General features: G+C 69.4%; 102 protein-coding genes and 1 tRNA gene (2 of these 103 running past the window's edge). 43 read left to right on the top strand and 60 right to left on the bottom strand.

Features of this window, described 5'->3' with window-relative positions; all coding sequences use genetic code 11:
* The 7 genes from KHU32_RS17445 to KHU32_RS17415 all read left to right on the top strand — a co-directional run.
* A protein-coding gene (locus KHU32_RS17445) for an anthranilate synthase component II (protein WP_213671427.1) crosses the window boundary here: on the top strand, positions 1-378 show its 3' portion. It extends 204 nt beyond the left edge of the window; 378 of the gene's 582 nt are visible here — the last part of the coding sequence; its start codon lies beyond the left edge, outside the window; its stop codon occupies positions 376-378.
* Between the two features lie 73 nt (positions 379-451).
* On the top strand, positions 452-1615 hold the full coding sequence (locus KHU32_RS17440) for a M20 aminoacylase family protein (protein WP_213671426.1): 1164 nt from the start codon (positions 452-454) through the stop codon (positions 1613-1615).
* Between the two features lie 78 nt (positions 1616-1693).
* Positions 1694-3250, top strand: coding sequence for an ABC transporter substrate-binding protein (locus KHU32_RS17435; protein WP_213671425.1), 1557 nt, complete (start codon positions 1694-1696; stop codon positions 3248-3250).
* Positions 3250-4830 carry a GMC family oxidoreductase gene (locus tag KHU32_RS17430; RefSeq protein WP_213671424.1) on the top strand — a complete coding sequence of 527 codons (1581 nt, stop codon included), beginning with the start codon at positions 3250-3252 and terminating at the stop codon, positions 4828-4830. The genes KHU32_RS17435 and KHU32_RS17430 overlap by 1 nt, the downstream gene beginning before the upstream one ends.
* Positions 4831-4951: 121 nt before the next feature.
* Positions 4952-6073, top strand: coding sequence for a GGDEF domain-containing protein (locus tag KHU32_RS17425; RefSeq protein ID WP_213671423.1), 1122 nt, complete (start codon positions 4952-4954; stop codon positions 6071-6073).
* A gap of 172 nt (positions 6074-6245) precedes the next feature.
* Entirely contained in the window at positions 6246-7868 is a 1623-nt protein-coding gene (locus tag KHU32_RS17420; RefSeq protein WP_213671422.1) for an FMN-binding glutamate synthase family protein, read from the top strand.
* A 72-nt stretch (positions 7869-7940) separates the two neighbouring features.
* A complete protein-coding gene (locus tag KHU32_RS17415) occupies positions 7941-8732 on the top strand; it encodes an enoyl-CoA hydratase-related protein (RefSeq protein ID WP_213671421.1) in 792 nt (263 codons plus the stop codon).
* Between the two features lie 41 nt (positions 8733-8773).
* On the opposite strand, the gene KHU32_RS17410 is transcribed toward KHU32_RS17415, so the two are convergent.
* Complete coding sequence (locus tag KHU32_RS17410; RefSeq protein WP_213671420.1) at positions 8774-9310, bottom strand: nucleoside 2-deoxyribosyltransferase; 537 nt, start codon at positions 9308-9310, stop codon at positions 8774-8776.
* 56 nt (positions 9311-9366) lie between these two features.
* On the bottom strand, positions 9367-10884 hold the full coding sequence (locus KHU32_RS17405; protein ID WP_283771080.1) for a PAS domain S-box protein: 1518 nt from the start codon (positions 10882-10884) through the stop codon (positions 9367-9369).
* Positions 10885-11249: 365 nt separating this feature from the next.
* On the opposite strand from KHU32_RS17405, the gene KHU32_RS17400 reads away from it, so the two are divergent.
* From KHU32_RS17400 to KHU32_RS17375, 6 genes are all read left to right on the top strand, one after another.
* Positions 11250-12452, top strand: coding sequence for an ABC transporter substrate-binding protein (locus KHU32_RS17400; protein ID WP_213671418.1), 1203 nt, complete (start codon positions 11250-11252; stop codon positions 12450-12452).
* Positions 12453-12476: 24 nt separating this feature from the next.
* Positions 12477-13397, top strand: a complete 921-nt coding sequence (locus KHU32_RS17395; RefSeq protein ID WP_213671417.1) for a branched-chain amino acid ABC transporter permease — start codon at positions 12477-12479, stop codon at positions 13395-13397.
* Positions 13394-14317 (top strand): branched-chain amino acid ABC transporter permease, encoded by a 924-nt coding sequence (locus tag KHU32_RS17390; RefSeq protein ID WP_213671416.1) that lies wholly within the window; start codon positions 13394-13396, stop codon positions 14315-14317. Before KHU32_RS17395 ends, KHU32_RS17390 begins: the two co-directional genes overlap by 4 nt.
* Positions 14310-15065, top strand: coding sequence for an ABC transporter ATP-binding protein (locus KHU32_RS17385; protein WP_213671415.1), 756 nt, complete (start codon positions 14310-14312; stop codon positions 15063-15065). Before KHU32_RS17390 ends, KHU32_RS17385 begins: the two co-directional genes overlap by 8 nt.
* On the top strand, positions 15065-15766 hold the full coding sequence (locus KHU32_RS17380) for an ABC transporter ATP-binding protein (protein ID WP_213671414.1): 702 nt from the start codon (positions 15065-15067) through the stop codon (positions 15764-15766). Before KHU32_RS17385 ends, KHU32_RS17380 begins: the two co-directional genes overlap by 1 nt.
* Positions 15767-15978: 212 nt before the next feature.
* Positions 15979-17145, top strand: a complete 1167-nt coding sequence (locus tag KHU32_RS17375; RefSeq protein WP_213671413.1) for a Bcr/CflA family multidrug efflux MFS transporter — start codon at positions 15979-15981, stop codon at positions 17143-17145.
* Between the two features lie 18 nt (positions 17146-17163).
* Here the strand turns inward: KHU32_RS17375 and KHU32_RS17370 are convergent, their stop codons facing one another.
* On the bottom strand, positions 17164-19518 hold the full coding sequence (locus KHU32_RS17370) for a xanthine dehydrogenase family protein molybdopterin-binding subunit (protein WP_213671412.1): 2355 nt from the start codon (positions 19516-19518) through the stop codon (positions 17164-17166).
* Positions 19519-19738: 220 nt separating this feature from the next.
* Between KHU32_RS17370 and KHU32_RS17365 the strand changes: the two genes are divergently transcribed.
* Complete coding sequence (locus KHU32_RS17365; RefSeq protein WP_213671411.1) at positions 19739-20608, top strand: DMT family transporter; 870 nt, start codon at positions 19739-19741, stop codon at positions 20606-20608.
* On the top strand, positions 20605-21450 hold the full coding sequence (locus tag KHU32_RS17360; RefSeq protein ID WP_213671410.1) for an alpha/beta fold hydrolase: 846 nt from the start codon (positions 20605-20607) through the stop codon (positions 21448-21450). Before KHU32_RS17365 ends, KHU32_RS17360 begins: the two co-directional genes overlap by 4 nt.
* Here the strand turns inward: KHU32_RS17360 and KHU32_RS17355 are convergent.
* From KHU32_RS17355 to KHU32_RS17340, 4 genes are read right to left on the bottom strand one after another with little or no spacing between them, the layout of a single operon-like run.
* Positions 21395-22561: an MFS transporter gene (locus tag KHU32_RS17355; protein ID WP_213671409.1), complete on the bottom strand. Its 1167-nt coding sequence runs from the start codon at positions 22559-22561 to the stop codon at positions 21395-21397. The two genes, KHU32_RS17360 and KHU32_RS17355, sit on opposite strands and share 56 nt — an antisense overlap.
* Positions 22558-23475 (bottom strand): 3-hydroxyacyl-CoA dehydrogenase family protein, encoded by a 918-nt coding sequence (locus KHU32_RS17350; RefSeq protein ID WP_213671408.1) that lies wholly within the window; start codon positions 23473-23475, stop codon positions 22558-22560. The genes KHU32_RS17355 and KHU32_RS17350 overlap by 4 nt, the downstream gene beginning before the upstream one ends.
* A complete protein-coding gene (gene greB / locus KHU32_RS17345) occupies positions 23472-24008 on the bottom strand; it encodes a transcription elongation factor GreB (protein WP_213671407.1) in 537 nt (178 codons plus the stop codon). Before greB ends, KHU32_RS17350 begins: the two co-directional genes overlap by 4 nt.
* Before the next feature lie 19 nt (positions 24009-24027).
* Positions 24028-24960, bottom strand: a complete 933-nt coding sequence (locus tag KHU32_RS17340; RefSeq protein ID WP_213671406.1) for a dihydrodipicolinate synthase family protein — start codon at positions 24958-24960, stop codon at positions 24028-24030.
* A 143-nt stretch (positions 24961-25103) separates the two neighbouring features.
* On the opposite strand from KHU32_RS17340, the gene KHU32_RS17335 reads away from it, so the two are divergent.
* Positions 25104-26081 (top strand): glycosyltransferase family 2 protein, encoded by a 978-nt coding sequence (locus KHU32_RS17335; protein ID WP_213671405.1) that lies wholly within the window; start codon positions 25104-25106, stop codon positions 26079-26081.
* Here KHU32_RS17335 and KHU32_RS17330 read toward each other — a convergent pair.
* Entirely contained in the window at positions 26040-27551 is a 1512-nt protein-coding gene (locus KHU32_RS17330; protein ID WP_213671404.1) for a DUF6311 domain-containing protein, read from the bottom strand. The two genes, KHU32_RS17335 and KHU32_RS17330, sit on opposite strands and share 42 nt — an antisense overlap.
* Positions 27552-27826: 275 nt before the next feature.
* Between KHU32_RS17330 and KHU32_RS17325 the strand changes: the two genes are divergently transcribed.
* The 7 genes from KHU32_RS17325 to KHU32_RS17295 are packed head-to-tail and all read left to right on the top strand — an operon-like array spanning position 27827 to position 34580.
* Complete coding sequence (locus tag KHU32_RS17325; protein WP_249681272.1) at positions 27827-28555, top strand: sugar transferase; 729 nt, start codon at positions 27827-27829, stop codon at positions 28553-28555.
* Positions 28556-28594: 39 nt separating this feature from the next.
* Positions 28595-30118 (top strand): flippase, encoded by a 1524-nt coding sequence (locus KHU32_RS17320; RefSeq protein WP_213671402.1) that lies wholly within the window; start codon positions 28595-28597, stop codon positions 30116-30118.
* Positions 30115-31182, top strand: a complete 1068-nt coding sequence (locus KHU32_RS17315) for a glycosyltransferase family 4 protein (protein WP_213671401.1) — start codon at positions 30115-30117, stop codon at positions 31180-31182. The genes KHU32_RS17320 and KHU32_RS17315 overlap by 4 nt, the downstream gene beginning before the upstream one ends.
* Complete coding sequence (locus KHU32_RS17310) at positions 31179-32321, top strand: glycosyltransferase (RefSeq protein WP_213671400.1); 1143 nt, start codon at positions 31179-31181, stop codon at positions 32319-32321. The genes KHU32_RS17315 and KHU32_RS17310 overlap by 4 nt, the downstream gene beginning before the upstream one ends.
* Positions 32318-33190 carry a glycosyltransferase family 2 protein gene (locus KHU32_RS17305; protein ID WP_213671399.1) on the top strand — a complete coding sequence of 291 codons (873 nt, stop codon included), beginning with the start codon at positions 32318-32320 and terminating at the stop codon, positions 33188-33190. Before KHU32_RS17310 ends, KHU32_RS17305 begins: the two co-directional genes overlap by 4 nt.
* Complete coding sequence (locus tag KHU32_RS17300) at positions 33187-34059, top strand: glycosyltransferase family 2 protein (RefSeq protein WP_213671398.1); 873 nt, start codon at positions 33187-33189, stop codon at positions 34057-34059. Before KHU32_RS17305 ends, KHU32_RS17300 begins: the two co-directional genes overlap by 4 nt.
* On the top strand, positions 34056-34580 hold the full coding sequence (locus KHU32_RS17295; RefSeq protein WP_213671397.1) for a GNAT family N-acetyltransferase: 525 nt from the start codon (positions 34056-34058) through the stop codon (positions 34578-34580). The genes KHU32_RS17300 and KHU32_RS17295 overlap by 4 nt, the downstream gene beginning before the upstream one ends.
* Here the strand turns inward: KHU32_RS17295 and KHU32_RS17290 are convergent.
* The 3 genes from KHU32_RS17290 to KHU32_RS17280 form a co-directional block, all read right to left on the bottom strand.
* Complete coding sequence (locus KHU32_RS17290) at positions 34535-35329, bottom strand: YdcF family protein (RefSeq protein WP_213671396.1); 795 nt, start codon at positions 35327-35329, stop codon at positions 34535-34537. The genes KHU32_RS17295 and KHU32_RS17290 overlap by 46 nt on opposite strands.
* Positions 35329-36828: an ArnT family glycosyltransferase gene (locus KHU32_RS17285; protein ID WP_213671395.1), complete on the bottom strand. Its 1500-nt coding sequence runs from the start codon at positions 36826-36828 to the stop codon at positions 35329-35331. Before KHU32_RS17285 ends, KHU32_RS17290 begins: the two co-directional genes overlap by 1 nt.
* 69 nt (positions 36829-36897) lie before the next feature.
* Positions 36898-37806 carry a DMT family transporter gene (locus KHU32_RS17280; protein WP_249681270.1) on the bottom strand — a complete coding sequence of 303 codons (909 nt, stop codon included), beginning with the start codon at positions 37804-37806 and terminating at the stop codon, positions 36898-36900.
* 49 nt (positions 37807-37855) lie between these two features.
* On the opposite strand from KHU32_RS17280, the gene KHU32_RS17275 reads away from it, so the two are divergent.
* The 7 genes from KHU32_RS17275 to KHU32_RS17245 all read left to right on the top strand — a co-directional run bounded on the left by KHU32_RS17275 (position 37856) and on the right by KHU32_RS17245 (position 45660).
* Positions 37856-38500, top strand: a complete 645-nt coding sequence (locus tag KHU32_RS17275; RefSeq protein WP_213671393.1) for an NUDIX domain-containing protein — start codon at positions 37856-37858, stop codon at positions 38498-38500.
* On the top strand, positions 38497-39216 hold the full coding sequence (locus KHU32_RS17270; RefSeq protein WP_213671392.1) for an alanyl-tRNA editing protein: 720 nt from the start codon (positions 38497-38499) through the stop codon (positions 39214-39216). The genes KHU32_RS17275 and KHU32_RS17270 overlap by 4 nt, the downstream gene beginning before the upstream one ends.
* A gap of 3 nt (positions 39217-39219) precedes the next feature.
* Positions 39220-40059 carry a sulfurtransferase gene (locus KHU32_RS17265; RefSeq protein ID WP_213671391.1) on the top strand — a complete coding sequence of 280 codons (840 nt, stop codon included), beginning with the start codon at positions 39220-39222 and terminating at the stop codon, positions 40057-40059.
* Positions 40059-41261, top strand: coding sequence for a cystathionine beta-lyase (metC, locus tag KHU32_RS17260; protein WP_213671390.1), 1203 nt, complete (start codon positions 40059-40061; stop codon positions 41259-41261). The genes KHU32_RS17265 and metC overlap by 1 nt, the downstream gene beginning before the upstream one ends.
* 73 nt (positions 41262-41334) lie before the next feature.
* Positions 41335-42249: a cysteine synthase A gene (cysK, locus tag KHU32_RS17255; protein WP_213671389.1), complete on the top strand. Its 915-nt coding sequence runs from the start codon at positions 41335-41337 to the stop codon at positions 42247-42249.
* A 4-nt stretch (positions 42250-42253) separates the two neighbouring features.
* Positions 42254-44566: a molybdopterin guanine dinucleotide-containing S/N-oxide reductase gene (locus tag KHU32_RS17250; protein ID WP_213671388.1), complete on the top strand. Its 2313-nt coding sequence runs from the start codon at positions 42254-42256 to the stop codon at positions 44564-44566.
* A gap of 74 nt (positions 44567-44640) precedes the next feature.
* The gene (locus KHU32_RS17245; RefSeq protein ID WP_213671387.1) at positions 44641-45660 is read left to right on the top strand and encodes an amino acid ABC transporter substrate-binding protein; all 1020 of its coding nucleotides are present in this window, start codon (positions 44641-44643) and stop codon (positions 45658-45660) included.
* 7 nt (positions 45661-45667) lie between these two features.
* Here KHU32_RS17245 and KHU32_RS17240 read toward each other — a convergent pair whose 3' ends face one another.
* Both KHU32_RS17240 and KHU32_RS17235 read right to left on the bottom strand, forming a co-directional pair.
* Positions 45668-46048: a YraN family protein gene (locus tag KHU32_RS17240; protein ID WP_213671386.1), complete on the bottom strand. Its 381-nt coding sequence runs from the start codon at positions 46046-46048 to the stop codon at positions 45668-45670.
* A complete protein-coding gene (locus KHU32_RS17235; RefSeq protein WP_249681268.1) occupies positions 46038-47135 on the bottom strand; it encodes a threonine aldolase family protein in 1098 nt (365 codons plus the stop codon). Before KHU32_RS17235 ends, KHU32_RS17240 begins: the two co-directional genes overlap by 11 nt.
* A 266-nt stretch (positions 47136-47401) precedes the next feature.
* On the opposite strand from KHU32_RS17235, the gene KHU32_RS17230 reads away from it, so the two are divergent.
* Entirely contained in the window at positions 47402-48154 is a 753-nt protein-coding gene (locus KHU32_RS17230; RefSeq protein ID WP_213671385.1) for an SDR family oxidoreductase, read from the top strand.
* Between the two features lie 30 nt (positions 48155-48184).
* Here the strand turns inward: KHU32_RS17230 and KHU32_RS17225 are convergent, their stop codons facing one another.
* From KHU32_RS17225 to eno, 10 genes are all read right to left on the bottom strand, one after another.
* Complete coding sequence (locus tag KHU32_RS17225; RefSeq protein WP_347265570.1) at positions 48185-48814, bottom strand: glutathione S-transferase family protein; 630 nt, start codon at positions 48812-48814, stop codon at positions 48185-48187.
* Entirely contained in the window at positions 48811-49287 is a 477-nt protein-coding gene (locus KHU32_RS17220) for a type II toxin-antitoxin system RatA family toxin (protein ID WP_213671384.1), read from the bottom strand. Before KHU32_RS17220 ends, KHU32_RS17225 begins: the two co-directional genes overlap by 4 nt.
* On the bottom strand, positions 49287-50264 hold the full coding sequence (gene lipA / locus KHU32_RS17215; protein ID WP_213671383.1) for a lipoyl synthase: 978 nt from the start codon (positions 50262-50264) through the stop codon (positions 49287-49289). The genes KHU32_RS17220 and lipA overlap by 1 nt, the downstream gene beginning before the upstream one ends.
* An 82-nt stretch (positions 50265-50346) precedes the next feature.
* Complete coding sequence (lpdA, locus tag KHU32_RS17210) at positions 50347-51744, bottom strand: dihydrolipoyl dehydrogenase (RefSeq protein ID WP_213671382.1); 1398 nt, start codon at positions 51742-51744, stop codon at positions 50347-50349.
* Between the two features lie 3 nt (positions 51745-51747).
* On the bottom strand, positions 51748-52245 hold the full coding sequence (locus KHU32_RS17205; RefSeq protein WP_213671381.1) for a GNAT family N-acetyltransferase: 498 nt from the start codon (positions 52243-52245) through the stop codon (positions 51748-51750).
* Positions 52246-52329: 84 nt separating this feature from the next.
* Entirely contained in the window at positions 52330-53628 is a 1299-nt protein-coding gene (locus tag KHU32_RS17200) for a pyruvate dehydrogenase complex dihydrolipoamide acetyltransferase (RefSeq protein WP_213671380.1), read from the bottom strand.
* Positions 53629-53642: 14 nt separating this feature from the next.
* Entirely contained in the window at positions 53643-55016 is a 1374-nt protein-coding gene (locus tag KHU32_RS17195; protein ID WP_213671379.1) for a pyruvate dehydrogenase complex E1 component subunit beta, read from the bottom strand.
* Between the two features lies 1 nt (position 55017).
* Positions 55018-55980 carry a pyruvate dehydrogenase (acetyl-transferring) E1 component subunit alpha gene (pdhA, locus tag KHU32_RS17190; protein ID WP_213671378.1) on the bottom strand — a complete coding sequence of 321 codons (963 nt, stop codon included), beginning with the start codon at positions 55978-55980 and terminating at the stop codon, positions 55018-55020.
* A gap of 240 nt (positions 55981-56220) precedes the next feature.
* Positions 56221-56550, bottom strand: coding sequence for an FtsB family cell division protein (locus KHU32_RS17185; RefSeq protein WP_213671377.1), 330 nt, complete (start codon positions 56548-56550; stop codon positions 56221-56223).
* A gap of 135 nt (positions 56551-56685) precedes the next feature.
* Positions 56686-57963, bottom strand: coding sequence for a phosphopyruvate hydratase (eno, locus tag KHU32_RS17180; RefSeq protein ID WP_213671376.1), 1278 nt, complete (start codon positions 57961-57963; stop codon positions 56686-56688).
* A gap of 108 nt (positions 57964-58071) precedes the next feature.
* On the opposite strand from eno, the gene KHU32_RS17175 reads away from it, so the two are divergent.
* The 4 genes from KHU32_RS17175 (at position 58072) to KHU32_RS17160 (ending at position 62108) form a co-directional block, all read left to right on the top strand.
* On the top strand, positions 58072-58698 hold the full coding sequence (locus tag KHU32_RS17175) for a DUF1826 domain-containing protein (RefSeq protein WP_213671375.1): 627 nt from the start codon (positions 58072-58074) through the stop codon (positions 58696-58698).
* Complete coding sequence (locus KHU32_RS17170; RefSeq protein ID WP_213671374.1) at positions 58695-59894, top strand: GTP-binding protein; 1200 nt, start codon at positions 58695-58697, stop codon at positions 59892-59894. The genes KHU32_RS17175 and KHU32_RS17170 overlap by 4 nt, the downstream gene beginning before the upstream one ends.
* Before the next feature lie 99 nt (positions 59895-59993).
* Positions 59994-60254, top strand: a complete 261-nt coding sequence (locus tag KHU32_RS17165) for a DUF3253 domain-containing protein (protein ID WP_213671373.1) — start codon at positions 59994-59996, stop codon at positions 60252-60254.
* 117 nt (positions 60255-60371) lie between these two features.
* The gene (locus KHU32_RS17160; RefSeq protein ID WP_213671372.1) at positions 60372-62108 is read left to right on the top strand and encodes an ABC transporter ATP-binding protein/permease; all 1737 of its coding nucleotides are present in this window, start codon (positions 60372-60374) and stop codon (positions 62106-62108) included.
* A gap of 15 nt (positions 62109-62123) precedes the next feature.
* Here KHU32_RS17160 and KHU32_RS17155 read toward each other — a convergent pair whose 3' ends face one another.
* The 6 genes from KHU32_RS17155 to cydD form a co-directional block, all read right to left on the bottom strand.
* Positions 62124-63011 (bottom strand): alpha/beta hydrolase, encoded by an 888-nt coding sequence (locus KHU32_RS17155; RefSeq protein WP_347265569.1) that lies wholly within the window; start codon positions 63009-63011, stop codon positions 62124-62126.
* Entirely contained in the window at positions 63008-65227 is a 2220-nt protein-coding gene (locus tag KHU32_RS17150) for a TonB-dependent siderophore receptor (RefSeq protein WP_213671371.1), read from the bottom strand. Before KHU32_RS17150 ends, KHU32_RS17155 begins: the two co-directional genes overlap by 4 nt.
* 119 nt (positions 65228-65346) lie before the next feature.
* The gene (gene recQ, locus KHU32_RS17145; protein ID WP_213671370.1) at positions 65347-67143 is read right to left on the bottom strand and encodes a DNA helicase RecQ; all 1797 of its coding nucleotides are present in this window, start codon (positions 67141-67143) and stop codon (positions 65347-65349) included.
* A 146-nt stretch (positions 67144-67289) separates the two neighbouring features.
* The gene (locus KHU32_RS17140) at positions 67290-67718 is read right to left on the bottom strand and encodes an OmpA family protein (RefSeq protein WP_213671369.1); all 429 of its coding nucleotides are present in this window, start codon (positions 67716-67718) and stop codon (positions 67290-67292) included.
* A gap of 95 nt (positions 67719-67813) precedes the next feature.
* On the bottom strand, positions 67814-69457 hold the full coding sequence (gene cydC / locus KHU32_RS17135) for a thiol reductant ABC exporter subunit CydC (RefSeq protein ID WP_213671368.1): 1644 nt from the start codon (positions 69455-69457) through the stop codon (positions 67814-67816).
* Positions 69447-71105 (bottom strand): thiol reductant ABC exporter subunit CydD, encoded by a 1659-nt coding sequence (gene cydD / locus KHU32_RS17130; protein WP_213671367.1) that lies wholly within the window; start codon positions 71103-71105, stop codon positions 69447-69449. The genes cydC and cydD overlap by 11 nt, the downstream gene beginning before the upstream one ends.
* A 265-nt stretch (positions 71106-71370) precedes the next feature.
* Here cydD and KHU32_RS17125 point away from each other — a divergent pair, with 265 nt between their 5' ends.
* Positions 71371-71916: a lipocalin family protein gene (locus KHU32_RS17125; RefSeq protein ID WP_213671366.1), complete on the top strand. Its 546-nt coding sequence runs from the start codon at positions 71371-71373 to the stop codon at positions 71914-71916.
* Between the two features lie 108 nt (positions 71917-72024).
* Positions 72025-74322: a penicillin acylase family protein gene (locus KHU32_RS17120; RefSeq protein WP_213671365.1), complete on the top strand. Its 2298-nt coding sequence runs from the start codon at positions 72025-72027 to the stop codon at positions 74320-74322.
* Between the two features lie 24 nt (positions 74323-74346).
* Here KHU32_RS17120 and KHU32_RS17115 read toward each other — a convergent pair whose 3' ends face one another.
* From KHU32_RS17115 to KHU32_RS17105, 3 genes are all read right to left on the bottom strand, one after another.
* Positions 74347-75255, bottom strand: a complete 909-nt coding sequence (locus tag KHU32_RS17115; protein WP_213671364.1) for an acetamidase/formamidase family protein — start codon at positions 75253-75255, stop codon at positions 74347-74349.
* A gap of 82 nt (positions 75256-75337) precedes the next feature.
* Positions 75338-75643, bottom strand: a complete 306-nt coding sequence (locus KHU32_RS17110; protein ID WP_213671363.1) for a DUF6295 family protein — start codon at positions 75641-75643, stop codon at positions 75338-75340.
* 14 nt (positions 75644-75657) lie between these two features.
* Positions 75658-76407: a dienelactone hydrolase family protein gene (locus KHU32_RS17105; RefSeq protein WP_213671362.1), complete on the bottom strand. Its 750-nt coding sequence runs from the start codon at positions 76405-76407 to the stop codon at positions 75658-75660.
* A 132-nt stretch (positions 76408-76539) separates the two neighbouring features.
* On the opposite strand from KHU32_RS17105, the gene KHU32_RS17100 reads away from it, so the two are divergent.
* Complete coding sequence (locus KHU32_RS17100; RefSeq protein WP_213671361.1) at positions 76540-76953, top strand: PaaI family thioesterase; 414 nt, start codon at positions 76540-76542, stop codon at positions 76951-76953.
* Here KHU32_RS17100 and KHU32_RS17095 read toward each other — a convergent pair whose 3' ends face one another.
* The 5 genes from KHU32_RS17095 to KHU32_RS17075 all read right to left on the bottom strand — a co-directional run bounded on the left by KHU32_RS17095 (position 76954) and on the right by KHU32_RS17075 (position 80999).
* Complete coding sequence (locus tag KHU32_RS17095) at positions 76954-77847, bottom strand: DMT family transporter (protein ID WP_213671360.1); 894 nt, start codon at positions 77845-77847, stop codon at positions 76954-76956.
* A gap of 67 nt (positions 77848-77914) precedes the next feature.
* A complete protein-coding gene (locus tag KHU32_RS17090; RefSeq protein ID WP_213671582.1) occupies positions 77915-78412 on the bottom strand; it encodes a cysteine dioxygenase family protein in 498 nt (165 codons plus the stop codon).
* A gap of 2 nt (positions 78413-78414) precedes the next feature.
* A complete protein-coding gene (locus KHU32_RS17085) occupies positions 78415-79098 on the bottom strand; it encodes a GntR family transcriptional regulator (RefSeq protein ID WP_213671359.1) in 684 nt (227 codons plus the stop codon).
* A 70-nt stretch (positions 79099-79168) separates the two neighbouring features.
* Entirely contained in the window at positions 79169-80014 is an 846-nt protein-coding gene (locus KHU32_RS17080; protein ID WP_213671358.1) for an alpha/beta hydrolase, read from the bottom strand.
* A gap of 1 nt (position 80015) precedes the next feature.
* Entirely contained in the window at positions 80016-80999 is a 984-nt protein-coding gene (locus KHU32_RS17075) for a Bug family tripartite tricarboxylate transporter substrate binding protein (protein WP_213671357.1), read from the bottom strand.
* Between the two features lie 62 nt (positions 81000-81061).
* On the opposite strand from KHU32_RS17075, the gene KHU32_RS17070 reads away from it, so the two are divergent.
* Positions 81062-81784 carry an aspartate/glutamate racemase family protein gene (locus KHU32_RS17070; protein WP_213671356.1) on the top strand — a complete coding sequence of 241 codons (723 nt, stop codon included), beginning with the start codon at positions 81062-81064 and terminating at the stop codon, positions 81782-81784.
* A gap of 5 nt (positions 81785-81789) precedes the next feature.
* Here KHU32_RS17070 and KHU32_RS17065 read toward each other — a convergent pair whose 3' ends face one another.
* From KHU32_RS17065 to KHU32_RS17050, 4 genes are all read right to left on the bottom strand, one after another.
* On the bottom strand, positions 81790-82083 hold the full coding sequence (locus KHU32_RS17065) for a hypothetical protein (RefSeq protein WP_213671355.1): 294 nt from the start codon (positions 82081-82083) through the stop codon (positions 81790-81792).
* A gap of 90 nt (positions 82084-82173) precedes the next feature.
* The gene (locus KHU32_RS17060; protein ID WP_314072731.1) at positions 82174-82929 is read right to left on the bottom strand and encodes a cold-shock protein; all 756 of its coding nucleotides are present in this window, start codon (positions 82927-82929) and stop codon (positions 82174-82176) included.
* A gap of 99 nt (positions 82930-83028) precedes the next feature.
* Positions 83029-84291 carry an NAD(P)/FAD-dependent oxidoreductase gene (locus KHU32_RS17055; RefSeq protein WP_213671353.1) on the bottom strand — a complete coding sequence of 421 codons (1263 nt, stop codon included), beginning with the start codon at positions 84289-84291 and terminating at the stop codon, positions 83029-83031.
* A gap of 8 nt (positions 84292-84299) precedes the next feature.
* Positions 84300-84713, bottom strand: coding sequence for an AtzH-like domain-containing protein (locus KHU32_RS17050; RefSeq protein WP_213671352.1), 414 nt, complete (start codon positions 84711-84713; stop codon positions 84300-84302).
* A 27-nt stretch (positions 84714-84740) separates the two neighbouring features.
* Between KHU32_RS17050 and KHU32_RS17045 the strand changes: the two genes are divergently transcribed.
* Complete coding sequence (locus tag KHU32_RS17045; protein WP_213671351.1) at positions 84741-85157, top strand: hypothetical protein; 417 nt, start codon at positions 84741-84743, stop codon at positions 85155-85157.
* 105 nt (positions 85158-85262) lie between these two features.
* Here KHU32_RS17045 and KHU32_RS17040 read toward each other — a convergent pair whose 3' ends face one another.
* The 12 genes from KHU32_RS17040 to KHU32_RS16985 all read right to left on the bottom strand — a co-directional run bounded on the left by KHU32_RS17040 (position 85263) and on the right by KHU32_RS16985 (position 100095).
* Positions 85263-86057 carry an FAD binding domain-containing protein gene (locus KHU32_RS17040; RefSeq protein ID WP_213671350.1) on the bottom strand — a complete coding sequence of 265 codons (795 nt, stop codon included), beginning with the start codon at positions 86055-86057 and terminating at the stop codon, positions 85263-85265.
* 12 nt (positions 86058-86069) lie between these two features.
* Positions 86070-88442, bottom strand: coding sequence for a xanthine dehydrogenase family protein molybdopterin-binding subunit (locus KHU32_RS17035; protein WP_249681265.1), 2373 nt, complete (start codon positions 88440-88442; stop codon positions 86070-86072).
* 130 nt (positions 88443-88572) lie between these two features.
* Positions 88573-89076: a (2Fe-2S)-binding protein gene (locus KHU32_RS17030; protein WP_213671348.1), complete on the bottom strand. Its 504-nt coding sequence runs from the start codon at positions 89074-89076 to the stop codon at positions 88573-88575.
* 110 nt (positions 89077-89186) lie between these two features.
* The gene (locus tag KHU32_RS17025) at positions 89187-89492 is read right to left on the bottom strand and encodes a hypothetical protein (RefSeq protein ID WP_213671347.1); all 306 of its coding nucleotides are present in this window, start codon (positions 89490-89492) and stop codon (positions 89187-89189) included.
* Positions 89493-89499: 7 nt separating this feature from the next.
* Positions 89500-90540, bottom strand: coding sequence for an ABC transporter ATP-binding protein (locus KHU32_RS17020; RefSeq protein ID WP_213671346.1), 1041 nt, complete (start codon positions 90538-90540; stop codon positions 89500-89502).
* A gap of 25 nt (positions 90541-90565) precedes the next feature.
* Positions 90566-91525, bottom strand: coding sequence for an ABC transporter ATP-binding protein (locus KHU32_RS17015; RefSeq protein ID WP_249681341.1), 960 nt, complete (start codon positions 91523-91525; stop codon positions 90566-90568).
* Between the two features lie 107 nt (positions 91526-91632).
* On the bottom strand, positions 91633-92559 hold the full coding sequence (locus KHU32_RS17010; RefSeq protein WP_213671344.1) for an ABC transporter permease: 927 nt from the start codon (positions 92557-92559) through the stop codon (positions 91633-91635).
* Positions 92556-93497, bottom strand: a complete 942-nt coding sequence (locus KHU32_RS17005; protein WP_213671343.1) for an ABC transporter permease — start codon at positions 93495-93497, stop codon at positions 92556-92558. The genes KHU32_RS17010 and KHU32_RS17005 overlap by 4 nt, the downstream gene beginning before the upstream one ends.
* A gap of 21 nt (positions 93498-93518) precedes the next feature.
* Positions 93519-95111: an ABC transporter substrate-binding protein gene (locus tag KHU32_RS17000; RefSeq protein ID WP_213671342.1), complete on the bottom strand. Its 1593-nt coding sequence runs from the start codon at positions 95109-95111 to the stop codon at positions 93519-93521.
* Positions 95112-95249: 138 nt separating this feature from the next.
* Positions 95250-96830 carry an ABC transporter substrate-binding protein gene (locus tag KHU32_RS16995; RefSeq protein ID WP_408887857.1) on the bottom strand — a complete coding sequence of 527 codons (1581 nt, stop codon included), beginning with the start codon at positions 96828-96830 and terminating at the stop codon, positions 95250-95252.
* A gap of 11 nt (positions 96831-96841) precedes the next feature.
* A complete protein-coding gene (locus KHU32_RS16990; RefSeq protein WP_213671340.1) occupies positions 96842-98422 on the bottom strand; it encodes an ABC transporter substrate-binding protein in 1581 nt (526 codons plus the stop codon).
* 92 nt (positions 98423-98514) lie between these two features.
* Positions 98515-100095 (bottom strand): ABC transporter substrate-binding protein, encoded by a 1581-nt coding sequence (locus tag KHU32_RS16985; protein ID WP_213671339.1) that lies wholly within the window; start codon positions 100093-100095, stop codon positions 98515-98517.
* Between the two features lie 263 nt (positions 100096-100358).
* Between KHU32_RS16985 and KHU32_RS16980 the strand changes: the two genes are divergently transcribed.
* The 3 genes from KHU32_RS16980 to KHU32_RS23345 all read left to right on the top strand — a co-directional run bounded on the left by KHU32_RS16980 (position 100359) and on the right by KHU32_RS23345 (position 102408).
* On the top strand, positions 100359-101309 hold the full coding sequence (locus KHU32_RS16980; RefSeq protein WP_213671338.1) for a Bug family tripartite tricarboxylate transporter substrate binding protein: 951 nt from the start codon (positions 100359-100361) through the stop codon (positions 101307-101309).
* A 60-nt stretch (positions 101310-101369) separates the two neighbouring features.
* Positions 101370-101444: transfer RNA gene (locus KHU32_RS16975), tRNA-Val, on the top strand.
* 532 nt (positions 101445-101976) lie between these two features.
* A complete protein-coding gene (locus KHU32_RS23345) occupies positions 101977-102408 on the top strand; it encodes a PsiF family protein (protein WP_283771079.1) in 432 nt (143 codons plus the stop codon).
* Positions 102409-102754: 346 nt separating this feature from the next.
* Here KHU32_RS23345 and KHU32_RS16965 read toward each other — a convergent pair whose 3' ends face one another.
* The 7 genes from KHU32_RS16965 to KHU32_RS16935 form a co-directional block, all read right to left on the bottom strand.
* Positions 102755-103891, bottom strand: a complete 1137-nt coding sequence (locus KHU32_RS16965) for an MFS transporter (protein WP_213671337.1) — start codon at positions 103889-103891, stop codon at positions 102755-102757.
* Complete coding sequence (locus KHU32_RS16960) at positions 103888-105213, bottom strand: HdeD family acid-resistance protein (protein WP_213671336.1); 1326 nt, start codon at positions 105211-105213, stop codon at positions 103888-103890. The genes KHU32_RS16965 and KHU32_RS16960 overlap by 4 nt, the downstream gene beginning before the upstream one ends.
* A gap of 33 nt (positions 105214-105246) precedes the next feature.
* On the bottom strand, positions 105247-107898 hold the full coding sequence (alaS, locus tag KHU32_RS16955; RefSeq protein WP_213671335.1) for an alanine--tRNA ligase: 2652 nt from the start codon (positions 107896-107898) through the stop codon (positions 105247-105249).
* Positions 107899-108313: 415 nt separating this feature from the next.
* Entirely contained in the window at positions 108314-109348 is a 1035-nt protein-coding gene (recA, locus tag KHU32_RS16950) for a recombinase RecA (protein WP_213671334.1), read from the bottom strand.
* 152 nt (positions 109349-109500) lie between these two features.
* Positions 109501-110847 carry a hybrid sensor histidine kinase/response regulator gene (locus KHU32_RS16945; RefSeq protein WP_213671333.1) on the bottom strand — a complete coding sequence of 449 codons (1347 nt, stop codon included), beginning with the start codon at positions 110845-110847 and terminating at the stop codon, positions 109501-109503.
* Positions 110848-110873: 26 nt separating this feature from the next.
* Entirely contained in the window at positions 110874-111929 is a 1056-nt protein-coding gene (locus KHU32_RS16940; protein WP_213671332.1) for an EscU/YscU/HrcU family type III secretion system export apparatus switch protein, read from the bottom strand.
* Between the two features lie 3 nt (positions 111930-111932).
* On the bottom strand, positions 111933-112439 hold the 3' portion of the coding sequence (locus tag KHU32_RS16935) for a flagellar biosynthetic protein FliR (protein WP_213671331.1). Its footprint extends 279 nt past the window's final position; only the last 507 of its 786 coding nucleotides appear in the window; its start codon lies off the right edge, out of view — the gene reads right to left on this strand; its stop codon occupies positions 111933-111935.

Raw genomic sequence — 112439 nt, 5'->3', positions numbered from 1 at the left:
GCGGCCGAGGCCAGGCTGCCGCTCTTCGGCGTCTGCCTCGGGCATCAGGCCATCGGCCAGCAATTCGGCGCCCGCGTGATCCGCGCGCCCACGCCGGTGCACGGCAAGGTCTGGGAGGTGACGCATGAGGGCAAGGGCGTCTTCGTCGGCCTTCCCTCCCCCTTCAGCGCCACGCGCTACCACTCGCTCGTCGTCGAGCGGTCGAGCCTGCCCGACGAGCTCGAGGTCACGGCCGAGACGGCGGACGGGCTGGTCATGGGGCTGCGCCACCGCAGCCTGCCGATCGAGGGCGTGCAGTTCCATCCGGAGAGCATCGCCTCCGAGCACGGCCACGCGCTGCTGAAGAATTTCCTCGACACGGCCCGCGTCTCCGCCTGAGGCGGCGCGGCCGGTTGTCCGCCGCGGGCGCGGAACCTAGCATGCTCCCCGAACATTCAGGAGCTGCCGCCACATGTCCCCGCTCAGCAAGATCAGCGAATACCATCCCGAGCTGACGGAGCTCCGGCGCGACCTGCACGCCCATCCCGAACTGGGCATGGGCGAGCATCGCACCGCCGAGATCGTGGCGAAGCAGCTGGAGTCCTTCGGCATCGAGGTCCATCGTGGCGTCGGCAAGACCGGCGTGGTCGGCGTGCTGCGCGGGCGCCCCGGCAACCGGGCGATCGGCCTGCGCGCCGACATGGACGCGCTGCCGATCGAAGAGGCGAACGACGTCCCCTATCGCAGCCAGACCAGCGGCGTGATGCATGCCTGCGGGCATGACGGCCACACCACCATGCTGCTCGGCGCGGCGAAGTACCTGGCCGAGACGCGGAACTTCGACGGCACCGTCCACTTCATCTTCCAGCCCGGCGAGGAAGGCTGCGGCGGCGCGCTCGCCATGCTGGAGGATGGGCTGTTCAGCCGCTTCCCCTGCGATGCCGTCTTCGGCATGCACAACCGCCCCGGCATGCCGGTGGGCGAGTATGCGATCTGCGACGGCCCGGCCATGGCCGGCGGCGCCTTCTTCGACATCACGGTCACCGGCAAGGGCGCGCATGGCGCGCATCCGTATGCGGGCATGGATCCGGTCATCGCCGCCTGCCACATCGCCACGGCGACGCAGACCATCATCTCGCGCAACCTGAACCCGGCCGACGCGGCGGTGATCAGCATCACCAAGATCGGCGGCGGCGACGCCTACAACGTCATCCCCGAGACCGCGACGATGTCCGGCACCGCGCGCTTCTTCAGCCGCAAGGTGGGCACGCAGGTCGAGGAAGGCATGAAGCGCGTGGTCGCGGGCGTGGCCGCGGGCCTGGGCTGCACGGCCGAGGTGGACTGGCGCCTCATCTTCGCGCCGACCGTCAACGCGCCCGAGCAGACCGACGCCTATGTCGCGGCGGCGACCGAGCTGGTCGGCGCCGGTAAGGTGACGCGCGGCAAGCCGCCCTCCATGGGCTCGGAGGATTTCTCCTTCATGATGGAGCAGGTGCCGGGCGCCTATATCCTGGTCGGCAACGGCGACGGCGCCATGCCGCACAACCCGCGCTACATGTTCAACGACGAGGCGATCCCCTTTGGTTCGGCCCTCTATGCCCGCATCGTCGAGCGCGGCCTGAAGTCCGGCGAATGACCGCCGGATAGTCCGGTCGCCCATTGACGCCGGATATATCGCATCGCAGCATTCCCTCTCTTAGAGGGGAATGTTGCGATGAAGCGGTTGGGATTTCTCGTGCTGGCCATGGCCAGCCTTTCGGGAGCGCCAAAACCCGCCCCCGCCGCCAACCTCACGGTGGTGCTGGAAGCCGAGATCGTCACGCTCGATCCGCATTTCATCGGCGCCTACATCACGCGCACCTTCGGCTATGCCGTCTTCGACACGCTCTTCGCGCCGGATAGCAACTTCAACTACCGGCCGCAGATGGTGGAGAGCCACACGGTCTCGCCCGATGGGCTGACCTGGACCTTCACGCTGCGCGATGGCCTGCTGTTCCACGACGGCAGCCCCGTCACCTCGGCCGACGTGGTCGCATCCCTGCAGCGCTGGGCCAGCCGTGCGGCCCTGGGCGGACGGCTGATGGCCGCGACGGCCAGCCTGGAGGCGGTCGACGCGAAGACCTTCCGGCTGGTGCTGAAGGAGCCCTACGGCCTCGTCATCGAGACGCTGGGCACCATGGCCTCGCCCACGCCCTTCATCATGCCCGAGCGTCTCGCGCGCACGCCCGGCACCGAGCGCATCACCGAGATCGTCGGCTCCGGCCCCTTCGTCTATTCCCGCGCCGACCACCGCCCCGGCGACCGGATGCTGCTCCGGCGCAATGCGCGCTACGTCCCGCGCAGCGAGCCCGCCGACTTCCTCGCCGGCGGCAAGCGCGTGACGATCGACGCCCTCGACATCCGCGTGGTCCCCGATGCCGGCACCGCCGCCGCGGCGCTGCAGTCCGGCGAGATCGACTACATGCAGTACGCGCCCTTCGACCTGCTGCCGCAGTTCGAGCGCAATCGGCGCATCACCGTGCAGAACTTCACCGGGCCGCAGATGTTCACCGGCCACTTCCGCCTGAACCACGCGGCTGCGCCCTTCGATGACCCCGCCATCCGCGCCGTGCTGCTGCGCCTCGTCGACCAGAACGAGGTGATGCAAGGCTTCGGCCTCGATCAGCGCTACTCCCGCTCCTGCCCCGCCTTCTTCACCTGCGGCGGGCCGAACGAATCCGATGTCGGCGTCTCGGCGCTGGCCAATCCCTCCATCGAGGCGGCGCGGACCGCGCTGCGTGCCACGCGCTACAACAACGAGCCCATCGTTCTGATGGTCGCCTCTGACCTCGAGGCCGCGCGCGTCTCGACCGAGATCCTGGCCGACCGTATGCGCCGCGCCGGCTTCAACGTGGATGCGCAGGTGACCGACTGGGCCACGCTGCTCGCCCGCCGCACGCGGCGCGACGGCTGGCATGCCTATGGCGTGCACGCGCTGAATGTGGACCTCGGCTCGCCGCTGACCAACTCGGTGATCAACTTCAATTGCCAGGACACCGGCACGGTGGGCTTCATGTGCTCGCGGCCCATGAACGAGCTTTTCGACGCCTTCGCCCGCGCGCCCTCCGCGGAGGCGCGCCGCGTCATCGCGGGTCAGATCCAGGGCATCGTCTACGGGCAGGGCATGGCGGTGCCCTGGGGCCAGTTCGCCCAGCCCGCCGCCTACCGCGCCACGCTGCGCAACCTGATCCCCTCCGCCATCCCGCTCTTCTGGAACGTCGAGAAGCCCTGATGACCGAATATGACGTGATCGTGGTTGGCGCCGGCTCTGCCGGTGCCGCCCTGGCCGGGCGCCTTTCGGAAGACCCGAAGCGCAGTGTCCTCGTGCTGGAGGCCGGCCGCGACTGGCGGGCCGCCGAAGCGCCGCCGGCGCTGCGCTCCAGCAACATCATCCCCTTCATGCACGACCGGCAGCACCAGCTGGCCTGGCAGTGGCCAGAGCTGGTGACGCGCCGTTCCCGCGCGCAAGCGGAGAAATATTACTGGCGCGGCAAGGCGCTGGGCGGCTCCTCCACCGTGAACGCCCAGATCGCCATCTGGGGCGTGGGTGACGCCTTCGACGCCTGGGCCGAGGCGGGCTGCGAGGGATGGTCGGCCAAGGACGTCATCCCCCTGTTCACGAAGCTGGAGGACGACCCGGACATGGCCGGCGTCCCTCATCACGGTCAGGGCGGCCCCATTCCCGTCTATCGTGCCCCGCTCGAGACCTGGGGCCCCGTGGACAAGGGCCTGCGCGAGGCGGCGCTGGCCTGCGGCTACCCCTGGAATCCGGACCTGAACGACCCGGACAAGGAGGGCGTCTCCTGCTACCCGATCAACAGCCGCAACTTCGAGCGTGTCACCACCAATGACGGCTACCTGGAGCCGGCGCGGAACCGCCCGAACCTGACCATCCGCGGCGGCGCGCTGGTCGATCGCGTGGTGATCGAGAATGGGCGGGCGGTCGCGGTGCGCGTGCAGCTCGATGGCGAATGGCAGGAGATCCGGGGGCGCGAGATCGTGCTGTCCTCCGGCGCCATCCACTCGCCGGCCATCCTGCTGCGCTCCGGCCTCGGCCCGGCGGCGGAGCTCTCGAAGCTCGGGATCGAGGTCGTGAAGGACATGCCGCATGTCGGCAAGCATTTCCACGACCACGCGATCTGCCGGATCAACCTGGAGCTGAAGCCGGAATACGTCTCCAAGGACCCGAAGCAGCGCCATACCAATTCCTGCGTCACCTACAGCTCGGGCCTCGGCGGCGGCGGCTTCCGGGACATGATCTTCATCGGCTTCAACCACCGGTATTTCGGCCAGGGTGACCTGCCGGGCCCCATCGGCAGCGTCGCGGCCGGCATCTACGACGTCTTCTCGCGCGGCGAGCTGACGCTCGCCTCGGCCGATCCGAGCATCGACCCGGTGGTGGAGGAGAACATGCTGGCCGATGATCGGGACGTGGTGCGCATGCGCGACGCCGTGCGGCGCCTGGCCGAGCTCGCCCGGCAGCCGGCCCTGGCCGACATCTCCACCCGCATCACCTTCGGCGAAACCGGGCTGGACATCGCCGAGGTCGCGGCCCTGCCCCTGCCGGAGCTCGACCGGGTCATGCTGGAGCAGGTGAACGACATGCAGCATGCCGCCGGCACCTGCAAAATGACGGCCTATGAGGACCCCCGCGGCGTGGTCGACCCCGACCTGCGGGTGAAGGGCGTGGACGGGCTGCGCGTCGCCGATGCGGCCATCATGCCCTTCGACTGCCGGGCCAATACGCATTTTACATGCGTGATGATCGGCGAATGGCTGGCGCGGCGGATGGACGAGGAGGCCAAAGCCTAAAACCACGTCAGGAATGGATAAATTGCGCCAGATGCAAACTATTCTCTGATATTGCAGCGTATGGAGCATCGCACGTAATAGGATTATGGATTCCAGCACGGCATTCGTAGCGACTTCGCTGATGATGTTCGCCAATGGCGGCGTGCTGGGCCTCATGATTCGTGACCTGCCGCCGGCGCTCCGGCCTGCCGCCCTGCGCTGGCAGGCCGGGACGCTCGTCATCGCCATCGGCTGCGCGCTCTACGCCTTCCCGCAGCTCCTTCCCGTGGTGCCGCTGGTCACACTGGCCAATGCCCTCTTCCTGTCGGGCCTCACCCTGTATCTGCGCGCCTTGCAGCGCTTCTTCAGACACCCCCCGCGCCACGTGGACCTTCTGCCGGGGATTATCGGAACGCTCTCCGTCCTGTGGTTCTCGGCGATCCATCCGGACACGACGATCCGCATCATCGTGGTCTCCCTGGCCTGGGCCGTCCTGATGGGCCGCTGCGTGCATGTTCTCCGCAGCGGCAAGCGCGCCGAAGCCTCGCGCAGCCGGCAGATGCTGAAGACTCTCTTCCTGCTGGTCGCCGCCTTCACGGGGGTGCGGGCGGCCTATTTCGTTGCCATCGCGATCCCGCCGGATTTCAGCGTCGCGGATGGCCGGAACTGGATGAACCTGGTGTCCCCCATGGTCTCCGCCGTCCTGCCCGTCATCGGGACGACGGCCTTCCTGCTCATGTGCTCGGAACATATCCGTCGCCAATGGGAGAACGCCGCCTCCACCGACTATCTGACCGGCCTCGCGAACCGCCGCACGCTGACCGAGGTGGGCGGCAGCTACTTCCGGGCGCGGAGCCCGGAAAGGCAGATCGCGCTGGCCCTGATCGACGTCGACGACTTCAAGGCGATCAATGACGGTTTCGGGCACGACGCCGGGGATCTCGCGCTGAAGCACATCGCCGCGACCCTGGAGGCCGAGATCACCGCCGACCAGCTGCTGGCGCGGACGGGGGGCGAGGAATTCGTGGCCCTACTGGGCCGTGGCGACCTCCCGAGCGCACAGCTGGCGGCGGAACGCCTGCGATCGGCCGTCCAGCGCCATCCCTTCATCCTGCGCGGGCAGCGGATCTCGATCACCGTCTCGGTCGGCATCGCCGTGTCGCAGGCGGACGACGCGGATTTCGCGAGCCTGCTGCGCCGCGCCGACCAGGCCATGTACACGGCGAAGTCCCTGGGCCGGAACCGTGTGGAACTCGCGGCCTGACCGCATTGCGCCCGGCCCGGAAGTGGCCGAGGCTAGGCCTCCCCGTGAGTGAGCGAGCGAGCACGCTGATCTCCTCCCCCATGCCGTCTCCCTGAGCAGCGCGCCGGACGGACTTCCCCAGGAAAGCGGAAGTCGTCTCCCTGCGCCGGAGCGGCGGTCAAAGGTCTGAACGTTGAAGAAGATCCACCTGGGCCGATACACCGTCTTCACCCTCGTGACGGCGGGCTTCCTGCTGACGCTGTGGCTGAGGCCCGCCGGAGGATGGAGCGTGGTTCTGCCCCTCATCCTGGGCGCGCTGACCCTGCTCGGCCTCTGGGACCTTTTCCAGACCCAGCATTCGGTGTTGCGGAACTATCCGATCATCGGCCATGCGCGCTGGCTGGTGGAGATGATCCGCCCCGAGATCCGGCAATACCTGCTGGAGAACGACACGGAGGCGACGCCCTTCTCCCGCGCGCAACGCTCGCTGGTCTATCGCCGGGCGAAGGAAGCCCCGTCCGAGCATCCCTTCGGCACCCTCATGGATGTCTATGCCGACGGCTATGAGTTCATTCAGCAGTCGCTGGCGCCGATCGACACGCCGGACCCCAAGGGGTTCCGCGTCACCATCGGCAATGACCAGTGCCGGCAGCCCTATTCCGCCAGCATCTTCAACATCTCGGCCATGAGCTTCGGCGCGCTCTCCGCCAATGCCATCCGGGCGCTGAACAAGGGCGCGGCGCGCGGCGGCTTCTATCACGACACCGGCGAGGGCAGCATCAGTCCCTACCATCGCGAGAATGGGGGCGACATCGTCTGGCAGGTCGCCAGCGGCTATTTCGGCTGCCGCGACGAGCAGGGCCGGTTCGACCCGGAGCGTTTCGCCGCGCAGGCCACGGCGCCACAGATCAAGATGATCGAGCTCAAGCTCAGCCAGGGCGCCAAGCCCGGCCATGGCGGCGTGCTCCCCGGCCGCAAGGTGACGCCCGAGATCGCCGCGACGCGCGGCGTGCCGGTGGGTGTGGACTGCATCTCGCCCGCGCGCCATTCGGCCTTCTCCACGCCGCTGGAGATGATGGCCTTCCTGCAGCAGCTGCGGGAGCTCTCCGGCGGCAAGCCCGTCGGCTTCAAGCTCTGCATCGGCCTGCCCTGGGAGTTCATGGCCATCGTCAAGGCCATGCTCGCCTCCGGCATCGTCCCGGACTTCATCGTCATCGATGGCGGCGAGGGCGGCACCGGCGCCGCGCCCGTCGAGTTCAGCGATCATATCGGCCTGCCGATGCGCGAGGGGCTGCTCTTCGTCCACAACACGCTGGTCGGCGCCGGCCTGCGGGAGCGAATCCGGATCGGCGTCGCCGGCAAACTGGTGAGCGCCTTCGATGTGGCGGCCGTGCTCGCCATCGGCGCGGATTGGGTGAACTCGGCCCGGGGCTTCATGTTCGCGCTGGGCTGCATCCAGTCGATGAGCTGCCACACCAACCTCTGCCCCGTGGGCATCGCCACCCAGGACCCGAAGCGCAGCCGCGCCCTGGTGGTTCCCGACAAGGCCGAGCGCGTCGCCCGCTTCCATGACCGCACGGTCGAGGCCCTGGCCGACATGCTCGGCGCGGCGGGCCTTCGCCATCCCGATGACCTGCGCCCCCACCACCTGGTGCGCCGGACCGGCGCGGCGCAGCTGCGGCAATTCGACCGGACGCACTACTTCGCGCAGCCCCGCGACCTCATCGAGAACCGCGCGGAGAGCGACTTCTATCGGGAGAACTGGGACCTCGCGCGGGCGGACAGCTTTGCCCGCGCCCTGGAACGGGCGGGCTGAGGGAGGAAGCGCGGCGGGCCCCGGCTTGCCAGCGCGCTCCCACCGCACGACCCTGCCCGCGAGGAGATAACCATGAACGAATCACCCGTCGTCCTGATGTCCGTGGATAGCCGCGGCATCGCGACTGCCACCCTGAACCGCCCTGCCCTCGGCAATGCCTATAATGGCGAGATGCTCGACGCGCTGATCGAGGGCATTCCGAAGCTCGCCGCCGACCCGGCCATCCGCGGCCTCGTGATCCGCGGCGCGGGCAAGAACTTCCAGGCCGGGGCCGATATCGGCTGGCTCGGCGCCGCCGCGGCGGCCCCGCCGGCCGAGGCCTTCGCCGCCTCGCTGCAGACGACGCGCGCGATGCAGGTGCTGAACGAATTCGCCAAGCCGACCTTCGCCGTCATCCACGGCGCCTGCTTCGGCGGCGGCACCGGCATCGCCTGCTGCGTCGATGTAGCCCTGGCCTCGACCAAAGCGACCTTCGGCATTTCGGAGGTGCGGGTGGGCGTGTCCCCCACGCCGATCTCCACGCACATGGTCCATGCCATGGGGCTTCGCCACGCCCGCCGCTACGCCATCACGGGCGAGCGCTTCGGCCCGGAGGAGGCCATGCGCATCGGCCTGGTGCATGAGGTGCACGAGCCGGATGCCCTCGAAGCGCGGTTGGAGGAGATCATCTCCGCCATGCTGCTCTCCTCGCCCGCCGCCATCGCCGTGACGAAGACGAGCCTGCTGGAATCCAACGGCCTGACGCTGACCGCGCATGAGATGGCGCAGTTGGCGAACGAAAGCTGGATGGTGCGCGCCGGCAGCGAAGGCAAGGAAGGCCTCGCGGCCTTCAAGGAGAAGCGCAAGCCGCGCTGGGCCCCCTGAGCCCGACAGGGCGGCGCCGCGACGGCGCCGTCCCCTTTCCGTCAGCCCAGGAGCCGCCGGGCGGCCGCCACGACGCAGGCCTCGAAGAGGGAAGTATCGTTCCACCCCAGCGGCGCCGCCGGGCGGAAGAACAAGCCGCCGGAGGCCGCGATCGAGCCCTCGATCATGAGGTTGTCGGAGAGGCCGAAGTCCTCGACCTCCATGCCCGCCTCATCGCGCCAGGCCGCGCCGTCCCGCCGGGAAGTGATGCGCGTCCGATAGTCGCCCGTCGCATGGGTGTAGCCGAAGAGCGGCCGGCCGAGGGCGCGCATGTAGCCAAGCTCGAGGGTCGTGCCGGGATCGGCCCCGCCGCTGCGGAAGGGCGTCAGATTGGCCAGGAGCGCGTCGCAGCTCCGCATATGCGCCTCGCAGGCGGCATGGATGCGCGCCCAGTCGGGAAGGTCCGCGGCCGGCAGTTCCTGGGTGTCGAGCGGAAAGACGCCCTCCAGCCCGTGCCGCGCGCAGATGGCCTTCTTGGCAGCGCCCAGCGCGGCTGCATCGGGCAGGAAGACCTCGGGGCCAGCCAGATAGATTCGCATGCATTCTTTTGGCAGGAATGCCGGCTTCGAACCATGCTCGCCGGGCCGCGGAAGTCCTAGCCGCTGAGCTGCGCCAACGGCATCTCGAGCCGGATGACGACACCCTCCGGTGCCCAATCCCGCGCGATCTCGCCGCCCAGCCCCTGCACCGTGAGGCGCTCCAGCAGGCTGCCGAAGCCCTCCCCGCTACCGCCCGGGTCGACCGCCGGCCCGCCCTGCTCCGCCCAGTTCAGCAACAGAGTCTCGCCCTCAATGGCGGTCCGCACCGCGACCCGCCCCCTTCCGGTCGAGAGCGCTCCGTACTTGGCGGCATTGGTCGTGAACTCATGCAGCAGCAGCGCCAGCGAGGTCAGCGTCGAGCCGCTGAGCGGCACATCCACGCCCGTGAGCTCCAGCCGCGACGCCGCCGCGAAGTCATGCGGCGCGACGATCGCGGCGAGAAGGGCGAAGAGGGTCGTGCCCCCCTGCCCCGTGATCTCGCGGCCCAGATCCGGCAGCGTCAGGTCATGGGCGCGGGAAAGCGCCAGCACCCGCTCCCGCAGCGAGGTGGCGAGCTCGTCCGTGTCCTGCGCGGTGAGCGCGCTGACCGAGATGAGCCCGGTCGTAACGGAAAAAAGGTTCTTCACCCGGTGGTTCATCTCGCGCAGCAGCAAGCTCTGGCGCTCCTGCGCGCGCTTCCGTTCCGAGATGTCGCGCGCGATCTTGGAGGCGCCGATGATGATGCCCTGCGCATCGCGCACGGGCGACACCGTCAGCGAGATGTCGAGGAAGGAGCCATCCTTTCGGCGGCGCACCGTCTCGTAGTGCTGGACGCGCTCGCCGCGGCGGATGCGGCCCAGAATATCCGCTTCCTCATGCAGGCGGTCCTCGGGGATCAGGATGGTGACGTGCCGACCCACGGCCTCCTGCTCGGTATAGCCGAAGAGGCGCGTGGCGCCGGCGTTCCAGCTGGAGATATCGCCGGTGAGGGACTTGCTGAGGATGGCGTCGTCCGAATTCTCGACGATGGAGGCGAACCAGGCATTGTCCTGCTCCACCCTCCCGCGCGCCTCGGCCCCGCGCCGCGCGACCTCCATCAATCGGGCGTGGTCGATGGCGATGGCGACCTGGCCGGCCACGGCGGCCGCAATCTCGTCCTCCTCCCCAGCGAAGGCCGCCGGCCGTTCATGCAGGACGGCAATGCAACCATGGACATCGCCATCGGGCGAAGCGATTGGGACGCAGAGGAAGCTCGCGGGGGCCGGCAATCCGTCCGGCAGGCCGAGCAGCAACGGCATGCCGCAGAAACGGGGATCGATGCGGATGTCGTCGCTGAGGAAGGTATCGGCTTCCTGGAGGGTCGGCCGCAAGGTGACCTTCGCGCCGCAGCCCTCGACGGCCTGCAGCAGGGCTTTCGAGAGGCCGGTGATGCCTGGCTCGCGCAGGAAGCAGAGGCCAAAGCTGGCGCCCGTCCATTCGGCGGCGGCGGTGGCGGCCATCTCCGCAAGCTCGGCCGGATCGGAAATCCGGGCGATGGCCGAAAATATCCGCAGACGCTTCGCGCGTGGCGCGAAAACTTGTTGGTCGCTCTTCATGCCTGTCGCGGAATGGCCTTCGGTCCTCCTGGATCCCCGCCCTAGTGAAGAGCCGGGCAAATGGGGCCGACGGTCGCCGCAGCCTTTCCGCATCCTAACAAGCCCCCGGCCGCGTCGATAGGGGAAAGGAGTGGTTTCCCATCCTCGCCGAAGGGGTGAAGGCGCGGCCCGGCCGCCGGCAGGCCATCATTCCGAGGGCGAGGAGAATTTTCATGGGAAGGTCCGTGAAGGACCGGCGCCGTGGCTCGGCCGCCTATAATTCCATTCTGACATCGTCGCGGAATGGAGGAGGCGAGGCTTGCATGCCGGGGCGGCGGCACGGTATCGAATATTTGAGAATGAAATCAATGCTCGGAGGGCATCCCATGGCGATTCAGGACAATCCGGACCTCGCCCGCCGAACATTCCTCGCCGGAACCGGCGCCGCGGCCCTCGCCGCCCCGGCCGTCCATGCCCAGACGGCCCCCATCAAGATCGGCCTCGTCGCGGTGCTGACGGGCGCCGGCGCCTCCCTCGGCACGCATCTGCGCGACGGCTGGATGCTCGGCATGCGGCACCTCGACACGAAGATCGGCGGCCGCCGGGTAGAGACGATCGTCATCGACGACGAGCTGCGGCCGGACGTCGCCGTCACCAAGGTCCGCGCCGCGATCGAGCGCGACAAGGTGGACTTCGTCGTCGGCGTCGTCTTCTCGAACATCCTGGGCGCGATCATCCGGCCGGTGACGGATTCCGGCACCTTCCTCATCTCGACCAATGCCGGCCCCTCGACGCTCGCCGGCCGCGGCTGCAGCCCCTACTTCTTCACCACCAGCTACAATAACGACCAGGTCCATTCGGTGATGGGCAAGGTGGCGCAGGATTCGAACTACCGCCGCGTCTTCGTGCTGACGCCGAACTACCAGGCAGGCCGCGACGCGGTGGCGGGCTTCAAGTCCAAGTTCCAGGGAACGATCGTGGACGAGGTCTACGTGCCGCTGACGCAGCTGGACTTCTCGGCCGAGCTGGCGCGCATCGCCTCCCTCCGGCCGGACGCCGTCTTCACCTTCATGCCGGGCGGGCTCGGCGTGAACCTCGTGAAGCAGTACCGGCAGGCCGGCCTCGCCAACATCCCCTTCCTCTCGACCTTCACCGTCGATGAATCGACGCTGCCCGCCCAGGGCGAGGCGGCGCTCGGCTTCTATTCGGCCGCCACCTGGGCGCCGAACATGGACAACCCCGCGAACCAGGCCTTCGTCCGCGACTTCGAGGGCGTCTTCAACTACGTCCCGGCCAGCTATGCCGCGCATAGCTACGACGCCGCGCGGCTACTCGATTCCGCCGTGCGGAAGGTCGGCGGCAACCTCTCCGACAAGAACGCCCTGCGCGCCGCCATCGCGGCCGCAGACTTTCAGAGCGTGCGCGGCGCCTTCCGCTTCGGCATCAACCAGTACCCCGTGCAGGACCTCTGGCAGCTCCAGGTCGCGCGCCGGCCGGACGGCCGCTTCCAGACGGAGACGGTGCGCAAGGTCCTTACCGCCGATATCGATCCCTGGGCGCGCGAATGCCGGATGCCCGTGCGCATCTGAGCCGGCCCGGCTAATCCTCCCCGGGTGAACACGACGCTCCTCCTGATCCAGGTGCTGAACGGTCTTCAGTTCGGCATCCTGCTCTTTCTCATCGCCGCCGGCCTCACGCTGGTCTTCGGCGTCATGGACTTCATCAACCTCGCCCATGGCGTGCAGTACATGGTGGGGGCCTATCTGGGCGCGACGCTCGCGGCCTGGACGGGCAGCTTCTGGCTCGGGCTCCTGCTGGCCCTGCCCGCCACCCTCCTCTTCGGGCTGCTGCTGGAATTCCTGGTCTTCCGGCACTTCTACGACCGCGATCATCTCTCGCAGGTGCTCGCGACCTTCGGCGTGATCGTCTTCCTCAACCAGGCCATGAAGGCGCTCTTCGGCACGGCGCCCCTGCAGATGCCGCTGCCGGAGGCCCTGAATGGCGGCATCCCGGTGATGGACGGGCTGCTCTACCCCACCTATCGCCTCGCGATCCTCGGGGCCGGCCTCGCCGTCGCCGGCCTGCTCTGGTTCCTGGTCGAGCGGACGCGCGCCGGCATGCTGGTCCGCGCGGGGGCCAGCAACGCGCCGATGGTGAGCGCGCTCGGCATCGATATCCGCCGGCTCTTCATGCTGGTCTTCGGCTTCGGCGCCATGCTGGCGGGCTTCGCCGGGGTGCTGGCGGCCCCCATCCTCTCCGTCGAGCCGGGCATGGGCGATGCGCCGCTGATCCTCGCCTTCGTGGTGATCGTGATCGGCGGCATCGGCAGCATCCGCGGCGCCTTCGTGGCGGCCCTGCTGGTGGGTCTCGTCGAAACGCTGGGGCGCGGGATGATGCCGGATCTGATGCGGCTCTTCCTCGACCCCTCCGCCGCACGGCAGACGGGTGCGGCCCTGGCCTCCATGCTGGTCTACATCGTCATGGCGGCCATCCTGGCCTTCCGGCCCGCCGGCCTCTTCCCGGCCCGCCGATGAGGTGGCGCGACGCCGCGGTGCCGCTCGCGATCTTCGCGCTGCTGGCCATCGCCCCCTTCATCGGCTTCGGTCAGGGCTATTCGCTGACGCTGCTCGCGCGGGCGATGATCTTCGGCATCGCCGCCATCTCGCTCTCGCTGATCGTCGGCGGCGCCGGCCTGGTCAGCCTGGGCCATGCCGCCATGCTGGGCATCGGCGCCTATGGCGTCGTGGTGCTGGACCATGCCCGCATCACCGAGGCCTGGATCGTGATCCCGGCCGCCATGGCCGCGGCGGGCGCCTTCGCGGCGGTGACGGGCGCGGTCGCGATCCGCACCTCGGGCGTGCATTTCATCATGATCACCCTGGCCTTCGGCCAGATGGCCTTCTTCGCCACCTCCTCCCTCTCGGTCTATGGCGGCGACGACGGCTACACCCTCTACAACCGCACCGAGCTCTTCGGGACGCGCGCGCTGGAAGGGCGGCTCTTCTTCCACTTCGCCTGCCTCGGACTGCTCATCCTGTCCTGGGCGCTGGTCGAGACCCTGCTGGCGAGCCGCTTCGGGCGGGTGCTGCGCGCGGCCCATCAGAACGAGACCCGGGCGCGGGCCGTGGGCTTCGAGCCCTATCGCTACCGCCTCGTCGCCTATGCCCTCGCGGGCGCCCTCGGCGGGCTCGCGGGCGTTCTGCTCGCCAATGGCGCGGAGTTCGTCGCCCCCGCCTATCTGAGCTGGCAGCGCAGCGGTGACCTGCTTTTCATGGTGATCCTTGGCGGTGTGGCCGGGCCGCACGGGGCGCTGATGGGAGCCCTGGCCTTCATCCTCATCGAGGAATGGCTCGCCCATCTCACCGAGCATTGGCGGCTGATCTTCGGCCCGCTGCTCATCCTCTGCGTCTATTTCATGCGCGACGGCATGGCCGGGGTGCTGCGCCGTGACTGAGCCGCTGCTCGAGCTGCGGGGCCTGCACAAGAGCTTCGGCGGCCTCACGGTCACCGACGACGTCTCGCTGGAACTGCGCCAGGGCGAGATCCACGCCCTGATCGGCCCCAACGGCGCCGGCAAGACGACGCTGATCCACCAGATCAGCGGCACGCTGGCGCCCGATGCCGGGCAGATCGTCTTCGCCGGCGAGGATGTGACCCGCCTCTCCCTCGCGCAGCGGGCGCGGCGGGGGCTGGCGCGGAGCTTCCAGATCACCAGCCTCCTGCCCGGCTTCTCGGCGCTCGAGAACGTGGCCCTGGCCGTGCAGGCGCGCAGCGGCTCCTCCTTCCGCTTCTTCCGCCCCGCGCTGCACGAGGCGGCGCTGAACGACCAGGCCATGGCTGCGCTGACCGAGGTCGGGCTGGAGCGCCGCGCCGCCCTGCCGGCCGCCGCGCTTTCGCATGGCGAGAAGCGGCAGCTGGAGCTCGCCGTCGCGCTGGCCATGCAGCCGCGCCTGTTGCTGCTGGACGAACCGCTGGCCGGCACCGGCGCCGAGGAGGCCGAACGGCTCATGCGCATCCTCGGCGAGCTGCGCGGCCGCTACGGCATCCTCCTCATCGAGCACGACATGCCGGCCGTCTTCGCCCTGGCGGACCGGATCTCGGTGCTGGCGCAGGGCAAGGTCATCGCCTCCGGCACGAAGGACGAGATCCGCGCCGACCCCGTCGTCCGCGACGCCTATCTCGGCGACGAGGAGGCGGCCTGATGCTGCATATCGAAGGCCTCGCCGCCGCCTATGGCCAGAGCCAGGCGCTGACGGACGTCACCTTCGGCCTGGAGGCCGGCGAGGTCGTGACGCTGCTCGGCCGCAACGGCATGGGCAAGACGACCACCATCCGCGCCATCATGGGGCTGCTGGGCAGCGTCGGCGGCCGCGTCACCGCGGGCAGCCTTCGCTTCGGGGAGACGGCGCTCATCGGCCTCGCACCGCATGTCATCGCGCGGCAGGGCATCGGGCTGGTCCCGGAAGGACGGCAGATCTTCCCGACGCTGAGCGTGGAGGAGAACCTGGTCGCCACCGCACGCCCCGGCCGGTGGAATCTGGAGGCGGTCTATGCGCTCTTCCCCCGCCTGCGGGAGCGGAGCGGCAATGCCGGCCGCAACCTCTCGGGCGGCGAGCAGCAGATGCTGGCCATCGGCCGCGCCCTGATGACCAATCCCCGGCTGCTCATCCTGGACGAAGCCACCGAGGGCCTGGCGCCGCTCGTCCGCGCGGAGATCTGGAGCGTGCTCGGCCGGCTGAAGGCCGAGGGGCAGGCGATCCTGCTCATCGACAAGAACCTCTCGGCCGTGATGCAGCTGGCGAACCGGCACGTGATCATCGAGCGCGGCCGCACCGTCTGGACCGGCGATAGCGCGGCCCTGGCAGCCGCGCCGGAACTGCGCGAGCAGTACCTGCATATCTAGATCGGGAGCGCGGAAAGCGCTCTTTGGGCTTTCGCCCTTCGCCAATCCGCTCGATACCCATGCGGGCCCGTCAGCGCGGGGTCGCGCCTTGCGGCCTTGGTCAGGTCGCCCAGCTATGCTGCATAGCAGCATTATATTGCCGCTGCGGAACGAGAAGAGGCATCGATGACCGAGACTGCCGACATCACCCGATCCGCGGCGCGGATGCCTGCATGAGCCGCCAGAACCGCCTCGCCTTTCTCCTGGGCCTGCTCTCGGCCTTCGCGCCGCTGTCGATCGACATGTACCTGTCGTCGCTGCCGGAGATCGGACACGAGCTGGGAGGGGGAATTGAAAGGGCGCAGCTGACGCTGGTGGCCTATTTCATCGGCCTCGGCGCCGGGCAGCTCGTCCATGGCCCGCTCGCGGACCGGCTGGGCCGGCGGCGGCCGCTTTTCATCGGACTCGCCATCTATATCGTGGCCTCGGCCCTCTGCGCCCTGGCCACGAGCATGGAGGCGCTGATCCTGCTCCGCCTGATCCAGGCGCTGGCGGGTTGCGCGGGCATGGTCATCGCGCGTGCCGTGGTGCGCGACGTGGCGCATGAGATCGATCCGGTGAAGCTGATGGGCCGGCTGATGCTGGTGATGGGCGTCGCGCCGATCCTGGCGCCGGTCCTGGGCGGCTACCTCGCCGCGGCGCTCGGCTGGCGCGCCATCTTCTGGTGCCTGGCGCTGATCGGGGCGCTGGCGCTCGGCCTGTGCCTGCTCTTCCTTCCGGAGACCCATCCGCCCGCAAAGCGCCAGCGCTCCTCCATCACCGCCGTGATGCGGAGCTACGGCGCCTTGATCACGGACCGCCGCTTCCTCTCCACGGCGCTGGTCTCCGGCCTCGCGATGGGCGGGATGTTCGCCTATATCTCAGGCTCGCCCTTCGTCTTCATCTCGATCTACGGCATCCCGCCGGCGCAGTACGGCCTCTATTTCGGCGCCGGCGCCGTGGGCTTCATCCTGGTGTCCCAGCTCGGCGGGCGGCTGGCCACGCGCTTCGGCCGCGAGCGCGTCTATACCGTCTCTGTCGCCATGATCGCCTTGGCCGGCTCGCTGCTGACGCTCTGCGTCCTGCTCGGCGCGCCCTTCTTCGCGGTCTATGCGTCGATCATCTTCTACATAGCCACCCTCGGCATTGTGGCGCCGGTGGGCAGCGTGCTGGCGATCACGCCCTTCCCGCATATCGCGGGCACGGCCTCGGCGCTGCTGGGGACCGTGCAGTTCGGCATGGGCGCCATCGCCGGAACCCTCGTCTCGACCCTGCACAACGGTACCGCGCTGCCCATGGCGATGAGCCTGGGCATCCTCGGCGTCTCCGCGATCGTGCTGCGGGTGTTGCTGACCCGCTGAGGGTCAGCGCCCGGCTGGTCAGGCGGCGGCGTGGATGGCGCGCCAGATCTTCTCCGGCGTCGCGGGCATGTCCATATGCGCGACGCCCATCGGCCGCAGCGCCTCGACGATCGCGTTCATCACCGCCGGCAGGGAGCCCGCGCAACCCGCCTCGCCGCAGCCCTTGGCGCCGAGCGGGTTGGTCTTGCAGGGCACGGGATGGCTCTCGAAACCGAAGCTCGGCACGTCGTCGGCGCGCGGCAGGCCGTAATCCATGAAGCTGCCGGAGAGCAGCTGGCCGTCCTCCGAATAGGCGACGTATTCGTGCATGGCCTGACCGATGCCCTGCACGATGCCGCCATGCGCCTGGCCCTGCACCAGCAGCGGATTCACGATCACGCCGAAATCGTTGACGGTCACGTAGTTCACGAAGCGCGTATGGCCCGTCTCCGGGTCGATCTCGACCTCGGCCACATGGCAGCCGTTCGGGAAGGCCATCGGCGCCTGGTCGAAGACATGCGTGACGTCGAGGCTGTCCGGCAGCTCGCCCGCCTCCCTCTCCGCCTGCGGCATCTCCTTGAGCTTCGCCGCCAGCTCCATGATGCCGATGCTGCGGTCCGTGCCCGCAACGGTGAAGGCGCCGCTGTCGAACTCGATATCGGCGACGGCCGTCTCCATCACATGGGCGGCGGCCTTCCTCCCCTTCTCGATGACGAGTTCCGAGGCCTCGACGATGGCCCCGCCCGAGGCCATCAGCGACTTGGAGCCGCCTGTGCCGCCGCCGGCGATCAGCTCGTCGCTGTCCCCCTGCAGCAGCCGGACGGCCTCGAAGGGCACGCCCAGATGCTGGTGCAGCACCTGCGCGAAGGGGCTCCAATGCCCCTGCCCGTAGTCGAGCGTGCCGGTGATGATGGTGACGGTCCCGTCCTCGCCGAAGCGGATGCCGCCCTGCTCCTTCATCGGCGGCGCCGTGCATTCGAGGAAGTTGCCGATGCCGATCCCGCGCAGCTTGCCGCGCTGCTTCGCCTCCGCCCGGCGCGCCTCGAAGCCCGAGAAGTCCGCGGCCTCCAGCGCCTTGTCCAGGATCGCCGAGAAGTCGCCGCCGTCGTAGATGCTGCCGCTCGCGGCGGAATAGGGCATCTGCGCGTTCTTGATGTGGTTGATCTTGCGCAGCTCGATGGGCGATTTCCCCATCGCCCGCGCGGCCTCCTCGATCAGCCGCTCCATGTAGTAATTGGCCTCGGGCCGGCCGGCGCCGCGATAGGCGGTGACGGGAACCGAGTTGGTGAGGATGCAGCGCGTGTGCACCTCCAGCAGCGGCGTCGCGTAGTTCGACTGGATGTTCTTCGAGTAGTTGCCCGTCGCCATGTTCGGCCCAACATTGGTCAGGTAGGCGCCCATATTGGCGAAGCTGGTGAGCCGCACGGCGAGGAACTTGCCCTCCGCGTCGAGCGCGAGCTCCGCCTCCACCTCATGGTCGCGGCCATGCGCGTCGGACTGGAAGGAGCCGCTGCGCTCATCCGTCCACTTCACGGGTCGGCCCAGCACCTTGGCGGCGTGCAGCAGCGGCAGGTACTCGGGATAGGCGGCGGACTTCATGCCGAAGCTGCCGCCGACATTGCCGGTCAGGATGCGCAGCTGGCTCCGCGCCACCTTCAGCACTTCCGCCATCTGGTTGCGCAGGCCGAAGACGCCCTGGCAGCCGACGCGCAGCACGAAGCGCCCGGTCTCGGCCTCGTATTCGCCAATGGCGCTGCGCGGCTCCATCGCCGCCACCACGATACGGTTGTTGCGGATGGAAAGCTTCTGCACATGCGCCGCGGCGGCAAAGGCCTCGGCCACCTTCCCCGCATCGCCGAAGCGGAAGTCGAGCACCTGGTTGCCCGGGATGTCGTCATAGAGAAGCGGCGCATCCGGCGCGGCAGCGGCCGAGGCCTCCGTGGCGGCCGGCAGGGTCTCGACGTCAAGGAAGATGAGCTCGGCCGCGTCCTTGGCCTGGGCCTTGGTCTCCGCCACGACCACCGCGATCGGATCGCCCACGAAGCGCAGCCGGTCCTTGGCGAGCGCCGCGCGGCGCGTGGTGCGGAGCGGCGTGCCGTCAATGCTCTTCAGCGGCATGGGGCAGATCATCTCGCCATAGTCGCCGAGGTCGGCCGCGGTGATGACGGCATGCACCCCCGGGGCGGACTGCGCCTCGCCGATGTCCATCGAGTTCAAGACCGCATGCGCATAGGGGCTGCGCAGCACATAGGCATAGAGCTGGTCCGGCAGCGACAGGTCGTCCGTATAACGACCCTGGCCCTTGAGCAGCTTCGGATCTTCCTGCCGGGGCACGGGCTGGCCGATGCCGAACTTCATGCGCGTGGGGTCGAAGGGGAGGCTGGAGTCGGGCATCGCTTCAGTCCTTGAGCAGCTTCCGCCGGGCGGGAGGCGCGGCACAACCTGGCCCGGGGCATGAGGCGGGATCTTGCAGGACGTTCATGCTTCGGGCTTTGCATGGATGGTAGGCGCCGGAGGGGCTTCCGCAAAGATGCCTGGCGCGCCACGCTGCGCGGCATCCAGGAAAGCCCATGAACCAGCAGAACCGCCGCCCTCTCCGAAAACAGGCGCCCGCGTGAACCCGGCCATCCTCGGCATGCTCTACGCCGTGGGCGCCGGCTTCACCTTCTCCCTGCTCAACATCATGCTGCGCATGCTGTCCGAGCAGCTTCCGCCCTTCGAGGTGCAGTTCCTGCGCTACTTCATGGGGCTGGTCGTCATGACGCCGTGGATTCTGCATGAGGGGCTGGCGGCCTATCGGACGCGCAGCATCAGCGGCCAGCTCTGGCGCGGGGCCGTGCATGCGTCGGGCCTCTACCTCTGGTTCGCGGCGCTGCCGATCATCCCTTTCTCCGAGCTGGTGGCCATCAGCTTCACGGGGCCGATCTTCATCATGATCGGCGCAGTGATCTGGCTGAAGGAGGTCATGTTCTGGCAACGCTGGGTCGCGGGGCTCATCGGCTTCGTGGGCGTGCTCGTGGTGGTCTGGCCGGGCCTGACCGGCGGCGGCAACTGGGGCTCGCTGCTGATGCTGGCCTCCTCGCCGCTCTTCGCGGCCTCCTTCCTCATCACCAAGGCGCTGGCCAAGCGGGACTCGCCGACGGTCATCGTGGCCTGGCAGTCCCTGACGGTGACGCTCTTCACCCTGCCGGCCGCCCTCTACGTCTGGCAGTGGCCCAGCGCCTCGCAATGGGCGGTCCTGCTGCTCTGCGGCGCGCTCGGCAGCTTCGGCCACTGGCTGCTGACCAATGCCTATCGCGTCGCCGATATCTCGACCGCCCAGCCGGTGAAGTTCCTCGACATGATCTGGGCCGCGACCCTCGGCTACCTCGTCCTGTCGGAGATCCCGACCTCTTCGACCTTGGTCGGCGCCGCCGTCATCTTCATCTCAACCACCTGGATAGCGCGCGTCGAAGCGCGGCGCGGAAGGAGTAGGCCAGCATGACCGCCGAGATCGACGACATCGAAGCCCGCGCCCAGCTCTCCCGCACCCCCTGCGGCGATGGCGACATCGTCTGGCGCAGCTGGGGCTCCGCGCCCGGCACGCTGGTGCTGATGCATGGCGGTTCGGGCAGCTGGCGGCACTGGCTGCGCAACATCGACGCGCTCTCGGCGCAGTACCGCGTCCTCGCCGCCGATATCCCGGGCCTGGGCGAAAGCGCCATGCCGCCGGATGCGAAGGACATCTATGACGTGGCCCGGCCGCTGGCCGCGGGCCTGGCCTCCCTGCTCGGCCCGGACCGGCGCTACCACCTCACCGGCTTCTCCTTCGGCGCCAATGTCGGCGGCCACCTGGCGGCGCTGGAGGGCGACCATGTCCGCACCGTCACCGTCGTCGGCGCGGCCTCGCTCGGCCTGCCGCGCCCGCCGCTGGAGCTCCTCAAGGTCCGCGACAAGCAGGGCGCCGAGCGCCGCGCCGCCAATGCCGAGAACCTGGCCCGGCTGATGATCCGCGACCGCTCGAAGATCGACGACACGGCGCTCGACATCCAGGAGTTCAACACCCAGCACGCCCGCTTCCGCAGCCGGGGCTTCGCCTCCGGCGCCAGCCTGAAGGAAGCGCTGGAGAAGGCGACCGCCCCCATTAACGGCATCTGGGGCGAGATGGACACGGTGGCCTGGCCGGACGTGCAGTCGCGGCTCGACGTGCTGCGCGCCATCGACCCGACGCTGCTCTCGTACGTCGTGCAGGGCGCCGGGCATTGGGTTTCCTACGAGGCGGCGGAAGAGTTCAACGCGGCGCTTCTTCGGATTCTGGCTGAACGCGAAGCCAGTACAGGCCGATGAAGGCCGCCATCGACAGGCCGATGGTCAGCCAGAGCGCCGAAGCGCCGTAGCCCTCCACGAAAAAGCCGAAGACGGCCGGCGCCAGGGCCGCGAGGAAACGGCCCGGCGCCACGATCATCCCCTGCCGCGCGCCATAGCCGGCCGCGCCGAAGACCGCGAGCGGCAGCGTGCCGCGCACGATGGTGAGGATGCCATTCCCCGCGCCGTGGATCACGGCGAAGACCATGGCCGCCGGCGCGCCGAAGACCAGCAGCAGCACGGCGGCCACCGGGTGGCTGACCTGCGCCAGCTTGGCCGAGAGCAGCGGATGCGCCTTGCGCAGCAGCGTGAATTCCAGCACCCGCGCCCCCACCTGCGCCGGGCCAAGCAGCGCGCCCGCCAGGACCGCGGCGGCCGGCGTGGCGCCGACGGCCAGCAGCAGCGCGGGAAGATGGGCGCCGAGCGCCGCCGCGGTGAAGGAGCTTACCGAGAAGATCGCCGCCATCAGGATCGCCGAGCGGCGCGTCTGCCGCACGGCGGCGGAGGGCATGGGCTTCGGCGCCACGACCTCGCGCGCGCCTGCCCGCGGCAGCAGCAGGTTGAGCGGCAGGGCAAGCAGAAGGTGGATGGCGATCCAGCCGAGGCAGGCGCCGCGCCAGTCCCAGGCGGCCTGCATCGCCGAGGTCAGCGGCCAGCCCAGGGTGCTGGCGAAGCCCGCGATGAGCGTGATGCCGGTGATCGCGCCACGCGCCTCCTTGCCGTAGAGCCGGGCAAGGGCCGCGAAGGCTGCATCGTAGAGGCCCATGCCCATGGCCACGCCCATCGCCAGCCATCCCGCGAAGACCAGCACCGGTCCATGGGCCGTGGCCAGCAGCGCCAGCCCCAGCGCGAAGACGAGGTTGGAGAGGGCCAGCACCCCCCTGCCGCCGTGGCGGTCGATCGCCGCCCCCACCCGCGGGCCCAGGACGGCGGCGATCAACATGGCGCAGGAGAAAGCGACGAAGACCGTCGAGGTGGCGAGGCCGGTATCCCGTGCCATCGCGGGGGCCAGGATGGCGGGCAGGTAGTAGCTGCCGCCCCAGGCCAGGGTCTGGGCCGCCCCCAGCAGCAGGACGACCCAGGACTTCTTCATACTTCGTCGCGCAGCAGCGGTTGGGCGGCGGCCAGGACGCGCTCGTAGCGGGCGCGCTCGGCGGCGGCCTTCTCAGGCGGCCATTCGCGATAGCCCCGCCCGGTCTTCGGGCCGAGCCGGTTCTCGGCGACGAGCTTGGCCAAGCCCGGCGAGGGCTCGGGGCTCGTGTTCAGGCTCGGATAGATGGTGGCGCCGGCCGCGAGCTGCGTCTCCAACCCCGCCAGCTCCTTCTGCAGGATCGGCCCGGCCGCGAGGTAGCGGAAACCGAAGCAGTAGCGCACCGCCCGGTCCACATCCTCGGCCGTGGCGAGGCCGGAATCGATGCAGGAGAAGGCCTCGCGCATCAGCGCGTGCTGGATACGGTTGGCGAGGAAGCCCGGCTCGTCGCGCGAGACGCGGATCGGCATGCGGCCGAGCTTCTCCATGATGGCGAAGAAGCGATCGATGACCCAATCCTCCGTCGCCTCGCCCTTCACCACCTCGACGCCGGGGACCAGATGCGCCGGCAGGAAGAAGTGCAGGTTGCACATGCGGGATTTCGTCGCGCAGTCCCGCGCGATCTCGGTGATGCGGTAGCCCGAGGCGTTGGAGCCGATGGGAATGCCCGCCGGCACCAGCCGGTCCAGCACGCCGAAGACCTGGCGCTTCAGGTCCATCCGCTCCGGCGCCGCCTCAATCACGCAGCCGCATTCGGCGAAGGGAAGCTCCTCCAGGGTCGCGACAAGCGTGAGGCCCGCCTCGAGGGCCGGATCGGCGCCCAGCTGGCTCAACGAAAGCCGCACGCGCTCGCGCTTCGCCGGCCAGGAATCGGTCATCGGCTCCTGCGCCGCGACGCGCCATCCCCCGGCCAGGAAGATCGCGGAAATATCGCAGCCCATCAGGCCCATGCCGATGACGGCGGCTGTCTCGCTCATGCTTCACGCTCCGGGTAGAAAATCTTCACCACTTCGATCTCCTCGACGCCGGCCGGCGTGCGCAGCTTCACCAAGTCCCCCTGGCGCTTGCCCAGCAGCGCGCGCGCCACCGGCGAGACCCAGGAGATGCGGCTCAGCGTCGCATCCGCCTCCTCCATGCCGACGATGGTCACCGTGACCTCGGAATCGTCCTCGCGCGCATAGGTCACGGTTGCGCCGAAGAAGACCTGGTCGCGTCGCTTCTGGTCCCGCGCATCCACAACCTCGGCACGGTCCAACCGCCGCCGGAGGAAACGCACGCGGCTGTCGATCTGGCGCAGGCGGCGCTTGCCGTATTGGTAGTCCGCATTCTCGCTGCGATCGCCCAGGGCCGCGGCCCAGGAGACGATCTCCGTCACCTTGGGGCGTTCGCCATGCCAGAGCTGATGCAATTCGGCCTGGAGGGCCGCATGGCCATCCGGCGTCATGTAGAAGGGCGTGCCCGGCGGAACGCCGGGCGGGCCCTCATCATCATCGTCGTCATCACCGCTCATGGCCGGAGGTGCCCGCGCCTCATTCCGCCGCCAGCTTGAGGGCCACGGGGTCGCGGCGCGCCAGGCGGGCGAGCAGCGCGTCCACCTCGGCCCGGGTGGCGTCGCTGAGCTTCGGCCCGGGGTTCCGGACCGTCGCATGGGCGAGGATGCCGCGGCGCATCAGCACGTATTTGCGCACCGCGAGCCCCAGGCCCGGCTGGTGCTCGGTGCGGATCAACGGCAGATGCGCCTCGAAGAGGTCCATGGCCGCGTCCCGCTCGCCGGCCGCCAGCAGCGCCCGGACGCGCACCAGCATCTCGGGGAAAGCGTAGCCGGTCATCATGCCGTCGGCGCCGCGCAGCGTCTCCTCGGGCAGGAAGAGCCCGCCATTGCCGCCATAGATGGCGATGCGGCGCATCTCGCCCGACTTCATCAGCCCGACAAGGGCGGAGATCTTGTCGAGGCCGGGCCAGTCCTCGGCCTTCAGCATCATGCAGCGCGGATCGGCCGCCAGGGCCGCGATGGCGCGGACCGGCAGGTTGATGCCCGTCGCCTGCGGATAGTCCTGGATGACCCAGGGCGCGGGGGCCACGGCTTCGGCCGCGCCCTGCATCCAGGAGAGCGCCGCGTCGTCGCCCCGAAGGCCGGTGGGCGGCGCGATCATCACGCCGGCGGCCCCCGCCTCCATGGAGCGCTGCGCCAGCGCGCGCATCGGCGCATAACCGGCGGCGGAGACGCCCACGATCACCGGCAGCCCGCCCGCATGCTTCAGCACGATGCGGACCAGGCGCATGGCCTCCTCGGCGTCCAGCTTGGGCGCCTCGCCCATGATGCCGAGGATGGTGAGGCCCGTGGCCCCGGTGGCCACATAGGCCTCCGTCATCGCCGCGGCGCTGCGCTCGTCCAGCGCGCCGTCCGGCGTGAAGGGCGTGGGGCAGATGACGCAGACGCCGGATGCTTCGGCTGTGAGCATGGAACTTCTCCTCCGTAACGTGGAAAGCTAGACCCGATGCGGGCCGCTGCGAAGAACGGGCGACAAGCCTTCCTCGGGGCTATTCGGCGCCCTGCGTAAAATTCGCCCACGAAAAGTCTTGATCAGTCGGCAATACGGGCAGCATGTCGCTCGCCCCCACCCTTTCCGTCGTCGTGCCCTGCTATAACGAGCAGGAGGTGCTGCCCGAATTCCATGCCCGCCTGGTGCCGGTGATGGACGCGCTGGGCTGGCCCTGGGAGGTCGTCTACGTCAATGACGGCTCGCGCGACACGACCTTCGCGGTCATGAGCGATCTCGCCGCCCGGGACGCCCGGGTGGCCCTGGTCAACCTGTCGCGCAACTTCGGCAAGGAGATCGCGCTGACCGCCGGCCTCGACCATGCCCGCGCTACCCATGGCGTCGTGGTCATCGACGCCGACCTGCAGGACCCGCCCGAGGTCATCCCCGCCCTCGTCGCCGCCGCGCAGGAAGGATTCGACATCGCCTATGCCCAGCGCAGCATCCGCCATGGTGAGAACTGGCTGAAGCGCACCACGGCCTCGATGTTCTACCGGGTGATGCAGCGCCTCGGCGGCAAGGTGCAGCTGCCGCGCGACACGGGCGATTTCCGCTACATGTCCCGCCGCTCGCTGGACGCGCTGCTGACCATGCGCGAGCAGCACCGCTTCATGAAGGGGCTCTTCGCCTGGGTGGGCTTCCCCTCGGTCGCCGTGCCCTATGAGCGCGCGCCCCGCGCCGCGGGCGAGACCAAGTGGAACTACTGGAAGCTGTGGAACCTCTCGCTCGAGGGCATCACCAGCTTCACCGTGGCGCCCCTCAAGATCGCGACCTATCTGGGCCTCGCCACCGCCTTCTTCGCCGGCCTCTATCTTCTGCAGCTGGTGGTGCGGACACTCTTCTTCGGCAACCCGACAGCGGGCTATCCGAGCCTCATGGCGGTGGTGCTGTTCCTGGGCGGCGTGCAGCTCATGACCCTCGGCATCATCGGCGAGTATCTCGGGCGCATCTTCAACGAGACCAAGGGAAGGCCGCTCTACCTGGTGGAGCGGCACCTCCCCTCAACGGCAGACCGTGAGGTCTCCCGCCGCCCGGCAGCCTGAGCCCGAAAGGCCGGCGAAGCCTTCCCGAGCGGCCAGCCCCACCCGCAACTCGCCCGGCGCCAGTGGCGAGGCCATCACCGCCGCATCGTTGCAACGCGGGGGCGTGCGCCAACGCGCGGCATACATGGTGTTCATGGGCCGCGGCGTCTCGCTGGCGAGGAGCAGCAGCTCCAGCGTGCGGATCCGCGCCGCGTCGTCGCTCGGCGGGATGCAGGCCCAGGAGGGCAGCAAGGTGATGCTCCGCGCCTCGCGGAACAGGGGACGCAACTCGTCGGCCGGGACGGTCCACGGCGCGCGCTGCGCGGCCCAGAGACGCAGCCCCTCCCGCATCGGCGCGGCATCCACGAATTGCAGCAGCGCGCAGGCCAGCAGGATGGCGACGCCGCGCGCCCCCCGGCCCGCGAGCAGCACGGCCGCCCCGATCATCAAGGCGTAGCCGACGGGCCAGAAGAAGCGGCCGGAGGCGCGGAACTGCTCCAGCACGCCCGGCGCCGGGCCGAGATCCAGGAGGATGCGGTCGCCGAGGCCGATCCGGAACGAGAGCGCCAGCGCGGTCAGCCCCAGCAGTGCGAGCACGAGGCCGAGATGGTCACGCAGCGCCGGCGCGATCCGCTGCCGAGCCACGAACACGCCCGCGATCAGCGCGGCCCAGAGGCCGAGCCCCAGCCAGTTGTAGCCCTCCCACCCGCCATGGCCCGTCGCATCCACCTCCGCCGAGACCCAGCCGCCCAGGAGAAGAGAGCGAAAGGGCCAAACGGGGGAGAGCAGGTTCAGCGCGTATTGCCCGTAGCCGCCATCTCCCGAGGCGCCGAAATAGCCGAAGCCCGCCATCACGCCGATCATCGCCGCCAGGGCCAGCGCCGCGCCGATTCCCGCACGCAGGAAGCGATCCCCCCGCAGCAGCAGCGTCAGCGGCACGACCGCGAGAAGCGCCAGCGACATGAGCGCCAGATAGGGATGGATGAGCAGCGCCACCGCTTGCCAGGGCACCGCGATCGCCCACCAGCGAGGCGATTCCAGCAACCTGAAATAGAGGCCGAGCGACACCAGGATCACGAAATGCCCGCAGAGCGCGGCGTGGCCATAGCGCATGATGAAGGCGGGCATGGCGCTCGCCATCAGCGCCACCGCGATTCCCGGCCAGAAGCCGCGGATGCCCGCACCTCGCAGCGCCCAGACGGCCGCCACCGGCTGCAGGACCCAGGCGAGCACGTAGAACTGCCCGATTCCATGGAATCCCTCCGGCAGCAGCGGGTGCAGCGCCTTCAGCGGCAGGGCCAGGGCGGGAATTCCATCGAGAAACGCAAGATTCACATTTCCGAGCGTCGCCACGTCGAGGGGCGGCCAGCTCCAGCCACCCGCCAGAAAGTGGCGCTGGGCGATCACATGCTGGGCCGCGTCCCCGACCGGACGCCAATCGAGCCCCGATCGCGGCCAGACGAAATCCAACCCGAACAAATGGATCGCCAACAAAGCTCCCAGCAGGCATGAGGCGGGATAGGCGAGACGGGACAAGACGGCCTCCGGGCGCGGTTGCATTCCTCGTGGCATTTCAGAGTCTTGGCGGCAAGAGTAAGGCAGCCTCCGTGCCATAATCCTGCCCCACCCGGGCCCGATTACCGCCAGCGATCGACGGGTAAAACCGCATCGTGGCCAGGGAGCGGATGACCCTCTCCCGCGCTGCAACGGCATCGGTGAAGGCCTGCTTCGGCCGCGTCACCGTGAATGAGGCAAGGATGCCTGGGTTGGACGCTTTTACGTCCCTGCAGCGTGAAGTCACCCTCCGCGAGACGCGCGTGGGCGGCGAGTTCCGCGCCGCCAGTGTGATGCTGGCGCCTCCGCATGCCCAATGGCGTGAGGGGCTGCGGCCTGCGCTCAAGCGGACCATGGACGCGCTGGGCGCTGGCGCCCTGCTCGCGATGCTGGCCCCGATCATGCTGACCATCGCGCTGCTGATCCGCGCCGATGGCGGGCCGGCCCTGTACGGCCACCGCCGCATCGGCCGCAACGGCCGCGATTTCCCGTGCCTCAAGTTCCGCTCGATGGTGATCGACAGCCAGGCCCGGCTCGAGGCGCTGCTAGCGCGCGATCCCGAAGCCCGGGCGGAGTGGGAAGCCACCCACAAGCTGAAGAACGATCCCCGCGTCACGCGGATCGGCCGCTTCCTGCGCGCCACCTCGCTCGACGAGCTGCCGCAGCTCATCAACGTGCTGATCGGCCAGATGAGCCTGGTCGGCCCCCGCCCCGTCCTCCAGTCGGAGCTCGACCGCTTCTACGGCGCGGCCGCCGCCCATTACATGAGCGTTCGCCCCGGCCTCACGGGTCTGTGGCAGGTCTCCGGCCGCTCGGACACCAGCTACGCCCAGCGCGTGGCCCTCGACGTCGCCTACGTGTCCCGCCCCTCGCTCTGGCAGGACGTCGTCATCCTCCTGCGCACCCCGATGGCGGTGCTGTCGCGCCGCGGCGCCTGCTGAGCTAGGTTCGGCGCCTCCTACTAGCCAGGCGCAGCCACAATGAACCAGTCCATCGAGGCGCGGGCCGGCGTGCGCCGTCTGATCTCCGGCATGTTCTGGAACGCGATGGGGCGGGGCCTTCCTCTCCTCCTCGCTCTGGTTCTCACCCCGCTGCTGATCCGCGAGATGGGCCTCGACCGCTGGGGCCTCTTCACCCTGGCCCTGGCTCTGGTCGGCGTCTTCGGCATCTTCGATCTGGGAATCGGCCCCGCTCTCACCCGCGGCCTCTCGGAGCGCATGGGCGACGGCGAGGATGCCGAGGCCGGCCGGCTGGTCGGCACCGCCATGGTCGCGCTCGGCGGCTTCGCCAGCTTCGGCGCCCTGGTCTTCTGGCTGATCCTGCCCTGGCTCATGACCAGTGCCCTGAATGTCCCCCCGGCGCTGCAGGACGAGGCGCTCATCGCCTTCCGCGTGCTGGCCTGCTCGGCGCCGCTCATCGTCATCAACGCCGCCCTCTGGGGCGTACTGGCGGCGCATCAGCGCTTTGCGGCGGCCAATCTCGTCACCATCCCCGTGGCGGCCATGTATTACGTCGGCCCGCTGCTCCTCCTCATGGTCTGGCCGAGCCTGGTGGCGGTGATGCTGGCGCTGGTCGCCTGCCGGCTCGCGAACACGCTCTCCTATCTCTGGCTGGCGCGACCGCTGCTGCCGCGCCTGTCGGTCGGCCATCCGAAGATGGTGCTGCCGCTGCTGCGCATCGGCGGCTGGATGACCTTCGCCTCGCTGCTTAACCAGGCCCTTCTCTACGCCGACCGCTTCCTGATCGGCGCCATGCTGACCCTGGCCGCCGTGGCCCATTACGCGACGCCGCTCGATCTCGTGCTGCGCATGTGGATCCTGCCCGTCGCCATCGCGCAGGCGATGCTGCCCGCCATGGCATCGGCCTTCCGCACGCTGCCCGAGGTGACCGCCGGCCTGCTGCGGCGCGGCGCCATGCTGATGATCCTGCTGACCCTGCCGCCCTGCCTCGTCCTGGCCGGGATCGGCGATTGGGTGCTCGCCCTCTGGCTCGGCGCCGACTTCGCCGCCCAGGGCGGGATGGTGCTGCGCATCCTGGCCGCCGGCATCTTCTTCTCCTGCCTGTCCTTCTCCGCCAACGCCCTGCTCGACGCGATGGGCCGCCCGGACGCGACGGCCAAGCTGATCCTGGCCGAGGTCGTGGTCTTCCTGCCGGTCTCCGCCCTGATGCTCTGGCGCTTCGGCATCGAGGGTGCGGCCGTTGCCTGGGGGCTGCGCGCGCTGACGGACTGCCTGGGCAAGTTCTGGCTCGCGGGCTGGCTCTACCCGCCCGCGCGGCAGGCGGCACAGCGCCTGGGCTGGGCGCTGGCGGTTTCCCTGGTCGCGCTGATCGCGACCGTCCTGATGCCCGACTGGCGCTGGGCCGTGCTCGTCGCCGTGCCGGGCTTCCTCCTCACCGCGCTGGCGACCCTGCGCGCGCTGACGCCGGAGGAACGCACGACGCTGCGTCCCCTGCTGCGGCGCCCCTGGCAGGCGCGGCGGCTTCTGCAATCGGGCCTGGCATGATCGTACTGAACGGGCGTTTCCTCACGCAGGGCCTCACGGGCGTGCAGCGCTATGCGCGCGAGATCACGCGCGCCCTGGATGGGCTTGTCGCCGCCGGCGAGGCCCCTCCCATCCGGCTGCTGGCGCCGCCGGGCGCCGAGGGGCTGGAGGCCTATCCCTTCCTGGCCCCGCGGATCATCGGCAGCCGCTCCGGCCAGCTCTGGGAACAGCTTGACCTGCCGCGTGCCCTGCAGGGCGACTTCCTGCTGAATCTGGGCAATACCGCGCCGATTCTCGCCGGCAGCAACCAGGCCGTGGTGATCCACGACGCCGGCGTCTTCGACACGCCCGAAAGCTATTCCTGGAAGTTCCGCGGCTGGTACCGGACGCTGCAGCGGATACTGGCGCTGCGTGGCGCGCGCATCCTGACGGTCTCCGAATTCTCCGCGAGGCGGATCGCGGAAAACCTGTCGGTCCAACCCAAAAAACTCGGCGTCACGCTGGAGGGTGGCGAGCACATCCTGCGCGAGCCCGCCGATTCCGACATCCTGGACCACAACGGCTTGGCGCGGCACGGCTACGCCCTGGTGGTCGGCACGGGTGCGGCGCACAAGAACCTCGCCGCGCTGCGGCATGCGATCGGCGCGCTCGGGGAGCGCGGGCTGGTGCTCGCCGTGGCCGGCGCCAAGGATGCAGGCGTCTTCCGGCAAGAGGGCGGCGCGGAGCTCGACCAGCATATCCGCCCCCTCGGCCGCGTCTCGGATGCCGAGCTCCGCGCGCTCTACGAATCGGCGCTCTGCCTCGTCTTTCCCTCGCGCTACGAGGGCTTCGGCCTGCCGCCGGTCGAGGCCATGTGGTGCGGCTGCCCCGTGGTCGCGAGCCGGATCGGCGCCGTGGCCGAGGTCTGCGGCGAGGCTGCGCTCTGGTTCGACGCCGCCCGTCCGGAAAGCCTGGGCGAGGCCATCGGCCAGATCGCCGACGATGCCGGCTTCCGCTCCTCGCTCGCCGAGGCGGGCCGCCATCGAACCGCCAGTTTTTCGTGGGAAGCCGCTGCCCGACGACTCTTGGGATTTCTGCCGCGATGAAGATCGCCATCATCCATGAATGGCTGGACAGCTACGCCGGTTCCGAACGCGTGGTGGAGCAGATGCTCGCCTGCTTTCCGGAGGCGGATCTCTACGCGCTCTGCGATTTCCTGCCCGACAGCCAGCGCGGCTTCCTGGGCGGCAAGGTCCCGACCACGAGCTTCATCCAGCGCCTACCCTTCGCGCAGAAGATGTTCCGCAACTACCTCCAGTTCATGCCGCTCGCGATCGAGCAGTTCGACCTGCAGGGCTACGACCTCGTGATCTCCTCCTCGCACGCCGTGGCGAAGGGCGTGATCACCGGGCCCGGCACGAAGCACGTCTCCTATGTCCATAGCCCGATGCGCTACGCCTGGGACCTGCAGCACCAGTATCTGCGCCAGGCCGGGCTGACCCGTGGGCTCAAGGGCCTCTACACGCGCTGGCTGCTGCACAAGCTGCGCGGCTGGGATCAGCTGAGCGCCGCGCGGCCCGACGTCATCCTCGGCAATTCCCGCTACATCGCGGAGCGCATCCGCAAGGTCTGGCGGCGCGAGGCCGAGGTGCTGCATCCGCCCGTGAACCTGCAGGGCTTCCCGCTCAGCACCGCGCCACGCACGCATTTCGTCGTGGCCGGGCGCCAGGTGCCCTACAAGCGCGTGGAGCTGGTGGCCGAGGCCTTCGCCCGCATGCCGGAGCTGAAGCTGGTCATCGCAGGCGACGGACCCTCCGCCCCCCTCGTGGCCGCGGCCGCGAAGGGCGCGCCGAATATCGAGATCCGGGGCCGCGTGCCGCAGGCAGAGCTCGTCTCGCTGGTGCAGGGCGCGCGCGCCTTCGTCTTCGCTGCCGAGGAGGATTTCGGCATCGCCATGGTCGAGGCCCAGGCCTGCGGCACGCCGCTCATCGTCTATGGCCGTGGCGGCGCGCGGGACATCGTGGCCGAGGGCACGACCGGCCTTTTCTTCGAGGAGCAGAGCGCGGACGCCATCGTCGCCGCCGTGCGCGACTTCGTGGCGCGCGAGGCCGCCTTCACGCCGGAGGCCTGCCACGCCCAAGCCCAGCAGTTCAGCATCCCCGAGTTCCGCCGCAAGCTGCTGGAGGTCGTCTCGCGCGATCAGGCGCCGCCGCTTCCGGCCTTCATGACGGCGGAGGCGACATGATCTCGCTCGTCGTCTCCACGAAGGGCCGCGTCGCCGAGATCGGCGAGCTCTTCGACAGCCTGCTGGCCGATGCCAGCGCCCCCTTCGAGGTCCTGCTCGTGGACCAGAACGAGGACGGGCGGCTCGACGCGCTGGTGGAAGCCTATGCGCCCCGCCTGAAGCTGCGCCATCTGCGCAGCCCGCGCGCCCATGCCAATGCGGGGCGCAACATGGGCCTCCAGCATGCCTGCGGCGACCTGGTCGGCTTTCCCGACGATGACTGCCTCTTCCCGCCGGGCGTGCTCGGGCGGGTGCGCGCGGCCTTCGACGCCGATCCCTCGCTCGCCATCCTCACCGGCCCCGCGGCCGCGCCGCAGGGCGGGCTCGGCTCCGGCCGCTGGAACGAGACGGCGGGGCCGATCACCCTCGCCAATGTCTGGACCAGCGTGATCGAGTTCAATCTCTGGCTCCGGCGCGACGTGGCCCTCGGCCTCGGCGGCTTCGACGAGGCGATGGGCCCCGGCGCGCGCTTCGGCTCGGCGGAGGGCAACGACCTCGTCTGCCGCGCCATGGCGAAGGGCCTCTCCGCGCGCTACGCGCCCGACCTGCGCGTCGTGCATCCCGACAAGCGCCTGACCCCGGAAGCGGTCGCGCGGGCGGATCGCTATGGCCTCGGCCTCGGCTTCGCACTGCGCCGCCACCGCGTGCCGGCGGGCGTCTGGGCGCCGCTGCTCTACCGGCCAGTGGGCGGCGCCGGCGTCTCGCTGCTGCGCGGCCGGCTGCTGAACGCGCGCTACTACCTCGCGACCTTCCGCGGGCGCCTCGCCGGCTTCCTCGCCGCCGAGGCGCGCGATCTTCCCCACCCTGCCCCGCTGACGAGCGTCGCATGAGGATCGCCATCGGAATCGCCACGCGCGGGCGGCCCGTCATCCTCGGCGAGGTGCTGCGCGAGCTCGACCTCCAGACCCGCGCGCCCGACCGCATCGTCGTGTGCCACGTGACGCCCGAGGACGTGACCGGCCTCGCGGAACGCTTTCCGGGCGTGGATTTCCTCACCGCCCCGGCGGGCCTGCCGCGCCAGCGTAACCGCATCCTGGACGAGATCGGCGATTGCGACGCCGTGCTCTTCCTCGACGACGATTTCATCGCCGCCCCACGCTGGCTGGAGGCACTCGAAGGCATGCTCGCCACGCATCCCGAATGCGTGGTCGCGACCGGCACCGTCATCGCCGACGGCGCCAAGGGCCCCGGCATCACGCCGGAGGCCGCGCGCGAGACGCTGGCCGCCGATACGCCGCCGGCCGGTCTGCTCGGCTTCCACGAGCACTTCAACGGCTATGGCTGCAACATGGCGCTGCGGCTCGCGCCCGTCCGCCAGCATGGGCTGCGCTTCGACGAGAAGCTGCCGCTCTATGGCTGGTACGAGGATCTGGATCTCACGCGTCGCCTCCTGCCCTATGGGAAGATCTATCGCCTGCACGGCGCGCGCGGCGTGCATCTCGGCACCAAGTCGGGTCGTGTGCCGGGCATCAAGCTCGGCTATTCGCAGGTCGTGAACCCCATCTACCTCGCCCGGAAGGGCAGCTATCCCTGGAGCCACGCGCTGCGCTCCGTCGCGCGGCATTGCGCGATGAACCTCGCGCGCTCCCCGATGCCGGAGCCGGAGGTCGACCGCTGGGGCCGCTTCCGCGGCAATATGCTGGGTCTCGTCGACCTCCTCACCGGCCGGGCCGATCCGGAGCGGATTCTGGCGCTGTGATCCCGGTCGCCTGGAAGATCGTGCCGATCGCCCACCGCCCCGACCTGGTACCGCTGGTCGCGAACTGGTTGTGGGATGCCTTCTGGCAGCCCAACGGCCACCGCCTGGAAGAGGTGCGCGAGATCGTCGCCGAGGCCAATGCCGAGGTCGGCACGCCGCAATGCCTGGTGCTGCTCGCGGGCGAGGTGCCCTGCGGCACCGCCAGCCTGATGGCGGCCGACCTCGAGATCCGCAACGACATCGGCCCCTGGCTCGCCGGCCTCTACGTGGTGCCTGAGGCGCGCGGCCAGGGCTGCGCGCGCCGCCTCGTCGAGGCGATCGAGGAAGCGGCACGGGCGGTGGGGGAGAAGGAGCTCTTCCTCTACACGGACGACGCGCAGCCGCTCTACGAGAAGCTCGGCTGGACCTCGATCCAGGACACCGTCGACCACGGCCGCACCGTCACCGTCATGCGGCGCGAGCTCAAGGCGCCGGATCAGGGCGCGGGGAAGAGCGCGCTGGTCCGCCCCAGGAGCCAATAGGCGGCGAGCCCGACATATTCGCGCACGGCCCATTCGGCCTGCCCCAGCCGGAAGGAGAAGGGCGGGTCGAACCAGCCTCTCCCGCCCGGCGCGGTGGAATAGTTCACCGGCCAGGGCGTCACTTCCCAGCCCGCGCGGCGGAAGCAGCCGACCGAACGCGGCATATGGCTCGCCGAGGTCACCAGCAGCCAGCGCTCGCCGGGCTTGGGCTCCGCCACCCGGTGCGAGAAGACGGCATTTTCCCAGGTGTTGCGGGACTGGTCCTCGAAGCCCACACGCGGGCCCTCCAGGCCCATCGAGGCCCAGAGGTTGCGCGCGACGTCGGCCTCGGTCTCCTGCCCCGTAACCACCGTGCCCTGGCCACCGGTGAAGAGGATACGCGCTTGCGGATAGCGCCGCGCCAGGGCCACGGCCTCGGTCATGCGCTCGGCCGCGCCGTTGAGGGCGGGAATGCCTCGCCGTTCGGTCAGAAGCTGCTCCACCGCGCCGCCCAGGATGATCACGCCATCCACCTGCCCGGCCTCGGCGGGGCGGGGAAAGCGGTCCTCGAGCGGTAGGGTGATCCAGGCGGGCAGCGGCGTGAGCAGCACGGCCACGAACCAGCCCAGGCCAAAGACGAGGGGCACCCTGCCCCAGCGCCGGCCGGCGATCAGTACCGCAGCGCCCACCACCGACAGCAGCAGCGCGAAGGTGTTGGGGCGGGCGAAGAGCCAGAAGATCTTCGAGACGAAGAAAAGCGCGTCTTCCATCACTCCGCCTCCACGCGGCGCCAGAGTTCCACGGTCCCGCGCTCCTCCACGAAGCTGGCGGCGAGCTCGTAGCCTTCCTGCAGCGCCTCGGTCAGCATGGACATCGCCGAGGGTCGCATCGCGAACCATTCGCCGCGGTCGAGCACGATGAAGCGCGGGCGCGAGGCCAGGATCCGCGCCACCTCGGCATCGGTGTCGACGCCCGCGAGGTTGGAGAAGCTGCCCGTCAGGTGCACGGGGAAGGGAAAGCGCGTCGGCAGCCGCGCATGCGTCAGGAAATAGACCACCGGCTGGTAGTTCGGCACGAAGATCGTGTCGCCGGGCTGGAGCTCGTCATTCATCATCGCGGCCATGCGGCGGGGCGTATCGGGGCTGCCCATGGCGAAACCACGGCTGAGGCGCGGCGAAAGATCGGTCGCCACCAGGTCCGCGCAGATGGCGATGACCGCGACGCCCAGCAGCAGGCGGCCGCGATGGCCTGCGGCAAAACGCGTGAAGGCATAGGCGCCGGTCGCCGCCAGGAGCGCCAACGGCGGGATCGAGATCAGGAAGTAGTGCGGGAAGAAGAAGCCCGGCCCCGCCACCGCCAGCGCGGCCGCCGCCAGCCAGGCCGAGCCGAGCAGCGAGAGCCGCCGCAGCACCGGATCGCGCCAGGAAAAGAGCAGCGAGGCCACGGCCAGCGCCAGCAGCCAGCGCAGGGCGAGCGCGGCCAGGGTGATGCGCCAGAGCATCTGCTCCGTCGGAATCCGGCCCGCGGCATAATGGAGCGGCGCCAGGATCGTGCTCCCCCACCAGGTGCCGAATTCGCCGCGCAGCGCATAGATGACGGCGACGATCAGCGTCGGCCCAAGGCAGAGCGCGGCATAGGCGGCGGCATAGCGCAGCAGCGGCAGCCATTGCCGCGCCCGCAGGGTGGGCCAGGCGAAGAGCGCGAAGATCAGGCAGCCCTCCGGCGTCACGACCGGCTTGATCAGGAGGGCGAGGCCGATGAGGACGCCCATGCCGATGAGCCGCGGCCAGGGCCGTCCCTCCGACAGGGCGATGGCCAGCGCAAAGACGACGAGGGGCGCGAAGATGATCTCGGTGTTGGAGGCGAGGCCGCCCAGCACCAGGCTATGCGCCGCGTAGAGCAGCGCCGCCGCATAGCCCAGGCTGCGTGGCGCGCCCAGCCGCCGCGTCACCAGGATCAGCCCGTAGCCGGTCGCCGTGACGCAGAAGGTGCCGAGGAAGCGCACCGTCTGCAGGCTCTCGCCGCCCAGCAGGAAGGCGCCCGCGATGGCAGCCGGCGCGCCCACGGGATGCATGTCCCACACGCCCGAGAGCGGCCAGTTCCCGCGCAGCCATTCTCGCGCCTGCAGGATGTAGAGACTTTCGTCCCAGTCGATCACCGAGGGCAGGAAGGAGGCCCAGCGCATCCCCGCCACCAGCAGGGGCAGCAGGAGCAGCGCCAGCACCCAGCGAAGCCGCGGGCGCTCAGGAACGACGGTCTCGTTGGACATGGACGGAAGTTGGCCTGTGTCGGGCCGCCGGGCAACATGCCCGATCGGCAGGGATCGCGGGGCGAAACCTCAGCGCTTGAGGCCCAGCTGCGTCTCCCGGTACCAGATGTAGAGGCCCGAGGCGACGAGGATAAGGGCGCCCACGCCGTCCCACCGATCAGGCGCCTCGGACCAGATGAGCGCGCCCAGCAGGGTCGTCCAGACGATGCCCGAATACTCGAAGGGCGCGACCAGCGTCGGTTCGCCGGCGCGATAGGCCTCGGTCATCAGCAGCTGCGCCAGCGCCGAGATCATGCCGATGCCCAGCAGCAGCCCCCATTGCAGCGGCGTGGGCCAGATCCAGACGGGGATGCTCGCCAGTGCCGCGACGAGGGAGGAGCCGATGGCGAACCACAGCACGATGGAGACGCCGGACTCGCCCGCCTCGCCCATGCGGCGGATGGTGATCATGGCGAGTGCCCAGCAGAGCGCGCCAGCGAGCACGGCCAGGCTGGGTCCGAGGGGGATGTCGCCCTCCGCCCAGGGGCGCACCATCAGCAGCACCCCGCCGAAGCCCACCAGCACGGCAAGGCCGCGCCGCCAGCCCACATGCTCGCCCAGCAGCGGCACGGCGAGCAGCGTCAGGAAGAGCGGCATGGTGAAGCCGAGCGCGGTGACGGCGGCCAGCGGCATGGTGGCATAGCCGTAGAAGGCGGTGGCCATGCCGATCAGCCCGAAGATCATGCGCCAGATATGGCCGGTCGGGTTGCTGGTGCGCAGCGCCGGCCAGCCGCCGGCCCGGTGCAGCAGCGGCAGCAGCACAGGCAGGGCGAAGAGGCTGCGGAACAGCACGAGCTGAACCAGCGGCACAGCCCCGTCCAGCGCCTTCACGCAGGCGGCGGCGGCGGCGAAAAGGATCGCCGCGCCGAGGATCGCGAGGATGGCCCGACGGCGCGCGGCGCCTGCCGCAACCGGCCTGGCAGGAGAAAGACTTTGCAAGGCTCGGCTCATGGACTGGCGTGGGGGACGAGGTTACGGTTTCGGCCGCATGAGCGCCAGACCACCCAAGGCACCCGCCATTCCCCCCTTTCCGGGGCTCGAGGTCCGCGAAGACGAGCTGGTCTGGAGCGGACGCTTCCCGTTGCAGCGGGTGCGCTTCACCTATGAGAGGTTCGACGGCGCCCGCTCCCCCGAGCTGACCTGGGAGCTCTGGCGCCGCGGCCGCGGCGTCGCGATGCTGCCCTTCGACCCCTGGACCGACCGTGTGGCGCTCATCGAGCAGTTCCGCCTGCCGGTGCATGCGGCCGGCCTGCCCGCGATCCATACCGAATGCGTGGCCGGCCTGCTGGAGGCGGGCGAGGATCCGGAGGCGGCGGCCCGGCGCGAGACGCAGGAAGAAGCCGGCCTCGTGCCCGACCGCGTCGAGACCATCGGCCAGTTCATGCTGATGCAGGGCGGCTGCGACGAGCTGATGTTCCTGCATTGCGGCCGCACGCGCTTGCCGGAGCCCGAGGCCGCCGTCACCCACGGCCTCGTGCAGGAGGGCGAGGACATCCGGCTGCTGATCATGCCCACCGCCCGCGCCTTCGCGCTGCTGGACACCAACGAGATCCGCAACGCCACCTGCGCCCTTTCCCTCTTCTGGCTGCGCCAGCATCACGCGCGCCTGCGCGACGAATGGACCCGTGAATGACCGAAGTCCTCTACCGAGCCGATTCCTATCTGCGCGAGACCACGGCCCGCATCGTCTCCGCCGAGGCGGCGGGCATCGTGCTCGACCGCACCAATTTCTACGCCCGCGCCGGCGGCCAGCCGGGCGATACGGGCACCCTGCGCTGGGCGGGCGGCGAGGTTCCGATCCTCGAAGCCGTGAAGGGCGAGGGCGAAGCGATTCTGCACCGCACGCCCGAGGGCGCGGCCCTGCCGCCGCCCGGCACCGAGGCCACGTTGGTCCTGGAGTGGGAGCGGCGCCACCGCCACATGCGCATGCACAGCGCCATGCACCTGCTCTGCAGCCTCATCCCCGGCGCCGGCGTGACCGGCGGCCAGGTGGGCGCGGACAAGTCGCGCCTCGATTTCGACCTTGCCGAGCCGCCGACCAAGGAATCCCTGACCGAGGCGCTGAACGCGCTGGTCGCGGCGGACCACCCCATCTCCGACACCTGGATCAGCGAGGCGGAGCTCGACGCCAATCCGGGGCTGGTGCGAACGCTCTCCGTGCAGCCGCCCCGCGGCTCGGGGCAGATCCGCCTCGTGCGCATCGGCCCTGAGGAAGCGCCCGTGGACCTGCAGCCCTGCGGCGGGACGCATGTGAAGACCACGCGGGAGATCGGCCGTGTGGAGGTGACGAAGATGGAAAACAAAGGGCGGCAGAATCGCCGCATCAGCATCGCGCTCGTGGAGGGCTAGTTCATGGAAGATCTCGTTTCGACGGAATGGCTGGCGGGGGAGCTCGGCAAGCCCGACCTGCTCGTCTTCGACACCACCAAGTACCTGCCCAACGAGCCCTTCGACGGTAAGACGAAGTTCGCCGAGGCGCATATCCCCGGCGCCGGCTTCTACGACATCGACGAGGTGGCCGATCCGGACGCCACCCTGCCCCACATGATCCCGAGCGCCGCGCGCTTCGAGAAGCTGATGGCCAAGCTCGGCGTCTCGAATGACAGCCGCATCGTCTTCTACGACCAGAAGGGCCTGCAATCCTCGGCGCGCGGCTGGTGGCTCATGCGGCTCTTCGGCCACTGGAACGCCGCAGTGCTCGACGGCGGCCTGCCGAAATGGGTGAAGGAGGGACGCCCCGTCGAGACGGGCGAGGCCAAGGCCGCCAAGCCTGGCAGCTACGTGGCCGACTTCATCGCGGGCCGCGTGCTCGGCATCGGCGACGTCAAGCGGACCCTGGAGAAGGGCGACCGCCTGGTACTCGACGCCCGCGCCGCCGGCCGCTTCAAGGGCACGGCGCCCGAGCCCCGGCCGGGCCTGCCCTCCGGCCACATGCCGGGCGCGGCCAATATCCCCTTCAACGAGCTCTTCGCGGCCGATGGCACCATGCTGCCGAAGGCAGCCCTCGCCGCGCGCTTCGCCGCTGCCGGCGCCGACGGCTCGCGCCCCCTCGTGACGAGTTGCGGCACGGGCGTCACCGCCTGCATCCTCACGCTGGGCGCCGTGCGCGCCGGCCTGCCTGAGCCCGCCGTCTATGACGGCTCCTGGACCGAGTGGGCGAGCCGCCCCGAGACCGCAAAGGCCACCGCGTAATGCCCGACGATCACAACCCCGCCGACCGCAAGCAGCTCGGCTTCGCCACCCGCATCGGTCATGCCGGCCGCGCCGGCGTGAAGAGCCACGGCTTCGTGAACCCGCCGGTCTATCGCGGCTCCACCGTGCTCTATCCCGATGCCGAGGCGCGCCGCGACGGCGGGGCGAAGCGCTTCGAGCGCTACATGACCTACGGCACGGCCGGCGGCCCCACGCATTACGCGCTGGAGGACGTGATCGCCGAGATCGAGGGCGGCACGCATGCCACCATCGTCGGCACCGGCCTCGCGGCCGTCACCGTGCCGCTGACCGCCTATCTCAAGAACGGCGACCATTGCCTGATCCCCGACAGCGTCTATGGGCCCGCGCGCAACTTCGCGACCTCGCTGATGAAGGATTGGGGGATCGAGACCACCTTCTACGATCCCTGCGTGGACGAGGCCGGCATGGCCGCGCTCATCCGCCCCAATACCAAGGTCGTCTACACCGAGAGCCCGGGCTCCCACACCTTCGAGGTGCAGGACGTGCCGGCGATCGCGCGGGCGGCGCATGCCCGCGGCTGCAAGGTGCTGATGGACAACACCTGGGGCATCCACACCTTCCAGCCCTTCGAGCATGGCGTGGACGTCTCGATCCAGGCGCTGACCAAGTATGTCGGCGGCCATTCGGACATCCTGCTCGGCAGCATCACCGTGAACTCGGATGAGGATCACCACATCATCCGCTCGGCGACCTACACCATGGGCCACTATGCCTCGCCGGATGATTGCTGGCTGGCGCTGCGCGGCGTGCGCACCATGCCGATGCGCCTGAAGCAGCAGGAGGCCGCGAGCCTCGAGGTCGCGAAGTGGCTGGAGGCGCAGCCGCAGATCAAGCAGGTGCTGCACCCCGCCCTGCCCTCGCACCCGCAGCACGCTTTGTTCAAGCGCGACTTCACCGGGGGCTGCAGCCTCTTCGGCGTCGTGCTCGACCCGCGCTACGACCAGAGCGACATGTTCCGCTTCGTGAACGCGCTGCAGCTCTACGGCATCGGCGCGAGCTGGGGCGGCTTCGAGAGCCTGGCCCTGCCCACGACCGGCTTCGTCACCCGCACCGCGGGCTCGGGCGAATTCGGGGGCACGATGCTGCGCCTGCACATCGGCCTGGAGGACACGAAGGACCTGATCGCCGACCTTGCACAGGGCCTGCGGGTTCTCAACTAGCAGCGAGGGGGCCCTGCCCCCTCCCCTCGCCAGGGAGCATGCTCCCTGGCCCCAACTCTCCAAGGAGCCCGCCATGAAGGCCACGGACGTCCTCGCCACCATCGGCAACACGCCCCATATCCGCCTCGGACGGCTCTTTCCCGACGCCGAGGTCTGGGTGAAGTCCGAGCGCTCCAACCCGGGCGGCTCCATCAAGGACCGTATCGGCATCGCCATGATCGCCGCCGCCGAGGCGGACGGCTCGCTCAAGCCGGGCGGCACGATCATCGAGCCGACCTCCGGCAATACGGGCATCGGCCTGGCCATGGCGGCGGCCGTGAAGGGCTACAAGCTCATCCTCGTCATGCCCGAGAGCATGTCGATCGAGCGGCGCCGCCTCATGCAGGCCTATGGCGCGACCTTCGACCTGACGCCGCGCGAGAAGGGCATGAAGGGCGCCATCGCCCGCGCCGAGGAGCTCGTGGCCGCCACCCCCGGCGCCTGGATGCCGCAGCAGTTCGAGAATCCCGCCAACGTGGACATCCACGTGAAGACGACGGCGCAGGAGATCCTGGCCGACTTCCCCGAGGGGCTGGACGCGATCATCACCGGTGTCGGCACGGGCGGCCACATCACCGGCTGCGCCAAGGTGCTGAAGAAGGCATGGCCGAAGCTGAAGGTCTTCGCCGTGGAGCCCACCACCTCCCCCGTGCTCTCCGGCGGCGCGCCCTCGCCCCACCCGATCCAGGGCATCGGCGCCGGCTTCGTGCCCGGCATCCTGGACATGAGCCTGCTGGACGGAGTGATCCAGGTCACGGCCGATGCGGCCAAGGATTTCGCGCGCCGCTCGGCGACCAAGGAGGCGCTGCTGGTCGGCATCTCCTCCGGCGCCACGCTCGCCGCCATCGCCCAGAAGCTGCCCGAGCTGCCGGCCGGCTCGCGGGTGCTGGGCTTCAACTACGACACGGGCGAGCGCTACTTCTCCGTGCCCGACTTCCTTCCGGAGTAACCCCATGGCCGACGCCGCTCCCTTCCTGCCGCACAGCTCCCACTGGGGCAATTTCACCGCGCGCTGGCATGAGGGGCGGCTCGAGCTGCGGCCGCACCCGGGCGATCCCGATCCCAGCCCCATCCTCGGCAACATGGCGGCCGCGCTCCGGCATCCGGCACGCATCGCGCGGCCCATGGTGCGTCGCGGCTGGCTGGAGCGCGGGCCCGGCCCCGACGCCCGGCGCGGCAGCGAAGAATTCGTGCCCATGGAATGGGACCAGGTGCTCGACCTGCTGGCGGGCGAGCTGCGCCGCGTGAAGGAGGCTCATGGGCCGCAGTCGGTCTTCGGCGGCTCCTACGGCTGGTCGAGCGCCGGGCGCTTCCACCATGCGCAGAGCCAGGTTCACCGGTTCCTCAACATCGCGCTGGGTGGCTACGTCCGCTCGGTGAACTCCTACAGCGCCGGCGCCTCGGCAGTGATCCTGCCGCGCATCGCGGCCCCCATGGAGCAGATCTCCCGCCGCAACGTGACCTGGGACGCGATCGCCCGGCACACCGACATCATCCTCTCCTTCGGCGGCATGGCCCTCAAGAACAGCATGGTGGCCAGCGGCGGCATCAGCCAGCATGTCGAGCGCGGCTCCATGCAGGCGGCCTGCGAGCGCGGGGCCGAATTCGTCCTGATCAGCCCGCTCCGCGACGACCTGCCCGTGGAGGCCGGCGCCGAATGGCTGCCGGTGCGCCCGAACACCGACACGGCGCTGATGCTGGCCCTGACCCACACGCTCGTGGCCGCCGGCCTGCACGATCGCGCCTTCCTCGACCGCTATACGGCGGGCTGGGACGTCTTCGAGGATTATCTGATGGGCCGCACGGACGGCCAGCCCAAGGACGCCGCCTGGGCCGCGCCCATCACCGGGCTGACGGCCGAGGCGATCACGGCGCTCGCGCATCGCCTGCCCGGCCGCCGCAGCCTGATCACCGTCTCGCATTCCCTGCAGCGCGCCGAATTCGGCGAGCAGCCGGTGTGGATGGGCATGGTCCTGGCCGCGGCGCTGGGGCAGATCGGCCTGCCGGGCGGCGGTTATCATTATTCTCTGGGCGCGCTCGGCCATACCGGGCGGCGGATGGTCGCGACGCCGGTCGCCGCGCTGAACCAGGGCAAGAACTCGGTGCGCGAGTTCATCCCCGTGGCGCGCATCACCGACATGCTGCTCAACCCGGGCGGCCGCTACGACTACGACGGCAAGGAATACGCCTATGCCGACATCAAGCTGGTCTATTGGGCGGGCGGAAACCCCTTCCACCACCACCAGGACATCAACCGCCTGCGCCGCGGCTTCGCGCGGGTGGACACGCTGATCGTCCACGACAGCGCCTGGACCGCCACTGCGCGCCACGCCGATATCGTCCTGCCGGCCACCGTCACCATGGAGCGGGAGGATATCGGCGCCGCGCCGACCGACCCTCTCATCATCCCCATGCACCGCATCGCCGAGCCCTATGGTGAGGCGCGCGATGATTTCGCCATCTTCGCCGGCCTCGCCGAACGGCTGGGCTGCTCGGAGGCCTTCACGGAGGGCCGCAGCGTCCGCGAATGGCTGGCCTTCCTCTACGAATCAGCGCGCACGGCGCTGGAGGCGCGCGGCCTGCCGGCGCCCGATTTCGAGACCCTCTGGCGCGAAGGCCCGCTGGAGATTCCCTTCGCGGAGGATGACGGCGGGGTGCTGCGCGCCTTCCGCGAGGATCCGGAAGCCAATGCCCTGCACACGGAATCCGGGCGCCTGCAGATCTTCTCGCCCACCATCGCCGGCTTCAACTATCCGGACTGCCCGGGCCACCCGACCTGGCTCGAGCCGGTGGACGTGCCGACCGCCGAGGCGCCGCTGCGCCTCGTCGCCAACCAGCCCGCCACCAAGCTGCACAGCCAGCTCGATTTCGGCGCCACCAGCCAGGAGGCCAAGCGCCGCGGCCGCGAGGTCGTCCGCATGAACCCGGCCGATGCCGAGGCACGCGGGATCGCCGATGGCGACATCGTGCGCCTCTTCAACAATCGCGGCGCCTGCCTCGCGGCGGCGCAGCTGACCGAGGCGGTGGCGCCGGGCATCGTCAACCTGCCCACCGGCGCCTGGTACGACCCGGACGACGCCGCGGCCGAGGCGCCGCTCTGCGTCCACGGCAATCCGAACGTGCTGACGCGCGACTTCGGTACCTCGCGCCTGGCGCAGGGCTGCACGGGCCAGCTCACCTCCGTCCAGGTTGAACGCTTCGAGGGCAACCTGCCGCCGGTGCGTGCCTACGAACCGCCCGCGGCCCTGGCCGCCGCCGCCGAATAGGCCCGACAAGGGACTGGCCGCCGCAGCCGGAATTCCGCACCCTGTTCGCATAACAAGAACGGGGACTTCCAAGGATGCGACGTTTTCTGACCCTGGCGGCCGTCCTGCTGCTGCCGGGCATCGCCTCGGCCCAGGTGGCGGCCGGCCCCACCCTCTCCGCCGTGCGTGCCAAGGGCTTCGTGGACTGCGCGGTCAGCCCGGGCACACCAGGCTTCGGCGCCCCGGACAGCCAGGGCATCTACCGCGGCCTTGATCCCGACAGCTGCCGCGCCGTCGCCGCCGCCGTCTTCGGCGATGTGAGCCGCGCACGCTTCGTGCCGGTGGCCAGCGGGCAGCGCCCCACCTCCGTGCAGACCGGCGCCGTCGATATCGTGACCAGCACCTTCACCTGGTCCCATTCGCGCGACACCGCCAACGCCCTGAACTTCGCCGCCATCAACTTCTACGACGGCCAGTCCTTCCTGGTGCGGGCTTCCGCCAATATCCGCACCCCGCGCGACCTCGATGGCGCGGCGATCTGCGCCACTGCCGGCTCGACCAGCGAGCTCAACGTCGCCGACTGGGCGCGCGCCAACAACATCCGCTACCGGCCCGTCGTCTTCGAGCGCGCCGACGAGGCCCGGGCCGCCTATATCTCCGGCCGCTGCGACGCCTATTCGACCGATGCGAGCCAGCTTGCCGCCGTCCGCTCGGCCATGACCAATCCGGCCGAGCACATCGTCCTCGACGACCGCATCAGCAAGGAGCCCCTCGCCATGGCCGTCCGCCACGGCGACGACCAGTGGATGGATATCGTCCGCTGGTCCTTCTACGCGCTGGTCGAGGCGGAGGAGCTGGGCATCACCCAGGCCAATGTCGACGAGATGCTGAACAGCCAGATCCCGGCCATCCGCCGCCTGCTGGGCCAGTCCGGCGATCATGGTCCGATGATGGGGCTGGACCGGCGCTGGGCCTACAACATCATCAAGGCGCTGGGGAATTACGGCGAGATCTACGACCGCCATCTGGGCCCGAACACCTCGATCGGCCTGCCGCGCGGGGTGAACAACCTGTGGAACCGCGGCGGGCTGATGTACGTCCCACCCATCCGCTAATCCCGGCTCAACCCTGGCGGAGCGCGTCCACGACGCGCTTCACCGAGCCGTCGGCCGCGACGAGAAGCACGTCGAACCGCATCCCGGCCTGGCCATGGCCGGGATGACCGACCAGCCAGATCTCGGCGGCTTCCATCAGGCGGCGCTGCTGGCGCCCGGTGAGGGCGAAGGCGGCCTCCTCCAGGCTGGGCCGCGCCTTCACCTCGACGAAGGCGAGCAGCCCTTCCTTTTCCGCCACCAGGTCCAGTTCGCCGGCCGGGGTGCGGTGGCGTTCCGCCAGCACCGTCCAGCCGTCGCGGACCAGGGCGTCGCGCGCCAGGGCCTCGGCGTCGCGACCTCTGCGGTCGGCGACGAGGCCCCGGCGCTGGCGCCTGGGATCAGGCGGCAAGCGCGTCGCGAATGGCCGAGACCGTCTCGGGGATCATCGCGGCCGTCACGTCCAGGTGCAGGCAAGCGCGCACGCGGCCGCCGAGCCCGCTGACCATGATGCCCTGCTTCAGCAGCGTCTCCTGCAGCTGCGGCACGCTCTTGCCCGTCGCCTTGATGTCGAAGAAGACGAGGTTGGTGTCGGGATCCTCGACCACCACGCCCTCGATCTGCGCGAGGCCGCGCGCGAGCGCCTTGGCATTGGCGTGATCGTCCGCCAGCCGGTCGATGTTGTGTTCCAGCGCGTAGATGCAGGCCGCCGCGCAGACGCCGCCCTGGCGCATGGAGCCGCCCAGGCGCTGCTTCCAGCGCCAGGCCTGCCCAATGAACTCATTGGACCCGCAGAGCACGGCACCCAGCGGCGCGCCGAGGCCCTTCGTGAAGTCGAGCCACACGCTGTCGAAGCCGGCCACCATGTCGGAGGCCGGAATGCCGGCGCTCACGCAGGCGTTCATCAGCCGCGCGCCATCCATATGGGTGGCCCAGCCCTGCTCATGCGCGATGTCGGTGAGCTCGTTCAGCGTCTGCAGCGACCAGATGGCACCGCCGCCGATATTCGCCGTCTGCTCGATCTCGAGCAGGCGCTGCGGCGGCGTGTAGCGGGTCTTGGGGCGGATGGCGGCGCGCAGGTCGTCCGGCGAGAACATGCCGCGCGCGCCCTTGAGGCCCATGATCTGCACGCCGGTCAGCGCGGCATGCGTGCCGCCCTCGCTGTGCAGGATGTGGCTGGTCTCATGCGCCACGACCTCGTCGCCCTTCTGGCAATGCGTGAGGATGGCGATGACGTTGCACATGGTCCCGCTGGGCAGGAACATAGCGGCTTCCTTGCCGGTGAGCGCGGCCATGCGGTCGCACAGCTCCCAGACGGTCGGGTCGTCGCCATGCTGCTCGTCGCCCATCTCGGCGCGCATCATCGCCTCCTTCATCGCAGGCGTCGGGCGCGTCTGCGTGTCGGAGTAGAGGTTGATGCGCACCGGCGGCGCGCCCTTGGGCGGCCGGGCAGGTGCCCAGGAGTTGGAGGACATGCTGTGGGAGGGAGCTTGGACCATGAGGAAATCCTGACAGGATTTCCCAGGGCCGTCAGCCCCGTCCGGACAAATGCGGGCCGCCAAATTCGAGCGGCGACCGGCGTCATCCATGCCGGGAAATCAAGCCGATCTTCAGGCAGGAATCTGGAGGAGACCGGCTGGCGCGGAGCGCCCCGGCGCGCCAGCATCGGCGCCGACTGACTATCCGCCAGTCCACCAATCACCGAGGAGTCCGGACCATGATCACCGCCCGCAACACGCCCGCTTTCGACAAGGCCGTCTGAGCCATGGGAACGCTGGAAGGAAAGATCGTCTGGATCACCGGTGGCGGCACCGGGATCGGCCTCGCGGGCGCCAAGGCCCTGGCCGAGGCCGGCGCGAAGGTCATCCTGTCGGGACGCCGGCCGGAAGTGCTGGAGGAGGCCATCGCCGGCCTTCCCGGCGCCACGGCCATGCCGCTGGATGTGAGCGACGCGGCCGGCGCGCGCGACGTGGCGGAGCGCATCCTCGCCGCCCATGGCCGCATCGATATCCTGATCAATTCGGCGGGCCTCAACGTCCCCCGCCGCACCTGGGCCGAGGTGAGCACCGACGGCTGGGACACCGTCCGCTCCGTCAATACGGACGGGACCTTCTACTGCATCGCGGCCGCGCTGCCGGCGATGCGGCGCCAGAAGGACGGGCTGGTGGTGAACGTCGCCTCCTGGGCCGGCAAGCACTTCGGCAAGATGACGGGCCCCGCCTATACCTCGGCCAAGCACGCCGTGGTGGCGATGACGCATTCGCTCAACATGGAGGAATGGTCCAACGGCATCCGCGCCACCGTGATCTGCCCCGCCGAGGTGAACACGCCGATCCTGGACACGCGCCCCGCCCCGCCCTCGCAGGCGATGCGGGCGCGGATGCTGCAGGCGGATGACCTGGGCCGCACCATCCGCTTCGTCTGCGAGATGCCGGCGCATGTCTGCACCAACGAGATTGTGCTCAGCCCGGTCTGGAACCGCTCCTTCGGCGCGACGGATCCCGCCGCGACGAACTGAGGCCCAGGGCCGCCCTCCCCGGAGGGCGGCTCAGCCCGGCACGTGCCGGGACCAGACCGGCGCGATGCGCGGGCGGGAAGCCACCGCCCGCGCCATGGCCTCCACCCGCGGGCATTCGGCGGGGATCCATTCCGCGCCCTTCATCCAGCGCGAGAGCGCCGCCAGGTAGATATCCGCGACGCTGAAGCGGGCGCCGAGGACGAAGGGATCCGGCGCGCATTCGCGTTCGATCAGGCGCCAGATGTCGCGGCCCATCTCCATCGCCCGCGCGCGGATTGCGCCGGCATGGGCCGGGTCGGCGCTGAAGCGCTCCGGGTAATCGAAGCGCGTGACATGCGGGTAGAATTCCCCGGCCACCAGCGCCATCCAGCGCAGCGCCACTGAACGCGCGGGGTCGCCGGATGGGGGCAGCAAGCCCGCCTCCGGATGACGGTCGACAAGGGTGAGTAGGATCGCCAGGGATTCCGTCACCACCGTCCCGTCCGGGAGGATCAGCGTCGGGATGCGGCCCATCGGATTGAGCTGGCGATACTCGGCCTCGAGCTGTGCGTCGCTGGCCAGCGGCACCGGCCGGAGCTCCACCGCCGCGCCGATCTCTGCGAGCGCCATCTCCACGGGACCCGAGCCTGAGCCGGTATCGCCGTAGAGAATGTAGGTCACCGCTGTGGCACCGGCGTGGGCGTCGCGACCGGAGGGGCGGAATGCCGGCCGTAGAGGGCCATCGCGCGGCGTTCGAAGGCACGCACCATCATCCGCACCGCCTCGTTGAACACGGTGCCGATCACGGCCTGGAGCAGCTTCGAGCGGAACTCGAAATCGACGAAGAAATTGACCTCGGTGCCGCCGGGCACGGGCGTCAGGCGCCAGGTGTTGTTGAGGTAGCGGAAGGGCCCGTCGAGATACTTCACCTCGACCAGATGCGGCCGATCCAGCGTCACCTCACTGCGGAAGGTCTCGCGGAACATCTTGAAGCCGATGGTGAGATCCGCGACCAGCTTCGTCTCGTCGCGGCTGAGAACGCGGGCGCCCACGCACCAGGGCAGGAATTCGGGATAGCGATGGACGTCCGCCACCATCTGGAAAATCTGCTCCGGCGTGTACCGAAGGATCTTCTTCTCGGCATGCGTCGGCATCAGGCCGCCAGGCTCTTTTCCCGCGCCGCCCGCAGCGCGGCGAAGTCGCGGTCGGCGTGGTAGGAGCTGCGCGTCAGCGGCGTCGCGGAGACCAGCAGGAAGCCCTTGGCGCGCGCCAGGCTGGCATAGTCCGCGAATTCGGCCGGATCGACGAAGCGGGCGACGGCCGCGTGCTTCACGCTCGGCTGGAGGTACTGGCCGATGGTGAGGAAGTCGATGTCGGCGCTGCGCATGTCCTCCATCACCTGCTGCACCTCGATGCGCTCCTCGCCCAGGCCGACCATGACGCCGGACTTGGTGAAGATGGAGGGATCGAGCTGCTTCACGCGGTCCAGCAGCCGGAGCGAGTGGTAATAGCGCGCCCCGGGCCGGATGCCCGGATAGAGCCGCGGCACGGTTTCCAGGTTGTGGTTGAACACGTCCGGCTTGGCCGCGACCACGACCTCCAGCGCGCCTTCCTTGCGGAGGAAATCGGGCGTCAGGATTTCGATGGTGGTGTCCGGCGCAGCCCGGCGGATGGCGGCGATCGTCTCGGCGAAGTGCTTCGCCCCGCCGTCCTTCAGGTCGTCGCGATCCACGCTGGTGATGACGACATGGCGCAGGCCAAGTGCGGCAACCGCATCGCCCACCCGGCGCGGCTCGTCATGGTCCAGCGGATTGGGCAGGCCGGTGGCGACGTTGCAGAAGGAGCAGGCGCGCGTGCAGGTATCGCCCATGATCATCATGGTGGCGTGGCGCTGGCTCCAGCACTCGCCGATATTCGGGCAGGCCGCCTCCTCGCAGACGGTCACGAGCTTGTTCTCGCGCATGAGGTTGCGCGTCTCGTGGTAGATCGGGTGCGTCGGCGCCTTCACGCGGATCCAGTCGGGCTTCCGCTGGATGGCGTTGTCGGGGCGGTGCGCCTTCTCGGGATGCCGCTCGGCGGCCGTCCTGACACTCCCCCCCTGGGGACGATGGTCGATCTCGATGCGGGCCATGATCCCCCTCATATAGCGCGGGTGGGCGGTTTCACATCCCCGGAAAATCCGCCCCGCCCATGACGGCGGGGCGGCCCAGACCTCAGATGTGAATGACCCGGCCGAAGGCGTCGAGGACGGATTCGTGCATGGTTTCCGACACCGTCGGGTGCGGGAAGACGGTATGCATGAGGTCGATTTCCGTCGTCTCCAGGCTGCGCGCGATGGTGTAGCCCTGGATCATCTCCGTCACCTCGGGGCCGACCATATGTGCGCCGAGCAGCTCGCCGGTCTTGGCGTCGAAGACGGTCTTGGTGAAGCCCTCGGTGTCGCCGAGCGCGATGGCCTTGCCGTTGCCGATGAAGGGGAAGCGGCCGACCTTCACCTCATGGCCAAGCTCCTTGGCCTTGGCCTCCGTCAGGCCGACCGAGGCCACCTGCGGGCGGCAATAGGTGCAGCCGGGGATGTTGCTGCCGTCGAACTCATGCGGCTCCAGCCCGGCGATGAACTCCACGCAGGTGATGGCCTCGTGGCTCGCCTTGTGCGCAAGCCAGGGCGGGCCGGCGACATCGCCGATGGCGAAGACATTGGGCTCGCCGGTGCGGCCATAGCCATCCACGACGATATGCGTCCGCTCGACCTGCACCTTGGTGCCTTCGAGGCCGAGGCCCTCGACATTGCCGACGATGCCGACGGCGGAGATCAGCCGGTCGGCCTCGATCTCCTGCGTCTTGCCGCCGATCTCCACGGTGGCCGTCACGGTGGAGGCGCCCTTCTTCACGCCCTTCACCTGCGCGCCGACGAGGACCTTCATGCCCTGCTTCTCGAAGGCCTTCTTCACGAAGGCCGAGACCTCGGCATCCTCGACCGGCAGCACGCGGTCCAGCGCCTCGATCAGCGTCACCTCGCTGCCGAGGTCACGGTAGAAGCTCGCGAATTCCGCGCCGATGGCGCCCGAGCCGATGACGATCAGCCGCTTGGGCACGCTGTCGGGGACCAGCGCCTCCTTGTAGGTCCAGACCAGCTTGCCGTCCGGCTCCATGCCCGGCAGGACGCGGGCGCGCGCGCCGGTGGCCAGGATGATGTTCTTAGCGACCAGGTCAGCGACCTTCTTGCCGTCCTTCTCGACGGCGATCTTCCCGCCGCCGCCGGCCAGCTTGCCGCTGCCGTCGATGACGGTGATGCCGTTCTTCTTCATCAGGAACTTCACGCCGCCGGACAGCTGCGAGGCCACGCCCCGGCTGCGCTTCACGATCTTGGCGATGTCAAACTTCACGTTCTCCGCGCTCAGGCCGTAATGGTCGAGCGTCTGGAGGATGTGGAAGATCTCGGAGGAGCGCAGCAGCGCCTTGGCCGGGATGCAGCCCCAGTTGAGGCAGATGCCGCCCAGGTGCTCGCGCTCCACGATCGCGACCTTCATCTTGAGCTGCGCGGCGCGGATGGCCGCGACATAGCCGCCCGGGCCGGAGCCCACCACCACCAGATCGTAATTGTCGGCCATGCCTCAGCCCCTTCCTGCTAGCGCGACCAGGGCCTGCCCCGAGACGCGCTGATCCGTCCATTCCTCACGCCCGACGGCGCCCATCGCGCGATAGGCCGCGATGGCGGGCGCATTCCAGTCGAGCACGTTCCAGCCGATGCCGGCGCAGCCCTCGTCCAGCGCCCGCTGCGCGACGAGGCGGAACGCCGCCCGGGCGATCCCCTTGTTGCGATGCTCCGGCTCCACGAAGACATCCTCGATCCAGAGCTCGGCCTTCCCCGCGAAGCTGGAGAAAGTGCGGTACCAGAGACAGACCGCGACGGGCCTGCCGCCGACCTCCGCCAGCATGGCCTGCGCCAGCGGCGGGGCACCGAACAGCGCCTGATGGAGCTGTTCCCGCGTCGACACGAATTCGTGCTCGATCTTCTCGTAGACCGCCAGCGCATGCAGCAGCCGGTGGATGTCCGCGACATCCTCCGGCGAAGTCTCCCGCCACGCATATTCGCCGCGGGATGCCGTCACGACCTCGCTCCGCGCAGACGATCGGGCGCCATGCCGGGCGACCGATTCACGTCCTTGCTCCGCTCGGACGATCGGGCGCCATCGTCAGAGCATCAGGCTCAGCGGCTCTTCCACGATGGCCTTGAACTCCTGCAGCCATTCCGCCGCCAGCGCGCCGTCGATCACGCGGTGGTCGACGCTGAGCTGGCAGGTCATGACCGTCGCGACCGCAAGCTGGCCATCCTTCACGACCGCCCGCTGCTGGCCCGCGCCGACGGCGAGGATGCCGGCCTGCGGCGGGTTGATGATGGCCGCGAAATGCGTGACGCCATACATCCCCATGTTGGAGATGCTGAAGCCGCCGCCCTGGAACTCCTCGGGCTTCAGCTTGCCGGACTTGGCGCGGGCGCCCAGGTCCTTCATCTCGTTGCTGATCGCCGACAGGCCCTTCACGTCGGCATTGCGCACGATCGGCGTGATGAGCCCGTCGGGGATCGAGACGGCGACGCTGATGTCCACGTCGTTGAAGCGCAGGATCGCCTCGTCGGTCCAGGCCGCGTTCACGGCCGGGATGCGCTTCAGCGTGACGGCGGCGGCCTTGATGATGAGGTCGTTCACCGAAAGCTTGAACGCGCCCGGGCCTTCCTTCGGGCTGCGGGCATTCAGCTTGGCGCGCAGCTCCAGCAGCGCGTCGATCTGGATGTCCATCGCCACGTAGAAGTGCGGGACGTTCTGCTTGCTCTCCGACAGACGGCGCGCGATCACCTTGCGCATCGAGCTGTTCGGATGCGCCGTGGTCGCGCCCAGGACCTGCGGCGGCGCCGCGGCCGGACGCGGCGCGGCGGCTGCAGGAGCTGCTGCTGCGGCGGCGGGCGCCGAAGCGCCGCCCTTCACCGCGGCCTCGACATCCGCCTTCACGACGCGGCCCTGCGGGCCCGAGCCCGTCACCTTCGACAGGTCCAGCCCGGCTTGCTGCGCCATGCGCTTGGCCAGCGGCGAGGCGACGACGCGGTCGCCCGAGGCCGCCTGCGCCGCGGGGGCGGGCGCCGGGGCGGCCGGCTTCGGGGCCTCCTGCGGCGCCTTGGGGGCTTCGGCCTTCGGCGCCTCGGCAGCGGGCTTCGGGGCGGGTGCCGCCTTGGCCTCGCCGCTCGGCGCCTTCTCGCCCGGCTCGACCAGCACGGCGATGACGGCGTTGACCTTCACGCCCTCGGTGCCGGCGGCGACGACGATCTTGCCGAGGATGCCCTCGTCCACGGCTTCCACTTCCATGGTCGCCTTGTCGGTCTCGATCTCGGCGATCACGTCGCCGGACTTCACCTTGTCGCCCTCCGCCTTGAGCCAGCGGGCGAGCGTGCCTTCCGTCATGGTGGGCGACAGGGCAGGCATCAGGATGTCGGTGGCCATAGGTCTCGCTCCCCTTAGCGGTAGGTCACAGAGTGGACGGCTTCGACCACCTGTTCCAGCCGCGGCAGGGCCAGCTTTTCGAGATTGGCCGCATAGGGCATCGGGATGTCGAGCCCATGCACGCGCACCGGCGGCGCGTCGAGATCGTCGAAGCAGTTCTCGACGACCTGCATCGCGAGCTCGGAGCCGATGCCGGCGAAGGGCCAGCCCTCCTCCAGCGTCACCACGCGATTGGTCTTCTTCACGCTGCGCACGATGGTCTCGATGTCGAGCGGGCGGATCGTGCGGAGGTTGATCACCTCGGCGCTGATGCCCTGCTCGGCCAGCTTGTCCGCCGCCTGCATCGCCAGGCCCACCATGATCGAGAAGGCGATGATGGTGACGTCCGTGCCCTCGCGCTCCACCTTCGCCTTGCCGATCTCCAGGACGAAGTCCTCATCCGTCGGGCATTCGAAGCTGTGGCCGTAGAGGATCTCGTTCTCGAGGAAGATGACCGGGTTCGGGTCGCGGATGGCGGCGCGCAGCAGGCCCTTGGCATCGGCCGCAGACCAGGGGGCGACGACCTTCAGGCCCGGGCAATGCGCGTACCAGCTGGCATAGCACTGGCTGTGCTGGGCCGCGACGCGCGAGGCCGCGCCGTTGGGACCGCGGAAGGTGATCGGGCAGCCCAGCTGGCCGCCGGACATGTAGAGCGTCTTGGCAGCCGAGTTGATGATCTGGTCGATGGCCTGCATCGAGAAGTTGAACGTCATGAACTCGACGATGGGCTTCAGGCCGGTGAAGGCCGCGCCCACGGCCATGCCGGTGAAGCCGTGCTCGGTGATCGGCATGTCGAGAACGCGCTTCGGGCCGAACTCGTCCAGCAGGCCCTGGCTGATCTTGTAGGCGCCCTGGTACTGCGCGACCTCCTCACCCATGAGGAAGACGTCCTTGTCCGCGCGCATCTCGGCGGCCATGGCATCGCGCAGCGCCTCGCGGACGGTGATCGACTTGGTCGGGCCCCAATCCTTCTCGGGCGCGACGGAAACCGGCGTCGCCGCGATGGTCGGGTGCGGCTTGGCGGCGACCACGGCGTGGTCCTCGCCCTTCGGCGCGGCGGGAGCCTCGGCCTTGGCCTCGGGGGCGGGCGCGGCCTTGCCGCCGCCGGCACCGCCGTCGAGCTCGGCGATCGGGGAGTTCACGGCCACATTCTCCGTGCCCTCGGGCACGACGATCTTCGTGATGGTGCCCTCGTCGACGGCCTCGACCTCCATGGTCGCCTTATCGGTCTCGATCTCGGCGATCACATCGCCGGACTTCACCGCGTCGCCCTCTTTCTTCAGCCACTTGGCCAGCTTGCCCTCCGTCATGGTGGGGGACAGCGCCGGCATCAGGATCTCGACACCCATCTTACTTCGCCTCCACCAGGATGTCGGTCCAGAGTTCGCTTTCGTCCGGCTCGGGCGAGGTCTGCGCGAATTCGGCAGCGTCGGTCACGATGGCCTTCACCTCGTCGTCGATGACCTTGAGGTCGGCCTCGGTCACGCCCTGGCCCATGAGCTGGCTGCGCGCCGTCTCGATGCAGTCGTGCTGCTCGCGCATCTTCTGCACTTCCTCGCGCGTGCGGTACTTCGCGGGGTCGGACATGGAATGGCCGCGGTAGCGGTAGGTCTTCATCTCCAGCAGATACGGGCCGTTGCCGGCGCGGCAATGCGCGACCGCGCGCTGCGCCGCCTCGAAGACGGACTGCACGTCCATGCCGTCGACCTGCTCGCCCGGAATGCCCCAGGGCGCGCCGTTCTTGGACAGGTCACGGCTGGCGGAAGCGCGCTCGACGCTCGTGCCCATGCCGTACTTGTTGTTCTCGATGATGAAGATGCAGGGCAGCTTGAACAGCGCCGCGAGGTTCAGGCTCTCGAAGACCTGGCCCTGGTTGGACGCGCCCTCGCCGAAATAGGCGAGCGCCACCTGACCGTTGTCACGGTACATGTTGGCGAAGGCCAGGCCGTTGCCCAGGCTCACCTGCGCGCCGACGATGCCATGGCCGCCGAAGAATCCCTTCTCCCGGCTGAACATGTGCATCGAGCCGCCCTTGCCCTTGGAGTAGCCGCCGATGCGCCCGGTCAGCTCCGCCATGACGCCGCGCGCCTCCATGCCCGTCGCGAGCATGTGGCCGTGGTCACGGTAGGAGGTGATCACCTGGTCACCGGGCTTGAGCGAGGCCTGCATGCCCACCACCACGGCCTCCTGGCCGATGTAGAGGTGGCAGAAGCCGCCGATGAGGCCCATGCCGTAAAGCTGGCCCGCCTTTTCCTCGAAGCGTCGGATCAGGAGCATGTCCCGATAGGCTCGCAGCAGGGCATTATGCCCCATCTGCATTTCCTTTTCCTTTGCAGCGCCTTTGGCGCGGCGCTTGGACGGTGCGGCATCGGGCATAGGCGTCTCCCTGGAGATGCCCCACAGTTAAGCCGGCGCCGCAACCTTCGCAAGGCTGAGCTTTTCCGGAAAAACCCAATTATTGCAACGCAATATTCACTTTAACCGGATAGTGGTTCACAGCATGCTTGCATGCTGCGACGCAACAATGTTGCTAGGCCGCTGATATGCCTGGGTTCAGTAGAGGCGACGGTTCTGGGGATAGGGGATCACGATCTCATCCCTGGTCGTCAGATTGAGCATGGCCCGCGCGCGCTCCTCGAGCTGATCGCGGTCCAGCTGGTCGCCGCGCATGGCGTTGACTCGGCGCTCCGCCGCCTCGCGCTCGTCGGTGGCGCGGTGGAGCTCCAGCCGCGCGGCCGCGATCTCGGTCAGGCGCTGCTCGCGGGCGATCAGGCCGCGATCCCCATGCGAAGCATGCCAGATGAAGAAAGCCGCAACGCTCGCCAGGATGACCGGTGCGGCCAAGAACTTGATGCCGCGGATGATGGCGCGTCCGAAACCCATTGATCCCCCGAAGCGCCCCCCGGCGCCGCCGCCAGGGAATCACCAAAGACTCGGCGCTGGCAAGGGTAAAGCTCCTGCCAGCGCCAGAATTTTCGTTTAGATTCCGAGAGTTTCCGAAATTCGGAAGGAAGCGCCTCAGCGCTTCAGGATGGTCCGGCCTGCGTAGCGCCCGGCCGGGCCCAGATCCTGCTCGATCCGGATCAGCTGGTTGTACTTGGCCAGCCGGTCCGAACGGCTCAGCGAGCCGGTCTTGATCTGCCCGCAATTGGTGGCCACCGCGAGGTCGGCGATGGTGTTGTCCTCGGTCTCGCCCGAGCGGTGGCTCATCACGGCCGTGTAGCCGGCGCGATGCGCGATCTCGACCGCCTCCAGCGCCTCGGTCAGCGAGCCGATCTGGTTCACCTTCACGAGGATGGAATTGGCCACGCCCGCCTCGATGCCGCGCGTCAGCAGCTCGGGGTTGGTGCAGAACAGATCGTCGCCCACCAGCTGGACCTTGCCGCCGAGCTTGTCGGTCAGCAGCTTCCAGCCTTCCCAGTCGTCCTCGGCGCAGCCGTCCTCGATCGAGACGATGGGGAACTTGGCGCAGAGGCCGGCCAGGTAGTCGACCATGCCGCCGGCATCCAGCGTCTTGCCCTCGCCCGCCATGACGTACTTGCCGCCCTTGAAGAACTCGCTCGCGGCGCAGTCCAGGGCGAACTCCACATCCTCGCCGGGGCGATGGCCGGCGGCCTCGCAGGCCTTGGCGATAAAGGCCAGCGCCTCTTCCGCGCTGCCGATGTTCGGCGCGAAGCCACCCTCGTCGCCGACATTGGTGTTGTGGCCGGCATCATGCAGCGCCTTGCGCAGCGCGTGGAAGCACTCGGAGCCCACTCGCACGGCCTCGGCGATCGAGCCGGCGGCCACCGGCATGATCATGAACTCCTGGATGTCGATGGGATTATCGGCATGCGCGCCGCCGTTGATGATGTTCATCATCGGCACCGGCAGGGTGCGCGCCGAGGTGCCGCCGACGTAGCGGTAGAGCGGCTGGCCATGGGCCTGGGCGGCCGCCTTGGCCACCGCCAGGCTGACGGCGAGGATGGCGTTGGCGCCGAGGCGCGCCTTGTTGGGCGTGCCGTCCAGCTCGATCATCAGGCTGTCGATGCGGACCTGGTCGGTCGCCTCCATGCCGCCGATCGCGTCGAAGATCTCGCCTTCGACATTGGCGACCGCCTTGGTGACGCCCTTGCCGCCGTAGCGCGACTTGTCGCCGTCCCGCAGCTCGACCGCCTCGTGCACGCCCGTCGAGGCGCCCGAGGGAACGATGGCGCGGCCCCGCGAGCCGTCATCCAGGATGACCTCGGCTTCCACAGTCGGGTTGCCCCGGCTGTCGAGCACTTCGCGGGCGATGATGTCGGCAATGGCGGGCATGACTGATCCTTCCGAGAGGTTGCCCCGCGGATACGGCGGTGAAGCCGAAAGGGCAAGGCGGCCGGAGAGCCGCTTGATTTCGATAAGTTATGTTATACTATTACTTTCATGCCCCTCTTCTGCGAGGCCTTCGCCCCCGAGGCCAGATCCATGGATGCCGCGGCCCGCGCCGTCGTCGGCGCCGCCGAGAACACGCTGCTGGCCGCCCTTCATCCGCAGGTGGCCCTGGCCGTCTGGCTGCGTGAGGAGCCCCGGCATTTCGCCCGGTCGCTGCGCCCGATGCGCGAGGGCGGCGCCTTCCGCGCCACCGGCGAAGGACCGCCCGAGGCCGCGCTGGACGGGCTCTGCACCCAGCTGCCGGACGGCGCGCCCGCGGAGTTCCTGACCGACATCTTCCGCCTCGCCACCCTGTTCGGCGCCCTCACCCGTTCAGAGACGGTTCGGCTGCGGCTGGAGGGCATCACCGGCGATGCCTGCCGGAAATTCCATGTCGATGCGGTCGGCTACCGGATGCTGGTCACCTATGCCGGGCCGGGCACCCAATGGGTCATGGGCGACGATCCCGAGATAGCCGCGAGCCCCGAGCAGATCCCCCGCTGCGCCGTGGCGCTCTTCCGCGGCCGACGCCGTCCCGGCGGGCATGCGCTGCACCGCTCGCCGCCGCTTTCCGACCTGCCGGAGGCGCAGCGCTGGCGCCTCCTCCTCTGCATCGACGAACCGGAGCCCACCCCATGAAGCCAGCCCCCCGCCCCTTGGCCGTCACCGTCCTCTCCGGCTTTCTCGGCGCCGGGAAGACGACGCTGCTGAACCACGTGCTGGCCAATCGCGAGGGCCGTCGCGTCGCCGTCATCGTCAACGACATGAGCGAGGTGAACATCGACGCCTCGCTGGTCGGCAACACCGGGGCGCTCTCGCGCACCGAGGAGCGGCTGGTCGAGATGTCCAATGGCTGCATCTGCTGCACCCTGCGCGAGGACCTGATGCGCGAGGTCGCGCAGCTCGCGGCCGAGGGGCGCTTCGACGCGCTCATCATCGAGAGCACGGGCATCAGCGAGCCCATGCCCGTTGCCGCCACCTTCGATTTCGCCGCCGAGGACGGCTTCCGGCTCGCCGACGTGGCGCAGCTGGACAGCATGGTGACCGTCGTGGATGCGCGGGCCTTCCTCGACGACTTCTCCAGCGCCGACACGCTGCGCCAGCGCGGCGAAGCCGCGGGCGAAGGCGACGACCGCCAGCTCGTGGACCTGCTGATCGACCAGGTGGAATTCGCCGACACCCTCGTGGTGAACAAGGCGGACCTCGTCTCGCCAGCGGAGCTCGGCCGGCTGAAGGCCCTGCTCGCCACCTTCAATCCGGGCGCCGCGATCCTCGTCGCCGAGCATGGCCGCGTGCCGCTCGGCCATCTGCTCGATACCGGCCGCTTCGACATGGAGCGCGCGCAGGACGCCGCCGGCTGGCAGCAGGCCCTGGCCGGCGGCCACCTGCCGGAGAGCGAGGAATACGGCGTCGCCAGCTTCGTCTGGCGGGCGCGACGCCCGCTGCATCCGGCGCGGTTCAAGGCGCTGATCGAGGGCGACCTGCCCGGCGTCGTCCGCGCCAAGGGCTTCTTCTGGCTCGCCACGCGGCCGGACTGGGTGGGCGAATGGCAGCTCGCGGGCCGCATCGGCCGGCACCAGGGCGCGGGCCACTGGTGGGCGGCCGTCCCGCCCGAGCGCTGGCCCGAGGAGCCCGGATGGCAGGAGATGATCCGCCGCCTCTGGCAGGAACCCGCGGGCGACCGGCGGCAGGAGATCGTCTTCATCGGCATCGGCATGGACGAGGCAGCCCTGCGCGCGCAGCTCGACGCCACCCTGCTGACGGAGGCGGAATGGTCGGCCGGCGCCCGGGGCCAGGCCCGCCTGCCCGATCCCTTTCCGGCCTGGGGCGGATGAGCCCCTTGCGCCGGCGCCGCGAGGTGCCATTGATGAGGCGATGCATGCCTCATCACCCCTGACCGCCCCGCTTCAGCCCGTCATCCCGGGAGATCCGGCATGAGCGCGTCCCCCGAAGCGATCGAGGCCGAGATCCTCGCCCGCACGGAGGCCGCCGGCCCCCGGGCCTCGATCTCGCCCTCCGAGGTCGCGGCCGGCCTCGATGCCGAGAACTGGCGCCCCCTGCTCGGCCCGGTCCGCAAGGCCGCGGCGCGTCTGGCGGCGACCGGCCGGATCGAGATCCTCCGCAAGGGCAAGCCGGTCCCGCCCGAGGAAATGCGCGGCGTGATCCGCCTGCGCTGGGCTTCCGCCACGGAATGACCCGGCCGGCTCACCGCCACGGCGCCCGATGAGCAAGCGCGCCGGCCGCCTGGTGGTAGCCACCCGGATCGACCTTTCGAAACCTCGTCCTTCGCTCCATCCCAGGAAACGCGACGCATGAAGAAGATCCTCCGCCCGTTGAGCGAGGGTCTTTCCCTCGCGCTGCCTTACTGGCGCAGCGAGGAACGCTGGAAGGCCCGCGGGCTGCTGGCGGCGGTCGTCGTGCTGAACCTCTCGCTGGTCGCGATGACGGTGCTGCTCTCCTACTGGAACCGGGAATTCTTCAACGTCTTGGAGGCGCGGGACGCGGGCGCCTTCTTCCACCTGCTCTTCACCTGGCAGAACACCGATAGCGGGCTGATGCCCGGCTTCATGTGGATCGCGGTCGCCTACATCCTCGTCGCCGTCTATGCGCTCTACCTGCGCCAGGCCCTGCAGATCCGCTGGCGGCGCTGGATCACGGAGACGATGCTCGCCTCCTGGCTGGAGAAGCGGGCCTATTACCGCATCGCCCTCACCGATCGCGGCACCGACAACCCCGACCAGCGCCTGGCCGAGGACGCCAAGCTCTTCGTGGATTCCTCGCTGGTGCTGGGCCTTGGCCTGATGCGCACGGTGGTGACGCTCTTCTCGTTCCTCTTCGTCCTCTGGACGCTGTCGGGGCCGGCCACGATCCTGGGCATCGAGATCCCGGGCTACATGGTCTGGGTCGCGCTGATCTACTCGGTCCTCGGCACCTGGCTCGCCCATCTGGTGGGCCGCCCGCTGATCCGGCTGAGCGTGCAGCAGCAGAAGGTCGAGGCGGATTTCCGCTACGCCCTGGTCCGCTTCCGCGAGAACGCCGAGGGCGTCGCCCTGCATCGCGGCGAGGCGGAGGAGGAAGCCACCCTCGGGAACCGCTTCCGGGGCGTGGTCGGCAACTGGTGGTCGCTGATGGTGGCCACCAAGCGGCTGACCTTCTTCACCGCGGGCTATGCCCAGCTGGCAACGGTGTTTCCCTTCGTCGTCGCCGCGCCACGCTTTTTCTCGGGCGCCATTCCCCTCGGCGGGCTGACGCAGACGGCGCAGGCCTTCGGCGAGGTGCAGGGCGCGCTGTCCTGGTTCGTGGACAACTACGCCGACCTCACGCAATGGCGCGCCACCGTGGCGCGCCTCACCGGCTTCCGCGACGCGATCGAGGCCGCGCATGCGGCGGTGGACCATGGCGAGGGCGTGCGGGCGACGGCCGAGGCTTCGGACGCCGTGCGCGTGGAAGGCCTGCACCTGACCCTGCCCGACGGCCGCGTGCTGCTGGAGAACGGCGCGCTGGAGCTCCAGCCCGGCGAGCGCGCGGTGCTGACCGGCGCCTCGGGCAGCGGCAAGTCCACCGTCTTCCGCGCCATCGCCGGCATCTGGCCCTTCGGCTCGGGCCAGGTGAGCTTCCCGGCGGGCGAGACGCCCTTCTTCCTGCCCCAGCGGCCCTACCTGCCGCTCGGCACCCTGCGGCGCGCCCTGGCCTATCCGGCCGCCGCCGATCATTTCACCGAGGCCGAGATCGCCTCGGTGCTGGAGGAGACGGCCCTCGGGCATCTCGCCCCGCGGCTCGACAGCGAGGAGAACTGGGCCCAGCAGCTTTCGGGCGGCGAGCAGCAGCGGGTGGCCCTGGCCCGGGCGCTTCTGCACAAGCCGAAATGGCTTTTCCTCGACGAGGCGACGGCCAGCCTGGACCCGGCGGCCGAACAGCGGCTGTACGAGCTGCTGAAGGAGAGGCTGCCGGGAACCGCCATCCTCTCCATCGCCCACCGCCCGGCCGTCGCGGCGCATCACGAGCGGCACCTGCTCATCGCCGGCGGGGAACTCGCGGAGGCGCGCTGAGGCGCGTCTCCAGACTCAGCCCACGAAGCGCAGGGCCCGGTTGACGGCGCCCGGCAGGACCGAGCCGTGGTTCTCGCCGTCGAAGAGCTGGAAGCCCACTTCGGGCCCGCGCGGGCCGAGGCCGGAGAGGAGACCGGCCACCTCCCGCGCGCGGCTGACCATCGCGCGCTCGCGCAGGGTGGCCTGGCGGGCCGGCGGCATGGCCGGATCCTCCTCCTCGAGGCCGCCCACGGTCAGCAGCAGGCCGAGCTCGGGCAGGTTCGGCGGCGGGCTGGCGACGAAGCGGCGCACCGCCTCCATCATCGCGCCACCCGCGAACCACAGCGACGGGCTGGCGGCGATGGTCCGGCGGAAGGCGCCCGGCCGCGTCAGGAAGGCATGCAGGGCGAAGAGCCCGCCATAGGAATGCCCGAACAGCGCGGCGCGCGCCGGGTTCACCGGCATCCGCTCGGCAACCGAGGCAGCGATGCCCCCCAACAGCTGATCAAGGAAGGCATCCGCGCCGCCTGAACCCTCGGGCGCGCCGGGGAAGGCCGGCGTGTAGTCGCGGGCGCGTCGCGCCGTGTCGAAGGGCTGGGCGGTCGGGTAGCCCACGGCGACGATCGCCATCGGATGCACGCCGGTCGCCTGCGCGCGGCGCTGCTGCACGAGCAGCGCCTCGACGGCGGTGAGGAAGACCGCGTTGCCGTCCAGGAGGTAGAGGACCGGAAAGCCGCCCGCCGGCGGCTCGCCCTCCGGCCGGTAGGCGAAGATGCGCCGGGGGCCGCCCGGCCCGGCCAGGTCCCATTGCCGCGTGCGCAGCAGGGTCACCGGAGGATCTTCCGCGCCGACGGCAGGCAGCGCGGCCGCCCCGCCCAGCAGGGCCAGCGCGCCGCGCCGGCCCAGGGCCGAAGAGGTGCTCACCACCTCGCCCGGAGGCCGGCGAGGATGGTGCGGCGGTTGCCGAAGTAGCAGGCGGTGATCGAGGAGCAGCTCGAGATATACTCCTTGTCGCCCAGGTTGGAGGCGTTGATCGTCGCCTCCAGCCCCGTCAGACGCTCGAAGCGCGCGCCGAAATCGTAGCGGATCGCGGCGTCCACCAGCGTGACGGCGGGCACCTTGAAGGTGTTCGTGTCGTTGCCGAAGGTCTCGCCGATGTAGCGGAGACCGCCGCCCAGCTGCAGGCCGCGCAGCGGGCCCTCGGTGAAGCGGTAATTGGCCCAGCCGCTCGCGATGTGGTTGGGCACCTGCGGCACGCGGTTGCCGCGCACGCCCGGCGTGTTGGACTGCGTGACCTCGGCGTCGATGTACGAATAGGTGCCGATCAGGTCGAGGTTGTTGGTCAGGCTCGCCCGCCCCTCGAGCTCGATGCCGCGCGAGCGGATCTCGCCGGTCGCGACCGAATAGGTCGTGTAGAGCGGGTCGCGCGTCAGCACGTTCTGCTGGGTGATCTGGTAGCCGGCCAGCTGGATGAAGCTGTTCATGCCCGGCGGCTGGTACTTGATGCCCACCTCGATCTGCTCGCCCGTCGTCGGCGCGAAGGTGCCCGCGCCACGCTGCGGCGCCTGCGTCCCGGAATTGGCCAGGAAGGAGGTCGAGTAGCTGACATAGGGCGCGAAGCCGTTGTCGAAGAGGTAGAGCGCGCCGGCACGCCAGGTCAGGCGGTCGTCATATTGCGAGGTCTGAGGCAGCGGCCCACCCGCGGCGTTGTGCCGCGTGGTGCCGGTCTGCGCCATGTCGTAGCGCAGGCCGATGTTGAAGCGCCAACGGCCATAGGCGATCTGGTCCTGCGCATAGAGGCCGACCTGGTCCGATTCCTGGTTCGTCAGGCCGGTATTGCCGGCGAAGATCACGGGGACGTTCTGGAAGTAGACCGGGCGGAAGAGGTCGATCGTCGGGACATTGGCCGTGATCGTCGCGGCGCGCACCCGCGCCGAATTCCGGAACCAGTCCACGCCCATCAGCACCGTGTGGCGCACCGCGCCGGTGGTGAACTGAGCCTGCGCCTGGTTGTCCAGCGAGAAGGAGTTGCTGTGATCCGAGACGTAGCTCGCGGAGCGTACGCCGGTGCGGTTGTTGTTGATCGACTGGATGGAGAGGACGTTCACCTCCGCATCGATATGCGAGTAGCGGAAGTTCTGGCGCACGGTCCAAACAGGGTCGATGCGATGCTCGAGCTGATAGCCGATCGAGGCCTGCTCGCGGCGGAAGCGATCGTAGTTCGGGTCGCCGCCGAAGAAGTTGGAACGGATGCGGCCATTGGGGTTCGACAGCACCGTGCCGGTCGCCGGCACGAAGTTGTAGAAGCCGCCATAGGGATCGTTCTGGTAGCTGGCGAGGAAGGTGATCGTCGTGTTGTCGGTCGGGCGCCAGGTCAAAGCGGGCGCGATGGCGATGCGCTGCTCATGCACGTGGTCGACCTGGGTATTGGCGTTCCGCGCGATGCCGGTCAGACGATAGGTCCAGCGGCCGTCCTCGGTCGCGCGCCCACCGAAGTCGAAGGCCGCCTGCATCAGCTGGTTGCTGCCGGCCTCGAGGCGCACCTCGTTGATGCGCTGGTCGGTCGGCCGGCGGCTGACGAGGTTCACGAGGCCGCCCGCGCCGGTCTGGCCGTAGAGGACCGAGGCCGGGCCGCGCAGCACCTCGATGCGCTCCAGCAGCCAAGGGTCGGTATTGGGCACGCCGAACTGCGCGCCGCGCCCCTGGCGGAGCCCGTCCTGCATGTTCACGAAGGCGGCACCCGTCCCCTGCCCGCCGAAGCCGCGGACGAAGACGCTGTCATAGCGCGCGCTGGGCCGCACCTCGGGCAGCACGCCGGCCGTGTAGCGAAGGGCCTGGGAGACGCTCTGCGCGCCCTGGTCGTCCATCTGCTGGCGCGTGACGATGCCGAGGGACTGCGGCGCCTCGATCAGCGGCGTGTCGGTCTTGGAGCCCGTGGTCGTGACGGGGGCGACATAGCCGCGGATGGGCTGCCAGGAGCGCCAGGCCGTGGCGCGGACGTCCATCTCCGGGAGCTCCAGCGCCTCAGCCGGGGCCGCCGCAGGAGTTTCCTGCGCCGCTGCGGGAAGCGCGGCCAGGCCCGCGCAGAGCGCGGTGGTGGCAAGAAGCAGGCGTCTCGCGTTGAGGGCGGCGGCTCGCATGTCGGGAAGGGCTCCTGTTTGGATGTCCCTTCGTTAAAGAGAATGCGAATTGTTCGCAATAATATCGTGCGGCTAGCGAGACAAATGAGAGACAGTGTGTCCTCGACGCATCGGTCCCGTCAGGCGGCTTCCGCCAGGGCGGCCAGCACGGCCTCCCCGTAGCGCTGCAGCTTGCTCTCGCCCACGCCGGGAACGTCGCGCAGTTCGCGCAGGCTTCCCGGCCGCCGCGCCGCGATCTCGGCCAAGGTCGCGTCGTGGAAGATCACATAGGCTGGCACCTGCTGGGTCCGCGCCTCGGTCTTCCGCCATTCGCGCAAGGCGGCGAAGAGCGGATCGTCGGAAGACGTCTGCGGCGTCTCGCGGCTGGAACGCGCGGAGCGCGGGCGGATCAGCTCCTCGCGCAGCATCACCCGATGTTCGCCGCGCAGGACCGGCCGCGCGGCCTCGGTCACCACCAGCTCGCCATGGTTCTCCACGGCGATGTCCAGCGCGCCTTGGGAGACGAGCTGGCGCATGACGCCCCGCCAGGCGCCTTCCGCCACGTCCTTGCCGACGCCGAAGGTCGGCAGCTGGTCATGCCCGAACTGCGCGACCTTGTCCGTCAGCCGCCCGCGCAGCACGTCCACCAGATGGCCCAGGCCGAAGCGGTTGCCCGTCCGCAGCGCGGCCGATAGCAGCTTCTGCGCGGCCACCGTGCCGTCATAGAGGCGCGGCGGCGCGGCGCAGACGTCGCAATGGCCGCAATCCTCCGCCAGATCCTCGCCGAAGCAGCGCAGCAGCACGCGGCGGCGGCAGGTCCCCGCCTCGGCGATGCCCACCATGGCGTCGAGCCGCGCTCGCTCGATGCGCTTCTGCTCGTCCGAGGCCGGGCTCTGCTGGATGCGGTGGCGGGCCAGGGCGATATCGCCGGCGCCATAGAGCAGCAGGGCGCGGGCCGGCAGCCCGTCGCGCCCCGCGCGGCCGATCTCCTGGTACCAGCCCTCCGGCCCCTGCGGCAGCGAGAGATGGGCCACGAAGCGCACATCCGGCCGGTCGATGCCCATGCCGAAGGCGATGGTCGCGCACATCACCACCGCATCGCCGCGGGCGAAGCGCCGATGCGCGTCGCGCTTGTCCTCGGAGGGCATGCCGGCATGGAAGGGCATGGCGTCGTAGCCGTCGGCGCGCAGCCAGTCGGCGGTCTGCTCGGCCCGGGCGCGCGTGCCGCAATAGACGATGCCGGCGCCCCGCCCGTCCGAGGCCTCGCGCAGGAAGGCGCGGATCTGGCTGCGCTCCTGCTCGCGCGGCGCGGCGGCCAGGTGGATGTTCCGCCGGTCGAAGGAGGAGCGGAAGACGGGCGCGTCCTCGAGCCCCAGCTGGGCTCGGATGTCGTCGACCGTGCGCTCATCCGCCGTCGCCGTCAGGGCGAGGCGCGGCACCTCCGGGAAACCGCTCCGGAGGAAGCTGAGCGCGCGGTATTCGGGCCGGAAGTGATGGCCCCACTGGCTGATGCAATGCGCCTCGTCGACGGCGAAGAGCGCGATGTCGCGCTGCGACAGCCGCTCCAGCATGCCGTCCATGCCCAGGCGCTCGGGGCTGATATAGAGCAGCTTGAGCCGCCCCTCATTGAGGCTGCGCCACACCTCGCGGCGCTCGGGCTCCTCCAGCTCGGAGTGGAGCGCGGCCGCGGCCACGCCCTGCTGGCGCAGGGCTGCGACCTGGTCCTCCATCAGCGCGATCAGGGGCGAGACGACGATGGCCAGGCCCTCGCGGCAAAGCGCGGGGACCTGGAAACAGAGCGACTTTCCGCCGCCCGTCGGCATGAGGACGAGGCCCGAACCGCCCCGCATCACATGATCGACGACCTCAGCCTGCCGGCCGCGGAAACCCGCATGGCCGAAGACGTCGTGAAGTACCTTCGCAGGATCCTGCGTCACTCGATGCCTCTCACCCGCCCGGCGCCGGGGGGCGCGACGGGCTCCAGGCAGGTCTAGCAGGGAAGTCGAGTCGGCCGGACACCCGGCCCGGCCACCGCGAAAGCCCCTAGCATGGCCGGCACCGCGCCGGCCATGTCATGCCTGCCTTATTGCGGCGGGCGCGGCGGCGTTTCGGCGAAGCGGATCTCGACCCGGCGGCTCTCGATCGGGGCCATGTCGAAGGCCACGGGCCCGCGCGGCACCACGAAGATGCGCTCGGAGGCGACGCCGTACTGGCGGAGCAGCGAGGCGACATGCTGCGCACGGGCGTCGGAGAGCTGGCGGTTGAAGGCGGCGCCGCCGGCCGGGCCGGCATAGCCGAAGACGTTCACGCGCGCGTCGGGAAAGCGGCGGGCGGTATCGGCCGCCTCGCGGACGGTGCCCTTGGCCGCGTCGTCGAGCACCTGACTGTCCTCGTTGAAGAAGACCACCGGATGCGGAAGGTTCGCCGGGTTGCGGACCAGGATGGGGTCCAGTTCCGCGCAGGCCGCGAGGAGCGGCAGCATGGCGGCGGACAGCAGCAGGCGGCGGTGCATGAGGACGATTCTCCAGAATCCGGTGAGATGTCAGTCAGGCAAGCTAACCGCCACGTCAACCGCTCCGGAAGGGGCAGTTTCGTGATGCCCCGGCCTTAGGCGGTGGCCGGCAGCAGGCGTCCTCCGGCCAGCCGCCAGACGCGGTCCAGCGGCTCGTCGCCCGTCAGGCGATGGGTGATCAGCAGCAGGCTGCGCCCCTCGCAGGCCGTGGCCAGCGTCGCCAGGAAGGCGCGCTCGGCCGCGGCGTCGAGCCCGGTGGTGGGCTCGTCCAGGATCAGGATGCCCGCCGGCGGCAGGAGCGCACGGGCGAGCGCGAAGCGCCGCGCCTCGCCGCCGCTGAAGCGCGCGCCGCCCTCGCCGCAGCGGGTCTCGAGCCCTTCGGGCAGGCTGCGCACCAGATCGGCGATCCCGGCCTTGACCAGGGCGCGCCAGAGCGCCGCGTCCGGCGCGCCCGGCGCGGCCAGCCGCAGGTTGGCGGCGATGGTGTCGTCGAAGAGCCGTGCCTGCTGGGAGAGGACGACGATCCGGGTGCGGAGCTCGGCCGCCGGAAGCTGGGAGATATCGGTACCGCCCAGGCGGATCGTGCCCGCCTCCGGCGCCGCGAGCCGGGTCAGCAGCGCGGCCAGGGTGGATTTCCCCGCGCCGGAGGGGCCGAGGATCGCCACGCGCTCGCCCTCGCGCAAGGTGAGGTTCAGCCCGTCGAGCACCGGCGCGTCCTGGCGCCAGCCGAAGCGGACGCCCTGCAGGACCAGCTCGTTGGAGGCCGGCAGCGGTGCGGGCGCCGCGGGCTCCTCCACCGGCGGGGCGGTATCCGCCGCCTCGAAGAGGCGCCGCGCGCCAGCAGCGGCGGAAGCCAGGGCAGCGCCAGCACGCGGCATGAGGCCGAGCGCCTCGGCCGCCGCGACCGAGAGGAAAAGGGCCAGCACCACCATGCCGGCCGTCGCGGTGCCGCCCGCGAGGCCCCAGGCCAGCGCCGCCAGCACGGCGAGCTGCGCCAGGAAGCCGCCGGCCGCGCCCGCCCAGGCCGAGCGCCGGACCAGCGAGCGCTGGCTGTGCATCAGCTCGCGATCGGCCGTGCGCAGGCGCTCCATCGCGCGCGGCTCGGCATTGGCGGCAAGCGTGTCCTCGAGGCCGGCCAGGGGATCGGCAACGGCGGCGCGCAGGCCGCCCCGATGGTCGGCGGCGCGCTGGGCCGCCCGGGTCGCAGCCGGCGCCAGGACGAGAGGGAGGACGAGCGCAAGCGCCAGGGGCAGGCCCACCAGCAGCATCAGCCAGGGCTCACCCATCAGCAGCGCGAGCACGGCCACCAGCACGGCGAGGCCCGCGCCGGCCGGCAGGATGCCGCCGAGATAGAGGCGATCCAGCGCATCCACATCGCCGATCACGCGGCTCAGCAGGTCGCCCGAGCCGCGCAGGCCGATGCCGCCGGGCATCCGCTCGGCAAGGCGGCGGAAGAACCAGACGCGGGTGTCGGCCAAGGCGCGGAAGGCCGCGGCATGGCTCGCCATGCGCTCGCCCCAGCGCAGCATCGGCCGCAGGAGCACTAACGGCCGGACCCAGACCAGCGCCGCCAGCCCGAAGATGCCCCCCGCCGCGAGGCCAGCCGCGACACCCTGCCCGGCCAGCGCCAGCAGGGCCACGCCCGAGAGCGCGGAGCCCATCGAAACCAGCAGGGCACCGACGAGCGAGGCACGTCGGGGCGCCCAGAGGCGCAGGACGCGCGCGAGATCAGCCCACATCCGCGAGCCTCCTGTCGCCCAGCTCGAGCACGCGCCCGGACAGGCCGAGCAGGGCGGCGGAATGGGTGGCGATGATGGCGGTGCGGCCGGTGCAGAGCCGCCCGATAGCCTCTATCACCTCGGCCTCGGTGCCCGGATCGAGCGAGGCCGTGGGCTCGTCCAGCAGGACCAGCGGCGCGTCCCGCAGGAAGGCCCGCGCCAGCGCCACGCGCTGCGCCTGCCCGCCCGAGATGCCGTGGCCGCCCTCGCCCACCCGCGTATCGAGGCCCTGTGGCAGGTCGGCGGCGAAGGACATCACGCGGGCGGCCTCGGCGGCGCGCAGGACCTCCGCCTCGGTCGCCTCGGGACGGGCGAGGGCGATGTTCTCGCGCAGCGTGCCGCCGAAGATATGCGCCCGCTGGCCGACATAGGAGGACAGGCGGCGCAGCTCCGCGGGGCGCAGCCGCGTCACGTCCTGGCCGTTGATCGCGATGCGGCCCGCGGTCGGCCGTACGAAGCCCATCAGCAGCCGCAGGACGGAGGACTTCCCGGCGCCGGACGGCCCCACGAGCATCAGCACCTCGCCGGGCGCCAACGCGAAGGTCAGGCGCGAGAGCGCGGGCGCGGCGGCGCCGGCATGGAGGAGCTCCACCCCGTTGAAGACCACCGCCACGCGGCGGGGCACTTCCTCCAGCAGAAGCCCGGCCTCGGGCGGGGCCTCGAGCAGCGGCGCCAGCTCGGCGGCTGCGCCACGGGCGGACATCGCCTCGTGATAGGCGGCCGAGAAAGCCCGCAGCGGCGCGAAGAAGGCCGGCACCATCAGGATGCAGAAGAGCGACAGCGTGGGGTCGGTGGGGCCGCGCCCCGTGAGCAGCGCCCCATGCCGCCAGGCAAGGTAGCCTAGCGTGAAGGCGGAGAGCAGCTCGAGCATCGCGCTGGACAGGAAGGCCACGCGCAGCACGCGCATCGTGCGCCAGCGGAATTCCTCCGCCGCCTCGCCCAGCGCGCGCGCCTCGTCCTCGGCGCGGTTGAACTGCACCAGGGTCGCGAGGCCACGCAGGCGGTCGACGAAGCGCCCCGCCAGCCGGCCCAGCACGTCCAATTGCCGCCGGCTCTCGCGCGCAGCGCCGATGCCGGTCACCGCCATGGCGATGGGGACCAGCAGGCCCATCGCGATCAGGACCAGCGCGCTCACCCAGTCGGCGCGCCAGACGATGATGGCGATGGCGGCCGGCGAGAGGAGGGCCAGCGTCATGGCCGGCAGCCAGCGGGCAAAGAAGCCGTCCAGCGCCTCGACCCGGTCCACCAGCAGGCTGGCCTTCTCGCCCACCCCGCGCCGATCGGCGGGACCAAGCTCCAGGAGACGGTCGAAGAGCGCCGCGCGGATGCGGGCGCGGGCATGCTCGCCGGCGGATTGCTGCGCCAGCTCCTGCCCGACGCTCAGCCCCGCGCTGAGCAGCATCAGGCCGCCGGCGACCGCAAGGTCGTTCCAGCCGCCGCCCGAGGCGAAGCCCAGCAGGGTCACGATGATGCGGGCGAAAAGGAAGGCGATGGTCACCTGGCAGGCGGTGACCATGAGGCCGAGGCCGATCGGCAGCGCCAGGCGCCATGCCTGACCGCGCGCCTGCCGCATGAGCCAGGCTGAACCTAGCGCCCGTTGAGATCGCATGCGTTCACTTCTCAGGCGCGGGTGATGTCGTCGGCAGCACGCGGCGCGTCTGCGACGGCCGGGTGCCGGGCGATCGGGCCCCAGCGGCCATTCGGTGGCGATTCCATAACGGGCCGTGTTTAGGCCAGACCGTGGCGCGGCGCCACTTGCTCCGGAGGCGTCCGGCGCGTCTCATCGTCCCGTTCCGGAAGCCTCCCATGCCGAGAAATATTTCAGGCGGTGCGCCCCGGGGCGACCGCCTCCATTGGTCCGAAGGAAGCCACCCATGAAACGCTCCCTCCTCGCCCTGCTGCTGCTGGCCGGTTGCGCCACGGCGCCCGGCCCGCAGACGCCCCAGACCGTCGCCTCGGTGGACCTGACACGGTACTCCGGCCGCTGGCACGAGGTCGCGCGCCTGCCGCAGCGCTTCCAGGACAATTCGAGCCTGCGCTGCGAGGAGGTGACGGCCACCTACTTCCCGGCCGCGGCGGGCGGCATCTCGGTATTGAACGAATGCGCCAACGCGCTCGATCCCGTGCGGCGGCTGCAATCAGCGCGCGGCACCGCCTACCCGGTCGAGGGCAGCAACAATACGCGGCTGCGGGTCAGCTTCTTCTGGCCCTTCTTCGGCGACTACTGGGTGCTGGGGCTGGATCCGGACTACCAATGGGCCGTGGTCGGCACGCCCAACCGGCAGTACCTCTGGATCCTCTCCCGCACGCCGAGCCTTCCCGCCCCGCAGATGGAGCAGGCGCTGGGCATCGCGCGGGCACAGGGCTTCGACCTGTCGCGGCTAATCCGCTCCGCGCCGTCAGCTGAGGCGGCGCGTTGACGACCCCTCCCCGCTCGGCTCGACTTGCGGGGACAAGGTACAAGGATTCGGCGGCATGATGGACCAGACCCTCTCGACGGTGGCAGATCGGCGCGGGGGGATGGGGGCATGAGTGCCGCCCAGGAAAACCTCGCCCTCCCGGGCCTCGAGGCCGAGGCCGAGATCCTGATCGACCGTTGGGGCATCCCGCACATCTACGCGGCCAGCCAGCGGGACGCCTTCTTCCTCCAGGGCTTCAACGCGGCGCGCGACCGGCTCTGGCAGATCGACCTCTGGCGCAAGCGCGGCCTCGGCCTGCTCGCGGGCGACCTGGGCGCCGGCTATGTCGAGCGCGACCGCGCCGCGCGGCTGCTGCTCTACCGGGGCGACATGGCGGCCGAGTGGGCCAGCTACGGCGCCGAGGCGGAAGCCCGCACCACCGCCTTCGTGGCCGGCATCAACGCCTATATCGACCTCGTCGCGCGCGAGCCGGATCGCCTGCCGATGGAGTTCCGCGCCCTCGGCACGAGGCCGGAGAAATGGGCGCCGGAGGATGTGGTGCGCTGCCGCGCCCATGCCCGCGTGCGCAACCTGGATTCCGAGGTCGCGCGGTCGAACATCGTCGCCGAATTCGGCGAGGAGGCGGACCGGCTGCACAAGGGCCTGCAGCCCGAATGGAAGCTGCAGGTGCCGGAGGGCCTCGAACCGCACACCATCCCGCCCGAGGTGCTGCGGATCTATCTTCTGGGCTGCGAGCCGCATCCGATCGACAGCGCGACGCCGGCCGAGCCGCTGGCCGATACCGGCGAATGGGGCAGCAACAACTGGGCCCTGGCACCCTCGCGCACCACCACCGGCCGCGCCATCCTGGCCAGCGACCCGCATCGCGTGCACGACCAGCCTTCGCTGCGCTACATCGCGCATCTGGTGGCGCCGGGCCTCGACGTGATCGGCGCGGGCGAGCCCGCCATCCCCGGCGTCAGCCTCGGCCATAACGACAAGCTGGCCTTCTCGCTCACCATCCACCCTTCCGACCAGGAGGACCTCTACGTCTACGAGCTGAACGAGGCCGATCCCGACCTCTATCGCTACGGCGAGGGCTGGCAGCGGATGCGCGTGGTGGCGGAAACCGTCCCCGTGCGCGGCGGCGAGCCCGCGCCCATCGAGATGCGTTTCACGCGCCATGGCCCGGTACTGCACGTCGATACCGCGAACCGCCGCGCCTATGCGCTGCGCAGCGTGTGGTGGGAGCCCGGGACGGCGGCCTATATGGCAAGCCTCGGCTACCTCACCGCCGCGAATTTCGAGGAATACAAGACGGCGCTGGAAGGCTGGGGCGCGCCCTCGACCAACCATGTCGTGGCCGATGTCGAGGGGCATATCGGCTGGCAGGCGGCGGCGAAGATCCCGGTGCGTCCGAACTGGGACGGGCTGATGCCGGTCCCGGGCGACGGCAGCCACGAATGGGCGGGCACGATCCAGGCCTCCTCCATGCCACGGGCGAAGGATCCGGCCGGCGGCTGGCTCGGCTCGGCCAACCAGATGAACCTGCCGGCGGATTACGACTACCGCCACCACAAGACCGGCTTCGAATGGACCGACGTCGCCCGGTACATGCGGCTGTCGGAATCGCTGGAGGGCGCCAAGCGCTGGTCGGTCGAGGAGACGCTCGGGCTCCAGACGGACGTGCTGAGCGTGCCCGCCCGGCGGCTCTGCGCGCTGCTGGCGGCGACGAAGGCCGACGGTGCGGCCGAGGCGCGCTCCTGCCTGGCGGGCTGGGACCATCGGTTGACGGTGGAAAGCGGCCCAGCCGCGCTCTTCGAGATCTGGTTCACCAACCACCTGATGCCCGCCATCCCGCTGGCGCTGGGACCCGAGGGGCTGGCGAAGATGGTCGGCGTGGTGGACACGCAGCTCTATCTGGAGGTGCTGGAAGCGGCGAACGACCCCGGCTTCGGCACCGATCCCGTGGCCGCGCGCGACGCGCTGCTGCTCAGCACGTTGGAAGCTGCCTGGGCCGAGGCGAAGAAGCGCATGGGCGCGGAAGTGTCGGGCTGGGCCTGGGGGAACATCCACCAGGGCTATTTCAGCCACCCGCTCTCGCGCCTCGCGCCGCCGGAGCTGGCCGCGAAGCTGGATGTGGGGCCGGCGCCCAAGGGCGGCTCCAACCTCACCATCAACAACAACGGCTATCGCGGCGCCGACTTCCGCGTGATGTCGGGCGTGTCCTGGCGGATGGTGCTGGACGTGGGCAACTGGGACGCGAGCTGGACCATCAACGCGCCGGGACAGTCCGGCGACCCGGCCAGCCCGCACTACCGGGACCTGTTCCCGATCTGGGCGAAGGACGGCTACGTGCCGATGCTCTACAGCCGCAAGGCGGTGGAGGGTGCGCTGGAGAAGCGGATCCGGCTGGCGCCCGGTTAAAGGCGCCAGCCCGGCCCGGGGTGGCTACCGCTTCGTCAGCCAGCGCTTGGCGATGCGGCAGGCGACCGTGTAGGCGGGGTTGAAGACATTGCCGACGTCGTAGCGGACCACCTGGCCCATCAGGTGGCTCGCCGCGCGCGCATCCAGCCCGTAATCCTCGCCCAGCCATTTCGACATCTCGGTCGTGGCATGCTGCAGCGCCTGGTCCAGCGGGCGGGCATTGCCGACGGTGAAGATATCCTCCGCCGTCTCGCCGCGCGGCCAGGTGATGCTGCGCTTCAGGACCTGGAAGGTGACCTCCATCTCGAAGGAGGTCTCGATGCCCGTGCCGACGATCTCGCCGTCGCCCTGGCAGGCATGGCCGTCGCCCAGATAGAAGAGCGCGCCCGGCACCGCGACCGGGAACCAGGCCGTCGTCCCCGGCGCGAAGAGGCGATAATCCATGTTGCCGCCGTTCTGCGCTGACGTCGCGGTGGAGAGCGCCTGCCCGCCCGCCGGCGCGACGCCGAAGCAGCCGATCATCGGCTGGATCTCGGGCGCGAAGTTTTCCAGGCCCGGGGCCGGCTCCTGCAGCCGGACGGTCCCGGCATTGTTGTCGATGGTCCAGACGGAGCGCTGCGAGGGCGGCCGGTCCACGATGGCAGCCGGGTCCAGCACGGTCAGCGCGAGCGGGGAATAGGTCCAGCCGGTGGCGCGGCTCGGCGTCAGCCGGTCGATGCGGACGGCCAGCGTGTCGCCGGGCTCGGCACCCTCGATGAAGAAGGGCCCGGTCATGGGGTTCGGCCGGCTGGCGACGGCGATCTCGCGGGCATCCAGGCCCGAGGCGTCGATCGTATCGGCCACCACCGTGTCGCCATCGGCGACGCGGAGGACGGGTTCGGCGGTGCCGATCACGTTGTGGTAGCGCGTGGGGCGGAAACGGTGCGTGGCCATCGGTTCTCCTGGGCGCGGCGCCGCGCCCACCATTCAGGGCGGGACGCTAGAAACCGCCCCAGGACGGGTCAAGCGGCCCGCCTCAGGCCGCGCGCTCGAACCGGGGCGGCGCGCCCTTGCCGCGCACCTCCGCCTCCTCGAACTCCGCGGCCACGATCGCCCGTTCCAGCGCGGCGCGGAGCTCCTTCGCGCTCTCCAGTGTCAGCTCCACCGCGGCCCGTGCGCCCGGCTCCAGCCCGGCATTGAGGAAATCGAGCGTGATGACGTCACCCAGAGGGGCATGGCGCGCATGGTCATAGGCGACCACCGCCTGCGTCAGCGGGAACCACTCCTCCCCGCGCTTGGCCATACCTTCCGCGGCCACGATCTCGACGATGGAGGTGCACATCGGCCGCGCCCTCCCTACTTCGCCAGGTGCTTGCCGAGGAAGGCGAAGGTCTTGGCCCAGCCGTCCATGGCCTGCTCGGGCCGGTAGAGCGGCCGGTGCCAGTAGTTGAAGCCGTGGCCCGCGCCGTCGTAGCGGTGGAACTCGTAGGTCTTGCCGTGCTTCTTCAGCTCGGCCTCGTGCTGGTCCACCTGCTCAGGGCTCGGCGCGCGGTCGTCATTGCCGAAGAGGCCGAGCAGCGGACAGGAGAGGTCCTTCGTCAGGTCGATCGGCGCGACGGGCGTCTTGGCGTTCAGCTCGTCCTTGCCCATCACCACGCGGCCGCCCCAGAGCTCCACGGCGGCGTCCACGTCCTTGCGCTGGCAGGCGTAGATGAAGGCGTGCCGGCCGCCGGAGCAGGAGCCGTAGAGGCCGACCTTGCCGTTGTTCGCGGGCTGCGCGCGCATCCAGGCCACGGCGGCGGCGGTGTCGCCGACCATCTGGGCATCGGGGATGCCGCCCTCGGCGCGCACCTTGGCGGCGACGTCGTCCGGATTGCCCTCGCCCGCGCGCTCGTAGAGGTTGGCGCAGATGGCGATGTAGCCGTGATGCGCGAAGCGCCGCGTCGTCTCGATATAGAGCTCGCTCCAGCCCGGCAGGTGGTGGATCAGCACCACGCCCGGGAAGGGCCCCTTCCCTTCGGGCTTCGCCACATAGGCCGTGATGGGGGTGCCGCCGTCGCCCTTGAGGGTGACGTTCTCGCAGGTCATGCCGCGGTAGAATGACATCGGGTGCTCCTTCATATCCGCCTGCCGGGAAGTATTCGGCCATCCCAGGCCGCGCGCAACGCCTGCCGGCCAGCTTGCCATCCCGGCCGTGGCGGCCTCAGCTTTCCGGCTGTCGTCATGAAGGGAGCCCCCATGAAGCTGGCGGAGATCGAGGCCATTCTGCACACCGGCGTGCCGCTCGGCGCCGAATGGGGCGTGCGGCTGCTGGAGGCCTCGCCCGGCTATGCCCGGCTCGAGCTCCCCTCCAGCCCACGGGTGCTGCGCCCGGGCAACACGGTCTCGGGCCCAGCCATCATGGGCCTCGCCGATATCGCGATGTGGGCCGCGCTCCTCGCCGGGACCGAGGGGCGCGACGAGAGCCTCACCACCACCATGAACGTGAACTTCCTCCGCGCCTGCGGGCCGGGGCCGATCATCGCCACCGCGCGCGTCATCAAGGGCGGCGGGCGGACCATCTTCGGCGAGGTGCTGATCACGCGGGCGGACAGCGACGAGGTCGCCGTCCATATCACCACCAACTGGGTCCGGACGAAGCCGAAGCCCTGATCACCCCACCCGGCGGCCGGTGAAGAGCACCGCCGCCAGCATCGCCAGCGTGCAGACCGCGGCGCCGGCGGCCTTCACGGGCCCGATCTCCTCGCCCAGCACGGCGGCCGAGAGGATCAGCCCCGTCACCGGCACCAGGACCGAGAGCGTCGCCGCGCGGGTGGCACCCAGCATCTCGACGCTGCGGCCAAAGAGCAGCATGGAGAGGCTGCCCAGCAGGACGCCCTGCGCCACGATCATCCAGACGACGAGCCCCGTCGGCAGAGCGAAGAAGGCGTCGGCGCGAAACATCAGGAAGGGCGGCAGCACCAGCGGCACGGAGACCAACGTGACGGCCGCCGCCGCCGGCACGGCCGAGACCTGCCAGCGCCGCAGCAGCACCGTGAAGACGGACCAGGTGGCGCCCGCGCCCATCAACAGCAGGTCGCCGCGCCAGGCGCCGGGATGCTGGCCGAGCCCGTCCCAGGCGATGATCAGCACCCCCGCCAGCATCGCCCCCAGCGCCGCGACGCGGCCCTGCGTCGGCCGCTCGGCCAGCAGCCACCAGGCGAGCAGCGCGCCGAAGAGGGGCGAGACCATGGGCGCGATGGTCGAGCCATGCGTCGCCGGTGCGAATTTCAGGGCGGAGGCGAAGAGCACCAGGTTCCCCGCGCCCGCGAAGAGGAAGAGCACGAAGATGCGCCGCCATCCCAGCCGCCGGATCTGCTCGCGATGCCGCCAGATGAGCGGGAACAGCAGCAGCGAGGCCGGCACATAGCGGCAGAACAGGATGTCCAGCACATGGATACCCTGGCCGACCAGGGCCAACCGAGCCACCACCGCATGCCCTCCCCAGATGACCGAGGCCATGGCGCCGAGGGCAAGGCCCAACAATATCCGGGGATTGAGGTTCAACACGGTGCGGGCATCGTGGGCTCAGGGTGGCAAGTCGATCCCTGCGCGTCGAGCCATTAAAGCCTCGTTACGCCAGCACTTCGTTCACGCCCTCGGCGAAATCGGCGAAGGGCACGCCATAGACGTGGATGGAGACCGCCACCTCAGCCGAGCAATTGGCGATCCGGTGGATGAGCTCCGGCGAGGCCGGGCCATGGCTGGTCGCGCCGCGCCCGCGCAGATGGACGGCGGTCGGGCACGGCGTCTCGCCGGCCTGGAAGAAATGCTCGCTCAGCACGCCGCGATGCACGCCGAGGGCGCACCAAGTGCGATGGGCATGCACCGGCGACATCTGGCCGGGGCGCCAGACCAGGGCGACCACGGCGTAACCGTCGCCCTCGCCCAGCAAATGCCGGATGTAGCGGTCCGGGCAACAGGGACAGTCCTTCTCCGCCAGCAGGCGGGGGTCGTCCAGATAGGGCCGGATCGCCTCGGCGACGGCGGCCGGACGGTCGTCCAGCGGCGTTCGGGCCGCGACGCGGATATCGGCCAGCATGGTGTCGAGAGCGCTGAGCGCGGGCATCATGTTCACAGCACGGTCCTCGCATCCGGGGCGGTCAGTGCCGCCAGCACCATCTGGCGGCTGGCGGAAACCTGTTCATGCATGATCCGCCCGGCGTCCTCGGCGCGGCCCAGGGCCAGCGCCTCCACCAGGGCATGGTGCTCATGCGCCATCTCGCCCGTGCGGTCGCGCGGGCGGAGGCCGAGGACGAGCATGCGCGTGCTCTCGTCCAGCAGGCGGTCGAGCTGGCGGGCAAGGCGGCCGTTGCCGGCAAGGTCGGCAATCGCGACGTGGAAGGCCTTGTTGGCGGCGAGGAAGCACATGGCGCTCTCCTCGTCCGAACAGTCGTAGCCCTCGGCGCAGACGGCATCGAGGCGCGCCAGCATCTGGGCATCGACCCGGCCGGCCGCCCGGCGCGCAGCCTCCGGCTCCAGCATCAGGCGGAGGTCGAAGACCTCGTGGATGTCGCGGATGGTGACGAGGCTGACCATCCAGCCCCGGCGCGGAACGGCGGTGACCAACCCCTCCTCCGCCAGCCGCGCCAGCGCGGCGCGCACCGGCGCCTTGCCGAGCTCCAGATGCGCGGCGATGGCCCCCTCGGAGACCGTCTCACCCGGTGCCAGGCGGGCGGCCAGGATGTCCCGGCGCAGCTGGGCCACGGCGCGGTCGGTCAGAGAGGGAGGCGGCTCCAAGGTCATCAGTAGCGACATTCGCCTGATCGTATCCGTAACATGTCACGGTAGTTCTACAATCATATGACGTGGTATCGCAAGCAATTTTTCAGCCGGAAGCCAGGATTTCCGCCGCAGACGGCGCCATGCCGCTATTGGAATGGCCCACGCCGGGCACGGTCCGCAGGGTCCAGCCGAAGGGCAGGCCGTCGCGCGCCGCCACCTCGCGCGCAGCCGCGAAGAAGGCCTGTCCGCGCGCGAACCGCGTCACCCCCTGCCGGTCGGCCTGGGGATCGCGGCGCAAGGCGGGATGGTGGGGGTTGGTATCCTCCTCCCCCAACAGGATCGTGACCGGGCGTGTCAGCGCCGCCCTCAGCCCCGCCTCGGTCGCCGCGCAATCGCCGAGACCAAAGGGAAAGGCGATGCCGAAATCGGGCCAAGTGTACCAACCGGCATTGGCGCTCACGAGGCGCGAGGCCCGCGGCGCGCCGGTCAGCAGCAGGTAGCGATGGACGAATTGCGCGCCGGCGGAATGGCCGTAGAGCGCGAAGGGCGTGGGCGGCGCATCCAGCGCACGGAACGCCGCCGCCACCGCGCGATCAAGCGCGAAGAAGGTCCAGGCGGCCTCCGGCGCGCGGGCATTGCCGAAATTGTAGTAGCGGTCGCCCGGAAACTGCGCGGCCGAGAACTCGGGGCAGACGACGAGGAAGCCGCGCGCCTCGGCCAGCGGGATCCACGCGTCCCGGTAGTTCCCGGCATCGCGCCGCAGCCCATGCAGGACTACGACGACCTTCCCGCCGGCCTGCCAGGCGGCGGGGCGATACAGGAAGGCCGCCATCATGCCGGGCGCCACGCCGCTCGGCTCCTCGAAGGTGATGCGGGAGCGGCCGGCGGGCAGCGCCGCGCGCGCCAGGCCCGGCGTCATCAGCCCGGCCAGGATCGCGCGGCGTCGCATCTCAATCCACCGAGGCGCCGGAGCGGCGGACGATGTCGCCCCAGGCCGCCACGTCGCGGCGCTGGATCTCGGCGAACTCGGCCGGCGTATAGACCGGCGGGAGGGAGATGCCCTGGTTGTCGGTCAGCCAGGTGCTGAACTCGCGCTCGCGCAGCACGCTGGTCACGGCGGAGGAGAGCCGCTCCAGGATCGGTGCGGGCAGGTGCGCGGGGCCGAAGAGCCCGTACCAGGTCGTGCTGACGAAGCCCGGGAGGTTGCAGGCCTCCGCCACCGTCGGCAGGTCCGGCAGGCTCGGCAGGCGCTGCGCCGTGGTGACGCCGAGGCCCTTCACCTGCCCCTGGCGTATGGCGCCGATGGCCGGCCCGGACTGGTTCATGAAGAAGTCGACGTCGCCGCCCAGCAGCGCCGTCTGCGCGCCCGGCTGCCCGCGATAGGGGACGTGGACCACGTCCACCTGCGCCGCCAGGACGAATTGCGCGGCCGAGAGATGCGTCGAAGCGCCGTTGCCGGTGGAGGCATAGTTGAGCCGCCCGGGATTGGCCCGCGCCGCGCTGAGCAGCGCCGCGCAATTCGAGAAGGCCGGCCGCTTGTCGGGCGCGACGGTCAGGATGTTCGGCACGTCGCCCAGATGGGAGATCGGGGTGAAGTCCCGGATCACGTCGAAGGGAAGCGTCCGGTACAGCGTGGCATTGATCGCATGCGTGCCGGCGGTGCCGAAGTACAGCGTGTAGCCATCCGGCCGGGACTTCGCGACGAGCTCGGAGCCGATATTGCCGCCCGCGCCCGTCCGGTTGTCGGCCAGGATGGTCACGCCGCCCAGGGCCCGGCCCAGGGGCTCGGCCATGCGGCGGATGTAGATGTCGATCCCGGAGCCGTTCGGAAAGCCGCTGTAGATGGTGATCGGGCGGTTCGGGAACGGCGCCTCCTGCGCCATCGCAATGGCAGGGGCAGCCAACGGCAACGCCAGCAGGGCGCGTCGAAGCATCTTGGGTTCTCCAGGGGTCATCTATATCGCAACCTTAGGTTTGGACTTGAGCGAGGGAAATAATGGTGAACACGATCGCGCGCGGCGGAAAGTCGATTTATGGCGCGCCTCTCGGCATTCTGATGCTGGAAGCCCGATTTCCACGCATTCTCGGCGACATGGGCAATGGGGAGACCTGGCCCTTCCCCGTGCTCTTCCGGGTGGTTCGGGGCGCCTCGCCGAGTCGGGTCGTGGAGCAGGGCGCGGCGGGCCTGCTCGATGCCTTCGTCGAGGCGGCGCGCGACCTCGTGGACCTCGGCGCCGAGGCCATCACCACCAATTGCGGCTTCCTCTCGCTCTTCCAGGAGGAGCTGGCGGCGGCGGTGAAGGTGCCGGTGGCGACCTCCTCCATGATGCAGGTGCCCTGGGTGCAGGCGACGCTGCCGCCGGGCCGGCGCGTCGGCATCGTCACGGTGAACGGCGCCAGCCTCACGCGGCAGCACCTCGAGGCGGCCGGCGCCCCGGTGGACACGCCCGTCGAAGGGACGGAGAGCGGTCGGGAGTTCTTCCGCGTGCTGATCCGCGCGGAGAAGGAGGACCTGGATGTGGAGCTGGCCCGGCAGGACATCCTGGAGGCCGGCCAGCGGCTGGTGAAGCGCCACCCGGAGATCGGCGCCATCGTGCTGGAATGCACCAACATGCCGCCCTATGCGGCGGATCTGGCGGCGGCGACCGGCCTGCCGGTCTACGACATCTATTCGATGATCTCCTGGTTCCAGGCGGGCCTGCGCCCGCGCCGCTGGTAGGCCTTTCAGCGATCCGGGCCGGGGCGCATCCGCTCCGGCCGAGTTCCGTCCAGCAGGACATGCGGCACGATGTCGGGCCAGGGCGTGCCGGGCTCCGAAGGGCGGCAATCCGGCCGCAGCACGCCGCAATCCCAGCGATGGCCCTGCCGCCCGCCGGTGAGGAGCCCCGGCTCCTCGAAGCGGCAACGGCAGAGGCGGCCATCGAAGCAGGCCGTCATCCCCTCGCGGAGCGCGTTGCAGATGGGAACCTGCGCCATGGCCGGACCGGCGAGCATCAGCAGGAGCAACAGAGGGTGCATGCCCGAAGACTGCGCGCCCGAGGCTTAACAAAAGAAAAAGGCCCCGGACCGTATGGTCCGAGGCCCCGAAAGCCGACGTGGAGTCCGGCTTTACTTCATGCCGACAGCCTGACGGCCGCGCTGGCCGTCACGCACATCGAGCGAGACCTTCTCGCCCTGCTGCAGGTCCGTACGGCCCGCGCGGGTGAGAACGGAGGAGTGCAGGAACACGTCCTGGCCGCCATCCTCGGGGGTGACGAAGCCGAAGCCACGCACCTGGTCGAACCACTTCACGGTGCCGTTCAGCGGATAGACGGGGCCCGTCCCCTCGTCGAAGTTGCGGCGGGGACCGCGGTCGCCACCACCACCGAAGCCACCGGGGCCACGCGGGGCGCCGAAGCCGCCACCCGGGGGACCACCGAAGTCGCGGCGCGGCGGACGATCGCCGAAGCCACCCGGGGCGCCGAAGTCGCGGCGCGGCGGACGGTCGCCGAAGCCACCGGGAGCGCCGAAGTCGCGGCGCGGCGGACGATCGCCGAAGCCGCCACCGGGGCCGCCGAAGTCGCGCCGGGGGGGACGGTCGCCGAAGCCACCACGCGCGCCACCGCCGCCACCAGGGCCGCGCTTGAGCTCGGTGATGCGCGTCACGAGGCGACGACCCTGACGGTCGGAGCCGATCTCGCACACGAGAATATCGTCGGTGTCAGGCTGATCGATACCGGCGTCGGTCAGAGCGGAAGCGTGGAAGAACACGTCCTGCCCGTCGGGGCCGAGCACGAAGCCGAAACCCTTTCGGCCGTTGTACCACTTGACCTTGGCCTCGATCAGACCGGTGTCACCGCCCTCAGGCGAATAATCGTCAGACACGTTTCTCTTCAATCCACGCTAGTGTTCTCGGCCGAACGGGATGCTGGGCGAGTTCGTCAGCATGGCACTGCTTTCCGAATAATGCACGCGAAATCCACACTAGAACCGACGCGGCGAATAGGGCTCAGGCGGTACCGGCGGCGGGTACCCTCCCAGAAGGGCAATGGCCAATTCCGCGCTTCTCGGCGCCGAAACGAGCCCCACATGGCCGTGCCCGAAGCAATGCAGGATATCCGCGCTGGCCGAGGCCGGCCCGATGCATGGCAGCCCATCGGGCATCGAGGGGCGGTGCCCCATCCAGACCTTGATGCGCTCGGCGGAAATGTCCCGCGGCAGTCCCGGAAAGCTGCGCAGCAGGTGGTCCCGGAGGATCTCCGCCCGCTTCCAGTTCGGCGCGGCCGCGAGACCCGCGATCTCCACCTGACCCGAGACGCGCAGGCCCGTCTCGGTCATCGTGATGCTCATCTTCCCGTCGGAAGGCATCATGGGCAGGCGCGGCCCCGCTTCGGGATGGGCGATGACCGCGTGGTAGCCCCGCTCGGTCTCGAGCGGCAGTTTGTCGCCCGCCTCGCGCGCCAGGGTCTTGGAATAGGCGCCAGCGGCGATGATGGCGCGATCGGCCGAAACCTCTCCGCGGTCGGTCGTCACCGCCTTCAGGCGCCCGCCCTCGATGCGGAAGCCGGTGGCGCGCGCCGTGGCGCGCACCATGCCTTGCGCCTCCGCCAGGGAGACCAGCGCCGCGACATAGGCGCCGGGATTGAGGCAATGGCCCCCCTCCTCCACCAGGATACCAAACTTGTACCGCCGGTTCAGGTCAGGCTCGCGCTGGCGCAGCTCGTCCTCGCCGATCTCCAGCCAGGTCACGCCCGTCTGCGCCCGGACGCGCCAGGCCAGGGCCTCGGCCTCGAAGGCCGCGCGGTCGGGGAAGACGTAGAGCAGCCCGCGCCGCTCCACGAGATGACCGACGCCCGCCTCCTCCGCCAGCGCGGCATGCAGGGCCGGCGCCCCGGCGACCAGGGCGCGCAGCGCATGTCCCGTCTTCAACACCTTGGCCTCGGTCCAGCCCGCGAGGAGATAGCGGACCAGCCAGGGCGCGACCTTCGGGAAGTAGGACCAGCGGATGGCCAGCGGGCCCAGGGGGTCGGCCAGGAACTTCGGCACCTTCTTCCACAGGCCCGGCAGGGCCGGCGGAACGGTGCTCGAGGGGCTGAACCAGCAGCCATTGCCGTAGCTTGCCGCCTGCTCGCCGCCCGGGACCTCCGGCTCGATGAGGGTCACGGCATAGCCGGCGCGCTGGGCCGCCAGCGCCGTGCAGGCGCCGACGATGCCGCCGCCGATGATCGCGAGCCGAAGCTTTTCCATCGAACCGCTCATGCCCGCCCCGGATCCGTGCCGGCCAGCAGCGAGACATGCGCCGACACCACGCGCCAGCCGATCTCGGGCAGGCGCACCATGATCTTGGTCTCGCGGCCGATGAGGCCGGTGCCCACGCGCTCATATTCCAGATGGGTGCAGGCGAAGTCGCGCCCGAAGGCGGTGATGTGCACCTTCTTCTGTACGCGCTGGGCATAGGCCTTCACGCTCGCCCGGAAGGCGCGGATCGCCTCGATGCCGTAGAGGATTTCCGTGATGCCGAAGCGCACCGTCCGCGCATCGCCCCAGAAGATGCCGTCGAGCACCTCCGTGCGGTTGTTCATCAGAGCGTCCTCGTAACGGTCGAAGACGGCGCGGGCTTCGGCGATGACGCCGGGATCGTCGAGTTCCATGGTCTCGATGCTTGCCACGGAATCCCCCGCGCGCAAGCATCGCCCATGCGGATACTTCTGGCGGCTGCGCCTTTTTTCCTTCTTCTGGCCAGCTGCGCTGCCCGGCCTCCGGCGCAGGCGACAGGGCCGGCCTCCGGGGATGCCCAGCGCATCCTCGCGACGCCGCTGGCCGAGACGGTCGGCGCCACGGATGCCGTGCGCATCCGCGCGATGGCCGAGGCCAATGGCATGCTGCGCCACTGCCGCCTGCGCTGGGAGGGTTATTTCGGCCGCATGATGACGCAGCAGCGCGACCTCAACCGGAGCGAGGCGGAGATGCAGCACATCGCCGTCTGGCACGGCTACTGGCTGGGCGCGACGCAGCGTGCCGCCGATCGTGACCAGCTGCCCTGCCCCGGCGACTTCCGGACTTCGCTGAGGGACCGGGCAGAGGCGCTGCTCCGCCCGATACCGGGCGGCTAGAGCATTTTCCGTTCGCAGGGGCTCACGGAAAACGCTCTGCCTTTTTTGTTTTTCGAGCATCTTTACCCGACCAGATGACGCCATCTGATCGGGTGATGCTCCAGGTCAGCCCGCCGCGACCACCGCGCGCTTGGCCATCACCGTCACCAGATGGGCGCGGTACTCGGCGCTGCCGTGGATGTCGCCGTTCAGGCCGTCGGCGTCCTGCTTGACCCCCGCCACCGCGTCGGCCGACCAGGCGCCGGCCAGCGCCGCCTCCATATCGGCCTGACGGAAGACGCAGGGGCCCGCGCCATTGATGGCGACGCGGATGCCCTGCGGTCCCCTGGAGACGAAGGCGCCGGCCATGACGTAGCGGCTCGCCGGGTTGCGCATCTTGGCGTAGCCGGCCTTCTCCGGGATCGGGAAGCGGATCGCCACCAGCAGCTCGTCGGGCTCCAGGGCCGTGGTGAACATGCCGAGGAAGAACTCGTCGGCCGGAATCTCGCGGCTGCTGGTCACGACCGTGGCGCCGAGGCCCAGCACCGCCGCCGGATAATCGGCCGCCGGATCGTTATTCGCGACCGAGCCGCCGAGCGTGCCCCGGTTGCGGACCTGCGTGTCGCCGATATTGGAGGCCATCTCCGCCAGCGCGGGGATCGCGGCCTTCACCTCGGCGCTGGTCGCGACCTCGGCATGCCTGGTCAGCGCGCCGATCACGAGGCTGTTCCCCTCCCGCCGGATGCCGCGCATCTCGGCGATGCCGGTGAGGTCCACGACCGTCGTCGGCCGGTTCAGCCGGTGCTTGAGCGCGGGAAGCAGCGTCTGGCCACCGGAGATGAACTTCGCGTCGGGATCGGCCGCCAGGAGCTTGGCGGCATCAGCGATGGAGGAGGGCTTGGTGTAGGTGAAATCATACATGCTCAGATCTCCTCAAAGCGTGCTGCCGTGGATGATGGACCAGATCTTGGGCGCTGTCGCCGGCATCTCGACATGGGTCACGCCGTAGTCCCGCAGGGCATCCACCACCGCGTTGATGACCGCCGGAGGCGAGCCGATCGCCCCCACCTCGCCGCAGCCCTTCACGCCCAGGGGGTTGTGCGTGCATAGGGTGACATGGGTCGCCACGCTGACCGGCGCCAGGTCGTCGGCGCGGGGCATGGCGTAATCCATCATGGAGGCGCTGATGAGCTGGCCGGCGGCGTCATAGACGCAATTCTCCATCAGGGCCTGGCCGACACCCTGCGCCACGCCGCCCTGCACCTGGCCCTCCACGATCATCGGGTTGATGACGCGCCCGACATCGTCGACGGCGGTGAAGTTGATCAGGCTGACCTTCCCGGTCTCCTTCTCGATCTCCACCTCGGCGATGTGGCAGCCGCCGGGATAGGTGAAGTTCTTGGGGTCGTAGAAGGCCGTCTCCTCGAGGCCAGGCTCGATCTCGTCGATGGGATAGTTGTGCGGGACATAGGCGGCGAGGCTGATCTCGGCCAAGACCTTGGTCTTGTCCGTTCCGGCCACGCGGAAGGTCCCGCGGTCGAACTCGATGTCCTCGACCGCCGCTTCCATCAGATGGGCGGCGATGCGCTTGCCCTTGGCGATGATCTTGTCCATCGCCTTCTCCATGGCTGAGCCGCCCACGGCGAGCGAGCGGCTGCCATAGGTGCCCATGCCGAAGGGCACCTTGCCGGTATCGCCATGCACGATGTCCACCTGGGCGACGGGCACGCCGAGCTTGTCGCAGACGAGCTGCGCAAAGGTCGTCTCGTGGCCCTGGCCGTGGCTGTGCGCACCGGTGAGCACGGTGATGCTGCCCGTCGGGTGCACGCGAATGGTGCCGACCTCGTAAAGCCCGGCCCGCGCGCCGAGCGAGCCGACGACGGCCGAGGGCGCGATGCCGCAGGCTTCCAGATAGGTCGAGATGCCGATTCCGCGCAGCTTCCCGCGCTTCGCCGCTTCCGCCCGCCGCGCCTCGAAACCCGCCCAGCCGGAGGTCTCCAGGGCCTGGTTCAGCGTGGAGAAGTAGTCGCCGCTGTCATATTCCAGCGCAACCGGCGTCTGGTACGGGAAGGCATCGGTCGCGATGAAGTTGCGCCGCCGCAGCTCGATCCGGTCGAAGCCGCATTGCTTGGCCGCGACGTCCACCAGCCGCTCCAGCAGATAGGTCGCCTCGGGCCGCCCCGCTCCGCGATAGGCGTCGACCGGCACGGTGTGGGTGAAGACGGCCTTCACCTCGGCATAAATGGCGGGCGTCGAATACACGCCGGCCAGCAGCGTCGCGTAGAGATAGGTCGGCACGCAGGGCGCGAAGGTCGAGAGATAGGCGCCCATATTCGCCTGGGTATGGACGCGCAGGCCAAGGAAGGTGCCCTCCTTGTCCAGCGCCAGCTCCGCGCGGGTCACATGGTCCCGGCCATGGGCGTCGGACATGAAGGATTCGGTACGGTCGGCCGTCCATTTCACCGGGCGGCCGAGCTTCGCCGCGGCCCAGGTGACGATGGCCTCCTCGGCATAATGATAGATCTTGCTGCCGAAGCCGCCTCCGACATCGGGCGCCACCACGCGCAGCTTGCTCTCCGGGATGTTGAGCACGAAGGCGCCCATCAGCAGCCGGATGACGTGGGGATTCTGGCTGGTGGTGAAGAGCGTGTGCTCGCCCGTGGTCGTATCGTAGTCGCCGACGGCGCTGCGCGGCTCCATGGCATTGGCGATGAGACGGTTGTTGGTCGTCTCGAAGGCGACGCGGTGCTCGGCGCGCGCGAAGGCGGCGTCGGTCATGGACTTGTCGCCGATGTGCCAGTCGTAGCAGAGGTTGCCGGCGATATCGTCGTGCACGCGGGGCGCGCCGGCGGCCAGCGCCTCGGTGGTGCCGGTCACGGCCGGCAGGGCCTCGACCTCCAGGGCGATGGCCTCGCCCGCATCGCGCGCCTGGCTGCGGGTTTCCGCGATCACGACGGCGACGGGATCGCCCACATGGCGCAGCTTGCCCTCGGCCAGGACGGGGTGCTTCGGCTCCGCCATGGGCGTGCCGTCCTTGTTGTGGATCTGCCAGCCGCAGGGGATGCCCCCGATGCCGGCCATGTCGGCGCTGGTGAAGACCGCGATGACGCCCGGCATGGCCGCGGCCGCGGTTGTGTCGATCGAGACGATCCGCGCATGTGCGTATTGGCTGCGAAGAATCCAGGCATAGACCTGGCCCGGCCGGTTGATGTCGTCGACATATTGCCCGCGGCCGGAGAGGAAGCGCAGATCCTCCTTGCGCTTCACGCTGGCGCCGATGCCTTCGAACGGCAGGATTGCGTTCATGGCCATTCTCCCTGTACCGTGACTTTTCGCCACTTGTTATCGAGGGGCTTCGCCCCGGACATCCCGGCGGGAACCTCAGGTTCCCGCATCTCCGCTGAGTTTGAGGGGCCGGGGGACAAGCCCCCGGGCGCTACTGCGCGGCGGCGGCGATCGTCTCGCGCTTGCCGTGCATGACCTCGGCGGCGGCGGCGATGGCCTTCACGATGTTGTGGTAGCCGGTACAGCGACAGAGGTTGCCCTCGAGCCCCTCGCGGATCTCCAGCTCGCTCAGCCCTTCCGGGTGCTTCTGGACGAGATCGACGGCCGACATGACCATTCCGGGCGTACAGAAGCCGCATTGCAGCGCATGATACTCGCGGAAGGCCTCCTGCATGGGATGCAGCGTGCCGTCGGCCTTGGCCAAGCCCTCGATGGTGGTAACGGACGCGCCTTCGCACATCGCCGCCAGCGTCGTGCAGGACTTCACGCTCTCGCCGTCGATATGCACCACGCAGGCGCCGCACTGGCTGGTGTCGCAGCCGACATGCGTGCCGGTGAGGCGGAGCTTCTCGCGCAGCAGCTCCACGAGCAGCGTGCGCCCTTCAATGTCTACGGTGTGCGATTTCCCGTTCACGCTTAGCGTTACCTGCGGCATCGCGCGCTCTCCCCGTGCTTGAAACCTGTGCCGCGAGCGTCGCGCCGTGAAGGCACGACGTCAAGCATCACGACACCGGCGTCACCCTCGGGGCATCACCCCCGAGGGTGTCACGACCGGGGCACGTCCTGTTCCAGCGTGAGCCGTCGCCCGCGCGTCAGCAGGGTGAGAACGCCCAGGACCACGGCGCCGACGGGCCAGGCCATCCAGATGCCCGCCGCCAGCATGGCGCCAAACAGGCCCGCCCCCATCGCGACATCCGGATCTTCAGAGCCGAGATAAGGGATCACGACGGCGCAGTTGGTCAGCAAAAGGACCAGCATCAGCAGGTTAAAGCCGACGAAGGTCCATTTGCAGATCCGCCCGAAAACGCTGCGCGGCGCCCGGGCCACGAAGGTAACGCGTTGCCCGGACATCGATCGCCTACGCGGCGATCGTGCGGAAGGCGGTGGGGGCCGCCTTGTTCAGCAGGGGATTCTGCTCGGCCGGGAGGTCGTGCAGATGGCAGGCGGAGAAATGCCCCTCGCCATTGTCCCGAAGCATCGGCTCGTCCTTGCGGCAACGATCGAAGGCATAGGGGCAGCGCGTGTGGAAGCGGCAACCCTTGGGCGGGTTGATCGGGCTCGGCACGTCGCCTTTGAGCACGATCCGCTCGCGCATCGCCCCCGGCATGGGCACCGGGACGGCCGAAAGAAGTGCCTCGGTATAGGGATGCCGCGGCCCGCCGAAGAGCTGCTTGCGGTCCGCGACCTCGACAATCTTGCCCAGATACATGACCGCCACGCGATGCGTCATGTGCTCCACGATCGCAAGATCGTGGCTGATGAAGAGCATCGCGAGGCCAAGCTCCGCCTGCAGGTCCTGCAGCAGATTCACGATCTGCGCCTTCACCGAGACGTCGAGGGCGGAGACCGCCTCGTCGCAGACGATCACGTCCGGCTCGGCCGCCAGCGCGCGCGCGATGCAGATGCGCTGGCGCTGGCCGCCCGAGAACTCATGCGGCCAGCGGTTCACGGCGTCGCGCGGCAGCCGGACCTTGTCCATGAGCTGGCCGATCCGCTCCTCCAGATCCGCGCTGTCCTTCGCCAGGCCGAAATTCTTGATCGGCTCGGCCAGGATCTCGCGCACGCGCATGCGCGGGTTCAGCGAGGAGAAGGGATCCTGGAAGATCACCTGGATCTCGCGGCGGAGGGGCCGCAGGGTCCCGGGCGACATGTCGTCGATGCGGCGCCCGTTCAGCGCCACCTGCCCCGAGGTCAGGGGGAAGAGGCGCAGGACGGACTTGCCGACCGTAGACTTGCCGCAGCCGCTCTCGCCGACCAGGGAGAGCGTCTCGCCCCGGTCGATGTGGAAGGACACGCCATCCACCGCGTAGACATGGCCCACCGTGCCGCCCATCAGGCCGCCGCGGATCGGGAAATGCTTCTTGAGGTCGGAGACCTCGAGGATGCGTTCGCCGCTCATCGGACGATCCCTTCAACGAAAGAGGTCATGCGGCCACCGTGCCGCTCACCGAGGCTTCGACGGGCGCGTAGTGACAGGCGGCGATGTGATTCGGCGCCTTCTCCTGCAGCGCGGGGGCCACCGCGCGGCAGAGGTCGGTCACGCTCGGGCAACGCGTCGCGAAGACGCAGCCCGGGATCTTCTGCTTGAGGCTCGGCACCAGGCCGGGGATCTCCACCAGCCGGGTGGTCTCGCCGGTCAGCGAGGATCCGAGCTTGGGCACGGAGCCCAGCAGGCCCTGGGTATAGGGATGCTTCGGGTTGCGGAAGAGCTCGTTGACGGGCGCCTCCTCAACCTTGCGGCCCGCATACATGACGACCACCCGCTCGGCGACCTCGGCCACGACACCCAGGTCATGGGTGATGAGGACGATGGCGGCGCCGACCGTGTTCTTCAGGTCGCGCATCAGGTCGAGGATCTGCGCCTGGATGGTGACGTCGAGCGCGGTGGTCGGCTCGTCGGCGATGAGCAGCTTCGGGTTGCAGGCCAGCGCGATGGCGATCATCACGCGCTGACGCATGCCGCCCGACAGCTGATGCGGGTACTCGCGCACGCGCCGCCCCGGCTCCGGGATGCCGACGAGGCGGAGCATCTCCACCGCGCGGTCCTCGGCCTGCTGCTTGGACATGCCCTGGTGCAGCCGCAGCGTCTCGCCGATCTGGCGCCCGATGGTGAGCACCGGGTTCAACGAGGTCATCGGCTCCTGGAAGATCATGCTGATCTCGTTGCCGCGGATCGACCGCATCTCCTTGTCGGAGAGCTTGAGCAGATCCCTGCCCTGGAAGCGGATGGCCCCCGCCATCTTGCCCGGCGGCTCGGGGATGAGCCGCAGGATCGACATGGCGGTGACGGACTTGCCGCAGCCGCTTTCGCCCACGACGGCCAACGTCTCCCCGGAGCGGACGTGGAAGGAAACGCCGTCCACCGCGCGGTTGACACCGTCCATCGTACGGAAATGCGTCTGGAGGTTATCGACCTCCAGGAGGATCTGGCGATTGTCGCCTTCGGCGCGAGGCTGATTCAACTTCGGCTCCCCTACACGATCGGACACGCTCATAGCTTCTTCGCCAGTCGGGGATCGATGGCGTCGCGCAGGCCGTCACCCAGCAGGTTGACCGCGAGCACCGTGATCGAGAGGAAGATCGCCGGGAAGAACACGATGTAGGGCTTCACCTGCCAGAGCGCGCGGCCCTCGGCCATGATGTTGCCCCAGGACGGAATGATCGGCGGCGTGCCCGCACCAATGAAGGACAGGATGGCCTCGGTGATCATCGCCGCCGCGCAGATGAAGGTGGCCTGCACGGTGATCGGCGCCAGCGTATTCGGCAGAATATGCTTGAAGATGATCGAGATGGTCGGCGTGCCGGAGGCAACCGCCGCCTCGACATAGGGCTGCTCACGCAGGCTCAGCACCACGCCGCGCACGAGGCGCGAAACGCGCGGGATCTCCGCGATGGTGATCGCCAGGATGACGTTCTGCACCGAGCCGCGGGTCAGCGCCATGAGGGCAATGGCCAGCAGGATCGAGGGGATACTCATCATGCCGTCCATGATGCGCATGATGATGCTGTCGGCCAGGCGATTGAAACCCGAGAGAAGGCCGATGGCCAAGCCGACGATCGAGGAGAAGAAGGCCACGGAGAAGCCGACCAGCAGCGACACGCGCGCCCCGTAGAGAACACGCGAGTAGACGTCGCGGCCCAGCATGTCCGTGCCGAACCAGTACATGGCCGAAGGCTCACGCGTGCGCCGCGCCGGCGCAAGAGCGGTCGGGTCGACCGTCCAGAAAAGTGGCGCGAAGACCGCAATGATCAGCATGATCAGCAGCAGCGTGCCGCCGATCGCAATGGTCGGGTAGCGGCGCAGGAAGCCGATGACCCCCCGCCGCGGCTTGACGTTGGAGAGGATGTCGGGCTGCGGCGTGGCGACAGCGAGGCCCGGCGGGATTTGGATCCCCGAAGGGAGGTTGGAGGCGCTCAATACCGGATCCTCGGATCAAAGAGGGTGTAGCTGAGATCGACCAACAGGTTCACCAGGACATAGGCGAAGCTGAAGAGCAGGATCACGCCCTGGATGACGGGGTAGTCGCGACGGAGGATGGCATCGACGGTGAGCCGGCCGAGGCCGGGGATCGCGAAGACGCTCTCCGTCACCACCGCGCCGCCGATCAGCCCGGCGAAGCCGATACCGATGATCGTGACGATAGGCACCGCCGCATTCTTCAGCGCATGCACGAACAGGATGGACGGCTGCGCCGCGCCCTTGGCGCGCGCGGTGCGGACGTAATCCTGGCTCAGCACCTCCAGCATGGAGGCCCGGGTAATGCGGGCAATCAGGGCAATATAAACACCACCGAGCGCGACTGCCGGCAGGATCAGGTTTTCCATCCACGGGAAGAACCCGTTCGAGATGGGCGTGTAGCCCTGCACCGGCAGCCAATCGAGCTCCAGCGCGAAGACGTAGGCGAGGACATAGCCCACCACGAAGACCGGCACCGAGAAGCCGAGCACCGCGAAGGCCATGACGCAGCGGTCGATCGTCGTGCCCTGCTTCCAGGCCGCGACCACGCCCATGGGAATGGCGATGGTGACGGCGAGGATCAGGGTGACGATCATCAGCGACAGCGTCGGCTCGATCCGCTGCTGGATCATCGTGCTGACCGGCAGGTTGGTGAAGATCGAGGTCCCCAGATCACCGCGGAGGATGTCCCACGTCCAGGCCCCGAACCGCACCAGATATGGTCGGTCCAGACCGAGGGACGCACGGATGCGCTCCACGTCGTCAGGAGTCGCCTGGTCGCCTGCGATGACCGCCGCCGGATCGCCCGGCGACAGGTACAGCAGCGAGAAGACGAAGAGTGCCACGATCGCCATGACGGGGATCGTGGCAAGGATACGTCGGATGATGTATGCCCACATGACTTCGTTAAACCAGCGCTTTCACGTTTTGGAAACACCCCAAAAGAAGGGTAGCGGGCCTTTGGTGATGCCGCTGACATTGCGGCGCCAGGCCTGATACCCAAGGAAGAAGCCGGTCGGCGCGTAGACCACGTGCTCAATGGCTTCGGAATTTACCTTATCCAGTGCCGCCCTTTCGGCGGCGGGATCGGGCGCCTGGAACCATTCGGCGATCCCCTGCTCGACGCTGGGAACATTCGGCCAGCCGAACCAGGCCCCGTCGCCATTGGCGCGAATCGCGCTGTAGGCGGCGGGGTTCACGCAGTCGGCGCCGGCGTGCCAGCTATGGAACATGCTCCAGCCGCCCTGGCTCGGCGGCGTCTTCACGGTGCGGCGCTGGCCGGTGGTTCCCCAGTCGGTCGCGACAAAGTCGACGTTCATGCCCATCCGCTTCAGCAGATCGGCCGTCACGTCGCCCTGCGCCTTGGTGATGGGCTGGTCCTGCGCGACGATGCAGACGACCGGTTCGTTGCGATAGCCGCCCTGCTCCAGCAGGCGCTTCGCGAGGTCCATGTTGCGGGGCCCCTTCAGGATGTCGCCGCCGGCCTCGGTGTAGCCGGGCGAGCCCGGCGTGAAGTAGCCGGGCAGCGGCTTCCAGAGGTTCGAATCGTCGCCCACCAGGGCGCGCATGTAGTCCTCCTGGCTCATCGCCGCGAGGACGGCCTGCCGGACCTTCTGCGAATTGAAGGGCGGCTGGAGGTGGTTCATCCGGAAGGAGCCGATATTGCCCAGCGGGTCGGCGATATCGACGGCGATGTTGCGGTTGCGGCGCAGGACGGGGATGAGGTCGGTGATGGGGTTCTCCCACCAGTCCACCTCGCCGTTCTGCAACGCGGCAGAGGCCGTCGCCGGATCGGGCATCACCACCCATTCAAGGCGGTCGACCAGGATGCGCTTGCCGCCCGCCAGCCAGCTCGCCGGCTCGTTACGCGGCACGTAGCGGTCGAATTTCTGGAAGACGGCCCGCGCCCCCGGCACCCACTCGTCGCGCACGAAGCGCATGGGGCCGGAGCCGATATATTCCGTGATCTGCGTGAAGGAATCCGTGCGCGCGATGCGCTCGGGCATGATGAAGCAGCTCGGCGCATTGGTCTTGCCCAGCGCGTAGAGCAGCTTGGGAAAGGGCTGGCGCAGCACCCAGCGGAAGGTCCGGTCGTCCGCCGCCACCAGCTCCTGCTGGATGGCACGGATCATCTGGCCCATCGGGTCGCGCGGCATCCAGCGCCCGATGGAGGCGACGACATCCTTGGCCAGCACCGGCTCGCCGTCGTGGAAGCGCAGGCCCTCCCGGAGCCTGAAGGTCCAGGTCAGGCCATCCTGCGAAAGGGTATGGCCCTCCACCATCTGCGGCTGCGGCACCAGCCGCTCGTCCACGCCGTAGAGCATGTCCCAGACCGCGGCGCCGGCGTTGCGGACGACATATTGGGTGCCCCAGATGGGGTCGAAATTCGCGAGATTGGTCTGCGGCACGAAGCGTAGCGTGCGCGCGGCCGCGCCCTGACTGAGGGCGGGACCGGCAAGCGCGGTGCCGGCCACACCGGCGGCACCTGCCTGAAGAAAACTCCTACGCTTCATTCATCTGTCTCCCGTTAGCTCCCCGGCCTGCCGCCGTGTTGAGCTGAAGTTGCACCACCGTTGGGCAAGAAGCCAGCGCTACTGCGCCGCAACATGCCCCCACCCGACGGTGGAGCAATCATCGTGCCAGGAAACGAATCAGGCGCGGCGCACACCCCAGAACAGGGCCGGACCGCCACGCACGATCCCGGTGATGCTGCGGCGCCAGGCCTGCGGCGGCCGCACAAGGCCGAGCGGAATGAAGGGGACTTCCTCCCAGGCCACGCGCTGGATCTCTTCGGCGATGCGCTTGGCCGAAGCCTGATCCGCCGCGTCGAACCATTGCTCGCGAAGGGCCTCCAGCCGCGGCATGGTCGGCCAGCCGGACCAGGCCTGCGCGCCGTTGCCGCGCAGCGGCTGATGGCTGCCGGGCACCGAGACGTCGAGGCCTTCCCACGTCGTGCAGAAGACGCTCCAGCCCCCCTGCTCAACCGGGCCGCGATTGGTACGCCGCTGGATCTGCGTGCCCCAGTCCATCGCCGGGAAGTCGATGTTGAAGCCGACGCGCCGCAGCAGGTCCGCCGCGACCTCGGACAGGTTCTGGATCACCGGCATGTCGGTCGCCGACATCATGGCGATGCGCCGCCCGTCATAGGAGGAGGCGCGCAGCGCGGCCTTCGCGGCGTCGAGGTCGCGACGGCCGGACAGGACCTCCAGCCCCGCGTCGTTGGCGAGCGGCGTGCCCGGCGTGAAGACGCCGCAGGGCACGACGGAGAGCGCACGGTCCGTGCCGATCGCCGCATCCATGAAGTCGCGCTGGTTCACGGCGGAGAGAATCGAGCGGCGGACGGCCAGGTCGTCGAAGGGCTTGTGCAGGAAGTTGAAGCGCAGCACGCCCATGTTGCCGGCCGGATTGATCACGCCGACCTCGATGTCGCGGTTGCGGCGCAGCAGCGGCAGCAGATCGGTCAGCGGCGATTCGAGCCAGTCGCCCTCGTTGTTCTGGAGCGCGGCACCCGCCGTGGCCGGATCGGGCATCACGCGCCATTCGACGCGGTCGAAATGCACCTGCTTCGCCCCGGTCATGAAATCCGTCGGCTCGGAGCGTGGCACGTAGCCGTCGAAGCGCTCGTAGATGGCGACGTCGCCCGGGCGGAACAGGTCGCGCCGGAAGCGGAACGGACCGCTGCCGGTGGGATCGTTGATCTGCGTGAAGGGATCGGTCTGTGCCACGCGCTCGGGCATGATGGCGCAAATATTGGCAGAGGGCTTGCCGAGCGCCCAGGCGAGGCCGGGCCAGGGCTTCTTCAGCCGGATCCGGATGGTCTGGTCGTCCGGCGCCGAGACTTCCTCGCCCAGGGCGACCAGCCGGCTGCCCAGCACGTCCCGCTTCGACCAGCGCAGGATGGAGGCCACGCAGTCGCGCGCCCGCACCGGCTCGCCGTCATGGAACTTCAGGCCGTCGCGCAGCCGGATGTTCCAGGTCAGCCCATCGGCGCTGATCTCATGGCCGGCCGCCATCTGCGGGCGCGCCTCGTAGTTGGAGTCCAGACCGTAGAGAAGATCATAGATCATCAGCCCGTGGTTGCGGACGATGGTCGCCGTGCTCCAGACCGGATCGAGGCTGGCGAGATTGGCTTGCGGAAGGAAGCGAAGCGTGCGGGAGGCAAGCTGCGCGGAGCCGAGACGCGGTGCGGCAAGAATGGCCGCCGCACCACCAAGGCCGGCCCTGCGGGAAATCAACATAACGATTAGCTCTTTCCAATGTTCCAGAAAACGGTCGCGGGAGTACGGAAGACGCCGGTGAGGTTCCGGCGCCAGGCACTCGGCTGCCAATAATAGCCGAGGGGGATGTAGGCCATGACCTCCATGGCGCGTCGGTTGAGCTGCTCGGCGATGGTGCGCCCTTCCTCGGGGCTGTCCGAGTTGACCCAGGCGGTGCGCAGCCGCTCGATCTCGGCGTCGTCCGGCCAGCCGAACCAGGCATTCGCCCCGTTGGCACGCAGGAAGAGGTGGAAGACCGGCATGGTGAGCGACTGGCCGGAAGCCGTGGTGTGAACGATGCTCCAGCCGCCCCGCTCCACCGGCTCCTTGCTGGCGCGGCGCTGGATCAGCGTGCCCCAGTCGGCCGAGACGAGCTCGAGGTTCATGCCGATGCGCTGCAGCAGATCGGCGGTCACGAGGGAGAGCGCATTGATCTGCGGATAGTCGCTCGGCGCGATCAGCACGACCTTTTCGTTGTTGTAGCCGGCCTCGCGAAGTGCGGCGCGGGCGCGCTCGACGTTATGGGTCTTCAGGATCTCGCTGCCGGCCTCGTTGGCCAGCGGCGTGCCGCAGGTGAAGACGCCCTCGCAGACGCCCCAGCCCTGGGGGTCGGAGCCCGCGACGGCGGTCATGTAGTCGCGCTGGTTCACCGCCATCGCCACGGCGCGCCGGATGGCGGGATTGTTGAAGGGAGGCTGCAGCGTGTTGAAGCGCGCGATGCCGTAGGTGCCGTCCAGCAGTCGCTGCTCCACCACCAGATCGCGCGAGCGGCGCATCACGGGCAGCAGGTCGTGCAGGGGATATTCCCAGTAGTCCTGCTCGCCGAGCGTCATGGCGTTGGCGCTGGTGGCGGGGTCGGTGATGATGGTCCACTCGACGCGCTCGATGCGCGGGGTGCGGCCGCCGGCCAAGCCGTCGACGGGCTCCTGCCGCGGCACATAGCCGTCGTGCTTCGCCCAGACGGCCCGCTGGCCGGGATTCCATTCATTCGCCAGGAAGCGGAAGGGACCGCTGCCCACGGCCTCGCGGATCTGCGTGAAGGCGTCCGTGCTCGCGATGCGCTCCGGCATGACGAAGCAGGGAAACTGCGTCTGGCCCAGCGCCTGGAGCAGCAGGGGGACCGGACGATGCAGGCGGAAGCGGAAGCGGCGGTCGTCCATCGCCTCGACCTCGGCGACGCTCGGCTGGAGCACCTGCATGAAGGGATCGCGACGCGACCAGCGCTTGATCGAGGCAACGACGTCCCGCGAGGTCACCTTCTGACCGTCGTGGAAGACGAGGCCTTCGCGCAGCGTGAAGGTCAGGCTCAGCCGGTCATCGGCGAGCGACCAGCCCTCGGCCATTTGCGGCCTGATCTCGCCCTTGGAATCCTGGGCGCAGATCTGGTCGAAGACCATGAAGGCGTTGTTGCGGGTGACCACCGCCGTGGTCCAGACCGGATCCAGGCTGGTCAGGTTCGCCTGCGGAATGACGCGGAGGAGGCGCTGCGCCCCACCCTGGGCACCCACCACGCTGGGCGCGGCGACACCAACCGCCGTCGCCGCCAATACGCCACGCCTCTGGATCATCGTCGCCTCCGCTTTTTGTGAACCCATGGCGAATCGCCATGGGGCATGACGGGCGGGAGGCGACGGCCCCCCGCCCTCGCTTTTCCGTCAGATCACGTGCGCCGGATGCCCCAGAAGAGCGCCAGGCCCGAAACGCGATCCACGAGGTTGCTCCGCAGCGCCGTAATGGACTTGTAGGCGCCCACGGGGATGTAGGGCAGTTCGTCGAGCGCCACGGTCTGCATCTCGCGGGCGATCGCCTGCTCGGCAGCGAGGTTGGGGGCATCGAACCAGCTGTCCCGCAGCTCCTCGAGCCGGGGGACGTTGGGCCAGCCGAACCAGGCGTCGGTGCCATTGCCGCGCAGCGGGAAATGCGCCGCCGGATTGACGAAGTCGAAGGACGAGAAGGAGGTGAGCAGCATGCTCCAGCCACCCTTGTCCACCGGCTCGCGCGAAGTGCGGCGCTGCACGGTGGTGCCCCAGTCCGTCAGCACGATATCGGCGTTGAAGCCGAGGCGGCGCACGAGATCCGCGCCCACCTGCGTCAGGGCCGAAGGCGCCAGGATGTCGGTCGGGCCGATCAGGCGCATGGGCTGGTTGGTGTAGCCCGCCGCCCGCATGAGCTCCTTCGCACGGTCGACGCTGCGCGGCCCGTTGAGGACCGACATGCCGGCATCATTCGCGAGCGGCGTGCCCGGGGTGAAGATGCCGCACTGCGCGTCGTAGTTCTGGGGCTCGTCGCCCACGACCGCCGCCATGAAGTCCGCCTGGGAGATGGCGGGCAGCAGCGCCTGGCGCAGCTTCTTGTCGTTGAACGGCGCGTGGAGGTGATTGAAGCGCAGGACGGCGGTGAGCGGCAGCGGGTCGATCGCCTCGATCTTCACGTTGCGGTTGCGGCGCAGCAGCTGCTGGATCTCCGGCGGCGGCTGCTCGTACCAGTCGATCTCACCGGTCTGCAGGGCGGCGGCCGAGGTGGCGGCATCGGTGATGATGTTCCACTCGACGCGATCGAAATTCACGACCTTCGGACCCGCCGTGAGGCTGGGCGTGCCGCTGGAGAGCGGCACGTAATCTGCGAAGCGCGTGTAGACGACGCGGCTGCCGGAATTGAACTCGTCCGTCTTGAAGGCGAAGGGGCCGCTGCCGATCGTCTCGCGCACCTGCGTGAAGGCGTCGGTCTGGGCGACGCGCTCGGGCATGATGAAGGCCGGGCTGTTCGACACCTGGGCCAGCGCCTGGAACAGCAGCGGGAAGGGCTTCTTCAGGCGGAAGCGGATTCGCTTGTCGTCCACCACCTCGACCGCATCGGTCACGGTGGCCAGCTTCTGCGCCATCGGGTTGCGGCGCATCCAGCGCGTGAGGCTGGGCACCACGTCCTGCGCGCGGACGCGCTCGCCGTCATGGAACTTCAGGCCGTCGCGCAGCGTGATGATGACGGTCTTGCCGTCATCCTCCACCACATGGCCCGCGGCCATCTGCGGCGACACCTGGAAGCTGCCATTCACGCCATACAGCGTGTCGTAGATCATATGCCCGTGGTTGCGGGTGATGTTCGCCGTCGTCCAGATGGGATCGAGGCTGGTGAGATTGGCCTGCGGAACCATCGTGAGCACGCGATTTCGCGCCGGCTGAGCCAATGCGGGACCGGCCAGGGCCGCCGAGGCGGCACCAGCCAGGAGGTTACGGCGTTTCATCGGTAGGCTCCTCATACCAGTGGTGGAGTTTCTTGGTGCCGGGACACATAGGTCAAGCGGTTGGAGCAGGACAACAGGCGATCGCAGGGCCCGTCTGCCCAAACCGGGGGCATGGCCGAAGCAGCCTGCCCGCATTGTCCTCCATGCGACGACGGATCTTACACCGATAATCGCCGAACGGCTTCGGAATAGGCCGCACTTGCGTGCTGGACAGAGCGACCATGGCCGCGGTCTGCTGGAAAAAACAATAAGGGAGGAATGCCATGCTTCGCCGGGCCGTGCTGCTCGCACCCCTTTGGGCGCCAGCCGTCGTCTCCGCCCAGACCCTCCAGGACCGACCCGTCCGGCTGATCATTCCGTATTCGGCAGGCGGCGTGGCCGACACGGTCGCGCGGATCCTGCAGCCGAAAGTGTCGGAGCACCTCGGCCAACCGCTGATCGTCGAGAACAGGACCGGAGCGGCCGGGGCGATCGGCGCAGGTTTCGTTGCGCAGTCGCCGCCGGATGGCCACACCCTGATGCTGGAAGGCGCGACCACCATCACCGGCGCCCTCGCCCATCGCGGCATGACCTTCGACTACGCCGCCATGCCCATTTGCGCGCAGATCACCGCGGCGCCCTACGTCCTGGGGATGAGAGCCGGATTCCCGGGCGACGACCTGCGCGCCTTCCTCGCCGAGGCCAGGCGCCGCCCCGGCGAGGTCACCTTCGGCACGCCGGGCATCGCGCATATCGGCCACCTGATGGGCGAGCTCCTGCAGTCGCTGGCCGATGTCCGGTTGGAGCACGTCCCCTTCCGGGGCGGTGCCGATGCCGCGCGCGAGGTGGCCGGCGGCCGCGTCGATTCGTGCATCATCAGCGAAAGCAGTTTCTCTCCCGTGCTGCGAACCGAGCGCGGGCGGGCGATCGCGGTGACGGGCGCCGCGCGCCGGCCGAACCTGCCCGACGTGCCCGCGATGGGCGAGATCGTTCCGGGCTACGAACTCTCGACCTGGATGATGATCTTCTCGCCGCCCGGCACGCCCATGCCGCTGCGGCGGCGGATTTCCCAGGCTTTCGGGGCGGCGGTGAACGATCCCGGCCTGCGCGAGCGCATCGAGCAGAGCGGAAACGACCCGGTGAGCGCGGGACCGGAGGAGGCCGAAGCGCTCTGGCGACGCGAGCGCGACAAGCTCACGACGCTGATGCGCCGGGCCGGTCTGACACAAGGATGAAATGATGGAGGGGGTGGGGCTTGTCGCCTTCGCGCGACTTCGCTAGATGACCCCCCGAACGGGCGCTTAGCTCAGCGGGAGAGCACTTCCCTGACACGGAAGGGGTCACAGGTTCAATCCCTGTAGCGCCCACCATTCATTCCATTGATTTTGTTGAGTAACCGCCGCTCCATGAGGTGCGGCTACGGTTCGTGGTTGTCCGCTACGGATCGCGAATAGTCACGCAAACCCCGTGCACCCTTATCGCCGTCCACTCTCGATCCATCATGCGGCGAGCATGCACAGCCCCCGGCCGATTCTCTCCGGCACGTCCGAGGTGCGATCCTTTCGGTCCGTCGCGGCGCCTAGCGAAGGACCAGCCCCTGTGGACCGCAGGAGCGTCTGGCCTGCATCTCCTATGGTGCTCGGAGGGTGCAGATGGGCCTGACCCGCAACGACCTCGTGCCCAGGCCCCGGAAGACCGAAGGTGCTGCCGCTGCCCATTCTCGCCCACCTGTGGAAGTAGGCCCTAGCCTTCTTCGCCGTTGGATTGAGTAGGTGGCCTCTCTGGACCGGCGACCGGACGAGGCATCAGCCAGCCGAAGCCCAGACGGCCAAGTTGCGCGATCGTCATTTGCTTCTCGGGCACCGCACCGGCTGTGATCAAAGACCCAGGGAGGACAATGCGATGATCCGCTTTCTTGTTGCTGGCCTGCTGACCGTCACCGCTTTCGCCATGCCGCCCGCAGCCCTGGCTCAGGGCACAGCCCCGGCCGTGCCCCCCAGCACGACCGCTCCTGCTGGCGCGGCAGCGCCCGCCTCGCCGGCCGCGCGGCAGCCGAGTGCTGCCCAGGCAGCGCAGCAGGAACGGATGCGCAGCTGCAATGCCACCGCCACCTCGCGCCACCTGACCGCAGACGCGCGTCGCTCCTTCATGTCGGAATGCCTGGCCGGGCGAACGCCGGCCGCCTCCGGCCATGAGCCCAGCGCCGCCCAGGCCGCGCAGCAGGAGCGCATGCGCAGCTGCAACACCACCGCCACCTCGCGTCAGCTGGCCGGCACCGCCCGCCGCTCCTTCATGACCGAGTGCCTGGCGGGCCACGGCGCGAGCACGGACTGACGGAGGCACGCTTGTCATCGGTGGCTTGAGGGCGGATGCGCCGCCCTCCCGCCGTTTGGATGCAGTTTGATGCCGTCCTGGATCCTGCGCCGTGGCTATTCGCGTCCGGCATCACCGTCAGGCGCGCCGTCGCCAACGATCGGCGAGCATTCCACGAGATTGTGAGGCGTCACGACACAGCGATCGGCTTCCACCGCCGGTGGGGATGGGGCGCAGCTGGTCTGGCACCCGAGCGCCAGAACAAGGACCGTGAGACGCTTCAGGCTCACCGACTTCCCTCAGCCAAATGTCTCGATGATCGGATCAGCATTCGTGCTTGCCGCCCGACCACTCCATTCCCACGCCTTCAATCACTCTGGCGCGTCACCTGGAAAACGCAAAAGGCGATGCAGGCCAGGGCCGCGAAGATCGGCAGCCCATGCGCCGAAAACCCCATCATGAGCCCCGCCAGCGATGGGCCCAGCAGCGCACCGACGCCCCAGGCGATCCCCATCACCGCATAGATCCCCACGAGATCGGTGCCCTTGAAGCGGCTGCCCACCACCGTCAGCATGATGGTGTAGATGCCCACGAAGGCACCGCCCCAGATGAAAAGCGTCGCATAGGTCAGGACCGCGCTCTCCAGCACCAGGGGCCAGATGAGTGCGCCGGCGGCGGAGATCACGCCGAGCATCGTCACCAGCCGCCGTCGATCCATCCGGTCGCCCAGCCAGCCGATCGGCAATTGCAGCAGGATCGCGCCCACCATCAGCGCGGTGATGAGGCGTGGCGCATCCGCCTCGGTCCAGCCCGCCGCCATGGCGTAGAGGGCCAGGAAGGACATGCCGGCGGTCTCGATCGCGGCATTCAGGACCGTGGCCGCGATCGCCACCGGCGCCAGCAGCAGGTAGCGGCTCGTCCCTGCCTTGGGCGCCTCGCCGAAATGCGGCGCCGCGACCCGCTTCGTCGCCACCAGCGGCACCGCGCACAGCACCAGAACCGAGCCGATGAGGTAGGAGCGCGCGCCCTCCGTTCCCGCCACCGAGAGGATGAAGGGCCCGACCGCGAAACCCGCGGAAAGCGCGGCGGTATAGGTAGCCATCGCGCGCGCCCGGGTCTCGTCGGTGGAGAGATGGTTGATCCAGGTTTCCGACAGGACGAAGAGCGTCTCCGCCGCGCAGCCCAGCAGCAGGCGAAGCGGGAACCACAGCCAGACCAGCGGCATAGCCGGGAAGAGCGACACCACCACCGCCGAAAGAAGCAGCGCGCCGACCACCATGCGCCGCGCGCCGAACCGGGCCACGAGATGCGGCAGCAGCGGCGCCGTCAGCAGGACGCCGACCGCATGCATGGCCGCGTTGAGCCCAATCGCCGTCTCCCCCAGCCCGCGCTGGGCGAGGTCGATCGCGATGAGCGGCGCGGTCAGGCTGTAGGTGAGGCCGAAGATGGCCGCGACGGCGATGACCGCCGCCCGGGCCAGAAGAGGCGCGGAGCCGCCGGTCATGAGGTCTTCTCCACCTGACGGTTGTCGCGCCAGCGCTGCCAGGCGCTGCGCAGCCGCGCGAACCAGCCCATCTGGTTCGGCTCCACCACCCGGCGAAGCGCCCGGGCGTAGTCGTAGACGAGCATGGGCGTCCAGGTCAGGGTCTCAGCCCGGCGGCGCAGCAGGGCGGCCACCCAGAGGTCGGGATTCAGCAGCAGCCCCGGCAGCCGGCGCCAGAACGGGCCGTTCCCGCCCATGCCCTCCAGCGCGGCATCCAGCGCGACCGCCACCGCCACCGAGCAGTTCCGGCGGGTGAAGTTGTAGGTCCGGTCCTCCTGGTAATGCGCGCAATGGACCAGGAGGCGAGCGGGATTGAAGCGATGGAAGGCGATGTGGGCGTCGGCCGGGAACCAGGTTTCCACCTCGTAGCGATAGCTCTCAAGGAAACGGCCCGGCAGGTCGTTCTCCGCCGTCGCGCGGAGCTGGCTGAGGAAGCCTGACGCCTCACGCTCAACCTCCTCCGCCGGATAGTGGCTGACATACAGATACGGCGCGAAATCCAGCACCGCGTGGCCGCTGGAGATCTTCCCGTTCTTGTCCACCGCGGCGATGTAGCGATCCACCACCGGCCGCCGACGGTCGATCTCGGCGGAGCCCGTCGGGGTCCAGATGCGGACGACCATGGGCGTCATGGTCGCCTCCTCCGGCAGCTCGACCGCCCTCACCTCGTCCAGACGGTCGTACCAGCCCGGAGGTCCGAAGCCCGGGATGCCGAGCATGGAGCCGTCAGGCGGGAGGCGGCGCAGCGCCATCGCCAGGCGCGCCAGCGTCAGCCCGTTCATGATCAGCAGCAGGGCGATGCCGAAAGGCACCGTGAAGCGGTAGCTGACCGGCCAGTTGCTCATCGCCAGCACCGCCACCACGCCCTCGAGCAGCCCCCCGACCACCGCGGCCTGCCAGCGCCGGAAGCGCAGCACCAGCGCGCCCGCGATGCGCAGGACGGCGTCGATGAGGAAGGCCAGGCCGAAGAGCAGGCCATTGGCGATGTGGTTGTTCCAGGGGAAGTCGACGATCAGCAGGCCCAGGACGAGCAGGCCGATGGCCCGCACGAGGACCATGCGGTTCGCGCGAGCCTCGGGACGCAGCATGCCGAGAAGGCCCAGCGCCCCGCTGATGGCCAGGATATAGCCGAAGACATAGGTGGCGACGACGGTCGCGCCGTCGCTCGTATCGAGCAGGATGAGCAGGCCCAGCCCGCAGGCGCTGAGGGCCACGCCCATCAGCACGCCCCAGCGCTCGCGCAGCGCCGCGGCGCCGGTCAACAGAAGGGCCAGGCGAATCATTCCTGACCCCTCCCCGTCATCGCGCCCTGCCGGTCAACCCTGGGCAGCCACGGCCTGCCGGACCGCCGCGAGGGCGTCTCCCACCTTGTCGCCTTCCGGTCCGCCGGCCTGGGCCATCTCCGGCCGTCCGCCGCCGCCCTTGCCGCCGACCGCGGCGGCCGCGACGCGCACCAAGGCCACGGCATCGGCCCGGCCCTTGGCCACCTCACCCACGCCGACCACGATGCTGGCCTTGCCCTCGGACGAGGAGACCAGCGCGACCACATCGGCCGAGCCTTCCTTCAGGATGGCCTCAGCGATGCCCTTCAGCTCCTTGCCCGGCATGTCGCCGAGATCGCGCAGCGCCAGGCGCAGCCCGGCCACAGTCTCGACCTCGGAAGCGGCGCCGCCGGTGGCGAGCTTCTTGCGCGTCTCGGAGAGGTCGCGCTCCAGCTTGCGGCGCTCCTCCATGAGGATCGCGATGCGGGCCGGCAGGTCGGTGGGGCTCACCTTCATGGTGGCGGCCGCCTCACGCAGCAGGCGGCTCTCGGCCTCCATGGCGGCATAGGCGGTCTCACCCGTCACCGCCTCGATGCGGCGGACGCCGGCGCTGACCGCGCCTTCGCTCACCAGGCGGAAGAGGCCAATGTCGCCCGTGCGCCGCACATGCGTGCCGCCGCAGAGCTCGATGGAGTAGTTGCCCTTGCGGTCGGTCGCGGCCGGATCGTGGCCCATGGCGACGACGCGGACCTCCTCGCCGTACTTCTCGCCGAAGAGCGCCATGGCGCCTTCGGCCACGGCGGCATCGGGCGTCATGAGCCGCGTGGTGACCTCGGCATTCTCGCGGATGCGGGCATTCACCTCGGCCTCGACCCAGGCAAGGTCCTCGGCGGCGATTGGCGTGGGCTGGCTCACGTCGAAGCGCAGGCGATCGGGCGCCACCAGCGAGCCCTTCTGGGCCACATGCGTGCCCAGCCGGCGCCGCAGCGCCTCGTGCAGCAGGTGCGTCGCCGAGTGATGCGCGCGGATCGCGCCGCGGCGAGTGTGATCGACCTCGGCCACCACCGTCTGGCCGACCGAGACGTCGCCGCTCTCGACCTTGCCCAGATGGACGAAGAGGTCGCCGAGCTTCTTCTGCGTGTCGCGGATGCGGATCACGGCATCGCCGGCGCGGATCACGCCCGCATCGCCCTGCTGGCCGCCGCTCTCGCCATAGAAGGGCGTCTGGTTGAGGATGAGGGCGACGTCACGCCCCGCCGCCACGCTGTTCACCGAGGCGCCGTCGGCCACGATGGCCGTGATGGCGCCCTCGGCCGTCTCGGTGGAATAGCCCAGGAAGTCGGTGGCGCCGATCTTCTCCTTGAGGTCGAACCACAGGGTCTCCGTGGCGGCCTCGCCCGAGCCGGCCCAGGCAGCACGGGCGCGCTTCTTCTGCTCGGCCATTGCGACGTCGAAGCCGGCCACGTCCACCGCACGGCCCTCGGCGCGCAGCGCATCCTGCGTGAGGTCCAACGGGAAGCCGTAGGTGTCGTAGAGGCGGAAAGCGACATCGCCCGGCAGGGGCTGGCCCTCGCCCAGCTTGGCCTTCTCCGCATCGAGGAGGCCGAGGCCGCGGTCCAGCAGCGAGCGGAAGCGGTTTTCCTCGAGCTTGAAGGTCTCCGTGATGAGGCTCGCGGCCCGCGACAGTTCCGGATAGGCGGCGGCCATCTGGCGCTCCAGCACCGGGAAGAGGCGGTGGAGCAGCGGCTCCTGCGCGCCCATCAGATGGGCATGGCGCATGGCGCGGCGGAGGATGCGGCGCAGCACATAGCCGCGGCCCTCGTTGGAGGGCAGCACGCCATCGGCCATCAGGAAGGCGCCGGCGCGCAGGTGATCGGCGACCACGCGATGGGAGGCGCGGAAGGGGCCGTCCGGATCCTGGCCCGTCAGATGGGCGGATTCCAGGATGATCGCCCGGAAGGTGTCGGTGTCGTAGTTGTTGTGCTTGCCCTGGAGGATGGCGGCAAAGCGCTCCAGCCCCATGCCCGTGTCGATCGAGGGCCGCGGCAGCGGATTGCGGGTCCCCGCCGGCTCCTCGAGGAACTGCATGAAGACGAGGTTCCAGATCTCGATGAAGCGGTCGCCGTCCTCATCGGGGCTGCCCGGCGGGCCGCCCGGGATCTTGTCGCCATGGTCGTAGAAGATTTCCGAGCAAGGACCGCAGGGGCCCGTGTCGCCCATCCGCCAGAAGTTATCGGAGGTCGAGATGCGGATGATCTTGTCGTCGGAGAAGCCCGCGACCTTCTTCCAGATCGTCGCGGCCTCTTCGTCCTCGGAATAGACGGTGACAAGAAGTTTGTCCTTCGGGAGGCCGAAGTCCTTGGTCAGCAGCTCCCAAGCATAGGGAATGGCCTGGCTCTTGAAGTAATCGCCGAAAGAAAAATTGCCGAGCATCTCGAAGAAAGTGTGATGCCGGGCCGTGTAGCCGACATTGTCCAGATCGTTATGCTTACCGCCGGCGCGCACGCATTTCTGCGCGGTGGTCGCCGTCGAGTAATCGCGACGCTCGGCCCCGGTGAAGACGTTCTTGAACTGGACCATCCCCGAATTGGCGAACATCAGCGTCGGGTCGTTGCGCGGAACAAGCGGGCTGCTCTCGACGATGCGATGCCCGTTGCGCGCGAAGTAGCCGAGGAAAGTGGCGCGGATGTCGTTGCTGCTGCTCATCGGGGGGTGCTCTGAAAACCTTGAACGCTGGAATTACCCTGGCAGGACAGGCCCCTCAATAGGCGGCCTGGGCCGGGCCACGGAGAGATGGGTGGGGACGCCCCTTACAGACTTTCCGGGAGAGCTCCTCGGGTCTTCGCCCGAAGCGTCCTAAGACACTGACAGAGTTGAGCCCCAACCAGGCTCGCCCAATCAATCGGTATGCCAGTGGGCAGATCGGGGACACCTGGCTTGGGTCGCCGGCAATCGGATGGCGCGCGACATCCAAGAAAGATGCGTGGGGCGCCCCTTCCCGGATCGGGACTCCGCACTTCGAGGCTCGAAAAGTTCCGGGAGCAAAAGCCATGACGAAAGGCCGGGCGCCCCAGCCAGCCAGACCATCGGCCTGATCCGACTGCGACGCCCGGCGAGGAAGTCAGGCCTCTTCTTCTTCCGTGCTTTCTTCGGCCGCCAGCATGCCGTTGGCCACGACCGCGCCCTGGCCGCGGATACGCTTCTCGATGCTGTCCGCGAAGGCGGGATTGTCGCGCAGGTATTGCTTCGCGTTCTCGCGCCCCTGGCCGATGCGCTGCCCGTCGCAGCTGAACCAGGCGCCCGACTTCTCGACGACCCCGGCCTTCACGCCCAGATCGACGAGTTCGCCCACCTTGCTGATGCCCTCGCCGAACATGATGTCGAACTCCACCATGCGGAAGGGCGGCGCCATCTTGTTCTTCACGACCTTCACGCGGGTCTGGTTGCCGGTGACCTCGTCCCGATCCTTGATCGAGCCGATGCGCCGGATTTCCATGCGGACGGAGGAATAGAACTTCAGCGCGTTGCCGCCCGTCGTCGTCTCCGGATTGCCGAACATGACGCCGATCTTCAGGCGAATCTGGTTCAGGAAGATGAGCAGGCAGTTGGAACGGCTGACCGTGCCGGTGAGCTTGCGCAGCGCCTGAGACATCAGACGTGCATGCAGGCCGACATGGGTATCGCCCATCTCGCCCTCGAGCTCGGCCTTGGGCACCAGCGCGGCGACACTGTCCACCACCAGCACGTCGATCGCGCCGGAACGAACCAGCGTGTCGGCGATCTCCAGCGCCTGCTCACCGCCGTCCGGCTGGCTGATCAGCAGATTCTCGACGTCCACGCCCAGCTTGCGCGCATAGCCGGGATCGAGCGCATGTTCCGCGTCGATGAAGGCGCAGGTACCGCCGTTGCGCTGCGCCTCGGCGATGGCATGCAGCGCCAGCGTCGTCTTGCCCGAGGATTCAGGACCGTAGATCTCGACGATGCGGCCCTTGGGCAGCCCGCCGATGCCAAGCGCCAGATCCAGGCCCAGCGAACCGCTGGAAATGACCTCGATCCCCTCCATGGCGCTCTTGGAGCCCATGCGCATGATCGAGCCCTTGCCGAAGGCCCGTTCGATCTGGCTCAGCGCGGCGTCGAGCGCCTTTCCCTTTTCCATCCTGGAAATCCCTCTCAGGCCACGACACGGGCGGCAGAAACGCCGCCCTTCACACGCTGATAAGCCAGGCCCGGATCATCCGGTAGCCGAAACCGATGCAGCGCCTTCGTTCTGTTTATGTTCTTTTTCTTTTCGCGGAGCAAGGGCTGTTTTCACCCCATTGCCACGGCGCGGCGAATGGCGGCCAGGAGCGCTTCCGTCGTGTAGGGCTTGGCCAGGAAGTGCATGCCCGTCCCCAGCCAGGCCGGGTAGCCCGACAGCAGGAGAATCGGCAAATCCGCATGAAGCGCGCGTGCGGCCCGGGCCAGCTCCATCCCGTCCATGCCTGGCATGGCCACGTCGGTCGCGAGCAGGCAGGGCGTGGGGCCTGCCCCCAGCCGCGCCAGGGCCTGCTCGGTATCCGCCGCGACCTCCACGTCGAAGCCCGCCTGCTGCAGGCCCAGCCGGGCCGCGCGCAGCAGGATCGGCTCGTCATCGACCAGAAGGACGGGACCGGCCGGCGCGGTCCCCGGAACCGGCCGCGCCTCGGATTCCACGGCTGGTTCGTGTCGGGGAAGGAGGATCCGGAAGGTCGTTCCGGCGCCGGGCGCGCTTTCCACCTCCACCCTTCCCCCGAAACGGCTGACGATCTCCCGGACCATGGCGAGGCCCAACCCGCTCCCCCCCTGCCCGGTCTTGGTGGTGAAGAAAGGTTCGAAGATGTGGGGCAGCAGGGCGGGATCGATGCCCGTCCCGCTATCCGTGATCTCGACGGCCACATGGGCGGTCGGCTCGCCGGCTCCCGCCTTCCATCGCCCCGTCGCCATTCGCAGCCGTCCCTGTCCCTTCATCGCCTCGCGAGCATTCACCGCCAGATTGAGCAGGACCTGATCCCACTGCGAGCGATCGACACGGATGAACGGAGACGGCTCTGTCAGTTCGAGATCGAGGGCGATCCCCTTTCCGATTAGCCGGGGCAGGACGAGGGCAAACTGGCGGAGGGTCCCATTCAGATCGGCGACGCCCGGTGCGAGCTCCCGCGGGCGGTCGACGACACGCAACTGCTCGAGGAGGGCGCCACCCTGTCGTGCCGCCGTTTCGATCGCGCTCAGTTCCGCTTCCGCCTCCGGCGGGAGCGACAGGCACCGCAAGGCCGCGGAAGCACCGATCATCACGCCCGCGAGGTTGTTGAAATCGTGAACGATGCCGCCGGCCAGGCACCGGAGGGCTTCGCCGTGCCCCGCACCCGATGGCTCCAGGAGAAGCATGGTTACCGATCCGCCCAATGCCAACGCGCGCAGCGGACCCTGACCTTCCACGAACACCACGCCCGGCAATTCCCCTCGCAAAGCGGTGGTGATGGCTTCTGCTGCCGCGGGAAAGGCCAGCCTGGCGTCGTCACCTGGCCGAACGGAAGGCCCCTTGTCGAGGCTCTGAAAGGCCCGGTTCAGAAGCAAGACCCGCCCGTCCTCCCCAACCAGGAGGACCGGTTGCGGGAGCGCCGAGACCACGGTCTCCATGCCGCGCAGGAATGCCCCTTCCGGCATCAGGAACGGCCACGCAGGCGCATGACATAGGCGATGATCTTCGCGACCGCCTCCCAATGCTCGTTCGGGATCTCCGTCTCCAAATCGAGGCGGAACAGCGCCCGCGCCAATGGCGGATCGGCGACCACCGGCACGCCGGCCTCCCGTGCGGCCTCGCGGATCCGCGCCGCCATGGCGTCTGCTCCCTTGGCAACCAGCTTCGGCGCGGCCGCCTTGCCGGATTCATAGGACAGCGCAACCGCGTAGTGCGAGGGATTGGTGATCACCACCGTCGCGCGAGGCACGGAAGCCAGCATGCGCCCCCGACCCATCATCTCCCGAAGATGCCGCATGCGGGCCTTGATCTGCGGATCGCCCTCGCTTTCCTTCGACTCCTCCTTCAGATCCTGGCGGGACATGCGCAGGCGCTCGCGGTGGCGGTGCCGCACGATCAGCAGATCCACCCCCGCCACCAGGGCGAAGGCCGCGAGCGTTGTCATCACCAGCCGCAGGATGCCTCGCCCGGCCGCGGCGAAGATTTCCGCCGGCGGCGCCTCCAGCACGGCCGAGAGGGCCGGCAGGTCCATCGCGACGAAGCCGAGCGCGGTGGCGACGATGGTCAGCTTCAGCAGCATCCGCAGGAATTCGAGCAGCCCGTCCGGACCGAGGATGCGCTTCAGCCCCCGCGCCGGCGACAGCTTCGCCAGATCCGGCGCCATCGACTTCGCCGAGATCGCGCCGCGCGTCTGCGCCAGGGTCGCCACCGCCGCTCCGATCACGGCCGCCGTGGCGATGGGCCAGGCGACGCCGAGGAACAGGGTCAGCCAATCCGCGGCGGCCCGCCCCGGCTCCATCTCGTGGGCCCGAGAAAACGTCGCCCTCATGGCCGCGCCGATCCGATGCTTCTGGCCCGGCATTACCAGCACCGCCGCCAGGACCGAGGCCGCCAGCGCCGAGAAGCCGACCGCCTCGCGCGAAAGGGCGACCTGCCCCTCCTGCCACGCCTTCTGAAGCCGCTTCTGGGAGGGTTCCTCCGTGCGTTCCTCTTCCCGCTCGTTCCCGCCCTCTTCGGCCATGGTTCAATCGATGCCCGGCAGGCGCAGGAAGCCTTCGTTCAGGCCCCGCGCCCAGACATTCAGCAGGCTGGGCAGCAGGAGGAACATCAGCAACAGCCCGCCCAGAATCTGCGCGGGGGAACCCAGGACAAAAATCTGCGCATGCGGGGCGATGCGCGAGATCAGCCCGAGGCCGGCGTTGAAGAAGATGGCGGCCACGAGAAAGGGCGCGGCCAGCTGCATCGCCAAGCTCAGGCTGTCGCCCACGGTCCGTGCCATCTCCTCCGCCGAGGCCCCGCCGGGCCAAACCCCGCCGGGTGGAAGAACCCCGTAGCTGTTCGCCAGGGCACGAAGGGGTATCTCGAAAAGCCCCGTCGCCAGCATCAGGGCGGCGGTCGCGAGCGAAAGCATCCTCGCAAGCGCCGTCATGCCGCTGCCCGGGACGAGATCCCCCTGCAGAGGCGAGGCGAGGCCGATCATCAGCGAGACGACCTGCCCTGCCTGGGAGAGGGCCATGACCAGTATCCTCGC

It is taken from the genome of Roseococcus pinisoli (assembly GCF_018413645.1).
Taxonomy (GTDB): domain Bacteria; phylum Pseudomonadota; class Alphaproteobacteria; order Acetobacterales; family Acetobacteraceae; genus Roseococcus; species Roseococcus pinisoli.
The sequence above is the reverse complement of the archived record's forward strand: the minus strand, read 5'-3'. Positions and strand labels throughout refer to the sequence as shown.

What these genes read in the sequence shown, in the direction of transcription:
- KHU32_RS17440 (WP_213671426.1), top strand. Translation starts at nt 452, where the DNA reads ATGTCCCCGCTCAGCAAGATCAGCGAATACCATCCCGAGCTGACGGAG.
- KHU32_RS17435 (WP_213671425.1), top strand. Translation starts at nt 1,694, where the DNA reads ATGAAGCGGTTGGGATTTCTCGTGCTGGCCATGGCCAGCCTTTCGGGA.
- KHU32_RS17430 (WP_213671424.1), top strand. Translation starts at nt 3,250, where the DNA reads ATGACCGAATATGACGTGATCGTGGTTGGCGCCGGCTCTGCCGGTGCC.
- KHU32_RS17425 (WP_213671423.1), top strand. Translation starts at nt 4,952, where the DNA reads ATGATGTTCGCCAATGGCGGCGTGCTGGGCCTCATGATTCGTGACCTG.
- KHU32_RS17415 (WP_213671421.1), top strand. Translation starts at nt 7,941, where the DNA reads ATGAACGAATCACCCGTCGTCCTGATGTCCGTGGATAGCCGCGGCATC.
- KHU32_RS17410 (WP_213671420.1), bottom strand. Translation starts at nt 9,310, where the DNA reads ATGCGAATCTATCTGGCTGGCCCCGAGGTCTTCCTGCCCGATGCAGCC.
- KHU32_RS17405 (WP_283771080.1), bottom strand. Translation starts at nt 10,884, where the DNA reads ATGAAGAGCGACCAACAAGTTTTCGCGCCACGCGCGAAGCGTCTGCGG.
- KHU32_RS17400 (WP_213671418.1), top strand. Translation starts at nt 11,250, where the DNA reads ATGGCGATTCAGGACAATCCGGACCTCGCCCGCCGAACATTCCTCGCC.
- KHU32_RS17390 (WP_213671416.1), top strand. Translation starts at nt 13,394, where the DNA reads ATGAGGTGGCGCGACGCCGCGGTGCCGCTCGCGATCTTCGCGCTGCTG.
- KHU32_RS17380 (WP_213671414.1), top strand. Translation starts at nt 15,065, where the DNA reads ATGCTGCATATCGAAGGCCTCGCCGCCGCCTATGGCCAGAGCCAGGCG.
- KHU32_RS17375 (WP_213671413.1), top strand. Translation starts at nt 15,979, where the DNA reads ATGAGCCGCCAGAACCGCCTCGCCTTTCTCCTGGGCCTGCTCTCGGCC.
- KHU32_RS17370 (WP_213671412.1), bottom strand. Translation starts at nt 19,518, where the DNA reads ATGCCCGACTCCAGCCTCCCCTTCGACCCCACGCGCATGAAGTTCGGC.
- KHU32_RS17360 (WP_213671410.1), top strand. Translation starts at nt 20,605, where the DNA reads ATGACCGCCGAGATCGACGACATCGAAGCCCGCGCCCAGCTCTCCCGC.
- KHU32_RS17355 (WP_213671409.1), bottom strand. Translation starts at nt 22,561, where the DNA reads ATGAAGAAGTCCTGGGTCGTCCTGCTGCTGGGGGCGGCCCAGACCCTG.
- KHU32_RS17350 (WP_213671408.1), bottom strand. Translation starts at nt 23,475, where the DNA reads ATGAGCGAGACAGCCGCCGTCATCGGCATGGGCCTGATGGGCTGCGAT.
- greB (WP_213671407.1), bottom strand. Translation starts at nt 24,008, where the DNA reads ATGAGCGGTGATGACGACGATGATGATGAGGGCCCGCCCGGCGTTCCG.
- KHU32_RS17340 (WP_213671406.1), bottom strand. Translation starts at nt 24,960, where the DNA reads ATGCTCACAGCCGAAGCATCCGGCGTCTGCGTCATCTGCCCCACGCCC.
- KHU32_RS17335 (WP_213671405.1), top strand. Translation starts at nt 25,104, where the DNA reads ATGTCGCTCGCCCCCACCCTTTCCGTCGTCGTGCCCTGCTATAACGAG.
- KHU32_RS17320 (WP_213671402.1), top strand. Translation starts at nt 28,595, where the DNA reads ATGAACCAGTCCATCGAGGCGCGGGCCGGCGTGCGCCGTCTGATCTCC.
- KHU32_RS17315 (WP_213671401.1), top strand. Translation starts at nt 30,115, where the DNA reads ATGATCGTACTGAACGGGCGTTTCCTCACGCAGGGCCTCACGGGCGTG.
- KHU32_RS17310 (WP_213671400.1), top strand. Translation starts at nt 31,179, where the DNA reads ATGAAGATCGCCATCATCCATGAATGGCTGGACAGCTACGCCGGTTCC.
- KHU32_RS17305 (WP_213671399.1), top strand. Translation starts at nt 32,318, where the DNA reads ATGATCTCGCTCGTCGTCTCCACGAAGGGCCGCGTCGCCGAGATCGGC.
- KHU32_RS17300 (WP_213671398.1), top strand. Translation starts at nt 33,187, where the DNA reads ATGAGGATCGCCATCGGAATCGCCACGCGCGGGCGGCCCGTCATCCTC.
- KHU32_RS17290 (WP_213671396.1), bottom strand. Translation starts at nt 35,329, where the DNA reads ATGGAAGACGCGCTTTTCTTCGTCTCGAAGATCTTCTGGCTCTTCGCC.
- KHU32_RS17285 (WP_213671395.1), bottom strand. Translation starts at nt 36,828, where the DNA reads ATGTCCAACGAGACCGTCGTTCCTGAGCGCCCGCGGCTTCGCTGGGTG.
- KHU32_RS17275 (WP_213671393.1), top strand. Translation starts at nt 37,856, where the DNA reads ATGAGCGCCAGACCACCCAAGGCACCCGCCATTCCCCCCTTTCCGGGG.
- KHU32_RS17270 (WP_213671392.1), top strand. Translation starts at nt 38,497, where the DNA reads ATGACCGAAGTCCTCTACCGAGCCGATTCCTATCTGCGCGAGACCACG.
- KHU32_RS17265 (WP_213671391.1), top strand. Translation starts at nt 39,220, where the DNA reads ATGGAAGATCTCGTTTCGACGGAATGGCTGGCGGGGGAGCTCGGCAAG.
- metC (WP_213671390.1), top strand. Translation starts at nt 40,059, where the DNA reads ATGCCCGACGATCACAACCCCGCCGACCGCAAGCAGCTCGGCTTCGCC.
- cysK (WP_213671389.1), top strand. Translation starts at nt 41,335, where the DNA reads ATGAAGGCCACGGACGTCCTCGCCACCATCGGCAACACGCCCCATATC.
- KHU32_RS17250 (WP_213671388.1), top strand. Translation starts at nt 42,254, where the DNA reads ATGGCCGACGCCGCTCCCTTCCTGCCGCACAGCTCCCACTGGGGCAAT.
- KHU32_RS17245 (WP_213671387.1), top strand. Translation starts at nt 44,641, where the DNA reads ATGCGACGTTTTCTGACCCTGGCGGCCGTCCTGCTGCTGCCGGGCATC.
- KHU32_RS17235 (WP_249681268.1), bottom strand. Translation starts at nt 47,135, where the DNA reads ATGGTCCAAGCTCCCTCCCACAGCATGTCCTCCAACTCCTGGGCACCT.
- KHU32_RS17230 (WP_213671385.1), top strand. Translation starts at nt 47,402, where the DNA reads ATGGGAACGCTGGAAGGAAAGATCGTCTGGATCACCGGTGGCGGCACC.
- KHU32_RS17220 (WP_213671384.1), bottom strand. Translation starts at nt 49,287, where the DNA reads ATGCCGACGCATGCCGAGAAGAAGATCCTTCGGTACACGCCGGAGCAG.
- lipA (WP_213671383.1), bottom strand. Translation starts at nt 50,264, where the DNA reads ATGGCCCGCATCGAGATCGACCATCGTCCCCAGGGGGGGAGTGTCAGG.
- lpdA (WP_213671382.1), bottom strand. Translation starts at nt 51,744, where the DNA reads ATGGCCGACAATTACGATCTGGTGGTGGTGGGCTCCGGCCCGGGCGGC.
- KHU32_RS17200 (WP_213671380.1), bottom strand. Translation starts at nt 53,628, where the DNA reads ATGGCCACCGACATCCTGATGCCTGCCCTGTCGCCCACCATGACGGAA.
- KHU32_RS17195 (WP_213671379.1), bottom strand. Translation starts at nt 55,016, where the DNA reads ATGGGTGTCGAGATCCTGATGCCGGCGCTGTCCCCCACCATGACGGAG.
- pdhA (WP_213671378.1), bottom strand. Translation starts at nt 55,980, where the DNA reads ATGGGGCATAATGCCCTGCTGCGAGCCTATCGGGACATGCTCCTGATC.
- KHU32_RS17185 (WP_213671377.1), bottom strand. Translation starts at nt 56,550, where the DNA reads ATGGGTTTCGGACGCGCCATCATCCGCGGCATCAAGTTCTTGGCCGCA.
- eno (WP_213671376.1), bottom strand. Translation starts at nt 57,963, where the DNA reads ATGCCCGCCATTGCCGACATCATCGCCCGCGAAGTGCTCGACAGCCGG.
- KHU32_RS17175 (WP_213671375.1), top strand. Translation starts at nt 58,072, where the DNA reads ATGCCCCTCTTCTGCGAGGCCTTCGCCCCCGAGGCCAGATCCATGGAT.
- KHU32_RS17170 (WP_213671374.1), top strand. Translation starts at nt 58,695, where the DNA reads ATGAAGCCAGCCCCCCGCCCCTTGGCCGTCACCGTCCTCTCCGGCTTT.
- KHU32_RS17165 (WP_213671373.1), top strand. Translation starts at nt 59,994, where the DNA reads ATGAGCGCGTCCCCCGAAGCGATCGAGGCCGAGATCCTCGCCCGCACG.
- KHU32_RS17160 (WP_213671372.1), top strand. Translation starts at nt 60,372, where the DNA reads ATGAAGAAGATCCTCCGCCCGTTGAGCGAGGGTCTTTCCCTCGCGCTG.
- KHU32_RS17150 (WP_213671371.1), bottom strand. Translation starts at nt 65,227, where the DNA reads ATGCGAGCCGCCGCCCTCAACGCGAGACGCCTGCTTCTTGCCACCACC.
- KHU32_RS17140 (WP_213671369.1), bottom strand. Translation starts at nt 67,718, where the DNA reads ATGCACCGCCGCCTGCTGCTGTCCGCCGCCATGCTGCCGCTCCTCGCG.
- cydC (WP_213671368.1), bottom strand. Translation starts at nt 69,457, where the DNA reads ATGTGGGCTGATCTCGCGCGCGTCCTGCGCCTCTGGGCGCCCCGACGT.
- cydD (WP_213671367.1), bottom strand. Translation starts at nt 71,105, where the DNA reads ATGCGATCTCAACGGGCGCTAGGTTCAGCCTGGCTCATGCGGCAGGCG.
- KHU32_RS17125 (WP_213671366.1), top strand. Translation starts at nt 71,371, where the DNA reads ATGAAACGCTCCCTCCTCGCCCTGCTGCTGCTGGCCGGTTGCGCCACG.
- KHU32_RS17120 (WP_213671365.1), top strand. Translation starts at nt 72,025, where the DNA reads ATGAGTGCCGCCCAGGAAAACCTCGCCCTCCCGGGCCTCGAGGCCGAG.
- KHU32_RS17115 (WP_213671364.1), bottom strand. Translation starts at nt 75,255, where the DNA reads ATGGCCACGCACCGTTTCCGCCCCACGCGCTACCACAACGTGATCGGC.
- KHU32_RS17110 (WP_213671363.1), bottom strand. Translation starts at nt 75,643, where the DNA reads ATGTGCACCTCCATCGTCGAGATCGTGGCCGCGGAAGGTATGGCCAAG.
- KHU32_RS17105 (WP_213671362.1), bottom strand. Translation starts at nt 76,407, where the DNA reads ATGTCATTCTACCGCGGCATGACCTGCGAGAACGTCACCCTCAAGGGC.
- KHU32_RS17100 (WP_213671361.1), top strand. Translation starts at nt 76,540, where the DNA reads ATGAAGCTGGCGGAGATCGAGGCCATTCTGCACACCGGCGTGCCGCTC.
- KHU32_RS17090 (WP_213671582.1), bottom strand. Translation starts at nt 78,412, where the DNA reads ATGATGCCCGCGCTCAGCGCTCTCGACACCATGCTGGCCGATATCCGC.
- KHU32_RS17085 (WP_213671359.1), bottom strand. Translation starts at nt 79,098, where the DNA reads ATGTCGCTACTGATGACCTTGGAGCCGCCTCCCTCTCTGACCGACCGC.
- KHU32_RS17080 (WP_213671358.1), bottom strand. Translation starts at nt 80,014, where the DNA reads ATGCGACGCCGCGCGATCCTGGCCGGGCTGATGACGCCGGGCCTGGCG.
- KHU32_RS17075 (WP_213671357.1), bottom strand. Translation starts at nt 80,999, where the DNA reads ATGCTTCGACGCGCCCTGCTGGCGTTGCCGTTGGCTGCCCCTGCCATT.
- KHU32_RS17070 (WP_213671356.1), top strand. Translation starts at nt 81,062, where the DNA reads ATGGTGAACACGATCGCGCGCGGCGGAAAGTCGATTTATGGCGCGCCT.
- KHU32_RS17065 (WP_213671355.1), bottom strand. Translation starts at nt 82,083, where the DNA reads ATGCACCCTCTGTTGCTCCTGCTGATGCTCGCCGGTCCGGCCATGGCG.
- KHU32_RS17055 (WP_213671353.1), bottom strand. Translation starts at nt 84,291, where the DNA reads ATGGAAAAGCTTCGGCTCGCGATCATCGGCGGCGGCATCGTCGGCGCC.
- KHU32_RS17045 (WP_213671351.1), top strand. Translation starts at nt 84,741, where the DNA reads ATGCGGATACTTCTGGCGGCTGCGCCTTTTTTCCTTCTTCTGGCCAGC.
- KHU32_RS17040 (WP_213671350.1), bottom strand. Translation starts at nt 86,057, where the DNA reads ATGTATGATTTCACCTACACCAAGCCCTCCTCCATCGCTGATGCCGCC.
- KHU32_RS17035 (WP_249681265.1), bottom strand. Translation starts at nt 88,442, where the DNA reads ATGAACGCAATCCTGCCGTTCGAAGGCATCGGCGCCAGCGTGAAGCGC.
- KHU32_RS17030 (WP_213671348.1), bottom strand. Translation starts at nt 89,076, where the DNA reads ATGCCGCAGGTAACGCTAAGCGTGAACGGGAAATCGCACACCGTAGAC.
- KHU32_RS17025 (WP_213671347.1), bottom strand. Translation starts at nt 89,492, where the DNA reads ATGTCCGGGCAACGCGTTACCTTCGTGGCCCGGGCGCCGCGCAGCGTT.
- KHU32_RS17020 (WP_213671346.1), bottom strand. Translation starts at nt 90,540, where the DNA reads ATGAGCGGCGAACGCATCCTCGAGGTCTCCGACCTCAAGAAGCATTTC.
- KHU32_RS17015 (WP_249681341.1), bottom strand. Translation starts at nt 91,525, where the DNA reads ATGGACGGTGTCAACCGCGCGGTGGACGGCGTTTCCTTCCACGTCCGC.
- KHU32_RS17005 (WP_213671343.1), bottom strand. Translation starts at nt 93,497, where the DNA reads ATGTGGGCATACATCATCCGACGTATCCTTGCCACGATCCCCGTCATG.
- KHU32_RS17000 (WP_213671342.1), bottom strand. Translation starts at nt 95,111, where the DNA reads ATGAAGCGTAGGAGTTTTCTTCAGGCAGGTGCCGCCGGTGTGGCCGGC.
- KHU32_RS16990 (WP_213671340.1), bottom strand. Translation starts at nt 98,422, where the DNA reads ATGATCCAGAGGCGTGGCGTATTGGCGGCGACGGCGGTTGGTGTCGCC.
- KHU32_RS16985 (WP_213671339.1), bottom strand. Translation starts at nt 100,095, where the DNA reads ATGAAACGCCGTAACCTCCTGGCTGGTGCCGCCTCGGCGGCCCTGGCC.
- KHU32_RS16980 (WP_213671338.1), top strand. Translation starts at nt 100,359, where the DNA reads ATGCTTCGCCGGGCCGTGCTGCTCGCACCCCTTTGGGCGCCAGCCGTC.
- KHU32_RS23345 (WP_283771079.1), top strand. Translation starts at nt 101,977, where the DNA reads ATGATCCGCTTTCTTGTTGCTGGCCTGCTGACCGTCACCGCTTTCGCC.
- KHU32_RS16965 (WP_213671337.1), bottom strand. Translation starts at nt 103,891, where the DNA reads ATGACCGGCGGCTCCGCGCCTCTTCTGGCCCGGGCGGCGGTCATCGCC.
- KHU32_RS16960 (WP_213671336.1), bottom strand. Translation starts at nt 105,213, where the DNA reads ATGATTCGCCTGGCCCTTCTGTTGACCGGCGCCGCGGCGCTGCGCGAG.
- alaS (WP_213671335.1), bottom strand. Translation starts at nt 107,898, where the DNA reads ATGAGCAGCAGCAACGACATCCGCGCCACTTTCCTCGGCTACTTCGCG.
- recA (WP_213671334.1), bottom strand. Translation starts at nt 109,348, where the DNA reads ATGGAAAAGGGAAAGGCGCTCGACGCCGCGCTGAGCCAGATCGAACGG.
- KHU32_RS16945 (WP_213671333.1), bottom strand. Translation starts at nt 110,847, where the DNA reads ATGGAGACCGTGGTCTCGGCGCTCCCGCAACCGGTCCTCCTGGTTGGG.
- KHU32_RS16940 (WP_213671332.1), bottom strand. Translation starts at nt 111,929, where the DNA reads ATGGCCGAAGAGGGCGGGAACGAGCGGGAAGAGGAACGCACGGAGGAA.